We start from the raw sequence: 115,343 nt of genomic DNA, 5'->3' as shown, positions 1-115,343 counted from the left end.
GTTCGTTCAGGACAACCAGTCCCTGTCGCGCGAAACCGGCACCATCCGCGGCCTGCATTACCAGACCGAACCCTTTGCCCAGGGCAAGCTGGTGCGCTGCCTGAAAGGGGCGATCTTCGATGTGGCGGTGGATATTCGCCCTGACTCGCCCAGCTTTGGCCAATGGATCGGCGAAACCCTGACCGCTGCGGGCGCAGAACAACTGTGGGTGCCGGCGGGCTTCGCGCATGGTTTCTGTACGCTGGAACCGGATACGGAGGTCTTCTACAAGGTGACCTGTCCTTACAGCGCGCCTCATGATGCCGGGATTGCCTTTGACGACCCTGACATCAGCATCAACTGGCCCACCGATATTGCCACGGCGATTTTGTCGGCTAAGGATAAAATCCAGCCGCCTCTTTCGTCGCTTAAGTCATAAAGGCACAACCCAATCATGCGTATTCTCGTCACCGGTGGTGCCGGCTTTATCGGTTCGGCCCTGGTCAGGTATCTGGTCGGTGAGGTCGGCGCCGATGTGCTCAATCTCGACAAGCTGACCTATGCCGGTAATCTGGAATCGCTGGCGCCGATCGCCGGCGCCAATAATTACCAGTTCGTCCAGGGTGATATCTGCGACGGTCCGAAGCTCAGCCAGGTTATTGCCGGTTTCCGCCCTGATCATATCATGCACCTGGCGGCGGAAAGCCATGTGGATCGGTCGATCACCGGCGCGAAGGATTTCATCGAGACCAACGTCATGGGCACATTTGTCTTGCTGGAGGCGGCGCGTCACTACTGGAGCGGCCTGAAGGGTGAGGCAAAAGCCGATTTCCGCTTCCTGCATGTCTCGACCGACGAGGTCTATGGCAGCCTTGGCGAAAGCGGCCTGTTCGGGGAAACCACGCCCTATGATCCATCCTCGCCCTATGCCGCCTCCAAGGCAGCGGCCGATCATCTCGCCAAGGCCTGGCACCGGACTTACGGCCTGCCGGTCTTGGTCTCGAACTGCTCGAACAATTATGGTCCCTATCACTTTCCGGAAAAGCTGATTCCCCTCAGCATCATCAATGCGATGGAAGGCCAGCCTCTGCCGGTCTATGGCGACGGCTCGAACATCCGCGACTGGCTGCATGTGGAAGACCATGCCCGAGCTTTGCATCTGATCTGCGCCAAGGGACGCCTCGGCGAAACCTATAATGTCGGCGGCCGCAATGAGCGGCGCAATATCGACGTGGTGCGGCGCATCTGCGCCCTTATGGATCGGCTGCGCCCGCAAAGCTCGCCGCACGACCGCTTGATTACCTTCGTCACTGACCGTCCCGGTCATGACCGGCGTTACGCCATCGATGCCGCGAAGCTGGAAACCGAACTGGGCTGGCAGGCGCAGGAAACCTTCGATACCGGCATTGAGAAAACGGTACGCTGGTATCTCGATAATGAAGCCTGGTGGCGCCCCCTGCGCGGCGAGGTCTATGCCGGCGAACGGCTGGGAATTGTGAAAGCTTAGATGATGCGTATTCTTGTGACCGGAAAAAATGGCCAGGTCGATACCGCCCTGCAGATCGAAGGCGAGCGGCTGGGGCTTGAGATCGTGCGGATTGGCCGGCCCGATGTCGACCTGTCGAAACCGGAGACGATCGAGACAGCGGTGCGGGAGATCCGTCCCGAGGTCATCATCTCCTCGGCGGCCTATACGGCGGTGGACAAGGCCGAGAGCGAACCCGAGCTGGCACAGGCGGTCAATGGCGATGCGCCCGGCGTCCTGGCCCGGCTGGCGGCCGAACTCGATATTCCCATCCTGCACCTCTCGACCGATTGCGTCTTTTCCGGTGACAAGGATGAACCGTATACCGAGTTGGATACGCCTGCGCCCATCAGCGTCTACGGCAGGACCAAACTGTCGGGCGAGGAACAGGTCCGCGCCGCGACGGATAACCATGTCATCCTACGCATTTCCTGGGTCTATTCGTCACTGGGCAGCAACTTCGTGAAAATGATGCTGCACCTCTCCGAAACACGCGGCGAGGTGACCGTCGTGGCCGACCAGCTTGGTTGCCCGACCTATGCGCCGGAGGCCGCGCGCGCCGTGCTGGCCATTGCCCAACAGGTCGTCATCGATCCTGACCCGACGATCCGCGGCACCTTCCATCTCGCCGGGGAGGGGGAAGCGACGCGTGCCGACTTTGCCAAAGCCATTTTCAAAGGCGCTGGAGCGCGCGGCCATAAGCCTGTCCATGTCAATCCCATCGCCACGGCCGACTATCCGACGGCGGCGAAGCGTCCGTTAAATGCCCGCCTGAACAGCGACAAGCTGGATGAGGTCTTTGGCCTGCGTCTGGAGCCCTGGCAGGATTCGCTCGACGTCTGCCTCGATGAACTGATAATAACCGGCAGATGAGACAGAGGATTTCCCTATGAAGGGCATAATATTGGCGGGCGGCAGCGGTTCGCGCCTGTATCCGATGACACTCGGCGTCTCCAAGCAGATGATGCCGATCTACGACAAGCCGATGATCTATTATCCGCTGTCGACCCTGATGATGTCCGGCATCCGCGATATCCTGATCATTTCGACGCCCCATGATCTGCCGCAGTTCCAGAAACTCCTCGGCACGGGCGAGCAGTGGGGTATTCAGTTATCCTACGCCGAACAGCCGGCGCCGGAGGGCCTGGCCCAGGCCTATATTATCGGCGCCGATTTCGTTGATGGCCAGCCGTCCTGCCTGATCCTGGGCGATAACATCTATTACGGCCCGTCGCTGTCCGGCTTTCTGGAAGAAGCGGCCGCCATCACCTCCGGCGCCAGCGTCTTCGCCTATCAGGTGTCCGATCCGGAACGCTACGGCGTGATCGAATTCGACGCCAATTTCCAGGCCGTATCCATCGAGGAAAAGCCGGTGAAACCGCGGTCGAACTGGGCGGTGACCGGCCTCTATTTCTACGATCATCAGGTCATAGATATCGCCGCCAATCTCAAGCCCTCGGTGCGCGGCGAACTGGAAATCACCGATATCAACCGCACCTATCTGGAACGCGGCGAACTGCGCGTGAAGCCGATCGGTCGCGGCTATGCCTGGCTCGATACCGGCACGCCCGACAGTCTGCTGGATGCCGCCGATTTTGTGCGTGTTCTGGAAAAACGGCAGGGCATGAAAATCGCCTGTCCGGAAGAGGTGGCCTGGCGGCGCGGCTATATCGACAATGCCCAGTTGGCCGCCCTTATTACCCGGCTGGATAGGAGCGATTACGGCCGGTACTTGCAGAAGCTGATAGATTAGGCCAGCCGCGTTTCCACCGCGCCGAAGGCGACAAAGTGCGGATTGGCGTAATCTCCGTCATTATCCTGGAACCGTTTGCCGTATTTGAGCGGCTGGCCGTCGAGGGTCTCGACCCGCCCGCCGGCGGCGCGCAGGACGGCGTCACCCGCCGCCGTATCCCATTCCATGGTGCGGCCCATGCGCGGATAAATATCGGCGCGGCCTTCGGCGATCAGGCAGAATTTCAGCGATGACCCGGCCGCGACAAAATCGGCAACCGCATAGGCTTCGAGATAGGCCTGCGTTTCCGCGCCGCCATGCGAACGGGAACCGACCGCGATCAGACCGCCTTCCGGCTGGCGCACGCTTATGGGGCGCGCCTCACCGATTGCGCCATTGGCGACCTCGGCCATAAAGGCGCCCCCCGATTTACCATTCAAGCCGACTGAACCCCACCAGATCTTGCCCAGCGCCGGTGCATAAACGGCCCCCAGAACTGGGCGGCCATCCTCGATCAGGGCGATATTGACGGTGAACTCGCCGTTTTTCGAGATGAATTCCTTGGTGCCGTCGAGCGGATCGACCAGAAAGAAGGTGCCGGCGGTGGTGGGGAAGCGTCCCGCGGCGGCTTCCTCTTCGGCGATCACCGGAATACCGGGCGCGATATGCTTCAGGCCGGCCAGGATAATGGCCTCGGCCTTCTGGTCGGCTTCGGTCACCGGCGAGGCGTCGCCCTTCGTGACCACGGCAAAATCGGTGGCGTAGATACGCATGATTTCGGCGCCGGCGGCCAGCATGATCGGGTTCAGGTCCAAGGGAAACTCCGGGAATCGGGAAGAATTATCGTCCCCGGCGTATCACGAGACCGGCCGAAGTGGTGACAAAATTTTCAAGCAGCAGCTTGAGGTGCGGCTCACCATAGGGCGGCGCGTCGATATATCGGTCCACGGGCATGGTATCCGGCGCCACCGTGAAGGGTTCGACATAATGCCCGCGTGCCCGTAGTTTTTCCGCAAGCTGATCCAGGTCACGACGCCGAAAAAGAACCGTCCAGTTATTGTCGAGGGTTTGGCTGTTGGAACTCAGGTTGAACTCGGTCGTATGGACCGCCACGCCGCCGACCTTCAAGGTTTTCTCAACGCTGTTGATAATGAAATCCAGGCCCTTTTCTATGGAGCCGAGGTGTTCGAGCGCGCAGGCGGACCAGCAGAAATCAAAACCGGTGAGGGCAGGGGAAATGGCGTTCATGTCGCAATGCTCGAACTGCACACGTTGCTCGAATTCGGCGCGATCCATACGCCCTTCGGGAATCGCGCTGAGGGCCTCAGCCAGTTGCCGGTGATCCGCCCAGCCATTTTTCAGACCGATTTCCGGCGGCGCATCGGTCGCCATGACATGAGTCCCGGCACTGGCAAAGGCCGCCGGAAGTGGCTCGGTGCCGACGCCGAAACCCAGGGCGCGTTTGTCCGGTCCCACAGCGCCAAGCCGGAAAGCATGATGCAGAATGAAAATAAATTCCCACAGCTTGCGATGATAAAACACCTGATGATCAATAAGGTCGGTCAGTCGCTGAAATTCCGGATGGAGGAAGTCCGTCGCTGTGCAGGTCGAATAGGCCATGAACGGCGCATCGGGCGCTGAGCGAAAAACATCCACCGGCGGCAGGGCCGGTTTGGCGCCACCATCGATACGGGCATCGACAAGACCGGCAACACGCTCAGCCAGTATCGGCAGAAGCGCATCCGCAACCAGGGGGGCGATGATCCGGGCCATCTTGTCAATGAGAACCTGTTTAAGCCCTTTGCGGTCTGTCGTCATAAATCAGTAGTCCCTGTCTGGCCTTGCTTAAGTCTGGATAGCATGAAAATACCGCAGGTCATCAAAACAATTCCGAATTTGCTCATCTGGCAGTTATCCGGTTTCACTTGTCACCTTCGCAAATCTGTAGCTAACTTCCGCTTTCTCAGGGGAGGCCGCCTATGTCCATTCGTCATCTGATCGCTGGTGTTTCCATGCTTCTGGCGCTCAGCGCCTGCCAGATGCCCGGTCGCGCGCCGTCCGCCTACGATCTGGCGAAAGCGGACCTGACAGCCCCCGTCGCCGATATCCAGGCCCACATCAGGGCCGGCAAATATAGCGCCGTCGATCTCACCCAGGCGGCGCTCGACCAGATCAAGGCGAAGAATGGCGATCTCCACGCCGTTATCACCGTCAATCCCGATGCCCTGAAACGGGCCAAAGAGTCCGACGACGCCCGCAAGGCCGGCAAGGACTTGGGCCCCCTGATGGGCATCCCCGTCCTCATCAAGGACAATATCGAGACGGCGGATATCATGCCGACCACGGCCGGCTCCCTGGCCCTGGCCGCCAATATCACCCACCGCGACGCGCCGGTGGTGGCCCGGCTTCGTGCCGGCGGCGCCATCATCCTCGGCAAGGCCAATCTGTCGGAATGGGCCAATATCCGCTCCACCCGTTCGGTCAGCGGCTGGAGCGGCGTTGGCGGCCTGACGGCCAATGCGGTCGATCATGCCCGCACGGCCTGCGGCTCGTCCTCCGGTTCCGGCGCGGGCGTGGCGGCCGGACTGGCGCCGCTTGCGGTCGGCACCGAAACCGATGGCAGCGTCACCTGTCCGTCGTCGATGAACGGCCTGGCCGGCCTGAAACCGACCGTCGGGCTGGTCTCGCGCACCTATGTGGTGCCGATCTCGCACAGCCAGGATACGCCGGGACCGATGGGCCATTCCGTGGCCGATATCGCCGCCATGCTGACCGTCATGGCCGGCAGCGACCCCGCCGATAAGGCAACCAGCGAAGCCGACGCCCATAAGACCGACTATACGGCAGGTCTAACGGATTACAGCCTGAAAGGCGTGCGCATCGGCGTGCTGCGCGATCAGGTCGGTAATGACGCCAAGACCACCGCCGTCTTTGAAGCCGCACTCAAGAAACTGACAGATCAGGGCGCGGTGATGGTCGATATCAGGGACAGCTCGGTCAAGGGCCTGGGCGATGCCGAGATGACCGTCATGATGACCGAACTGAAGGCCGACCTGAATGCCTACCTGGCCTCGACCCCCACGGCAGTGAAAACGCGCACCCTGGCCGATGTCATCGCCTTCAATAAAGCCAATGCGGCGCAGGAAATGCCTTACTTCGGGCAGGAACTGTTCGAGCAGTCCGAACAGACCAAAGGGCTCGATGATCCGGCCTATGTCTCCGCCGCCTATCTGGCCAGAAACGCTTCGGCCGCGCGGATCGACGGCCTGCTGGCGGTGAATAAAGTTACGGTCCTGATCGCCCCGACCTACGGCCCGGCCTGGCTGTCCGATCTGGTCTATGGCGACCAGTACACCGGCCCCTCGGCCACGCAATTGCCGGCCACCTCCGGTTATCCCCACCTGACCGTGCCGATGGGCGCGGTCCAGGGCCTGCCGGTGGGCCTCAGCTTTATCGGCCCCAAATGGAGCGAAGCGACGCTGTTGAAGACGGGCTATGCCTTCGAGCAGGGGCGGAAGAGCGCGAAATAATTACCCTACAAAATTTGCTTTCGTAGGGTAATTGAGTTATGCCCTACGAAAATAATCTTTGTAGGGTAAAATGCGCTCCATTCCCCTGGCTCTTCAAACTGCCTATCAGGATCTGCTCGAAACCCTGCGCCAGCAGGCACTTTCTGAAATTGGCGGCACGCCATTCCTGAAAGACACCGGCGGCAAGGGCGCATATTGGTACGCCCGCCAGCGCATTGGTGATCGCGTGGTTGACCGCTATCTCGGCCGCGACACGCCCGATCTGCGGACACGTCTTGAAAAAGCCGTCGCTGATTTGGAGACGCAAAAGGCGCTCAACAAGCGATGCGCCAGCCTTGTGGCGCAACTCAGGGCGGCGGGCCTGCCGGCTCTGGATCGGGAAAGCGGCAAGGTGCTGAACGCCATGGCGCGCGTGGGTGTCTTCCGGCTGGGCGGCACCCTGGTGGGGACTCACGCCTACAGGCTGATGAGCGCTGAACTGGGGGGCTGGCTCGATAATGCGCTGGCGGTGACCGAAGACCTGGATATTGCCGCCTTCGAAAACCTGAAACTGGTTATCGAGGATAAGGTCGATCCGGACTTGCCCGATACATTTCGCGCGCTGAACCTGACGCCCATTCCGGGGCTGAACGCCCGACGCCCGACCCGCTGGCACATGCCGGGGGGCGGCGCCCGGATCGATTTTCTGGTGCCCCTGATGAAGGAAGGCAACGAGGCGGTCTTTCTGGAACCCCTGGGCGTTTATGCTCAGGCCCTGAGCTTTCTCAATTTTCTGATCGCCGATCCGATCCCCGCCGTCGGTCTGTACCGCAGCGGCGTTCTTTTGCAGATTCCCCGGCCCGAACGTTATGCTATCCACAAACTCATCGTGGCGCAGCGGCGAACGGGCGGGCAGGAAAGCAAGGCGAGAAAAGACCTGGCTCAGGCGGAAAGCCTGATCCGTGTTCTGGCCGAAGACCGCCCCTATGACCTGCAATCCGCCTGGCAAACGGCGCTCAATTCCGGTGAAAAATGGCGGGAAGCGATTGATAAGTCCCTGCGACACAAGCCGGATATTACGGCCCTTCTGAACGGACTATAGTTTAGGTATCCATCCTCGTGTAATTGATATCCTGTTACTGCAATTCCGTAGTCCAATATCGTGCTGAGACTAGAAACCGTGGCCAGGAGGTTTAATGGCTGTTCAAAATGAACCGAAAAAGCACCATTGGCTCCCTCAATTCATGATGAAGCCATGGGTCAACGAAAACGGCGAGATGGCTACGTTCATACGTTATCCAAACCGGGTAGTTTCCAAACAAAAAAGCCCCGCCGCAATCGGTTACGAACTCAATCTGTATAGGGTAGAGGGCGCACAAAACCCGGTTCTATTTGAGCAAACTTTTCAACAGTTTGAGAGCCGAGCGGCGACTCTCCGTGAGAAAATGTTGTTAAAAGGCGTGGACTCCCTTTCTGCCGATGAAAGGCATGCGTTTGCCTCGACAATAATGCTGTGCGCCAACCGTAGGCCAGAAAAGATTCATTCGAAGACTAAAATTGTCGAAGCCCAGTGGCAAGACGAGGTGAAGCGCATTGTGGCTGGCGACGCCCCAGCAACCCACACATCGTTGGAGCTTTTGGATGCTATAAAAAAGGGAAATGCGAAGACACTTGTTCTTGAGGCGGCAATTCAATCTGCACAAGGGTTTGGACAAAATGTTGCTGATTTATCATGGAGGCTTTTCGACTTCAGTAATGAGAAGCTGAAGCTTGTTTTAGCCGACCGTCCAATTCTCGCGGGTGGAACGAATGGAAAAATAGAATGGATGACATTGCCGTTAACGCCAAATACCCTTTTAATTGCTGGCAAACAACGATCCTACGAAGAAATTAGGTTTAAATCAGAGTTTAGAGAAGCGCTCGCAATCGACATAATAGGTGGCCAGTTTCGTCAATGCGCGAACTGGGTGGTTGCGGTGACACGCGACCCATATTCAAAACTCGCCAGCAAGTATATGACGGGGCCAGATAAGCCTGCGCCTCAAGGCACCCTGTGAATACGGTGACAGAATTAGGAATTGCAGGGACAGGATACGAGTTGCCGAAATCTTGCGTATCGGTTCTGAAAATCTATTCCCGCCCGTAATTCCCGGTGCATCCTATCCGGATGTCTCTCGATGACCGTACAGCACAGGCACACCTGACCCCGGAGGAACGGCGCGAGCTTTTGCGCGCCTTTGCCGACCGGATGCTGCTTAAAGTCACCGCTATGGACGATCCCGAAGACCTGCCGGGCGTCGAGAAGGCCGTGCGGACCGCCGCCATGATCGAGCGCATCTACAGCCGGTGCGACCGCGCCGAGCGCCAGAGGCCGGAGCCGCGTAAAGTCGAAGCCGAACGCGCCGCTCACGAGGAAGCGGCCATCAAGGCGCGGGTCTCCCTGGCCGGTACGCTGAAATGGGGCGAAGAGCGCCGCCAAAGTCTGGGACAGTGGTGGGATGAGGCCCAAACCCTCGCACAAATGCCGGTTCAGGAAGCCGTTCCGACGCAAAGCCATCCGCAAAAACCCGCTGCTCCGGAACGCCCTGCGGCAATGGCCGGCATGGTTGAGGTGCCGTCCTGGCAGAAAGTCACCTATGTCGATTACACCGAAGCTTTCGAAGCGGCCCGCGCCGAACTGGCCCAGCAAAGACGTGAAGCGAAATCGGCGTCAATACCATCACCTCAATATCCACCGCCGAACTCAGGCTAGCGAATTGTCCTGGAACAGATCGGCATTCAGTGGTTCGGGCAGTGGTTTTGGCAGGCTTTGACAGGCGATCCGCAGATTACGCAGATTTTTCAGTGATGACTGTCCGATCTCAGTGGAGACATTCCCGTGATGGATTGGCGCTTCGCGCCCAATTCAATTCCATTGCGCGGTAAAGTGCATTATAAGGCACTGAAAAATCTGCGTAATCTGCGTAATCTGTGGATGACCTTCTTGAAGTCGGCCACGGTGACTAAATGTCGATCCGTCCTAAGACCTCAGCACTCCACCACATTCACAGCAAGCCCACCGAGGCTCGTTTCCTTGTACTTGGCGCGCATGTCCTCGCCGGTCTGGCGCATCGTCTCGATCACCGCATCGAGCGAGACGATGTGGTGGCCGTCGCCATTCAGCGCCAGATAGGTGGCGTTGATCGCCTTGATGGCGCCCATGGTATTGCGCTCGATGCACGGCACCTGCACCAGTCCGCCGATCGGGTCACACGTCAGGCCGAGATTGTGCTCCATGCCGATTTCGGCGGCGTTTTCGATCTGGCCGGGCATACCGCCCAGCGCCGCGCACAGCCCCGCTGCCGCCATGGAACAGGCGACCCCGACCTCGCCCTGGCAGCCCATTTCCGCCGCCGAGATCGAAGCATTGGTCTTGTAAAGAAAGCCGATCGCCGCCGCCGTCATCAAGAGGGTGCGCGAGCCTTCTTTCGTGGCCCCCGGCACGAAGGTCTCGTAATATTTGATCACCGCCGGCAGCACCCCCGCCGCGCCATTGGTCGGCGCCGTCACCACCCGTCCGCCGGCGGCGTTTTCCTCATTGACCGCCAACGCGTACAGACTGACCCATTCGAAAATGTGCGACGGATCGATGCGCGGCCCGCGTTCCTCCAGCCGTTCCTTCATCGCCCTGGCGCGGCGTTTGACGTTTAGCCCGCCGGGCAGGGTGCCTTCGAGCGACACACCGCGTTTGATGCTGGCCATCATGGCCTCGCGCACCTGGTCGATGAAGGCGTGGGTCTCGGCCTCGGTCCGAAAGGCCAGCTCGTTGCGCGCCACCACCTCGGCGATCGACAGGTTTTCCGCAGCGCAGATGGCCAGCAATTCCGCGCCGGAAGCATAAGCATATGGCAGGGCGATATTGCTCGAATTGGCCACCACGGTATCGCCGGTAATCGCGCCGCCGCCGATGGAAAAATAGGTGGCGGTGAAGGGGTTGCCGCGCGGATAGATGGCCTCGAAGACCATGCCGTTGGAATGTTCGGGCAAAAACTCGCCCATCATGAATTGCAGGTCGGCTTCCGGATCGAAAACAATGTCATAAAGCCCCGCCAGTTTCAGGCTGTGCGTGGCGCGGATTTCGGTGACCAGCGGTGCAATGGCTTCCGGATCTATGCGGTCGGGCAGCCAGCCGGAAAGGCCGACCAGAATGGCGGTATCGGTGGCGTGGCCCTTTCCGGTCAGGGCCAGCGAGCCGTAGAGCTTGCAGATGACGCGCGATGGCTGGCCATAACTGGCGGCCTGTTCCGCGAAATGGACCGCCGCCCGCATCGGCCCCACCGTATGCGAACTGGAAGGGCCGATGCCGATGGTAAAGAGATCGGTGACGCTCAGGGCCCAGGCGGGTCTGGTCATGTCGGGCATCTTTCTTGTGGTGATGTCTCTTATGACATCTGGCGGGATATATCCGTCCATTTCGGGCCGTTTATCCGCGCCATGTGGCATTTTTATTGATGCCACGTTCCCACAAGCCGCATTCGCGGTCAATCTGGTTTCAATTGTACTTAAGTGCTTCCCAGACCAATCGTACTGATAGAATGAAGACCCGCTATTTTAAAGCCTTTGTTGGCCACAAATAACCATCGAATTTCCATTTCCGCATATTGGAAGGGAGAACCTGCAAACGATCTTCTTCGATCGCAAACCCTTTCCACCAGTGCCTCGCCATGCCCGCAAGCACAAGGGTGCCGTCATATCCCTGGCATAGCTTGGTTTCCTTATAGGCATTGTAATGCATCGCATCGACGGAATTATCCGCAATATTGAATTGGGGATATAACTCTTTGAGCACAAAGAAAGCGTTCGGCGCGGTAACGGCAACGAGTTCGTAACCCATTTCCTGAGCCGCTTCCACGGTTGCCAGCAGGGATGAACCCAGGTTCAGGTTGAGGTTTTTCTCCTGCAACAGGTATACGTCGTTGGGGATGGCGTGGTTGAATTCTATGCAAACCACTCTGGGCTTGTACTTTTGCAAGTCGCGCCAGACGTGGATATCATTGCCATCAATATCTATGGATAGAAAATCAAAATCGACGGGAACGGTAAAGGGGGCACGGTCCAGATGCGCGTCGAGCTTGTTTTCATCCGAAAAGCCGACAATGTCCTCTACGGTAAATACGTCCGGCCGCTCACGGTAGAGTTCATGAAGGGCGGCATAAGCCTTGCTGGGCTCGATGAGAACCGCGCTCCATTTTTTGTTATTTGCGAGATCGTAGGAATTACTGATGCGTTTTCCGTCGCCCGCGCCAAAATCAACCACCACCTTGTTTTTTACGCCGATAATTTCGAAAATCCGTGCGGCTACACCATCTTCCCCCCCCGCGGAGGTGACATTAGTGCGGTAAGGTTCAAACCAGAGGGACTCTTTTACTCTGCGGTCCACTGGGCGATGAATAACGGTATTGGGCACGGTAATTCCTGAATATTGAACGTGGGATGGCAAAAATGCAGACGCTTTTAAGCACGGGAATAGTAGGCGCTAAAACGCGCGGCTGACAAGGCACGAGCGTGCCCTTTTCATTGGCACGCTCGTTATTATTGCATTAATTCCAAATGCGCCAGTTAGTGAACCGCGCTCCAGCGGCTTTCGGGCAGGGTGATGTCTACGCTCTGCGGCAGATTATCTGACGCCTGGCCTAGAAGGACGTGATAGACTCCGGCCTTGACCACCCAGCTATCGGTGGTTTCGTCGTAGGTTGCGAGCAGCTTAGGATCGACCTTGGCGGTGAAGTTCTGGCCCTGGCCGGGGGCGAGATCGACCTTGTGGAAGGCGACGAGGCGCTTGGGGGCCTCCCAGCCAGCCGCTTGCCAGTCGGCGGGCGACACATAGACCTGCATCACCGCCGCACCGGCCGTCTTGCCGGTATTGGTGACCGAACCGCCGACCGAAACGTCATTAGGACCATCCGCCGTGGCGACCGGTGCCGAGGTGGCAAAGGTGGTATAGCTGAGACCGTGCCCGAAGGCGAAGAGGGGCTTGAAGCCTTTTACATCGTACCACTTGTAGCCGATGGCCGCGCCTTCGTCATAGGTGATCCCGACCCTGATGCCGTCCGGCTTATGAAAACCGGGAATCTCGGCATGAGCCAGTTGCGCATTCGACGCCGGGAAACTGATCGGCAGGTGGCCGGAGGGATTGACCATGCCGGTCAGGATGTTGGCGATGGCCTGCCCGCCGCGGGCGCCGGGGTAAAAGGCTTCGAGAATGGCCGGCGTCTTGTCGGCCCAGGGCATCAGGATGGCGCCGCCCGATTCGACCACGACGATGGTCTTCGGATTGGCCTTGACCACGGCGGCGACCAGGGCATCCTGGTTGCCCGGCAGTTCCAGCGGATTGTCGATGCCTTCGCCCATCCATTGCGTCACGAAGACGACGGCGACCTCGCTTTTCTTGGCCAGCGCGACGGCCTTCTTGATATTATCACCGCTGATATAGGTGATGGTAGCCTCAGGCTTGGCGGCCTTCAGCGCCTCGACCGGCGAGGACGGCATGAAAACCACCGGCCCCGGCCAGCTCTTCGGTTCCAGTCCGGGCACAGCATTGCCGCCCACCGGCGTGACGCCGGAAGAGCCGCCGCCGGCCATCACGCCCTTGTTGGCATGGCCGCCGATCATGGCGATGGATTTCGCCTTGAGTGGCAACAGGTCACCTTCGTTCTTCAGCAGGACCAGCGAGGCTTCGGCAGCCTTTTGCGACACATTGGCGTCGGCTTCGAAATCGATCGGGCCGACTTTTACAGGGTTATCGACCACGCCCTTGGCAAACAGCGGCCACAGGATGCGCTCGGCCATGTCGTCGATGCGCGACATGGGGATAGCGCCGCTGTCGATATCGGCTTTCAGCGTCTTGGCCGAGAAGAAGGCGCCGTGATGACCGCAGCACGGATAGCCGGTGAACTGGTCCAGGCCGGCCTTGGCCGCCTTGGCCGAGGAGTGAACCGCGCCCCAGTCGGACATGACATAGCCCTTGAAGCCCCAGTCGTCTTTAAGCACCTGGTTATTGAGATAATCGTTTTCACAGGCCCAGTCGCCATTGACGAGATTGTAGGAACACATGACCGAACCGGGATTGGACAGGTCATAGATCATCTCGAAGGCCAGCAGGTCCGATTGGCGCATGGCCGGCTTCGAGATGGTGGCGTCAACCGTGGTGCGCTGGCTTTCCTGGTCATTGACCGCCCAGTGCTTCATGGTCGAAACCATGTGCTGCGACTGGATGCCGTTGATCAGGCCGCCGGTCATGCGGCCGGTCAGCAGCGGGTCTTCGCCGGTATATTCAAAATTACGGCCATTGCGCGGTTCGCGGGCCAGGTTGCCGCCGCCGGCCAGGAAGACGTTGAAGCCGGAGGCGCGGGCCTCGGTGGCGATCATCACGCCGCCCATTTCGGTGATCTTCGGATCGAAAGAAGCGGCGGTGGCCAGCGAAGAGGGCAGGGCCGTGCGCTCCATGCCACTGACGCGCACGCCGATCGAGGCGTCCGTCTGCCATTGCGCCGGGATGCCGAGGCGGGGAATGCCGGCGATATAACCGGCCGAACCCTTGATATGGTTGGCCTTTACATCGGCCTTGATGGCGGGCGAGACGATATCATCCGGCTCTTTCATCAGTTGTTCCGGGTCGGTATAGCCCATGACAAGGCCGAGCTTTTCATCGAGCGTCATGGCGGCGACCGCCGCTGCGGCGCGCTGGTCGGCGGGCTTTGAGGTATCCATCCATGCTGGTTTTGGGGGCTGAACCTGAGCCAGGGCAGCGGTAGATACGCAGGCAAGCAGGGACGCGGTCAGAAGGGTGTGACGGGCTTTCATGGGCTTCCTCCGGGAGCGGTTTTATAATTGCCGCCGACGCTACATTGGAAGCGCTTCCGGGGAAAGCCCCAACTTGAGCCTCTTACACCTTTACCGAAGTCAGCTCATCGATGGCGCAGATGATGTGATAGAGCGAACTGGCCGGCGCCGGTTCGATCTCGAACGTCCCGTCGGGCTTCATGCGATCTCGATATAATCCCTCGATCTCGGTACTGAGGTAAAGTTGCAGGCCGGAGGTCGCCTGGATCAGGCTGGCAATGGCGGATTCCTTCTCCGCAGGCGTTTTCGCCGCTTGCGACAAGGCGGTGAATGCCTTCATGCGTTCAGTCTGCGACCACAGGCGCGCCTTGGCATCCTTGACGGTGAAGTCGTCCCACAGCTCGAACATCGTCACATTGCGCTTCGGATCGGTGCCCGCCACCTCCGCGATATCGATCAGACGCTGCGCAGTCTTGATATAGTGATCCTGATCGGTCATTTCCGCCCAGCGCAGGAACAGCCAGGCCCATTCGAACTGGTGGCCGGGCTCGACAATCCGGCCGGCTTCGCCCGGCATGGCGTTCCAGTCGCCATCGAAGAATTCCCGCAGGGCGCCGGTTTCCGGATGCAGGAACTTTTCGACGCACAGGTCGGCGATCTCGGCGGCGATGTCGCGCCATTTGTCGTCGCCGCCGGCCTCGATCCACGCCAGGCAGGCTTCGAACATGTGCATGTGCGGATTGGCCTTGAGCGGCAGGGTGCGGGGATTGGCTTCCTCGAAACCGCGGACGGGATGGGAGTAATCCGCGATGATCCTGTCACGGATGGCGACGCCCGCCGCTTCCAGCGATTTGTCATCCGGGCGGACGCGGTAAGCCGAGGCATAGGCCAGCATGGCGAAGGCGTGGTCGTAGAAGTCGAATTCGCCGCGCACCACTGTGCCGTCCGGCTTCAGCGTAGCGTAAAGCATCCCGGTTTCCGAATTGTGCGCCGGACCCGCCAGCCACTTCAGGCCCTGGTCGATGGGGGCGTCGGTCTCGCCCTGATAGCCCATGCGCCGGGCCAGGGCATAAGAAAAGACCTGCCGCGCGGCCACGCGTGTGCGGCGGTCGACATCGTCCGGCTTGCCGTCGAGATTGATCTTCTCATAGAAGCCGCCCTTTTCGCGGTCGCCGCCGATATCCCACCACAGGGGCAGGGCGTGATCGAACAGCCATTGGCGCAGGGATTGCTGTTTTTCGACAAGGGCATGGGCGAGTGTCGGCATGGGAGCGGGTCTCACAAGGATGATGGATCGTGGATCACGGGGTTAGAACAAAAACGCGTAAAAATACAGTTGGGTTTGAAAAAGCCGGCAAATTAAATATTTCAAAAATACTTATCTGTTTGACGGACGGGAATATTTACCTACCGTCTCTTTATATGTACGCAGAGGCCACGACATCGAAAAAATACTCTCCGGCAAGTCATGGAAGACCATGAACCTTCCGCACGGGGAGGCAAGGGCGAAATCAAAATGTCAAACAAGATTATACCTGTCATCATGTCAGGCGGTTCCGGAACGCGTCTCTGGCCCCTGTCCACGCCTTCGGCGCCCAAACAGTTTCACGCCCTGGCCACGCCGAATACGATGATCCAGGAAACCGCCCTGCGTCTGGTCGGGGAAGACTACCTGGCGCCGGTCGCCATCTGCGGCCGCGGGCACAAGGATCTCGTCGTCTCGCAACTCGCGGCGATCGGCAAGGCGCCGCAAGGTGTGATTCTCGAACCGTTCGGCCGCAATACCGCTGCCGTCGCCGCCATGGCGGCGTTGAGTGGACAGGAGGGCGATCCGGAGGCCCTGGTGCTGCTGGTGCCGGCGGATCACGTCATCACCAAGCCGGAGGCCTTCCACGCGGCGGTGGTTGCCGCGTCCGAAACCGCGAAGTCCCGGATCGTCACCTTCGGCATTACGCCGGCCCATCCGGAAACCGGCTTTGGCTATATCGAACGTGGCGAGCCGCTTTCGGAAGGCATTTTTGAAATCAAAAAATTCTGGGAAAAGCCCAATCTGGAGACAGCCACGCGCTATGTTGAAGGCGGACGCCATGACTGGAATGCCGGCATCTTCCTGTTCTCGCCCCAGGTCATGCTGGAGGAACTGAGCCTATATGCCCCCGAAGTGCTTGCCGCCTGCGTCGATGCTTATAAGAAAGCCCATCGTGACGGCGTGATCATCAGCCTCGATGAGGACGCTTTTGGCCAGGTGCCGTCGATCAGCGTCGATTATGCCGTCATGGAAAACACGTCGCGTTCGGCGGTTATTCCGTGTGATATCGGCTGGGCGGATGTTGGTGGTTTCGCCGAACTGTGGCGACTGGGCGAAAAAGATGACAGCGCCAATCACGTCAAGGGCGAGGCCATACTGATTGAATCCGAAAACTGCCTGATCCGAAATGATGGCGGACCGGTCGTGGCGGTCATCGGTATGAACGATGTCATGGTGATCTCGACCGAGGCCGGCATCCTGATCGCGCCTCTGTCGCGCGCCCAGGATGTCAAGAAAGCTGCTGAGGCCGCCAAGGCCAGACTTACGCCGGGCTGACATGGAGGTTTTGCGTGATATCGCCGCCCTGGATGCGAAAATCCGTGAATGCGATGCGGCCAGCGCCGTATCGGATGATGCCCTGCGTCAGGTGTTCACGACCTTTCGTATGGATTTCGCGGCGGACCTGCCCTCAGACCCCCTGAGCGAAGCCTATCATGATCGCCAGATGGCGCTTTATAATGGTGTCTCCGGCAAGGCATATCGGCTGGAAAATGAAGCGACACCCTTCAATGCCAGGGCAGCGGCGAAACGGCCGTTTCCATGGTCGACCCAAAGCGTAGGTACGGCCGGTCGATATCTGGGCGCGATCGCCCACCTGCTGCGCACCCTTAAGGTCTCGCCGGGCGACCGGGTGCTGGAATTCGGGCCAGGCTGGGGTGAAACCACGCTCACCATGGCCAGGCTGGGACTTGACGTGACGGCCGTCGATCTGGAGGCCAATTTCTGCGAGCTGATCCGGCTGCGCGCCGCCGAGGCCGACGTGCCGGTAACCGTGGTCAATTCGGATTTCATGTGGGCCGAAACGATCACGGACCCGTTTGATGCGATTGTTTTCTTTGAATGTTTCCATCATTGTGACGATCATATCCGCCTGCTGCGGGCGCTGAAAGGGGCGCTTAAGCCCGGAGGACGTATCTATTTTGCCGCTGAGCCGATCGTGGATGACTACCCTGTGCCGTGGGGGCTGCGCATGGATGGCGAATCCCTGTGGGCGATCCGCAAACACGGCTGGCTGGAACTGGGCTTCCGCAGCGACTATTTCCGCAAGGCCCTGCGCCATTGCGGCTTTAAAAGCCTGCGCCACGCTTCTGCCGATCTCGGTCATATCAGCGTATGGGAAGCCTGGGTGGACGACGGGAGTCCAAGCCTCTATTCGGGCGATGATCCGGCCCTGCAGACCCGTGACGGTCAAAAAGTTGACGGCCGGCTGACTTTCGACCGGGCCGGGCGCGGCCACCAGCTCTGGGGGCCCTATGCCGATCTGCCGGCCGGGCGTTATCGGGCCACGCTTTTTCTGGAAGGCAAACCGGCCGGCAAGATCACGCTGGATGCCTGTGTGGAAACGGGACAGGTTGTCCTGGCATCCAGAACCATACGCATGGGCCTGTTCGGCGCGTCACCCGAAAAGCTGGCGCTCGATTTCGAGTTGACGGAAGATACCGCCGGACTGGAAGTACGGCTGCGCGTCCACGATCGTTTTACCGGCATGATCAGCCGGCTGGAGATTCGGGCCGTCGATTGAGGTCAGGCGATCAGGTCACGCATCGGCGCCACACCGGCCGATTCGGGGAAGATGTCCTGTCCCATGATTGACACGGGTGTATCGAACAGGCCCTGCATGACCCCCTTGGCGACCGCGCGGATATCGGTAGTCGGCGCCAGGTCGCGGGCCTGATAAAGCTGATTGGTCTTTAGCCCTGGCCAGTCGGCGATGACCCGGCCGCCCTTGACCGCGCCGCCGGTCAGGAAGGCCACTGTTCCGGTCCCGTGATCGGTGCCGTTGGTGCCGTTGATGGCGGCGGTGCGGCCGAATTCGGTAATGACCAGTATGGCGGTGTCGTTCCATACCGGCCCCAGGGTCTGCTCATAAGCCCCCAGTGCCCGGTCAAGGCCGCTGAGTTGCTTTTCGAGGATGGAGATTTCACTGCTGTGCGTGTCCCAGCCTTCGATCGCCATTGCGCCGATTCTGGGTCCGTCGTCGCGCGCCATCATCCGCGCCGCGCCCTGCGCCATGGCCACCATGAGATCCGCCTTACCTTTGGCGTTGTCACCGGCCGCGCCGGCAATGGCCTGGCTGCGCAGAGCCGTGGCGCAAATATCGGCCAGTTTCGGATCGCTGGCCTTGTAAAGTGCCATCACCCGGCCGGGCAGTGCGTCGTCACGCAAAGGCTGGGTGCTTGGCGTCCAGCCCAGGCAGTCGGCCTGTCCGCGCAGGATCAGCGGCGTGATGGCGCCAATTGCCAGTCCGCGATCGGGCGCGATTTTTTGCCCGGAGCCTTGCGTCAGGAGCAGGCGGTTGAGCCAGCCGCTATCCTTGTGGCCGGGGCCTGGCTGGCCGGATTCAAGCACATCCTGGCCGTCGAAGTGCGAGCGGTCGCGGTAAGGCGAGGCGCTGGCGTGAACAATCAGCGCCTGTCCGGCCCTGTACTGACGCGCGAGATTGGGCATGGCGGGATGCAGGCCGAACATATCGCTGAGTGGCACAGGTGTGCCCACCTTGTGCGCCAGATCGCCGCGCAGGTGATTATAGGACGGATCGCCAACCGGCGGCACGGCGGTCAGTCCATCGAGGGCGCCGCGCAGCACAATGGTCATGAAGCGCGGGTCACGCGTGCCGGCCGCGCTGGACAGGCGCGGGATAAAGCCGGCGAAGGCGGTGCCGGCACCGAGTTGCAGCAACCGCCGGCGGGAAAAAAGAGTGCGTGTCATGTCAGCGTCTCATGAATTCAGGTGACATAAAGGTCAGGCTCAGGCCTTGGCGGGCATTTTCCGCCTGGCTGATGGCGGCGAGGGTTGTTTCAGACAGGCGCGGCCCCAGAAGCGACTGCGCGAACAGCCGGGGATCGACATTTTCCTTCACGGCGCGGCCGATACGATTGGCGGCTTCCATGCGCGCAAACAGGCCCGGCGGCGTGGCCCAGGTGTCGAAACGGTCGGAATAGCCGTTGGGGCCGCCCGGACGCCACATGCGTTCTCCCAGTGTAGCGAGCACGGCATCTATGGAAATGGGGACAAGAGAGACGCCTGTGGCACGCATCATCGCTATGAGATATTCTTGGGGCAGCCGCATCTTGTCACAGGCCGGGGTCCAGGCTTCCGGTGACTCGATCAGGGCGTGACTGACGAGGCCAAGATCACCGTCGGTCCGCTGAAATACGTCCGTCAGCCGGTCCACCAGGCTTTGCGGTGGCGTGTCGGAAACGAAATGCTGGGCCAGTTTCAGGGCGATGAAGCGGGCGCAGGCTGGCCGCTCAGCAAGGTCCAGCATGATATCGGTCGCCTGGAAGAAACCATCATTTCTATAGGTGCGGCCAAGAACTTCGCGCGATCCCGGCTGGTGGTTTCCTGGTGCGAATTTGAAGCCGTCCCTGAGAGGCATCGGATCATTGGGGCGTTCGTCCGGTGTGATTGTGTAGGTCCAGCCGGTAAGCGCCGCGGCGAATGAGGTCACATCAGCCTGAGTATAGCCACTGCCGACGCCCAGAATATGCAATTCCATGATTTCGCGGGCAAGATTTTCGTTCAGGCCCTTGCGGCTTTTGCGGCCGCCGGCCGAATCCGGGCCGATGGAATCCTGATTGTCGAGATACATCAACATGCAGGGATGCGTTTCGACCGAGAGCAGCAGGTCTTTGAAGCGGCCGAAAATATTGGGACGTATCGCTTCACGTTCAAAAGCACCGGCGGTCACACCGATATTGCCATTCTTGTCGGTCGAGACGGCGAAATGGTTGGCCCAGAACATGACCATGCGTTCATTAAAGCCGATATCTGGCGCCAGATATGCGCCGTTGAACCGCACATCCAGTTCCTGCATATATATTTCATTGGCCGGTACTATAAGCGGCGGCTGTGCTGTGTCGGCCGCATCAATCGATGATGGCGCTTTTTCGCGAGCCTTGACCGCCACGTAATAAGCCTTTTGACGCGCCAGAAGTTCAGGCGTGTCCGGAAGCGGCGCTTCGGTTACGAGGCGCGGTCCTCCTGCGCGAATCTCATCGGCCAGTATCTGGCGGGCGCGCCCGCCTATGGCATCGCACCCTTCAGGACCGCTGCCAAGGCCGAAACGGGATAAAGCGAGGGAATCGTCAAAGCTTGCGGAAGCGGCCATGGTATGACTCGTAAGGCGTTGCGGGCCGGAAGCCGGTGAGCCGGGATTCCATCCTGTGATCATGCGCGGCAGGTTTGGCCGAATTGGGGCTTATATAATGTCGTTCTTGCTATAATGGGCTGGTATTCAGGGAAAAAAGCCCTAATCTGGACATGAAAGAAAGAGTAAACCCCGATCATGCCGGATCATCGTTCCATATCAGAGACAAGCAACCCGCTGTTGCCGCGCCTAGATCCTGAAGAGGCCGGTTATCTCGGCGAGGAACTGCACAGCCTGCGCGAGCTTGTCAGCCGTGGGGACGCGCTGGCGACAGCGGGCGGGTCGGTCATGGCCTGGTGGGGCATTGTGCTGGCTGTCACCCATATTCTGAAAGCCCTGATGGCGGCCGACTGGCTGCCGGCGGGGCTGCCGGTTGGGTGGGGCGCGGCGATCATTGGCGTGCCGGGCGCGCTGCTGATTTCACGTTTTGGGCGCGGCGGCTATGCCTTCCGGTCCTGGCGCAACCAGGCGATTTCCACGACCTGGGTATTCGCCGGCATCGGTATCGCCGTCTTCCTGCTCGGCAGCCAGTGGACCAGGGTTTCCGAACCGCATATCACCATGGCCTTCCTGGCCATTGTGTTCAGCCTTGTATTGGCGGTGATGGCAACATCGAGCAGTCAGTCATGGCTGCTGGGTATGGCGGGCGGCTGGATGCTGACCGCTGGGGCCATGTTCGTGCTTGATAGCCCGATCGACCGTTATATCGTTATGGCCGCGGCCACCGTCTGCTTCATGACGGCGCCCGGCCTTGTTCTGTTGCGTGCCGAGCGGCGCGCCCAACCCAAGATGAGGACCATATGAGCCTGTTTGCCCACGAAAGCCTGGAAGAGGTCATTCATGGCCGCGCCCGCCTGGCAATCCTGGCCTTCCTGTCAACGGTCGGCAAGGCCGACTTCGTGACCCTGCGCGGGGAAATCCGCATCAGTGATGGCAATCTGTCGCAACACCTGAAAAAGCTCGATGACGCCGGCTATATCCAACTAGATAAAACCATCTCGGCCGGCAAGCCGCGCACGATCGCCCGCCTGACGGCCGCCGGTCGGGATGCTTTTTATGATTATCTCGATCACCTGCAAAGCCTGCTGAACGCCGTGCCTGGCCGAGGCGCGCAGGGGTAAATCAAGCCCAAAAAAAAGACACAAACCGTTATCACTTGGTGTTGATAAGTGCACTTTTTAAGTGTATCCATACCGCTGCCGGACTGTGGCGCGACCTTTGATGGTACGAATTTGTCCGGTGCCGGGCCTGCGAATAGCGGGCTTCCGTGCAGCTATGTTGTCTGAGCCGTCAGAATTCCGGGGGAATAGGGGGCGGTGCAGGCAGTGAGCTATCGTCTCAGGGCGCTTTGGGGGGCTCTGAGGCGACCGCACGGTGCGGTCTCTCTACATCACTGAGGAGTATTCTCACGCATGGCGCGATACTGGGCCAGGCGGCGGGCGCTGTCCATGGCGCGGTCGTGGGTCAGGGCGACCAGCCCCAGGGCCATGCGGCCATCATTATCAGCCAGGGTCGGCGCCAGTTCCTTGATATATGTGAAGCCGGCGTAGCGTGTGGCGTAGGCTTCCGCTTCGGCCATGGCGGAGCTTTTGAGATCGGTTGGCATAAGGCTCCAGTTGGAAAAAACATAGGCCAGGCGCCAGTCATGGGCGTCCGGCGACAGCGGGCCTGCTACATACGAACGGCGCAGGGCGTCCAGCACGCGTCCGGAAAGTGCCGCGTCCTTTTGCTGGTAGGCGGAAGCCAAAAGCAGCCAGTTTTCGGCGCGTCCCGGCGCTGCGTTTACCGCTTTGTTCGCCAGGTCTATGCGCCGGTCATTATCGGTGGCGGCCAGTGTGCGTGCGTAGAGCGACTCTGAAAAAGGCAGGACAACCGGCATGGTATCCGGCAGGGCGAACTGCAGGGCCGCCACGGTGCCGAGCACGGCTATGGCCAGCGCCGCGCCGGGAGGGCCGTATCTGAGGGATCGGGTCCATAACAGGGTTTGGGTCATGAAACCGGAATAACAGGTTTAACGATTGTAGGCTACATGTATGGCGGGCGCAGGCGTGGAGGCAGGGGCGGGGGCCAGCGACACCCAGGCCAGGTCGTCGCCTGGCGCCTGACGCGATACCCAGTAATAGCCGGTCTTTTGCCAGGGCCTGACCCTGTAGGCGAGGTTGTCGAGGACGAAATCGCCCTGCTTCGTAGCGACCACGAGCACGGCGTGATCTTCATTAAAGCGCGTCCGGACGATCGCCAGGCTGAGGGCGGCAGCCGGTATACCCTGCGCGATCAGCAGCCGGCGCTTGATCAGGGCGAAATCTTCGCAATCGCCGCGCGCGCCGGGAGTCAGGGCCGGGGCGTCCCAGTAATCATTGACATTGTAGACGCGGGCGTCGGTGTCAGCGATGAGGGTCCGGTTGACGCGATTATTAACGGCCTTCAATGTGGCCATGGTGTCGCTGTCCAGGTCGATCCGGTCATAATCGGCGGCCGGGGCGGAGGCCGGCGTGGCATTGTCCTGGCGGTTAGCGCCAAGGCGCGGCCATTGCGCGGGCGTGACGGCGCCGGGCACGGGATCCTGCGCACTGTCCTTGATCTGGTGTGTGAAGGCGAGCTCATATTTCTCGACCATGGCCTGCCGGGCCAGGGAAACAATGCGCGCCGCTTCTGGCTGCGCCGACTGCTGGCAGTCTTCCGGCGAACGCGAGCACATTTCCAGGAAGGCTGTGGGGGCCGCGATCTGCCGTCCGGCAGGCAGAAAGGTTGCCTGGAGGGAAGAACGGTCAGCGGCTATCCCTGTACCGGCATACAGGCCGCCCAGAGCGGCTGTGATGGTGGCGAATGCAAGTAAATGGCTTTTTGCATACTTGTTAATACGAGTCATAACCATCACATCCTCTTTGTGGTTATGTTATCCTCTCAAACAAGATTCAATTTCAGGCTAAAAAGTATCGTCAATAACTGATGTACAGCTATGGTTTACAATAATTAAGCCTGTTTTTTAATGGCGGCAAGGCGCCCTGTTCCCACGCTTTTGTGATCTGTATGGACTTTTTCCCACACCGGTTGTGCAAAAGGTTAAAAACCACCGCAGGCCCTTGAGTGTGGCAGTGCGAAAGAATAAGATGTTTCACGGTTTCGGGATTCATCACACATACTCATGCTGACCGCGCTAAAGTCTCTTTTCGGCACGTCGAAGCCAAAACCTGAGCCGCCGGCATCGCGGATCGGGCGGCTGGTCTATGCCATCGGTGATGTTCACGGTCGTCTCGACCTGTTCGAACGGATGATTGAACAGGTGCGCAGTGATGAGATGGCGAAGGGGGAGCGCCCGCTGATCGTTCTGTTGGGGGACTATGTTGATCGGGGGCCGGATTCCGCGGGCGTGCTCTCGCGCATACTCAGGCTTCAGGAGGAGGCGTGGTGTGATGTCGAGGTGCTGCTTGGCAATCACGAGGAAGCCCTGCTGAAATTCCTGCACACGGCGCAGAACGGGCCGTCCTGGGTGGATTATGGCGGCGGCAGCACCTTGGGATCGTATGGTGTGGCCCTGCCGGCGTCGCGTACCGATCCGGCACAGTGGGAGGAAACGCGCAAAGCGTTTGCCGACGCCCTGCCTGAAGCGCATCTGGCGCTGCTCAAGAATATGAAGTACCTGCTGAAAGTGGATGACTATGTCTTTGTCCATGCGGGTGTGCGGCCTGATTTGCCACTGGAAGAGCAGGGCGCCGAAACCTTCCTGTGGGTAAGGGGGGCGTTCATGGCGTCCGAAAAGGCATGTGACTTCGTGGTGGTGCATGGCCACACACCGGAGGAAGAGCCGGCGGACAAGCGCTGGCGCATCGGAATCGACAGCGGCGCCTACGCCACCGGCGTCCTGACAGCGGTGCGGCTGAAAGATGTCTCCCGCCGAATCATGCAGGTTCGCTTCTAGGGCGTTTGCTCTGGCATATCTTTTGCAACGGTTTAGGGGAGGCCTCGGCAATATGGGCGGGTGCTGTGTATTTTAAGCGTAAACTGGCGTAAAAGCGTAAATTGAGACAACCTCTTTAATTCCTGAGGCAGACGTGGACAGATTGCAGATATTATTCAATCGCTTTCGAACGTTACTGACGGGGCTGATGCTCCTGACGGTGATCCTTTTTGGCACGGGTGTTGCGGCAAATGCGCAGGTTGTGGCGGCGCCCGCAGATGTGCCGGCCGCGGCAACGGCGAGTGCCGGCTATGAATACAGGCTTGGTTCAGGTGACAAGATCCGGCTGATCGTCTTCGGTGAGCCTGACCTGAGCGGCGAATTCACGATTTCGGGGGACGGCATTGTTTCGCTGCCGCTGATTCGGGACGTCCGTGCGGCCGGCCTGACGGCGCCGCAATTGCAGGCCAATGTGGAGACTGCCTTCAAGGAAGGCTATCTCAAGGATCCGCGGGTCAGTATCGAGGTGCTCACTTTCCGGCCGTTCTACATCCTTGGGGAGGTCGTCAAGCCGGGCGAATATCCTTACAGCAACGGTATTACGGTCGTGAACGCGGTGGCCCTGGCCTCCGGCTATACCTACCGCGCCAATCAGAAAAAGGTCTTTATCCGCCACGCCGGTGCAACGACCGAAGAGGAGGTGCCTCTGACCTCCGCGACCATGGTGGCGCCGGGCGATACGATTCGCATCGCCGAACGTTACTTTTAGGTATCACTTTAGGTGTAATCACTTTGCACCTAAAGCGGTTTGGGCTATTGGGCTTGAATCGATAACCGTATTATGATTTCGTTTTAGCAAGTGCGAAAAAGAGATTCTTTTCGCCGCCGAGGGGCTTGAAGCCAATGAAAAAGATCATCCTGGGACTTGGCGCTGTCGTTGGACTGTCGGTCGCTGCCGTCGCTATTGCCGCGCCAGCCGGTGTCGTGCCTGCAAATGTTGAAAAAGAATCGTCTTCCCTGGCGATGAAGCTGGTCTCTACCGCCAACCAGGCGGAAGAAGCCGCCTTCGTGGCCCTGGGCAGCGATGCGGCCGCCATAGCGGGCGTCACGGGTAACGGACCGGCAGTGGCCGGCGAAGGTGCCGCCCAGCCAGGGCAGAGCGCCCACGCCACGGCGCGCGACGCGGCTGTATCCGAAGACGTCGTTGCGCTGATCGTTGTCGCCATCGAAAACGACATCAAAGCCCAGGTAGCCGCCGGTGTGCCGACCTTGAGCATTTCCACGGCCCTGACCCGCGCCTCCAACACGCCGAACCTGTCGAAGAACGTCGCAGCGGCTTTCGGGCGTGTTCAGGGTGACCTGGAAAAGCTGTTCGACCAGACGTCGCCCGGCGCGGTCAATGGCCGCAATCATGGCGGCAACCTGCCCATCGCGCCCAAGGGTGCGCCGGCCGGAGCTGGTTATCGCGCAGGTTAATCCGGCGCATATTTGTTTTTTAGTTCAGGCCCGCGTCCGCAGGGCTCTTTCCAACGACTTTGTCAGTATGACGGGGATTAATATGAAATACGGCACATCGCTGGTAGTGCTTTCCGTTGCCTTGCTTGCAGCTAATGCGGCGCACGCTCAGGATTCCAACTTTGCCCGTGATCGCAATATCGCGGTCACCGAACGCATTCCGCCTGAATATGAGCCGCGTGGCCTGCGCTGGGGTGTGTTCGATGTGGCGCCGTCTCTGGATGTCGATGTCAACAGCAATGACAATATCTATTACGCGCCCGCCAATGAGGTCTCTGACACCTATTCGGCCATCACGCCGCGCGTGCGGATTACCTCCGACTGGGGCCGCCATCAAATGACCGCCTCGCTGCGGTCGACCTTCATGAACTATGCGGATAACGACAACCTGAATACCACGAGCTGGGAAGCCGCGCTGGCGGGCCGGCTCGATATTCACGGCCGCAGCAATCTGTTTGCCGGCATCAATTACAGCGACGCCTTCGAAGCCCTTTATGATCCGTCGGCGCAGACGGTCGCCACCAACCTGGCCAAGCCGATCGAATACAAGGCCACTGTGGCGAACGCCGGTTTTGTGGCGGAAGGCAATCGCCTGCGCTTTGTCGGCCAGGTCGTACTGACCGATCTGAAGTATGAAGATGCCATCACTCTTGGTGGCGTTGTGATCCCGCAGGGTGACCGCGACCTGACTCAGGTCAACTATTCCGGTCGGGCAGATTACGCATTGAGCCCCGATACCTCGATCTACGCCATCTGGGTTGGCAATAAGCGTGATTATAAGGATGCGGCCATCAACCGTGACTCGGATGGTTACGATGCCGCCGTCGGCGCCAGTTTCGACCTGACCAACCTGATCCGGGGCGAGGCCCAGATCGGCTATCAGGAACAGACCTATGACAATCCGGCGTTCCCGAAGGTGGACGGCGTGTCGTTTGCGGCGAATGTCCAGTATTTCCCCACCCAGTTGCTGACCGTCTGGGCGAATACAGCCCGCACGATCCAGGAAACCCCGCAATTCGGCGCTTCCAGCTATACATCGACCGCTTCGCAAATCGGCGCGGACTACGAATTGCTCCGTACCCTGGTGCTCAGTGCGTCCTATGGTTATACGACCGACGAATATAACGGCGTCGACCGGACCGATGACCGGACCAATCTGTGGCTGGGCGCCAAATATCTGGTCAATCGTCACGTCGTCATCCGGGGCGGTTACACACACAGCGAGAACAAATCCAAAGGAAACGGCGCCATTCCGGGTTACAAGGATAACGCATTGAGGGTTTCTTTAGGGCTTCAGTATTAAGCTCATGAGACCGGAGGCATTAATCCGGGCTTCTATTCAATCTTACGCTGGCACAATTTATGATCTCGGATAAACACTCTCCTGAAGCCGATGGGTCGGACAGCCTGCTGCCTTCGCTCGACCTGACCGCCATTATAGCGGATTTCAGACGTTTCAGCCGGTTCTTTGCGGTCATTTTCGGGTGCGTCTTTCTGCTGATCATCGTGCCGGTGCTGATGCAGGTGCCAACATACACGGCCACGGCCAGCGTCATGATGGACCCGCGCACCCTGAATGCCACGCCAAACCAGGATGTCCTGTCGGACCTGCCGCCCGATGCAGTGACGGTCGATACCGAGGTCGAGATACTCAAGTCAAATGCCTTGGGCGACCGGGTTCTGCGCTCGCTGCAACTGGACCAGGATCCCGAGTTCAATCCGGCGCTCAACAGCAGCCACTTTTTCGGCCTGATCAAGAACAAACCGGATAATCGCCGACTGACCCCTCTGGAGGCTCAGGGGCGGCACGAGGCTGTTCTGAATAATGTACTGGGGCACCTGACGGTCGCGCGTTCGGGAGCAACCCGGATTATCACTATTTCCTTTACGTCCACTTCTCCGGAGAAGGCGGCACGGATCGCCAATGAGTGGGCGCGTCTCTATCTGTCTCAGCAACTGGAGACAAAGTTCCAGGCCACAAAGGAAGCCAATGACTGGCTGAACAGCCGTCTGGGCGACCTGCGTACCCAGGTGGAAGCCGCCGAGACGGCGGTGCAGCAATACAAGATCGCTCACAATCTGTTGGCGGTCTCGCCTGACAACACCCTTGGCCAGCAACAGATTACGACACTTGACCAGCAATTGGCGGGTGTGAAGGTTGACCGGGCCGAAAGCGAGGCGCGTCTGGCCGTTGCCCGGCGTCAGTTGACAGCGGGGTCCGGCGGCGAAGATGTCGGCGAAGCGCTCAATTCGGACGTGGTCAAAAACCTGCGCGCCCAGCGAACGACGGTGAGCCAGCGTCTGGCCGATCTGCAGTCGCGTTACGGCAGCAAGCACCCGGACATCATCAAGGCGCAGGACCAGCTTAACGATATCGACGCCCAGATCCGCGCCGAAATCCAGCGCATTATGTCAAATCTGGAAGCCCAGGCCGAAATTCAACGGCAGCGCACGGCGTCACTTGCCGGCAGCGTCGCGCAGGCGAGGGGGCAACTGGTCGGCAACAATCAGGCCATGGTCAAGCTGAATGAGTTGCAGCGCAATGCCGACGCGGTTTCGACCCTGTACCAATCCTATCTGGATCGTTTCAAGCAAACCTCATCGCAGGAAGGCATTGATCGCTCCGATGCCCGGATCGTATCGAACGCTGCCCTGCCGACGGGACCGAGCGCGCCTAAAATTCCTCTCTCGATGGCCCTGGCCTTCATAGGCGCTCTGGGAGCGGCCACGGGGTCCGTGCTGATCCGCCGCGCTCTGGACAGCGGGCTGACGACGGCCACGGATGTCGAAACCATCCTGCGCCAGCCGCACCTGGGTAATGTCGCCGATCTGGCCTCCACCCTGACGCGCGGTCAGAAGGCCACGCCGGCGCAATATGTCGTCGACAAGCCCCTGTCGGTCTTTTCCGAAGGCTTCCGCATCATGCGCGCCGCCCTGATCTATTCCCGCATTGGGCACGACGTAAAGGTCATCGCGGTGACCTCTTCACTGCCCGGCGAAGGCAAGACGACGACCTCTGTCTGTCTGGCGCGCGTCATGGCCTTGTCCGGTCAGTCCGTGGTGGTGGTCGATTGCGATCTGCGCCGCCGTTCGATCAATCAGTACATCACTGGCCCGGTTGAAGGGGGCCTGCTTGAAGTCCTGGCCGGCAAGGCTGAACTGAAAGATGTCCTGATCAAGGACGACCTGACCAATGTGCTGTATCTGCCACTGGTTGAGAGCGCCTACACGCCCAAGGATGTGTTTGGTTCCGAAGCCATGGATCAGTTGCTTGACAAGCTGCGCGCCAGCTTCGATGTGGTGATCCTGGATACGGCACCGGTGCTGGCCGTGGTCGATACCCGCATTCTGGCCCGCAAAGCCGATGTGGTGGCCATGCTGGTCCGCTGGCGCAAGACGCAGCGCAAGGCCGCGCAGGCGTCGCTGGAATTGCTCACCGAAACCGGCGCCCATGTCTGCGGCGTGGTGCTGACCCAGGTCAATGTCAAGGAACAGGCCAAATATGGCTACGGCGACAGCGGCTATTACTACGATCAGTACAAGAAGTACTATCAGGAATAGCCACCTGATCCCCTGCGCCTGATCGCGCGGATCATGGGTGTTGCAAGGCAAAAAAACCGGATGAAAGTCGCTATCGTTCACTATTGGCTGGTCGGCATGAGGGGCGGCGAGAAGGTACTCGAATGCCTGTGCGAACTGTACCCTGAGGCGGATATCTTCACGCTTGTAGTGGATCTTGACAAGCTCTCACCGCGCCTGTTGAAGCACAGGATTACCACCTCGTTCCTGCAAAAAATCGGTGGCCGCCGCTTCTACCAGAAGATGCTGCCCCTTATGCCGCAGGCACTGGAAGCCTTTGACCTGACGGGCTACGACCTGATCCTGTCGAGCGAGGCGGGCCCCGCGAAAGGGATTATCCCGCCGCCGGAAGCCGTGCATATCTGCTATTGCCACTCTCCCATGCGCTATATCTGGGATCTTTATCCGCAATATTACCGCAAGTCCGGCTGGCTGGCGCGACTGGCCATGCGTCTGACATCAAGCTGGCTGCGGGCGTGGGACGTCACCACGTCGGCACGCGTCGATCACTTCATCGCCAATTCGGCTTTTGTGGCCAAGCGCATAGAGAAGTTCTACCGGCGCGAGGCCACGGTGATCCATCCGCCGGTCGATGTGTCCCGTTTCACGCCGTCTGATACGCCGGAAGACTATTATCTCTGCGCTGGCCAGATTACGCCTTATAAACGCATAGATGTGGCCATTGAAGCCTGCACCCGCCTGAACCGGCGCCTGGTTGTGATTGGCTCCGGCGCGACAAAGGAAATGAAACGCCTGGCGGGACCGACAATCACCTTTCTCGACAAGGTCGATGATGCCACCATGGCGCACCATTTTCGCAATTGTCGGGCGCTGGTTTTCCCCGGCCTGGAAGATTTCGGCATCGTGCCCCTGGAAGTCATGGCCAGTGGTCGTCCCGTTGTGGCTTATCGCAGAGGCGGAGCGGTCGAAACGGTCGTTGAGGGCAAGACAGGCGTATTCTTCAATGAGCAGACGGCAGACAGCCTGATTGACGCCATAAACCGGTTCGAAGCGCGGCTGGATGATTTCGATCCGGCGGTTATTGCCAGGCACGCCCAGGACTGGAACCGCGATGTTTTCAAGAGCCGGCTGCAAGCCTTCATTGCGTCGTGCCTGCCGCAGGCGGACGTGGCATGATCTTGTCACCCGCACCAAAACATGACAGAAGAGCGACTTGGTTCCCGCGTCCGGCCGCCATCGTTTTTCGCCTGAATCATAAAGGATTTTAGGGCAGATGGATTTTATCCCGATAGCGATATTCTGGGGGCTGGCCCTGATGGGCCTGTTCGGCAATCGGTCGATCCTGATCTATCTCTTTTTTGCGACCATGCCCTTTGGGTCTTTTGCCGTTTTCCCGCCAAGCATGACCATGGGCCTGACGCTCACACCCACGCCGATCGTTGCCTGCATCCTGTTCCTGCGTACCTTCATGACCGGCAAGGCGGTCAAATTTGGGACTTCCGCGATCCTGTCGCCGCGCGGTCTGCTGTTGCTGACGCTGTTCTGGGCCGTCGCCGTCCTGGTGACGATCTTCAGCCCCCGCTTTTTCGCAGGCGCCATCACGATCGTTCCGATGAAGGTGACACGGTTCTTCCAGTCCGAGCTCCTGGAGCCGACGACGCAGAATATTTCACAGATCATGTACCTGACCATTTCGGCCATTACGGTCGTCACCTTCGCGCGTCTGATGCTTGACCCAAAACAACAGCAGAATGCGCTCAAGGGCCTGTGCATCGGTGGTGTGGTGGCGGTCGTTACCGGCATACTGGATTATGCCAGCCATTTCGTCACTCTGGGCTGGTTGCTCGCGCCATTCCGCACGGCCACTTATGTATTGATGACCGATGTGACGCTTGAAGGCGGCACCCGGCGGGTTGTTGGGCTCATGCCGGAATCGTCCGTCTATGGCGCCCTGTGTACACAGTTGCTGACATTGTTGTATTTTCTGCGCCATGCCATCACCGATACCTTCTACAGGAAAAAAGTGGTTCCGGTCGTAGCAACGCTTTTGTTGCTGTTCGTCTGGTTATCCACCTCATCTTCGGCCTATGTGGCTCTGGTCGTGTTCTGTGTCTTTGCTCTGTTGGAGTTTTTATGGCGCGCCAAGAGTGCCCGGCACGGCACCCGTGCCGGGCGTGAACTGGAACTGGAATTCTGGGCCGCTTTTGTTGTAGCGGCGCTGATTTTCGCGGTTTTCGTCATCCATCCACAAGTCTTCGACCCGATTTTCCGGCTGTTTGACCAGATGGTGCTTAAAAAGACGCGTACGGTTTCCTTCGAGGAGCGCAGTTTCTGGACGGCGACCTCGTGGAAGGCGTTGTTTGACACCTATGGACTGGGCGTCGGGATGGGCGGTACGCGCACGTCCAATGAGGTGGTCGCGGTATTGAGTAACACCGGCTTTTTGGGGGGGCTGCTCTATTACGGCTTTGTGCTGCAATCCATGCTTCGGCGCGCCTATCCGGGGGATACGGTCAATGCGGCGCTGGTTTCCGGTCTGCGCTGGTCATTCCTGCCGGGGCTCACCGCGGGCATACTTGCGGGCACGACGGCGGATTTCGGCCTGAAAAATGCCTTCCTGTTCGGCACAATATTTGCCGCGGCCCTGGTATCCTGGCAAGGTCGGAACAGGAACGGCGCTGCCGTTCTGGCTGATGCCGGAGCACAAAAAATATCAGTTTAGCGTTGATAGTAAACTTCAGGCGCTGGCAGCCGAAAGCGGCCGGTCCCTTTGCGGATGGGCCTTTTGATGCCAGGCCCATGCCGTGCCGATTATATCCTCCAGAGAGGAATAGCGCGGCACAAAGCCAAGAACGTCGCGGGCGAGCGCGGGCTGCGCCACCAGTATGGCCGGATCGCCAGGGCGGCGGCCGCCGGTGACGGCCGGCATCTTGCGGCCGGTGATCCGCTCGATTGCCGACAGGATCTGCAACACGGAATAACCGGTGCCCTGGCCCAGGTTGTAGGCGCCGCCAGGGTGGCCATTCGCCAGGAGTCGTGCCGCCGAAATATGGGCCTCCGCCAGGTCCTTCACATGGACATAGTCGCGGATCGCCGTGCCGTCGTGTGTCGGGAAATCGCTGCCATGGATGACGAATTCGTCGAGATGCCCCAGCAGATACATCAGGGCGCGTGGAATAATGTGGGTTTCATTGTCGCGGAATTCACCGATCTCACCATCGAAATCAGCCCCTACCGCGTTGAAATAGCGCAGGGCGATCGAGCGAATGCCATAGGCGGTGCTGTAATCACCCATCATCTGTTCGCAGATCAACTTGCTGCGGCCATAGGAATTGATCGGGTTCTTGGCGCAGGTTTCAGCGATCGGTACGCTTTCCGGCTGTCCATAGATGGCGCAGGTCGATGAGAAGACCAGCGAACGGCAGTCTGTCGCACGCATGGCTTCCAGAACGGACAGGGTGCCGGTGACATTGTTGCGGTAGTAGCTGGCCGGGTCCGTTACGGAATCCGCGACGCTGGCCAGGGCGGCGAAGTGCATGACGCAACTGGCATTATGCCGACGAATGGTGTCGCTGAGCAGGGTCGTATCGAGCAGGTCGCCCTTGACCAGCGGCCCGTATTTGACAAATTCTTCGTGACCAAGGGACAGATTGTCATAGGTTACCGGCTGAATGCCGGCCTCATGCAATGTTTTGCAAGCCTGGCTGCCAATATAGCCGGCGCCGCCCAGAACAATGATGGTTTCCATAGGGTATGTCCGCTTTGTGAGTGGCCTTAAATATATAACTTGCTGATTATATGATTGAAATTAACATTCAAATAATCTCCGCTTTCGAGGCGTGAATTGTATTGTGCGGCAGTGGTTAAGGCAACAGGGCCTCAGGCACTGGCATGTTTTCGACTTCGGCGATCGTCCGCAAAAGCCGGCGCGCCGCCCGCTGCCATGTATATTTCCCGGCCTGGACCTTTCCCCGGACGCGCATGTCGTTTCTTAAATCCTCATCGGTCATCAGGCGGTAAATCTGTGCGGCCCAGGTCGCCGGGTCATGCGGATCGGCAACGAGCGCCGCATCTTCACAGACCTCCAGCAGGGAATCGCAAGCCACAATGGCCGGACAACCGTGCAGCATGGCTTCAAGGGGGGGGAGGCCAAAGCCCTCGGTCAGGGATGGACAGGCATAAGCCGTCGCCCCTTTCATCAGGCCGACCAGTTCGGGATCTGATATACGGCCGAGAAATACGACATTCTCGGGCACCGTGTGACCGGCGGCTTCGAAATCCGCCGCCGATGCGCCGCCGAAAAGCGCCAGGGTGGCCTGTTTCAAAACGGGATCAGCGAAGGCTTTCAAGAGGATGCTTATGTTCTTGTGGAACTGGGTATTCGCCAGGGAGAGGACGTAGGGGCGGGTGTCGAGACCAAGACGCGCAACCGCGGTCTCGTCCGGGGTAATGCGCAGAATGTGATCGCAGCCATGAGGAATTATGCTGATTTTCCCGGCTGGCGCTACACCATAGCGGACAAGGTCTGATCTGGCGGCGGCGGCGCCGGTGAGGATATGTTTGTGGTGGTGGCCGATCACGGGCAGGGCGATTTTATACCAAAGGCGAAAGGCGAGGGAATAGGAGGCCGGCATGGAATAGACCTGCGTATCATGAAGCATGGTCATGGCATTGCGCCTGATGAGCGGACCCGCATTGCAGAAACCGACGCACAAACCATCGGCCGTGAGACGCGGCAAATCGAATTGTTCCCACAGGACACCTTTCAGCCGCCCACCAATCTTGCTTCGAACCCTGGCTAGCGCCGGTCGGTGGCGCACCTTTGGGGGCGTGACCAGGGTCAGGTCAAACGCAGCGGCGAGCGTCGGGTCTTCGATCAGGAGTTTGTCGACCGCGACAATCATTTCCTGAGCCACGCGATGCACACCCGACGGAACAGCAGTCAGGAAACGGCCATTGAAATAGATTTTACGGGGGGGGCGCTTCTGATTAGTTACTGCCTCTGGCTTGACGCCCCCCGATGAAAGTTCAGTGCGTGCGTACATGATTATGTCTTCAGGGGAAATATTGTCAGCGTTCATCAGTTTTGCGGAGTTGAAATGGAGGAAACGGGTAATTTTATAATGTCTATATTTGGCATAGACCCCTTTAAATATCGTTAGTCTATTATTTGCTACCATTTCGGTAAAAAAGGGCCTCGCCCTGCCTTGCGACCTCCTTTATGTTGCGGGCTGGCAGATGAGAAAAGCATACGGGGTGAGGGAAAAAGCGCATGGGGTGGCAAAGATATTCGGCCTGGTTGTGGCCGGCGATCGTTTCGGCTGTCGTCCTGGTGGCCTTTGCCATACGCGGCTCTGATCTTCCCGCCGCGGCCACGATGCTGACGGCTGTCTTCGCTGCTTTGGCCGCGATAGCATTTATCGTGCCTGTCGCGGAAAACCCGGCGCTGGTGCAGCGTAAGGCTGTCAGGAGCCTGTTGATTTCCCTGGGTGTTTTTGTCGTGGGGGTGACTATTTCCGCAACCTTCGCCGTTTATGATCACTCGGCGGTCTGGCTGGAAGCCATAAAGCTTGGCGGGGTCATTTGCGCCTTCATGCTGGGCCTGCGCTGCTCACTGACGGACGACGGGGCAAGGAGACTGTTTGATGCTCTGCTCTATGCGGGTGGAATCTGGGCTTTGGCTTCCCTCATTATGTTTATCCTCGATCCGGCGGGCATATACGGCGTTATTAAATTCGGCGCCGGACGGCTGACGGGGGCGTTCAGTTCTCCCAACAGTGCCGGCACCCTGTTCGGTGCCCTGGGTGTCATGGCGCTGGGGCGTATTATCAGTCGCGTCCTGACCCGACGGGAGGCGCAGATACTGGAGCGCATCGATCCCATAATGGCGGGCGTTTGCGCTGTAAGCCTGGCCGCTCTGATGCTGACGGTTTCGCGCGGCGCCATTATATCCACCATAGTATGCTTGGTACTGCTGTCAGTCCTGTTGTTGCGCAATCACCTGTCCCTGCCGAAGCTGGCGGCCGTTGGCGCAGCAATCGTTATGGTCTTGATTGTTATCTTCGCTACGCCATTGGCGAGCCTTATCGGGCGTCTCAACGGCATAGACGGGGACGCGCAGGTGCGGGCAACCATACTCAAAAGCCATTTCAGTTTTGCCATGCAGCAGCCCTGGCTTGGATCTGGCCTGGGATCGTTCAATACGGTGAACAGTCATATCGTGACGGCGAAGGATTATTCCGAACTGGCGGTTATCCGCGCCACCCACAATGTCTACCTTCAGTGGTTCGAGGAAACGGGCGTTATCGGCCTGGCGGGGCTGGGGGCGCTAAATCTCGCTGTTCTGCTGCCGATGATTTCAGCGGCGCGGCGCCGCAGTCAGATGGGCGGGCGTATCTGGGCCATACTGGCAGGATACCTGGTTTTCCTGCTGCATGGCTTTACCGACTACGCGTTTCAGGAACCGGCGCTGGCGCTTTTCGTGGTCTTGCTGCTGGGGAGTGGTTTTGCCATGGCCACCAACACGGCAGCGTCGCGCGCGTTCGGCGCGGGCTGAGATCAGAAGACGAGTTGCAGGAGCACGTACCAGAAGCCGGCGCAAATAATCGACATGCCAGCGAGCGTCCAGCCGAAAGGAATTTTGGTGACGGAAGGCGAGGCGGATTCGTGCCGCGCATCCCAGGACTGTTCCAAGCAGGCCTGCAGGGCCAGGGCGGGGGACTGATGCGCCGTCATATCGGCATGGGCTTCCGTCAGCCGCACGGGGGCGGTATCAGATGGCCGTATTTCCGGCTGAAACTGTGCCATTTCAGGCTTTGCCTTCAAACGCGGCATGGGCTTCTTCCCTCACTGGCATTACAATATCCTGAAAGATGGCATTTAATGCTTAAAACTTGCTTTCAGTACTTGGTTAATAAGGTTAAACGAAGGCGTCCTCTCGTGGGCAATAGGTGTCAAATACTCGTTTTCTATATGGTGTAGTTGCCGTCATGATTATTCATATATGTTGTGGGCTGTGAGTTTTTTCTGAAAACATTCTGATAAGGTCAGAATGCTGGGTGTCTACAAATGGGATGGGGTAATATAAGCTGCCGTCGTAAGGTTGGCATGTTTCGTGCATATCGTCTTGCAAACGGATAAAAGGTGGCGTTAAGGCATTTGGGTCAGGTGGAAATTTGTGGTATAAAAATACCTTTATTTTTGCTGTGACAAAAAAGGCCAAACAGTGGCAAAAAATGCGCAAACCCTATATGCTGCATCACTTGCACCTTGACTCCGATGACGTTACACAAGCTTAATTTCAGACGGATAAAGTCGATTGGAAAACCTGATGTACTATGTAAGGGGGCAGAGCGTTCAGATTGACGGCAATGCCGATCTGACCTTGCAATATGCGATCATCGAAAGGTCGCGTTCGTCCTTTCGTGTATTCCAGACCGTGCGCCGGCAGTCGTCCGATATGCTGATCCGTGCTCTCGATATAGTGATCAGCCTGTTGGCGCTGATTTTCTTCGCGCCCGTGCTTGTTATGGTCGGCCTGATGGTCAAGGCCCAGGATGGCGGATCGGTATTTTATGGCCAGACGCGCGTTGGCCTGGGCGGCCGGGACTTTACCTGCTTCAAGTTTCGCAGCATGTTGACGGACTCGGAGGTCCGGCTCAAGAACCTGCTGGCCACCGACGCTGCCGCGCGCGCGGAGTGGATACGTGACCACAAGCTGAAGAATGATCCGCGTATCACCGGTTTTGGCCGTTTTATCCGCAAGACCAGCCTGGACGAATTCCCTCAGCTCTGGAACGTGCTTAAGGGGGATATGAGCCTGGTGGGCCCGCGTCCGATCGTCCAGGACGAAATCTGCAAGTACGGTCGCACCTTCGTTCGCTACGCTTCGGTCAAGCCTGGCATTACCGGTCTGTGGCAGGTGTCCGGCCGTAACAATGTCAGCTATCATCGCCGCGTGGCTATGGACCGCCTGTTCTGCCGCCGTCGTAATGTGGCGCTCTATCTGTATATTCTGATAGCTACGGTGCCCAGCATCCTGGCTCAGCGCGGGTCTTACTGACCGTCCGCATGGTCATTGAAAACCTCTGATATTTGATCAGCATCACCGGTATTTTGGTAACTGTATCTGGCCCTGTCGGACAAGGCGCGAACTGGCGGCTGACGAGGCTCAAGAAAAGTGCAAAGTCAGGGGAAAATATTTACATAGTATCGCGTAATTGAAAATTATTCTCGCATTTTTGACGCTTTAAGGCTTAAATGTGGCAACTCCCAGGGGCTGTTTGTGAAGCGCATAACCCTTTTTGCAAAAGGCAATGTCGACGTCCATGACTCGCTGCATTCGTGTCGCGTTGGTGGTAATTTGTTGTGGAATGGTATCAATGACGTCCTGCGGCAAACCAATCCGGGACTGACGGTGCGTTTGCGTCACGAAACGCTCACCCGGTTCGATGCGCTTCTGGCGGCGGAAGGCGTGGTGCCGCCTGAGCTTTCGGTGCGCGATCTGCCGCTGGGCACCTATCCGCTGGCCAGCCAGTTCAGCCAGAATGTTTTCACGACGCCATCAGATGCCGTGATCCTGTCCATCCTGCCGGATGTGGCATCGCGGCTGGTACGTCACAAGCGCGACGGTTTCCTGTTTTACCCAGCGGAAGCCTCGACCTGGTCAGCCGAAGACCGGGAGTGGCTGCGCAGTGAGTTTGAATCGACAGGCTCTGCGAGCGTCGAGGAGACGATGCAAAACCTCGCGGCCATCGTGGAGCGCATCCGGCAAACCAGGGACGTGCCGATCCTGGTTTACAATCTGTCGCCGGTCATTCCCGGCGACTTTGTGCATTGCTATCTGGGGCTTGACGAAACCTATGCGACCCGCATCAAGCGTTTCAATCTGGCCCTCATAGAGCTGTCGCAGGCCGTCGGCATATCGATTGTCGATCTGGACGCGATCGTGGCGCGTCATGGCGCCGACACACTGAAACTGGATGCCATGCATCTGACGGCGGAAGGATACAGGCGGGTTGCCGAAGAGGTCGTGCGTATTCTCAACGACCTGGGCGTATTTGATGATGAGGAGACGGGTGTATGAAGGCGAGTGTAGTCATCAGATCGAAGGATGAAGCCGATCGTTTGCGGTTGACCCTGACCTCACTGGCCTGTCAGAGTGAGCCGGCTGAAGTGGTCGTAGTCAATGACGGCTCTTCAGATCATACATCGGAGGTGCTGGCAGATGCACCTGACAGGCTGGACCTGAAGGTGGTGCATCATGCGAAGCCGGCGGGCCGGTCGGCGGCGGCGAATGCCGGCGCGGAAAAGGCGACGGGTGATATCCTGATATTCCTCGACGGCGACACCCTGGCGGCGCCGGATTTCGTGGCGCGGCACATGGACCGTCACAGGGAAAAGCCAAATCTCATTGTGCGCGGTGAAACCTATCACCTGCGCTGTACGCGGCCCTTCCTTGATCCGGAAGCGGGCACGGCCAAGCCGGGGGAAGAAGAGCGCGTCGCGCGCATGTCGGCTTCGGAACGATCGCGGTCATTGGTCACCCGCGAGCAGATTGAGACGGATTTTGCCGGTATTGACCGCCGTGGCCAGCCGGGCATCTATCCCGGATTTGGTCCGCGCCGCCTTTATGATCTCGAAATGGAGGCCCTGCGGGCGCCGGTCGATTGCGGTGTCCTGTGGACGGCGGCTTCCGGCGCCAATCAGTCTCTCTCCCGAGCCGCCTTCATTGCGTCCGGTGGTTTTCATCCCAGTATCAGCATCAACGAACACCGGGAACTGGCCTTGCGGCTTTGCCTGTCGGGCATGTCGATGACCGCCTGCGAAGGGCGCAGCTACCACATGACCCACCGCAGCGGCTGGCGTGATCCGCTGGAAGACCTCGAATGGGAAGACATCTTCTATGCGGCGCACCCCCGGCCGGATGTGGCGCTCATGCCCCTGTTCTGGCAGAGCCTGAGCGAACTGGACTCGGTGCCGGAGGCGGCGCGCATCCTGTCCCTGCCGCAACTGGCCCAGGCGGCCGCAAGCTGTGCCGGTCTGGAAGGACGTGAGACGGTTCGTGCCGCCTATATTGCCGCCCAGGTCAATAACGACAGGGCCATGGCGTCAAGCCTGGCGGGCGAGGCATGACACGGATTCAACTAGCCGCATGGGTGACGGAAGGTGAGCGCCTGGCGCTTTCCTCCGCCGAAGGGGCGCTCAATGCGGCCCTCGAAGTGGAAGCCTTTGGCCTGACCTGCACGGCGGTGACGGCACCGGCTGACCTGTCTCAGGTGCCGGCGGGAACGATCCGGCTGGTATCGCTGGCGACACAACTCTCCTCTGTCGATACGCCCTGGGCTGAGGTTCAGGCGGAACTGTCGGCGTGGATTTCAGACATTGCCGGAAGCGGTGACCCGGTGCTGGTGGCCACTGTTTTCCGTTGTATCCCATTGGGGGGAGACCCGGAAGGCAAACTGTTGACGCGCATCCGGCGGCTGAATCTTCTGGCCACCGAGTTGTCGCGTGAATTTGGCGTATTTGTTGTCGACCTCGATCGCGTGCTCACCGATATCGGCGGCATGGCACTCGAAACCAATTACCGTTTGCAGGGCAGGCTGGCGGCGGATGTGGCCGGACAGGCCTTGGCGATGTGCATAGCGACGAATGCCCTCGATCTTTACATCCCCTTCGAAGCGCAGGAACGGACGCTTGCCTATCTCAGGGCGCATGACCAGGCCGTGCATCCGGAAGCCGTTCTGACGCCGGCCAACCTGATGAGCATGGGCAGCGGCCGGCGCCGGCAGCGCGTTTCGACGAATACCGATGCCGTTCAGGAAGACCAGGTGCGCTGGCTGATCGATCAGGTTCTGAAGCGAAAAATCGGCCTGGGCGAAGCATCGCAAAAACTCATCATGGCCGTGCGCCGTCGGGGGGCGAAGGAGAGCTTTACCCTTATCGCGGCTGGAATGGCGCGTCTTATCGGCCGAAGGAGAGCCGCTTAGTCATGGATCAGATTGAGGCCCTGCGGGGCATGTTGCTTATTCGGGCCTTTGAGGATGGCTTGGCCGCGCGCAAGGATCACGGCTTCCAGCTCCTGTCGTCAGGGGAAGAGGCCGTGGCGGTGGGGCTGGCCGCCGCGCTCCAGCCGGGTGACCAGCTTCTGACCGGTGGTCGCTCCATTGGTCCGGCCCTGGCGCGCGGTGTGAAGCCTGAGCATCTCATGGCAGAATTGCTGGCCAAGGTCGGCGGCATCAATCGCGGCCGTGCGGGCCGCGGGCACCTGTCCGATCCGGACGCCGGCTTCTTTGGCTCGCATGCGGTGGTCGCCGGCAATATCAGCATCGCAGCCGGCGTGGCGCTGGCCCGGCAGATGGCGAATGATCCGGGCATTGTCGTGATCCTGTTCGGAGACGGCGCATCGGGCGCGGGTGGGCTGTACGAAAGCCTCAACATGGCGGCTTTGTGGAACCTGCCGCTCTTGTTTGTCTGCAATAATAACCAGTTGTCCGTTTCCACCCCGCGCGAGGCGGCGGTGGCGGCGCAGAATATTTCGGACATCGGCGCCACCTTTGGGCTGTGGACGCGTTCAGTCGACGGCCTCGATGTCGAAGTGGTTGCGGAGGCCGCAAGGGAAGCGGTGGATCATATCCGCCAGGGCAAGGGACCGGCCTTCCTCGAATGCGCCTCTATCCGCCTGCGCTCCCATTCGACCACGGCGCGCGAAACCCGCAGCCGCGACGAACTGGCGGCGCTCAAACTGCGTTGCCCGATCGAACGCTACGTGGCCTATCTGCAAACCACCGGGCATCTTGACGACACAAAGACAACGCAACTGCGCGAGGAGGCCCTGCAGCGCGCCGCCGAAGCCATGGCGTTCGCGGAAGCCTCGCCCTATCCTGACGCTGCCGAGGTCTTGCAGCATGTTGGATGATAAGATGATGACCACACGCATGTTCTTCCGCGAGGCGGTGGCGCGCGCGGTCCGCGAGGAAATGAAGCGGGACGACAAGGTGTTTGTCCTGGGCCAGGATGTCGGATCCTTTGGCGGCTCCTACCGCGAATTCGACGGCCTTTTCAAGGAGTTCGGCCCGCAGCGCGTCAGGGATACACCAGTGGCCGAGGCGGCCTCGGTCGGGATCGCGGCCGGAGCAGCGGCGGCCGGTTTCCGGCCCCTGGTCGTGATCACCTATATGGACTTCCTGATGATCGGCTTCGATGCGCTGATCAACTATGCGGCCAAGCTGCGCTACAAGACCGCCGGCGGGTTGACCGCGCCGATGGTGGTCAAGACCACGGCCGGGGCTCAGGGGCAGGGCGTGGCCCACTCTCAGTGCATCGAAGCCTGGCTGATGAGCGTGCCGGGACTTACGGTGGTGGCGCCTTCGACGCCGGCTGACGCATACGGCCTGATGAAGACGGCCCTGCGCAGCGATGGGCCGGTGGTATTTGTCGATCACAAAAAGCTGTTCCCCGCGCCGGGCGATGTGCCGGTGGCCGAAACCGCCATGCCGTTTGGTGAAGCCTGTATCCGCCGCGAAGGCGCCGACGTCACCATCACCTGCCATAGCTATATGGTCCGTATAGCGCTGGATGCGGCAGCGAACCTTGAAAAGGAAGGCATTTCCTGCGAAGTCGTCGATCTGCGCAGCCTGGCGCCGCTTGATCTGAATACCATTGCCGCTTCAGTCGAGCGTACCGGCCGTTTGCTGACCCTCGAAGAAGGTCAGACCACCTGCGGCGTTGGGGTTGAAGTGGCCAGCCAGGTGTTTGAAAAGATTGGCTACCGGCCCTGGACCCGCGTGGGCGCCCTGCGTGCGCCGGTCTCGTCCAATCCGGTGCTGGAAGCGGCTTGTGTACCTAATGCGGCGCGTGTTGAAGAGGCCGTTCGTCACCTTCTCGGCAAGTGATTGCCGGTAAATACCCATTTGGAGAATAAAATGATCTATCAGTTGTCAGTTCCCGCAGCCGTTCCGGGCGTTGAAGAAATCCGCATCCTGGAATGGCACGGCGAGGCCGGCGCAAGTTTCGAGCCGGGCGATCTGATCGTGGAACTGGAAACGCACAAGGCCATTGTCGAGGTGCGCGCGGGTCAAAAAGGCACGTTGCGCGCCGTACTCGCCGATCCGGGCGACTGGAAGGCAATCGGACTGCGCCTGGCCCTGTTCAGCGATGAGGCTGATGAGGCCCTGCCGGCGCTTGACGCCGAAGCCGGAGATCTGCTGGTTGAGTTTGATGTAACCTGAGTAAAAAAGCCGGTCTGATCAGACCGGCTTTTTTACTTCGTAAGTTTAATTGACGGCGGCAGCGGGCGTCTTAGCCTGCTCCAGGTCCGACAGGCCCTGCAGGATGCTTTCCCGCAAGGCGACCTGCATCAGGCCGCTCTGGTGGATGCCGTCCGGCAGATGCTGCGCTCCGCCAAGCTGGGCAGCCATGGCATCCACGTCGATGATCGAAAAATCGCGCGTTTCGGCGATGTCGGTCAGCATCAGGTTCCATTCCTTGGCGGCGATATTCGACAGGGTGTCGCTGAGCGGTGCATCGAAGCCCATATAGCTCGAAATATCCTCATAACCCGAGGTCGACATGCGATTCAGCACCATGAGGTGGCCGCCCGTCGTGCGGTGAAGGCCATCAATCAGGCGCTCGTAATCCTGCTTGATCGTCTCGACCGGGCGCTTCACGGGTTCAAACGCCGTGGCCAGCCAGGTGCGCACGGCCGGGCCTGCGGCGGCCTGATAGTGGCGCATGACGTGCATGTAGTAGCCAAGCTTGCGATGGCGCAGTATCGACTGGGGCTCAACGGCCAGCGACACCAGAACCGCATCCGCGGCGCCCGTGCGCTGGATGCCATTTGAGGTGAAGATGGAATACTCATCCTTGATGGGCGTGTGCCGCATCACGGACAGCATGGTGCCGATAAACATCCAGTCATCGGCCGATGGCGGCGTGCTTAAGGCGCGGAAATAGGCATGGACATCGTCCGCAATGGCCTGAAACTGCGCAGGCGTGCGCTCTAGCTGGTCGATCAGGATCGGCAGGCACGGCGCAATGGGATGGTCGGGCACGACCACGAATTGCGAGGCGGCGCGCCTGGCCTCGAACATTTCCAGGAAAGCGCACTGTTCGCCCTGAATAACACCCGATACATCACAGACGCCGAGACACAGCAGGGTGGTGGGGCTTTCAACACCATCGGACCACCAGCCCCGGCTGCGACCATGCCAGCCGGGCAGGAGGCCGGCCCGCGTGTCGGCCAGACCCGTCATGCGCCGTCCGGCCAGTATCAGGTGCCTCAGGGTATCGGCGCTGCCGTCATCGGCTTTTTCATTGGTTTCCAGATGCGCAATGACCGTATCGGCATCCCAGGGATCGCTGCTGCGAATGCTGAGATAGCCGCCGCGCGCAACCTTTGGGTCGAGGCTCAGTATGCCGCTGACCCGCGGCGCCAGAGCGACCTGCAACTCCTGTTCTTCGGCGAAAGGCGAGGGCGCGGTGACGCGGGCGCCGGTCGGCTCCAGGGTAATGTTGCAGTAGGCGATGGGCTGGTTGGCCAGGCACATTTGACCGCTTTCGCGCAGCCAGCGGACGCTCGACCGAACGATCGTATAACCATCGGCCTTCAACTGGCCCAGCTTCAGCGCCACCAGGGTCATCTGTTGTTTCCGGTCCACATGCCTTCGTGATGGATGATGCCGGCGGTTGTTACCCGCACGGCGCGGGCCGGGGCCTGATCGAGCGGTTCGTCCGCCGTTGTGCTGAAGAGGGCAATCGGGGCATCGAGCTCAAAATATTCACCCGGTTTGGCCTTGAATTGACGCAGAATGGCCGGTTCGCGCAGGATCAGGCGATAATATGAAACCGGCGGGCATTCCTGGGCGAAGGCGCTGCCGAGATCGATGCTCAGGTCCATGAACTTGCTACCCAGCTTAAGGGCCTCGCCTTCGGCGGCATAGAGACATTCAACAGTGGCGCCCGTCATCTGGGGAATAATCAGGGGCAGGCGTAGTTCGTATATCATTTCAAATCTCGGTCGGGGTTTTGAAGTCTGTATAATATTGCAGCCTAGCGTTAAGCGGGTACAAGGGAAAGCTGCAATATGTCGACGCCCGGTCAGGCAACGCGGCTGGGCTGTCAAATTCTGTTACACTGTTATGGCTTTTTCATTCTAATGTGCAATTTCCGTGCCTTGTATCTGCTGGACCCCCGGCATGACGGCGATCTTGCCGGCGAGCCGGGCTGAGTCCTGAAACTGGACAATATTGTTTCCGCCCCCCGCCACGATAACGACAAGGGCCAGTGCCACGCCGGCATATCTGGCGGGAGAGAACCAGGACATGGCCGCCAGGACCGTCAACATGGGGATGACGTGCATGGCGTAAAGAAATGTCACCTCGCCGTAAACACTGTGAAGCAGCCCATTGGCCAGGAGCATCAGCCCGAGGCCGATTGAAAACGTATGGGCCTGACGGTTCTGGATGGCGCCCCAGATGCCCAGGCCCAACAGTGCCAGCCAGGCAATCGTGGCGATCAATCCGGCGGGAGTGTGGTCGCTAAACCTGCCGAACTGGTTTGTCTCCACCAGTTCGCCCCCTTGATTTTCAGCCCTGGCGGGGGGCGCGACGACGCTGGCCGTATAAAGGACCGCCACATTACCGACGGGGTTCCAGCCGGTGTGCAACTGCCCTCTCTTTTCCATGACCGGTTCGGAGAAGCTGACCGCGTCCCATTTCAACCCCTGCGGGTCGATAAAGATACGCGCATCCTTGAAAAGGAAGAACTGCGTGATCGACAAGGCCAGGACAATGCCCAAGACGGAAGCCGAGATCAGCAAGAAGGGTTTCAACCGCCAGCGCACGAAGGTGGCGATAAGGCCGGCCGCCCAGTTTGTCACCGTGATGGACAGGGTGAAGGCGCTGACAATGATCCACCAGCGACGCCTGCTCTTGTGGCCAGGCGCCATCAGAAAAAGCGCCATCAGGAGCGAGGTGCAGGCGATGGGGTAAAGCTCAACGACGGCGCTCCAGAAGATGACAGCGGCGCTGCCGAGGAAAAGGCTGGCAAAAACGGCGGCGGGGATGCGGGGAAGGCTGATGCGCCGCAGGACAAGGAAAATCATCCCGCCATTCAATGCACAAAAAAGCACCACGACCATGCGGGCGGCCGTGGTGGGCGACAAGCCCAGGGTGGTGAGCAGACCGCCGATGGGGTAAAGCAGGATCGAGGTGATGGGATGCACGGACGTGCGCCAGTGACTGCCGCCCCGGTTCGTCATGTTATCGATGACGCGGGCAATATCAGCCTGGAACCAGATATTCTTGTATTCCAGCAGGCCCGGTTCGTGGCTGGCCAGCGAAAATCCGCTGACCGCAATGCAGATGGCAATAAGGCAGAAACACGCAGCGATCAGCAGATCGACGCGGCCCATGACAACAGGTTTGGCGGTGTCGTCACGACCAATTTTATGCCACAGCCTGTCGCTGACATTGTTGTTTACAGTGTCATCATAAATGCCGGTCATACGACCGGTGATTGCCTTAAAATTCATTGATACCGGTACTCAAGGGGAGGAGCTATATGTGCATACCGCACATTTTCCACTTTTGGATGAATGCTTATCAATAACGAATCGATAATCAGGAACTTAATTTGCCTTAATATGGACCGGTCCCGTGCGCATTTTTAGACAACCTGACGACGAAAACACCTGTCGGTTCTCAGGTGGTTCAGCGTATGGCCACCGTATCCCGGTAGATGAAGGTGCCGTTCAGGTCGAAGAGCTGGATATCGACCCCTTCGTCACGCTTCGTGCGTAGAATGTGCCAGGCCGGCGGTACGCCGACACCGATCGCGCCGACGAAGGATTGCGGCAGGCATTCGGTCACCAGACGGGCATCGGTCCGGCCATAGAAATGGTCACGCCATGTCGCATCTTCGCCGCCGTTCGACAGATCCCAGCTCAGGAAATCAAAGGGGGTCCAGCCGCTGTTGTCGAGCCATGCCTCGGCCCAGTAATGGTTGGTCGGTGAGTTGCGGTACAGAAAATTGCCGCCGACGAGACGCGCGGGGATGCCCCTGGCCCGGCACAGGCCGACAAACAAAGCCGAGGCCAGTTGGCAGTCATAGATGCCGCTCTCCGTCACCCAGTCGAGCGGGGCATCAGCGGACACCTGATCATAGTGTATCGGGCAGAACTGGAACTCGTCCATGACGTAATTCCAAAAGGCGCGCACGGCGCTTTCCGGTTGGTTATTACCGGCCAGGCGTTCCGCCAGGGCCGCGATCTGATCCGAAATCATAACCAGCCCTTCCTTCGGGCGAAGATACAGGTCACGGTCAGTGGGTGGCGGCAACGCGTCCTGGGCCTGCGCTTCCAGCGTCAGGGTCACGCCGCAACTTATCTCCGGCGCCGAGGCGGTCGTGACCTTCACCTCCAGCCGGCCGTCGCTTTTGCGTTCCTGGCTGGCCTCCGCGGGAAGATGCGTCTCAATGTCGACGGCCTTATACCGCTCCGCCAGCGGCAGCGGCATTCGCAGGCGAAGGGATTTATCCGGTGAAAAGTCGGACATGTTGAAGCTCCGGCTGTAGGTCATGATAACCTGTGGTGACGGATCTAGGTCTTCGACAAACTGCCGCAGGGTCGGCATCATTCGTTGGGGCCAGAAATCGTCGCGGCCTTGCCGGCCGGCCGTCTTCAGGTGGGAAATAACCTCGACCGGATCGTACAGCCGCTGTCCGGTATCATCCATGCGTGCGGCCAGCCCGTCTCTTGTGGCGCGGTCCAGCGCTTCCATGGCCTGTTTGCGGGCGGCCATAAGGTCGGTCTCGCTGGCATAGCCTTCGAGCACCAGCATACCGGTCATCAATTCTTCCGGGACAGAACGGTAAATGTCACCGAAAACCTGACCTTTTTTTGTCATTTCAAACCTATTTATCAACAGCGTAGGCAATAATGTGCGTCGGCACGCGGCGCACCTGGCCGAGATCCGCCCAGCCGCCGGAGACAATCAGCACGACCTGCCGTCCGGATTTCGGGGCGCGATAGGTGATCGGCGTGGCCTGGTTGCCTTGCGGCAGGCGCGTGGACCACAGTTCATGGCCGGTCAGGCTATTCAGGGCACGCAACCGCCGGTCGCCGACGGCGCCGATAAAGGTCACGTCTCCGGCCGTGGTCATCGGTCCGCCGACAATCGGCGGCGCGCCCAGTGTGAAGGGCAGGTGGCTGGCAATACCGAAGGGGCCCACGCCTTCGGCGGTTCCGAGCGGGCGCTGCCAGGCGATGCGCTTTGAAACCAGATCGATGGCGGTCAGGCGGGCATAGGGCGGACGCTGGCAGGGTATGCCGAGCCGGGTAATGAAATAGTTCAGTTCGGCGCTGTAGGCGGTGCCCAGTTGCGGGTTGTCGCTGTTTGCGTCGTTCGTCTGTTTGATCAGCTTCAGGCGATCGGCGATGTGCAGGGTTGGCACAATAAGCAGGTGGCGGCCGGGATCGACGGAAACGCCGCCCCAGTCGACGCCGCCGGCCATGCCGGGATAGATCAGGGAGCCCTTAAGGGAAGGCGGTGTGAAGTCGCCGTCATACCGTAGTTTTTGGAAGGCGAGCCGGCAGAACAGCCGATCGAAAGGGGTTACGCCCCACATATCAACGTCTTTGAGGCGCGGTCCGCCGAGAAACGGCATGGCCACGGAAAAAGGCTGCGTCTTCGACGTCCATTCGCCGGCTACGTCCGTTGCGGGAACGGGACGCTCCTCGACAGGCGTGATCGGCTGGCCGGTGCGGCGGTCAAGGACGAACAGATCGCCCCTTTTCGTGGCGACAATGACGGCCGGCAGGGTCTGCCCCGCATTCGGCATATCGGCCAGGATCGGTTGCGCCGAAAGATCATAGTCCCACAGATCGTGATGGACGGTCTGGAAGACCCAGCGCGGTTTGCCGGTCGCCAAATCAAGCGCGACGAGCGCCGAGGAATAGCGCTCCCATTCTGCCTTGCGATGCTGGCCGACAAAATCAGGCGTGGCGTTGCCCATAGGGATATAGACCAGGCCCAGTTTCGGGTCGGCGCTGAAAATAGACCAGGCGTTGGGCGTGCCGCGGGTGTAGATATCGTCCGCCGCAAGTGGTTTGGCGGGGGGCTCCGTCCGTCCCATATCCCAGGCCCAGCGAAGCTGACCGGTTCGGACATCATAGGCGCGCACCACGCCGGAAGGCTCGCCCACCTCGTGATTATCCCGCACCAGGGCGCCGACCACGGCGACGCCATTCGCAACGGTGGGCGGGGAGGTCACATAGTAAAAGCCCTTCTTGACGTCGCCGAGGCCAGCCGTCAGGTCGACCTGCCCGCCCTTGCCGAAGCCCGCACAGGTCTGGCCGGTATCCGCATTGAGGGCGATCAACCGGGCATCCATAGTGCCCATCAGGAGGCGGTGCGGGCATGTCGGATCGCGCGTATCTTCCAGATAGGCCAGACCGCGGCAGATGCTGGCGCCCGTCGCTGTCAGGTCGGTATGCGGATCGTAACGCCAGACCTGGCGCCCTGTTTCGGCATCGAGAGCCAGCACCAGGTTATCCGGCTGGCAGATGAAGACCTTGTCGCCGACCTGAAGCGGGGTCACCTCATCCTTGCGCGGGCCCTTGCTGTCGGAAACCGGCGCCGGCTCGACAAACTCCCAGAGCTTTTTCAGTTTTCGCGCATTCTGAGGGGTAATGTCCGACACGGGGGAAAACTTGTCCGCCAGAGGTCCGCCACCAAATGAAGGCCAGTCACCCGAAGCGGAGACCGGGGTGCGGGCAGCAATGGCTTGCGCCCTGGGGGCATGGGCATTGGCGGCAATCACGGCTATGGCCAGTACCGCCAGGGCGGCAGGGCCGCCCATCCATCTGTAAGTGGGAAGGGTCTCCCACCACTGGCTGAGCCGATTTGGGCGCAGGTGGTCGCGCATCATCGGCAAATAGAAGAAAGGCAGGATGCCGCACGCCAGGTCAACGCGCGGGAGCAGGGACCATCCGTCAAGGCCAACCTCGGCCACGGCGGCGACCCAGGTGAGTATAAAATAAGCAATAAAAAGGTGAAGCGCGGAGCGTCGGCGGCGAAAAATCTGCACGCCTGAGGCGATCAGAAGCGCTGGCAGGAAAAGATCAGCCGATAGCACCCCTTTTCGCAACAGCAGGGCGCTCCCGAGGCAAAGCAACAGCCCGCAAAGGATCAGAAAGGCGGCGAGGCCCGCAGGGTAAAGGCTTTTTGACAAAAGCTTCAGCCAGGTTTTCAGCATGTCCAAAAATCACCACCCCAGGAATTGCGAAAACCCTTATAGCGGATGCCTGAGCGCTGACAATCCCCGGTCGGGAGCTATGATTTTCACCGGTATTATTAAAAAAAGACACGGCTGACGCGCATGACTTGCGTAAAGGCGCCGTGAAACCTTGCACTGCAATAGCCGATAGGATAGCGTTTAAATATGTTTAAATATGAAGCACAATCTTAGGAAGTCGCCGGTCTGTGCATAATATTGTTTTTTTTGTCCATTTTCTCATTACGGTCGCGGGTGTGCTGGGCATTTTCCTGGCATCTCGTTACCCGCGCCTGGCGGGACCATTTTCATTCGACGGTCATATGCCCGCATGGACGATCGCGGCCGTAATCGCCGCGATGGCTGTATTTACATGTGTTGGCTTCCGACTCAGCAGTCCGCCCGAATGGTTCTGGGACTTCACCCGCGCCTATTATGCCGCCGGCCGCGATGTGGTGCGCGGGGATCTGGCGGCGCTTCAGGTTCTGATCCGCGAAGGGGCAACCGGCGGTTTTGTCAATATTCCGATTGTCGCCTATCTGTTTGCGGCGTTTGGCGTATTCCCGGCCCAACTCGCCGGCATATTGTTTACCCTGGCGGGACTGGCGTTTACGGCGTTTGCCTGGCTGCTTCTCGTGCGTCTCGCCCGGCTGGAGGTCAGGGAGCGCTGGGTGCTGTCCCTGTTGTTTATCGCTAATGGTCCGCTTTTGACCGGCATAAAATTTGGCAATCTGAGCTATGTCATCCTGGCGGCGCTGGCCGGCGGGCTTCTCCTTGTACGCGCCGGACGCTCAGGCGCTGCCGGCGCGCTGATCGGCCTGGCGGTTGTGATCAAGCCTGTCCTCATATTGATGGGCCTGTTCTTTCTGTTGCGGCGCGACTGGCGTGGCAGTCTGTCTTTTGCCGCTGTGGGCATTGTAACGGCGCTCCTGTCTCTTGTTGTGTTCGGCTGGCAGGAAAATCTCGACTGGTTCAACAACTGCATCGTCCTGTATAGCCAGAACTGGCTGCCGACATTCAGCGTTCAATCTTTTTCAAGCTTTTTGCTCAGACTCAATGCCGAGGCGAAAATCAGCGAATGGATTCTGGTGCCGCCGACCCATATTCAGAAACTGGTTGTCCAGGTTATAACGGCCCTGCTTTTCCTTGCGGCCGGGCTGGCCTGCCTGAAGCCTGCCGCCGACAGACGCAGGCAGGATGAACCGTTGTCCGATGAACGCCGTGACCTGCAATACATGTTGCTTATAAGCCTGTGCCTCGTGACAAGTCCGCTGGCCTGGTCGCATTATTACGCCTGGTTGCTGCTGCCGACAGCCTTCTTCCTGAAGCGCAATGCCCAGGGCGACATGCCGCCTGTCGCGCGATGGGCGGGCTGGACAGCCATTATCTTCGTCACGCCGCTGAATGGCTGGCCCACCCTGATATCAAATCCCCTGGTGATGGATATCTACAGGTCGCTTTTCATGTCGCATATGCTGTGGGGCGGTTTGATCTGGTTCGGACTGATTGCCTGGTGGCTGGCGAGCAAGGGCGGGCTTCTTTCAAACCGGCAGCCTGAGAAAGACGGACCGCTGATTGCCGCCTGAATTAGTCCGGGGTTTTGATGTGCGCCGCGATAAAATTATTGATATCGGTCATGACCTGAGACGGTTCCCCCTTTGGCGGGGCAAGAGCCTGTACCGATCCGTTGTGATTGAGCAGGGGGTAGTTGAGCCAGGTCACCTTAACTCCCTTTTCCCGAAGCCTGGTGGCTAGCCGCTTGCTTTCCGATGTGCCGATAGCCTCGTCGCGGTCGCCAGTGATCAGCAGCATCGGTGGTGACCGGCCATCCACATGGGTGATGGGATGAATATCATCCCACTGGCGTTTCGGTCCGAACATCACCTTCAGTTCGGATGTATCCGGCATGAACTCATACGGACCGGAAAGACCGATCACAGCTTTCAGATCGCGTTGCGGGTCCATGCCGACCTTACCCAGCCAGCGGCGGTCAATGGCCAGGCTGGCGGCATTGAATGCCCCGGCTGAGTGGCCCATCAATATCAGTTTCGACGGATCGCCACTATAATCGGCGGCGTGATCGAATGCCCAGCGAACGGCGGCGGCATTATCTTCTATGAAGCCGGGCCAGGCGCCGTTCGGATAAATGCGATAGTCGGCAACCACGGCCACATATCCCTGACGCGCCAGGGCGATGCCGACCCACGCATAATCCGCCTTGGCGCCTGAAATCCATGTGCCGCCGTAAATGAAAACTACGACAGGGCGGGCCTTGCCGGCCGCGCGCGGTGCGTAGATATCCAGGGCATGGCGTTCACCAGAAGCGTAGGCGATGTCCCGCGTGATCAGTAGATCGTCCACGGGCATGGCCGCGGCGTTCCTGACGGCGTTTTCATCGCCCCTTTTTCCGACGCGTGAGCATCCATTCAACAAAAAAAGTGCCGGTCAGCCCGGCGCTGATTAGATGACGGCGCGTTATTTGCTTGGCGGGCATGGCTATTCCTGAAATTGAACAACAGGGCTCTATATCATTCCGTATGCTACCTGACCACGTTTCACAGGAAGTGGATGCAAGGGCTATAGAAGCCTTGTGCAGCCAGTCACGATTCGATAGCGTTCCTTATCAATAAGTCTCCGAAAGGTCTGTTCGCCCGTGCATTATCTTGCCTATCTCTTTGATATGCTCGCCACCTTGATGGGGGGACTTGCCATTTTCTGGCTGGCAAAAAAGGGCATATTGCCGAAAGGTCTGCGGCCCGGTCGTGATATGCCTGTCTGGGCCTTTCTGCTCGGCGGCGGCGCTTTGGCGGCTTTCCTGATTCTGAATCTGAAGCTGAGCTGTCCGCCGGAAGCCTGGGATTTCACCCACGCCTATTATCTGGCCGGCCAGGCCGTGCTGCACAATGACCGGGCCACGCTTCATGACCTTATCGGCAAGGGCACGTCGGGCTTCGTCAATATCCCTGTGTTCGCCTATCTGCTGGCGCCATTCGCGCTTTTGTCGCCATCCATCGCCACCGCGCTCCTGACGGTCGCAGGCATTGGCCTGACCGTTCTGGCCTGGTTCCTGCTGGTTCGCCTGACCCGACTGGAACTCAGGGAGCGCTGGCTTTTGGCCTGGCTCTTCCTGGTCAATGGGCCGCTCATCCATGCCGTAAAGCTGGGCAATCTGAGCTACTTCATTTTGGCGGCGCTGGCGGGCGGACTTGTATGGCTGCGCAGTGGAAAGCCAATATCGGCGGGTGTCCTGCTGGGCGTGGCGGCGGTTGTAAAGCCGCCCCTGGCTTTGTTTGGCTTCTTCTTCCTCTTCAGGCGCGACTGGCGTGGTCTGCTCGGTTTCGCATCGGTGGGCATTGTAACGGTCTTGCTGTCACTGGCCGTCTTCGGTCTGCCCTATAACCTGTACTGGTTTCAGACCGCGATTTTGCAGTACAGCCATAGCTGGCTGGCCGCTTTCAATGTCCAGTCGGTGCCGGCATTCATCCTGCGTCTCCATCACGATGCACGGTTGAGCGACTGGCTGAACTCGCAGGTGCCGACCTCCGGGCAAAAGCTCGTGGCGCAGATATTTACTGTGCTGACCATTTTGCTGGCGGCAGCGGCCTGTCTGCGGCGGCCGGGCGTTGTTCCCGACCCCGTCACTGCCGGCGAACGCCGGGACATGCAGTATCTGCTCGTTATCTGCCTGTGCCTGGTGTCCAGTCCGCTGACATGGTCTCACTATTATCTGTGGCTGCTCATGCCGACGGCCTTCTTCCTGGCCGGACGCCCGTCTGTCTTTTCGGCAGGGGCGGCCCGCTGGGCCGGATGGACAGCCATTGCGCTGGTCACGCCTATTATCGACTTGCCCTGGTCTTTCTCTAACCCGTTCCTGGAAACGATGTACCGATCCGTCTTCCTGTCACACCTGCTGTTTGGCGGGTTGGTATGGTTCGGACTGATCGCCTGGGGGCTTTCCCGCACGGGTGGTTTGTTGCTGCTGTCGGAAGGACGCAAGCCCTTTGGCCGTCTTTCAGGAGAAGCCCTTACGGATTGACGTAATCGAAATTGGCCATGTTGGCAGCGTCATTCACCAGGAAGGGTTTGTAGCGCGCATCACCGTGCAAATAGACTTCCAGGAAAGACAGCGCCAGACGGGCCACTTCCGGATCAGTCGAGTGGGTGCCCAGCGGGGTCAGGGCAATGGCGTGCATACTTTCCCACTCCGCCGTATTCTGCTTGAAGTTCGCCAGCAGTTTGGTGGTGGTGGATGGAATGGTGCCATACTGCTGCGGGAAGTTGGACAGGTATGGATCGGCCACAGCCGATATCACCAGGGTCGGTATCTTGTCGCCGCCGTAGGGGTTGTCGCTCGACGATACAGGGCTTAAGCCCACGGCGGCCGCGATGTGGGAATTGCCTAGAGCCGTTGCCAGTATTGCGCCGGCGCCGCCATAGGAATGGCCCATGACCGCGATCTTATCGACCTGGAGGCGGCCGAACAGCGGGCTGGCAGTACGTGTATTTTCGGCTACCAGGGCGTCGACGGCCCGGTCCAGCGCGAAGGCGCGCATGTCCGGAGGCGTATTGAGATCCTTCGGATCGATGAACATGACCACGAAGCCGTGCGAGGCCAGAAAATCGGCCCATTGGGTGAGGTCGGTTTCCACAAAGGACCGGCCGTTGATGCGCGCCCGGGTGGGCATCTCCCTGTAGGTGGTGCCGTAACCGGCAATGAACACCACCGAAGCATAAGGCGCTGTCCCGTTAGCAGGATACCAGATTTTCGGCATCCTGTACTGGCTGCTGCTGGCAATGCCGCTGGTATAGGTGGCCACCGCATAGGGCCCCAGAGTGGCAGCGGTGGCTTCAGTAGGCGTGGGGACTGACGGAGGGCTGGGACTGGCTGGACTGGGAGATGTGCCCCCATTTCCGCCGCTACAGGCTGTAAGGGTCAGCAAAGTGAATAATAGAAAAGGGGGAATGTTCACCTAATGCCTCTTACACGAAACGCCAGTATTCTATGGTCATTGTCCCTCTCGCTTCCAGATGACAGGGATAATCAATAAATACGAATATCAGAAAAAGAGCCGAATTCTCTTTCGTTTCGTCTTTAGGCAGAAGATGAACTAGGAAAATATCCTGATTGCGAGAGTTTGCGGAGACTTAGGGTGACCTTTGCAGGTTGCCAAATGGGAAAGAATATCTTGCCGCTTTGCAACCATACGAGTGATCTGGTACGACGCGCCATGACGATCACGCTCTACATCGATGCCGACGCCTGCCCCGTAAAGGATGAGACCTACAAGGTGGCCGCCCGTTACGGCCTGAAGACCTTAGTGGTGTCGAACAGTTTCATCCAGATACCCCGATCGCCGCTGATCACGCGTATGATTGTCGACGCGGGGCCGGATGTGGCTGATGACTGGATTGTAGCGCAGGTCGTGGCCGGTGATGTGGTCATCACCAACGATATTCCGCTGGCGTCGCGCGTTCTGGCGAAGGGGGGCCATGCCGTCGCGCCCAATGGCCGGGCGTTCACACCGGATTCGATCGGTTCTGCCCTGGCCAGCCGCGCCCTGATGGAGCATATCCGCTCGACCGGCGACATTACCGGCGGGCCGCCGCCGTTTTCCGCCGCCGATCGTTCGCAGTTTCTCCAGACCCTCGATCAGGTCATCAGTCGGGAACTGAGGCGGCCGCGATAATCACACAATCTCTGCGATTGTTGCGGATCGCAAATCCAATGTGATTGAATCTGTAACAATCGGCCTTGAAATTTTCCGCATCGCACCATATTATACAATTGTTCGGTGCCTTCCTGGCGCTGATGCCCTTCCTGGGCGTTTCCTCCCTGTAAACTGGCCGCGCCGTAGAGCGCGGCTTTTTTTTGCTCAGTCTATGGCGATGCGCGCGGCATCGGATCGGGTACGCACCCGGAACCAGGTTTCGATACGGTTCATATCCTGGCGCGATAGGCGTCTGGCGGAATGCGCAATCAGAATCGGCACGGAAGCCGTTTCCGCCTCAGGCCCGGCGGCCGCTGAAGAACTGGCATCGTCAGCCTCATTTTCTTTCGCTGGCGCGGCGCTTGTGCCCTCACCAATAATCACATCGGTCAAATCGGGATACTGCGCCTTCAGTTCGGCGGTCAGTTGCGCCGATTGCGTGCTCCATGTCACCTGACGGCGCAAATCGGCAATCTGCTGGTCGCGCGAAGCCAGGGCCAGCTCACTGCCGGAAAGCTCTTTCACTATGCCGTCACGTAGGGTGTTGATATCGATATTGTCGTCGCCGGCCTGGTGAACGGTCAGGATCGCGCCTTTCAGCCCGGTGGCCGGCAGGTGCGTGCGGATGGTTTCGATCGTCCTGGCCGACAGACGATCACCGATCAACGTGACCTCGACATGCTTGTTCTTGGGGGTGATGCCGATCTCGACGACGTGTGATTTCGGGAAATTGAACTCCTGGCGCACAAACTGGCTGGCCTTGTTATGGAAGACCTCGTTGCCGACCAGCCGATAGGCCAGGTACAGGCTGGGCAGGCCGGTCAGCAGGACCACGAGGAACAGGACGCGCTTGACGCGGGTTTCCACGACGGGGTCGACAAATTGCTTGTGCGGTGGATTGAGCAGGCCGATTACCAGAACGGCGGCCGCGGCGATATAGACGCAATTGATCGAAAACAGGTAGAAGGCGCCGAGGAAATAGGCCCAGTTGCCATTGGCCAGGCCATAACCGGCGGTACAGAGGGGCGGCATCAGCGCCGTGGCGATGGCGACGCCGGGAATGACATTGGTTTTTTCTTTCCGGGTCACGCCGATAATGCCGGCAAAGCCGCCGAAAAGCGCGATCAGCACGTCCCAGATGGTGGGGGAGGTGCGGGCCAGGAGTTCGGAATGCGCCTCGGTCAGCGGGCTCAGGGCGAAATAGATGGTGGAGGTCAACAGGCTGATCAGGGTGGCAATAAGCAGGTTGCCGACGGATTTGCGGATCAGGGCAAAATCATAGATGCCGATGCCATAGCCTATCCCCATGATCGGACCCATCAGGGGCGAGATCAGCATGGCGCCGATAATCACGGCGGTCGAATTGACGTTCAGACCGATCGACGCGACGAAAATGGCGAACATCAGGATCCACGGGGTGGCCCCGCGCAGTTCCACGCCGGCGCGCAGGCTTTCGTCGATCATCGTGTCATCGGCCTTATCATCCAGCAGGCTGAAACGATTGAGAAAGCTGTGCCAGGATCTGGCGGCCGGATTTGATGAAGAGGACGGCGTTTTGGGCATTATGTGACCTTTACAATGCGCAATCCATAACCGGACAGGACGGATGCGCAAACTGATATATCCGTGTCCGGCAGGCCCTCAGACCGGCAGGGCCTGGGTGTTCTTGACCTCTTCCAGCACGGCATAGGTCCGGGTTTCGCGCACGCCTGGCATATCGACCAAAGTGGTGCCGAGGAAATGCCGGTAGGCCGCCATGTCTTTCACCCGCACCTTGATCAGGTAGTCGAAGCCGCCGCCGACCATATGGCATTCCATGATCTCCGGCCGGCGTTTCACGGCGCGGGCAAATTCCTCGAACAGACCGCCGGTCGTGCGGTCGAGCAGGATCTCGACGAAGATCATCAGGGCGCAATCGAGCTTTTCCGGATTGAGCACCGCCATGGTGCCGAGGATATAACCGTCCTTACGCAGGCGCTTAACGCGCTCGAAACAGGCGGCGGGTGAGATATGGCACAGGTCAGCCAGCGCCTGGTTGGTGATCCGGCCATCGGCCTGAAGGGCGCGCAGGATGCGGCGGTCCATTTCATCAAGCATGATAAATTCCTTCGGACATATGCTGTTTATGAAAAATAATATTTGGATATGCTTTCCAAAATCCCAAGCACATTCGGCAAATTTGGCCATATACCATGGATATAATCAGCCATAAAGGTGCGGCATGTCTAAAGCGCTCGAACTCTCCCGCTCGCAAATGGTGGCCTTGCTACGGGCGCCGGAACCCGAAGTGCTTAAGAGCCTGTTGCCGGCGGCCACGCTCGATGCCGCTACCCGCGGCCGTGTTGTCGATCAGGCTCGCCTGATCCTGAATGATCTGCGCGCCGCGCAATCGACCGGCTGGATCAACCGCTTCCTGCAGGAATATCGCCTGAATACGCAGGAAGGCGTGGCTTTGCTGTCGCTCGCCGAAGCCTATCTGCGCGTGCCGGATACCACCACGGCCGACCTGCTGATCAAGGATAAGCTGGGCGATGCCGACTGGAAGGCGCATTCGGGCCAGTCCGGCTCGAAACTGGTCAATTCGGCGACCTTCGGCCTGGTCCTGACCCGCGCCCTGGTGGCCGATGAGGGCGGTGTGCTGAAGGGCCTGCTGGCGCGCGCCGGCGAGCCGTTCATCCGCGCCGGCGTCGCCGCCGCCATGCGCCTGATGGGGTCGGTTTTCGTCATGGGGCGCGACATCGAAGAGGCGCTTGATCGCGCCGCCAAGCCGGAGAATAAGGGTTTCACCGCCAGTTTCGACATGCTGGGCGAATCCGCCCGCACCTGGGAGGACGCCCACGCCTATTATGCCTCCTATGAAAACGCTATCGCCGCGGTTGGCGCCTCGAAGAAGGTTCTGGGCCACAATATTTCGGTGAAGCTGTCGGCCCTGCACCCGCGTTATGAAGTCGCCAACGCAAAAGCCTGCGTGCCCGAACTGACCGAAATGATGATCGGTCTGTCGCGCAAGGCCGCCGGACTGGGGATCGGCCTGACGGTCGATGCCGAGGAAACCGAACGCCTGATGATGTCCCTCGATATAATCGAGGGCGTGGCGCGCGATCCGCAGCTTTCGGGCTGGGACGGCTTGGGCATGGCCATCCAGGCCTATGGCAAGCGCTGCCGGCCGCTGGTCGGCTGGGCCGAGGCGCTGGGCGCCGCCACCGGTCGGAAGCTGTTCGTCCGTCTGGTCAAGGGGGCTTACTGGGATTCCGAGATCAAGAAGGCCCAGGTCGATGGCCTGACCGATTATCCGCTCTTCACCCGCAAGGCGGCGACTGACGTTTCCTATCTGGCCTGCGCCCGCGATATGCTGGACGCCAAACATATCTACCCGGCCTTTGCCGGTCACAATGCCCTGACGGTCGCCACCCTGATCGAATGGGCCGGCAAGCGCCGCGATTTCGAGTTCCAGCGCCTGCATGGCATGGGCGAGGGGCTGCATGAACGCCTGGTGCGTGAAGAAGGCTTTGCCTGCCGCACCTATGCCCCGGTCGGCGGCCACCGCGAACTGCTCGCCTATCTCGTGCGCCGCCTGCTTGAGAATGGCGCCAACAGCTCTTTCGTTCATCAACTCGCCGACGCGACCATTACCGAGGACATGCTCTTGGCCGACCCCGCAACCCGTATCGCCACCGTTGAAGGCCGTCCGCATCCCGGCATCCGCAAGCCGGCCGAACTCTTCCCCGGTCGTGTCAATTCCGCCGGCATCGACCTGAACGATGAAGCCACGCTGCAGAGTGTCCTGGAAGCGGTGGGCAAGTCGCAGGCGGTCGCCGCAACGGCGCTGGTGTCTGGCCAGCCTGTGACCGGCGCGGCGAAAGCGGTGATCAATCCCGCTACCGGCGCGTCCGTCGGCAGCGTCATCGAGGCGGTGGCCTATGATGTCCGCCGCGCCATCGCCGCCGCGACCGCCGCTGCACCGGCCTGGAGTGCGCGCCCGATCGAGGACCGTGCCGCCTGTCTGGAGCGCCTGGCCGATCTGCTGGAAGAGAACCGCCCAGAACTGCTGCGCCTGGCCGTTCAGGAAGCCGGCAAGACCGTGGGCGACGCTGTGGCCGAAGTGCGCGAGGCGGTCGATTTCTGCCGTTATTACGCCAACCAGGCCCGCACTTCTCTGGCGCCTGAAATCCTGCCGGGACCGACCGGCGAGCGCAACGAACTGCGCCTTGTAGGCCGCGGCGTCTTCGCCTGCATCTCGCCGTGGAACTTCCCGCTGGCCATCTTCCTCGGGCAGATCACCGCCGCGCTGGTCACCGGCAATGCCGTGGTCGCCAAGCCCGCGCCGCAGACCCCGCTGATTGCCTTCCGCGCGATTCAACTGGCGCACAAGGCCGGCATTCCGGCCGAAGTCCTGCACTTCCTGCCCGGTGGCGTCGAGGTCGGTGACGCGATCATCTCGCACACCAGCGTCAATGGCGTGGCCTTTACCGGTTCCATGCCGACCGCCCGCGCCATCGCGCGCAACCTGCTGAAGGACGACAACCGCCCGATCGTGCCCCTGATCGCCGAAACCGGCGGCCTGAACGCCATGATCGTCGATTCCTCGGCCCTGCCGGAACAGGTGGTGGCCGATGTGGTCACCTCGGCCTTCCGCAGCGCCGGCCAGCGCTGCTCGGCCCTGCGCCTGCTGGTGGTGCAGGAAGATATCGCCGATGGCCTGATCCGTCTCCTGACCGGCGCCATGGATACGCTGGTGCTCGGTGATCCGTCCGATATCCGCACTGATGTCGGCCCGGTGATCGATGCCGGCGCGCGCGACAAGCTGGAAGCCTATCGCCAGTCGATGAAGGCCAACTGGATTCATGCCCTGGAAAAGCCGGCCCTTTCCGGCACGTTCGTGCCGCCGACCCTGATCCGCCTGGAAAAGATCGAGGATCTGACCCAGGAATGGTTCGGTCCGGTGCTGCACGTCGTCACCTGGAAGGCCGGGGAACTGGAGGACGTCGTCGCCCGCATCAATGCCCAGGGCTACGGCCTGACCATGGGCCTGCACTCGCGCATCAAGGCCACGGCGGACGCGGTAAGCGACCTGGCGCGCGTCGGCAATCTCTATGTCAACCGCTCGATGATCGGCGCAGTGGTCGGTTCCCAGCCCTTTGGCGGCGAGGGGCTTTCCGGCACCGGTCCCAAGGCGGGCGGTCCGCACTTCCTGATGCGCTTTGTCAGCGAACGGACAATCTCGACCGACACGACTTCGGCCGGCGGCAACGCGACCCTGCTGTCACTGGCGGAAACGGATATTTAGCGCATCCCAAAAGTGTGACGCACTTTTTGGGATGCGCGTTAAACAAAAATGCCCTAGTGGCTGAAACGCTTCTGGATCAGTTTTCTGGCGATCGGCTTCGGTGCCAAAAGCGTCAGCAGGCTCCAGACGAACAGAACCAGTCTGCGTTTGGGGGCCATGGCATCAAAGCCGACGGTCGACCGGATCGTGTCCTTCAGAAGCTGGTATTTGCTGTCCCAGGGCAGGGGGTGCAGCTTCGGGCTGAGCGTCACCGAAGGAATCCGATGCTGCAGGACATGCAGGCTTCTGCGAAAGTTGGCATCCGGGATGTCGATGCCGGCTGCCTTGGCAATGCGTTGCGCATAGAGGAATTTCGAGTGACCGCGGGCCACTTCGCGCGCGAACAGGCCCTCTTTGGCGAACAGGTTGCTGTCATTGCCGCCATGAATGCGGTATTTCACAAGGGGCTTGTCCACTGTCACGACATCGCCGAAAAAGGGTGCCGCCGTTACCATGGCTGAATCCGAAAAGTCACCGCAGGCATTGTCGAGCGGGAAAATCCGGTCGAGGAAAGCGCGGGCATACACATTTCCCGAACCGGGCGGTGTCGGATAGGTTGACAGGCGGATAGCCCAATCCTTGACTTTTTCCGGTGTCGGCAGGGGGGCGTAAATGGGGAAGCGCGAACCGGTCGGCTGACCGTCGCCGTCAATACGCTCCATCTGGAACTGTACCTTGCTGGTGCGTGGCGTGGCGACGCGTGCCACTTCCTCGGCAATCGAAGGATCGATCAGGTCATCAGCGTCCAGAAAGATGATCCAGTCGCCGGTGGCCTTCGCATAGCCGACATTGCAGGCGGTGAGCTGGCCGGCATTTTCCTGAAAGACGGGGATAACGCGATCGCCATAGGCAGCGATCACCTGCCTGGACTGGTCTTTGGAGCCGTCATCGACCACGATGACTTCGACATCGGGCCAGCGCACGGCAAGCGCGCTGTCTATGGCTTTGCCGACATAGCGTTCGTAATTGTAATTCGCAATTATGATGCTGAACTTCACTTGCCGATCCTTGCTCTATCGTATCCGCAGCGTTTTCTTGACAATTCTGATGGCGAGGCTTTCGCAGCCTTCCGGGCATCCGGCCAGCTTCCAAAGCAGCAGGTTCGTGGTGACGAAAATGATTTCCGCGGACGCACAGACCCAGGCGAGGCTGAGAGCCGTGTACAAAAGCGGGTCGCCGGGGACGAATACCTCTTTTGCCATGACATAGAGGAAAAGACCGGCGGGCGCCATGGCGACAGCCGGCCGCAAGAGGCTGATCAGTTGCGTCCTGACCGGCAGGCCGATCAGAATTTTGACGATGACCAGACACGAAAAGAAAACCAGCACCGACGAGATGGCGTGACCCACCAGGACGCCCTGAAGATGGAACATCCAGGCCCCAATCAGAATCAGGGGAACCTTGACCGAAAATTCAGCCAGATTACGTATAAAAGCCATCCGGGTTTTGTTTATGGCCATGGCCAGGGATGGCAGGACCACGGTGGGCAGCAGGGCGATGGCGGCGAAAGCCAGCCAGGTCAGTATGATTGCGGTCTCTTCCCACCGGGGGCCGAGAATCAGGTGGATGATCGGATGCGACAGGAACGCGATCATCATTAGAATCGGACCGACCAGTGAAAATATGCCGATCGACGCCTTGAGATATATGCGCTCTATGCCGCCTGTGTCCCGTACCGACATAAAGGCGGCAAACAGGGGGCGAGAGATGGGTACAATAATCGCCTGCACCGGGACGGCGATCAGATTGTCGGCGGAGGTAAATCGTCCGAAGGTCATGGTGTCAACAAAGCGCGGCAATACGACCTTGTCGGTTTGCCAGTTGATGGCGGAAACCACTTGGCCGGCGGCGTTCCAGCCGACCATGTCGGCGAACATGCGCCAGTGGACCAGCGTGAACCGCAGACGTTGCGGCGCGAACAGGTAGGAAACGGCCATCATGACGGCGGTTGTTGAAATCGTGCCGATGGCGATGGCCCAGTAACTGCCTGTGGTGACGGCGAGTGTTGTGGCTATGATGAGGGCGCCGATCTTGCCGAAGACTTCCAGGGCGACGTCGCGTCGGAAATCAAGCACCCGCGTGAATTCAACCAGGCGCTGGCTGACCAGGCCGCGCATGGCCGGTGCGAAGGCCAGGGCACATTGCAGCGCGATCAGACGGGGCTCATGGTAAAAGATCGAGAGCGGCACAGACAGGGCGGCCAGTACGCTGATGGTCACGACGGAACGGATGACAGCCATGGTGAATGCCGTATCATACATGCTTTCACTCGGCTTCTCGACGCTCATGAGGACGGCGCCAAGCGGCATTTCACACAGGGCCTCGACAATTTGCACCGCGGTCATCGCCATGGCGACCACGCCGAATTCACCGGGGCCGAGGAAACGGGCCAGGACAAGCAGGGAAATGAAGTCAAGTGATTTGGCGAACAGCTTGCCGCCAACGGTCCATATGCCGGCGTGAGCGGTGCGTTCCGATAAGGGACGATGATGGGCCTTGGTCATTAATCTACGCGTTTCACCTGAAATTCAGCCCAAATTGTCGCCCGAAAGAGCAAGATTCATGCCGCGGGACGTCCTGGACGCGGTATCCTCGGTTCTCATCTAACGGTTAAATGTGAAATAAGAGAAAAAATTACCTTAATTATCTGAATAAAAACACCAATGGTCTGATCCGGCCACATCAGGAAACAGACATCTTTTCGGCATCATGGTATGAGTCTGGAAAATGAATATGGAGGAGGGATTCATGTGGAACCGGCGTCGGATATTGGGCAGCGGCATGGCGGCGGCAGGGGCATTCGGTCTGTCGGCTGCGGTAAAGGCGGAGACGGTTTCTCGTTCGACGGTAACCACCGGGCCGGAGGTCGTGGTCGAGATCGCTGATGGCCGGCTTCGCGGCGGGCACAGCCGGGGCGCCCTGGCCTTCAAGGGCATCCCCTATGCCGGTTCGGTGAGCGGCGCCGCGCGCTTCCGCGAGGCGCCGCCGGTTGTGCCTTGGTCGGGCGTGCGTGATGCCACACGCCTGGGCGCGCCTGCGCTGCAAAAGCCGAAATCGACCTATGGCGAACAGGAGCCGGCCTATGCCGAGGACTGCCTGGTACTGAATGTCTGGACCCCGGCGGTAGGGGATGGCAAGAAGCGCCCGGTCATGTTCTATTGCCACGGCGGCGGGTTTGCTACCGGTTCGGCGGGTTCGACGGCGCAGGATGGCGCACGGCTGGCGGCGACGTACGATGTGGTGGTCGTGGCCACCAATCACCGGCTGGGGCTCCTGGGCTATCTCTATCTCGGCGACATCGGCGGGGCAGAGTGGGCCACTTCCGGCAACCAGGGGATGCTCGATATCGTGGCCGGCCTGCGCTGGGTGAAGGCGAATATCGCGGCCTTCGGTGGTGATCCGGACAATGTGCTGATCTTCGGCGAATCCGGCGGCGGCTTCAAGGTCGGTACGCTCCTGGCTATGCCGGCGGCGAAGGGTCTGTTCCACAAGGCCAGCATCCAGAGCGGCGCGGCCCTGACCCGAATGCCCAGGGCGATGGCGACCGAAACGGCACTCAGGGTGCTTAAAGGGCTGAATATCTCACAGAACGACCTGTACAAACTGGCCGATATCCCGGCGGAACAGATTTTGGCCGTTCAACTGGCGGCGGAAGAAGGGCGGGGACCAATGACCCTGCCGTCGGATGGTTCGCCGCCTGCACCGCGTGATGGCCGGCTGCACAGGGCGGGTTATTGGGTGCCGGGCGGCTATGGGCCTGTAGTCGACGGCACGGTCCTGCCGGCCGATCCGTTCGATCCGGTGGCCTCGCCCCTGATGGCTGATGTGCCGCTGATCGTCGGCCATAACCGCGACGAGGCGACCTTCTTCAATATGGGGCGACCCGATACCTTCGCGCTCGATGAGGCGGGGCTGAAGGCGCGTCTGGTCACGGAATTCGGCGGTGACGCCGATAAGCTGCTGACCGTCTATCGCACCACCTATCCGCAGGCGACGCCGACCGATCTTTATATCGCCATCGCCTCGGCGCGCTGGTTCGGCGCGGATTCCGTCATGACGGCGGATCGCAAGTCCGCGCAGGCCGCGCCGGTCTATCAGTACCGCTATGACTACGCGTCGAATTTTCCGATCGCCGGCACGACCGCGACGCTTAGGGCTGGCCACGCCACCGAAATCGCCGCCTTGTTCCTCAATACCGACCAGCCGGGCCTGGAGGGCAATGGGCCCGGTCTGGCAGAAGCTTCCAGAAACATGAGCGCTTTCTGGGCCAGCTTCGCCCGCACTGGCAAGCCACAGGCGCCAGGCCAGCCGGACTGGCCGCGCTACACGACAACAGACCGGCCGGTCATGCTGATCAATACCGCCTGCCGCGTCGAAAATGACCCGGAAGGTGCGGCGCGGAAAGTCTGGCAGGAAGAGGTCGCGGATTGAGCCGGTATGTCCTGGCCCTCGATCAGGGTACGACCACCAGCCGGGCCATCATCGTCGATGGCGGCGGCCATATCCTGAAAATCGCCCAGAAGGAATTTCGTCAGATATTCCCGCAAGGCGGCTGGGTAGAGCACGATGCGCGCGAGATCTGGAGCACCCAGATGGGGGTTGCGCAGGAGGCGCTGACGGCTGCCGGCCTGCGTGCTTCCGATATCGCCGCCATCGGCATTACCAACCAGCGCGAAACCACCGTCATCTGGGAGCGCGCCACCGGCCGGCCGATCCACAACGCCATTGTCTGGCAGGACCGGCGCACGGCGACCATCTGCGACGACCTGATCAGGGCCGGTCATGAACCCTTGTTCGAGCAAAAGACCGGCCTGCTGCTCGACGCCTATTTCAGCGGCACCAAGATCAAATGGCTGCTCGATCATGTGCCGGAGGCCCGGGGCAGGGCAGAGCGCGGCGAACTGGCCTTCGGCACCATCGATAGCTGGCTGGTGTGGAACCTGACAGGCGGCGCCCTGCATATCACCGACGCCAGCAATGCCAGCCGCACCCTTTTGTTCAATATTCATACCGGTGACTGGGACGACGAGCTGTTGACCGTGCTCGATATTCCGCGCGCCTTGCTGCCGCAGGTGCGGAGCAACAGCGAGGTCTATGGCGAGACGGCACCGGGGCTTTTCGGCGCGCGCATCCCCATTGCCGGCATGGCAGGCGACCAGCAGGCGGCGACCTTCGGGCAGGTCTGCCTGGACCGCGGCATGGCCAAAAATACCTATGGCACTGGCTGCTTCATGCTGATGAATACCGGTGCCGAGGCCATGCAAAGCCGCCATAAACTGCTGACCACGCTTGCCTGGCAGTTGGGCGGCCAGCGCACCTATGCGCTGGAAGGCTCGGTCTTCGTGGCCGGCGCCCTGGTGCAGTGGCTGCGCGACGGTCTGGGTATTATCCGTTCCAGCGGAGAGATCGAGGCGTTGGCCGCTTCGGTGCCGGACAGTGGTGGAGTCGCTCTGGTGCCGGCCTTTGTCGGCCTGGGCGCGCCGCATTGGGATGCTTATGCGCGCGGCACGATCATCGGCCTGACTCGGGGTTCCACCAAGGCCCATATCGCACGCGCGGCCCTGGAGGCCATCGCTTTCCAGTCGGCGGAAGTGCTGGAGGCCATGATATCGGATTCTGGCGTTCGCCTGACCGAACTGCGTGTCGATGGCGGGGCCAGTCACAATAATCTGCTGATGCAGTTTCAGGCCGATATTCTGGGTGTGCCGGTCGTGCGGCCGAAGATCACTGAAACCACGGCGCTCGGGGCGGCCTACCTGGCCGGACTGGCGGTGGGCTTTTGGCGTGCGACCGATGCGCTGCGCGCGCAATGGCAGGTCGACCGGGTGTTTGAGCCGGTTATGGGCGCAGATGAGCGCCTGGCAAGGATGGCGCGCTGGCGCAAGGCGGTCGACCGGAGCCTGGATTGGGAGGACAGGGCTTGAGTGATCCGCGTCCCGCCCTGTTGGCCAGGGCGACGGCTGATACCCAGTGGGATGTCATCGTCATCGGCGGTGGCGCGTCTGGTCTCGGGACGGCAGTGGAAGCGGCCTCGCGCGGGTACAAAACCCTGCTTCTGGAAGCGCATGACTACGCCAAGGGTACAAGCAGCCGTTCGACCAAGCTGGTGCATGGCGGGGTGCGTTACCTGGCGCAGGGCCATATTCATCTGGTTCGGGAATCCCTGCACGAGCGCGGCCTGCTCCGGCGTAATGCGCCACATCTCGTGCATGATCTCGGCTTTTTGGTGGCAACTTACCGGATGTGGCGGCTGCCTTTCTATGCCATCGGCCTCAAGCTTTATGACCTGCTGGCGGGGAAGCTGAACCTGCGCCCCAGCCGCTCTTTGGACCGCAAGGCCGCGCGGGCGCACATCCCGACCCTGAAATCATCGCATCTCAAGGGCGGCATTCTCTATTTCGACGGCCAGTTCGATGATGCCCGGCTGGCCATCACCCTGATGCGGACGCTTGAAGACCTGGACGGCGTGGCGCTCAATGCCGCGCCGGTCACGGGGCTGGTAAAATCAGGCGGCCGGGTGACAGGTGTACGCTTTGCCGACAGCGAAACATGCGCCTCATATACGGCAAGGGCGCGCACCGTGATCAACGCCACCGGTGTGTTTGTCGATGCGGTCCGGCGGCTCGATGCGCCTGGCGCGAGGACTCTGCTGACGCCGAGCCAGGGTGTGCATATCGTGGTCGATCGCCGCTTCCTGCCGGGCAATACGGCGCTGATGGTGCCGCGCACTGCCGATGGCCGGGTGCTGTTCGCCGTGCCCTGGCACGACCACACACTGATCGGCACCACGGATACGCCGGTGGCGGAGGTCAGCGAAGAGCCGCGCGCGCTGGAGGCCGAGATCGACTTCATCCTCAAAACAGCGGGCGACTATCTCGATCCGGCGCCCCGGCGAAGCGACATCCTCAGCGTATTTGCCGGTCTGCGCCCGCTGGTTAAGGCAGCCGGCGACACAAAGTCCCTGTCGCGCGAGCATGAGCTTATCGTCTCGGATAGCGGGCTGATCACCCTGACCGGCGGCAAGTGGACCACCTATCGCCGCATGGGGGAGGATGCGGTGGACCTGGTGGCCGAAACTGGCGGCCTGCCGCCCCGGCCAAGCGTCACTGAAACCCTGCGCCTGCATGGCTGGGCCGAGAACAGCGGCCGCAACCACTGGCATGTTTATGGCCGCGACGCGGCGGCAATCCACGCACTGCCCGGCGCCGATGTTCGCTTGAATCCGCATCTGCCCTACATGGAGGTCGAGGTGCGCTGGGCCGCGCGCTTCGAACAGGCGCGCACCGTGGAAGACGTGCTGGCCCGCCGTCTGCGGGCGCTTTTCCTCGATGCCGGGGCAAGCCGGGCCATGGCGCCGCGCGTGGCGGAAATCCTCGCGGAGGAACTGGGGCATGATCAGAAATGGCAGGCGGCGCAGGTCGAAACCTACGCCGCCCTGGCTCTGGGATATATGGCTTAAGCCGCCAGCATATTGCCGATGCCGATGATCACGGTCGAGATGATCAGGGTGCCGATGCCGAGCCAGACCAGGAACTGCGTCCGGCTGGCCGTGCCCTTCCATTCCTTGAGCGCGAAGCCCCACAGGGTGGAGAACAGGATGATCGAGGCCATGTGCAGGGTCCACGAGGAGAAGCCGAACTTGCCCATCTGGCTCTCGCCCATGGTGTAGAAGAAGAACTGGAAGTACCAGAGTGTGCCGCCCAGAGCGGCCAGGAGGTAGTTGGCCAGCAGCGGCGTCTTGATGTCGGAAACGGCGGCGGTCTTGCCGCTCCATTCGCCGGCGGATTTGTTTTTCAGGATCAGGTACAGGCACCAGATGAAATTGGTGGTGAAGCCGCCGGCCAGCACGACGCACAACACCGGCAGGCCGACCCACAGACGTCCCGTGCCCGCCGCCGCCGTGGCTTCGCGGATCGGATCGCCGGCCGCCAGGCCGAAGGAGAAGAAGGACGACATCACGCCGGAGAAGACGGCGATCAGTATGCCCTTTTTCAGGTCGAATTCGCCACGATCCGGCACACGGGCATCACCGGACACGTTGGCAAGCTGCTTTTCCTTGGCGCCGCCAGCCAGGGCGACGATAATGATGCCGACGACGACCACGGCGATGCCGATAAAGGTATATTCACTGCCGTGCTTGGCAACCACTTCGCTGAACGTACCCTGGAAAATCGGCGGCCCAAGTGTACCGATCACCGTAGTCAGGCCCAGCGCTACGGCCATGCCGAGCGACAGGCCGAGATAGCGCATGGTCAGCCCGAAGGTCAGGCCGCCAAAGCCCCAGCCGGCGCCGCAGAGATAGCAGACCAACAGGGTGTGGGTGGGCGTGTTGGCCAGGACGTTGATCAGGTCCTTGCTGCCGATAAAGGCGCCGATCCAGGGCGCCAGCACCCACGAAAAGATGCCGCCTGTCAGCCAGAAGATTTCCCACGACCACAGCTTGATACGTTTATAGGGGACATAGAAACTGGCGGAGGACAGGCCGCCCAGCCAGTGGAAGAAGACGCCAAGTAAGGGATTGGGGTTCATGCGCGTTTCCTGTTTTGTTTTTTTATAGTCTGTAAATACGCTCGGCTGTGCCGGCGAACAGGGCATCCCGTTCATCGGCGCTGAAGTCTTTGGTTATCACGTCATAGGCGTCCAGCGCCTTGCCGTAAGAATTGAACAGCTTGTCGGTCGGGAAGTCGCTGGCGAAAGCGCAACGCTCCGGGCCGAAGGTCTCGATCACCTGAAGGATCATTGGCCGCATCGAGGCCGTGGTCCACTGGCGATCGACAAAGCCCATGCCGGAAATCTTGACCGCCGCGTGGGGCAGGGCGGCCAGCGCCTGCAAGCCTTCGCGCCATTCTGTGAGGTCGGCGTCAACCGGCATACCCATATGGTTGAGGATCACCGGCACGTCCGGATGTCTTGCCGCCAGGCTTGCCGCCTGCTGCATCTGGTTAGGGTATATTTGCAGGTCGAAGGAGAGGTTGTATTTGCCCAGCAAGGCATAGCCGCGGGCAAAGGCGTCGTCATCGAGCAGGTTGCGCGGGGTATAGGTGCGCTTAGGGTTAGCGTGCCAGTTTATGATATGACGGATGCCCCGGACATTGCGGTGTTCGGCGTGGGCCGCGAGAAGTCGCTCGACATCGGGATCGTTGAGCGCGGCGAAGGCAATGATGGCGGCGGGCTGGCCACCTTCGTCCGCCAGGGATTGCAGCCATTTCGTTTCCGCCAGCGCGTCCCCCGGATGCGCGCCGGCGTCAATATGGACCAGCTTTTCGACCGGGTAGCCGCTGGCATCGCGGAAATAATCGGCCAGTGTATAATCGGCGGCAATAGGCTCGACGCTGCCGTTCGGGCCATCATCGGCAAAGGGCGGTGTCAGCCAAGGATAGCGCAGCCGGTCGAGTTGCCAGAGGTGGACATGGGCGTCCAGAAATCGCTTTATGGCCATGTCCTCTCTCCTTTAATAGGTCGTCCGTCCGCCCGACGTATCGAAGACGGAAGCGGTGGTGAACGAACATTCTTCGGAGGCCATGAAGCAGACCGTGGCGGCCGATTCATCGACGATTCCTAAGCGCCCCATCGGGATTTTCGAACGCATATACTCCACCTGGGACGCGGGCAATTGCTCCAGGATCGGCGACTCGAAGGTGGCCGGGGTCAAGGCGTTCACGATGACACCCTTTGTGGCCAGTTCCTTGCCGAGCGACTTGGTCAGGCCAATCACGCCGGCCTTGGAGGCTGAGTAGGCCGAGGCGTTCGGATTGCCTTCCTTGCCCGCCACGCTCGCCACATTGACGATGCGGCCATAGCCGCCTTCCAGCATAAAGGGGATAACCTCGCGGCAGCAGTAGAACAGGCCGTTGAGGTTGATATCCATGACCTTCAGCCAGCTCTCGACCGGGAATTCCCAGACCGGCACGGTGGCGCCGGTGATGCCGGCCGAATTGATCAGGATATCGATCTTGCCCAGAATCTCCTTCGAGGCTTTCGAGGCGGCGGATACGGCGTCGAGATCGGAGACATCGAGCGCCACGACGCCGGCCGCGCCGGTTTCGGTCTTTGCGGCTTCCAGCGCCTCGGCATTGAGATCCCACAGGACGACCTGGCCCCCCTCGGCGACGATACGCGCGGCGGCGGCCTTGCCGAGGCCCGAAGCGGCCCCGGTGACGATGGCCGTGCGGCCTTTGAAACGTTCGGGGTACATTACTCGATAATCTCCAGGCCTTCGAGCGAGAAGGGGATGACGGTCTGTCTTTGCTCGCCCAGCTTCGAGACACCCAGGTGCATGGTGTCGCCGGCATTGAGATAGATCGGATCGGGTTTCTTGCCTTCGCCGACGCCCGGTGGTGTACCGGTGATGACCAGATCGCCCGGCTGGAGGGTCACGAAGCGGCTGATATAGGCCAGCGCCTCGGCGACCGGGAAGATCATGGTGCGGGTATTGCCTGTCTGCATCCGCTGGCCGTTGACATCGAGGAACATGTCCAGTTCCTGCGGATTGCCGGCCTCATCGGCCGTTACCAGCCACGGACCGGTGGGGCAAAACGTATCGCAGCCCTTGCCCTTGACCCATTGCGAGCCGCGCTCCTTCTGGAAAGCGCGTTCGGATACATCATTGACCAGCACATAGCCGGCCACATGGCTCAGGGCGTCCGCAACATCGACATAACGGCAGGTCTTGCCGATGATGACGCCGAGTTCGACTTCCCAGTCCATCTTGGTGGCGTCGCGCGGTTTCATGACATCGTCATTCGGGCCGCACAGCGAGGAGGTCGCCTTGGTGAAATAGATGGGCTCCGGCGGTACGGGCAGGTTGGATTCGGCGGCATGGTCGGCATAGTTGAGCCCGACGGCGATGATTTTGCCGATATTGGCCACCGGTACGCCGTAACGCGGCTGGCCTTCGACGATGGGCAACGCGTTCAGGTCGGCGGCTTTCAGGTTCGCCAACTGCGACAGGCGGACCTCATTGGCGGTGACGTCACCGACAACGGATGACAGATCGCGGATGCGGCCATGGGCATCGACGACACCAGGCTTTTCCTGGCCTTTGGGGCCATAGCGGCAGAGTTTCATTTCGGTAGTCCTTTAGGTATTGCGACTAGCCTTCCCCCTCTCCCCTCGTGAGGGGAGAGGACGAGAGCCGAACGTAGTGAAGGCGATCGGGTGAGGGGCTGTATGAAACTACAGATAAGCCCCTCACCCGACGATCTGCGGCTTCGCCTTGCTCGTCGTCCTCTCCCCATTGTCATGGGGAGAGGGGAAGGTATGGATAGTCTGTTCGTGTGGTTCGTGGATTTGAGTTTCTAATGCGTATAGGGGCGATTCAGCTTGATCTCCGGGTTCAGCTCGACACCGAAGCCCGGCTTATCGAGCGCGGAAACATTGAGGCGGCCATTGACCGGCACCGGCTCGCCCAGCAATTGCGGGTGAAACATCGGCGCGACGTGATCAGCCTTGGGCGCCATCATCAGGAATTCGGCAAACGGCGAATTGTGGCGCGTGATGACGAAGTGATAGGAATAGACCGATGAGCCGTGGGGCACGACCATGATGCCGCGCGCATCCGCCATGGCCGAGATCTTCAGCAGTTCAGTCACCCCGCCGCACCAGCCGACATCAGGCTGGATCAGGTCGCAGCAGTCCATTTCCATCAGCATCCGGAAGCCCCAGCGGGTGGCTTCGTGCTCGCCGGTCGTGACCAGCATCCCGGCGGGGACGTTTTTCTTGAGCTGCTGATAGCCCCAGTAATCATCCGGGCTGATGGCTTCCTCGATCCACTTCAGGCCGTGCGGGGCGCAGGCGTGGGCCAGGCGGGTGGCATAGTTGACGTCGAGCGCCATCCAGCAGTCCCACATCAGCCAGAAGTCGTCACCGCATAGCTTTCGCATATCGGCCAGCATCTCGACATTCTTCTTCAGGCCGGCGTCGCCTTCGATCGGCCCATGCAGGAGGGGCATCTTGCCGCCGATAAAACCCATTTCCTTCGCTAGATCAGGACGGGCACCGGTGGCATAAAACTGAAGCTCATCGCGCACCGCGCCACCCAGCATATGATAGACCGGTTCGCCACGCAGGCGGCCCATCAGATCCCACAGGGCCAGGTCGACGCCGGAAATGGCGTTCACCACCAGGCCCTTGCGGCCATAATATTGCGAGGCGAAATACATCTGGTCCCAGATGCGTTCATAATCGAAGGGGGAGCGGCCTTCCAGGAAGCGGGCGAAGTGTTTCTCCACCATATAGGCCGCCGGTTCGCCGCCGGTGGTGACCGCGAAACCAACCGTGCCGTCATCGGCCTCGATCTCGACCACCAGGGTGCCCAGCACATTGATGCCGAACGACTTGCGGCTTTGACGATATTCCGGATAGCGGCCCATAGAGGTAGCGATATGGTTGTCGATCCAGTGGCCTTCGCCCTGGTCGTGGTAATCGGCGCCGCCGCCGCCTTCGCCGCCTTTGATGACGCTCGCACGCACTTGCTTGATCTTCGGAAAATTTCGCATTAGTCTCACCATTTGGGACGATTGACCACATCCCACTATCCCTGCACCAAATTTGGGGTGAATGGCTTGAATTCATCCCACAATTTAGATATGAGCATTAAATAATGAAACAAACGGCGTCAATGGATAATTTGAGCAGCAGGGACGGAGAGGGCGAAAGCGGTGGCAAATCACTGGCCGGCGCCCAGACCCTGGTGCGCGGCCTCGATGTCATGATGGCGGTGGCCGCTAATGCGCGCAGCCTGCCCCAGCTTTCCGAAGCGCTCGGCCTGACGCGTTCGACCACGCACCGTCTGGCCACCACGCTGGTGGAGCAAAGATTCCTCAATTTTACGCCGCGTGTCGGTTATTCGCTGGGGCCGAAACTGCTGGAACTCGGTCATCTGGCCTCGCGTCAGATGAATCTGCCGCGCATCGCCCATGATCACCTGCTGGCCCTGTCGCTTGATACCGGCGATACGGTTCACCTCGGTATACTGGATGGGGAACGCGCCCTCTATCTCGACAAGGTGCAGGGCAGCCGCCGCATCGAAATCAGTTCGCGCATCGGCGAACGCCAGCCCCTGCGCTCCACCGGTATCGGCAAGGCGCTGCTGCTGGACGCCACTGAGGATGAACTGACGTCCGTCTATATGCGCGAGGGGCGGGAATGGCCGGCCTATCGGGTTGATTTCGGCACATGGATGGACCGGATGCGCGATTACGCCGCGAAGGGCTATGCCTACGATCTCGAAGAAAACGAAGACCGTATCCGCTGTGTGGCCGCACCAATCCGCGATGCCGGCAACCGGATCATCGGCTCGATCAGCGTCTCCTCGGCCGCGCAATATATGGATGACGCCCGCATGACGGCACTGACTGAACAGGTGCTCGCCACCGTCCACGCCATTTCGCACGAATTCGGCTGGAGTGAAAACAACCTCAAATCATAAGGCTTTAAGATGCTTTTACAGGGACAACGGATTCTGATCACGGGCGGCTCACGCGGCATTGGCCGCGGCGCGGCCATCGAGTGCGCGAAGCATGGCGCTGATATCGCCATCAATGCGTCAGCCCCGTCGGACTCCGTTGACAGCCTGGTAAAAGAAATCGAAGCCCTGGGCTGCAAGGCGGTGGTATCCATCGGCGATGTGGCCGATCCGGAAAGCGCCACCGCCTTTATCGAGGCGGCGGTGAAGGGGCTGGGCGGGGTCGATCACATGGTCGCCAATGCCGGCATCTGTCCGTTCCACAGCTTCCTCGACATGCCGGTCGATCTGGTCAAACGCGTCGTCGATGTCAACCTGATGGGCACCTACTATATGTGCCAGGCGGCGGCGAACCAGATGGTCAGGCAGGGGACCGGCGGCTCGCTGATCGCCATCAGCTCGATCTCGGCCCTGGTGGGCGGTGAGATGCAGTCCCACTACACGCCGACGAAAGCCGGCCAGCATTCGCTGATGCAGTCGGTCGCCATCGCGCTGGGCAAGTACGGCATTCGCGCCAACTCCATCTTGCCGGGTACTATCGCCACGGACATCAACAAGGAAGACCTCGCTGATCCCGCCAAGCGCGAATATATGGAAGGCCGCATCCCGCTTGGACGCCTGGGCGTGCCGGCTGATATCGGCAAGGTCGTCGTGTTCCTGGCCTCGGACCTGGCAGGCTACATGACCGGCGCCCATGTGCTGGTCGATGGCGGCGCTTTCGTGCATCTGCAATAGGGGTATTTCTGGAAAATAAATTTCTCAGTAAATACAGATAATTTGTATTTATTTCTAAAAACGGAAATAATTTTCAGAAAAATTGACCTTTGAGCCACATGGCGCATACTCATGAAGTTCATTCAGGAGGGTGCCGCATGGCCCATATCGCCTTTGACCGCTATACCATCGATGCCGAACTGCATCGCTTCATTACGGATGAGGCCCTGCCGGGCACGGGTATTAGCGCTGATGCCTTCTGGCGGGGACTGGCTGGCCTGCTGAAAGGCTTCAGCGACCGCAATGCTGCCCTGCTGGCGCACCGGGATGACCTCCAGGCCCGGATCGATGACTGGCACCGCAGCTATCCCTTTGAGGCCGGCGCTTACAAGGCTTTCCTGCAGGAGATCGGTTATCTGCGGTCCGAACCGGCAGCTTTTCAGGTTTCGACGAAAAATATCGATGACGAGATCGCCTGGCTGGCCGGCCCGCAACTGGTCGTGCCCGTTTCAAACGCGCGCTATGCCCTGAATGCCGCCAATGCGCGCTGGGGCAGTCTTTATGACGCGCTCTATGGCACCGATGCCATCGCGCCGCCCGTTGCCACGCGGGCTTACGACTCCGGACGCGGCGCTCTGGTGCAAAAGCAGGCGCGCGCCTGGCTCGATCAGTTCGTGCCGTTGTCGGGTGCCAGCCACAACGATGTGACGGCCTATGCGGTCGCTGGCGGCGCGCTGGTTGCACAGACGCCGACGGGTGCGGTTGGCTTGCAGACGCCTTCGCAGTTTGCCGGCTATACGGGCGGAGGCGACGCGCCGCAATCGATCCTGCTGTGCCACAATGGCCTGCACATGGATATTCTGATCGATCGGAACAGTCTGGTGGGCCGCAACGACCCGGCCGGTGTCGCTGATATCGTCATGGAGGCGGCGCTCTCGGCCATCATGGACATGGAGGACAGCGTCGCCGCCGTCGATGCGACGGATAAGGTCGGGCTGTACCGCAACTGGCTGGGCCTGATGACGGGCGGACTGTGCGAAACCTTCGAGAAAGGCGGACAGACCCTGACGCGCGCCCTTAATCTCGATCGCGTCTACACGACACCGGATGGCGGCGTGCTTACCCTGCATGGCCGCAGTCTGATGCTGTCGCGCAATGTCGGCCTGCATATGTACAGCGATATGGTGCGCGATGCGGAGGGCAGGGGGGTGCCGGAAGGTCTGGTCGACCTGATGGTCACGGCCCTGATCACGCGCCACGATCGAGGCAATAACAGCCGCACCGGATCGGCCTACATCGTCAAGCCCAAGATGCACGGACCGGAGGAGGTCGCCTTTGTGGTCGATACCTTCGCCTTTGCCGAAGAGGCCCTGGGTCTGCCGACGAATACGCTTAAAATCGGCATCATGGACGAGGAGCGCCGCACCAGCGTCAACCTGATGGCCTGTATCGAAGCCGCCCGCGAACGGGTTTTCTTCATCAATACCGGATTCCTCGATCGCACGGGGGACGAGATACATACCTCGATGCAGGCCGGGCCGATCATGCGCAAGGGCGACATCAAAAACGCCCGGTGGATCAGGGCCTATGAGGATGCCAATGTTGAGATCGGCCTCGCCTGCGGCTTGCCCGGACATGCCCAGATCGGCAAAGGCATGTGGGCGGCGCCGGACATGATGAAGGATATGCTGGCGCAGAAGATCGCTCATCCGAAGGCCGGCGCCACTACCGCCTGGGTGCCGTCGCCTACGGCCGCGACCCTGCACGCCCTGCATTATCATATGGTGGATGTCGCGGCCGTTCAGGCGGAAATCGCCCGGCGTCCGCGCGCCTCGGTCGATGACATTCTTGTGCCGCCGCTGGCCGATCGGACCTATTCGCCGGAAGAGATCGCCGAGGAACTGGATAATAATCTGCAAGGTTTGCTGGGCTATGTCGTGCGCTGGATCGACCAGGGCGTCGGCTGCTCCAAGGTGCCGGATATCCACGATGTCGGGCTGATGGAGGACCGCGCCACCCTGCGCATTTCCAGCCAGCATGTCGCCAACTGGCTGCGTCACGGCCTGGTTGAGGAGGCGATGGTCATGGCGCGGCTGAAGCACATGGCCCAGGTGGTCGACCGGCAAAATGCCGGCGATACGGCCTATGTGCCGATGGCACTGGGCTTTGATGGCATCGCCTTCCAGGCGGCGTGCGATCTGGTTTTCCAGGGCGCGGCACAGCCCAACGGCTATACTGAATTTATCCTGCACAAGCGCCGCCGGGAAGCCAAACAAGTCGCAATGGCGCCGGCTTAGGTCAGCAGATGGCCGCCGATCAGAGCGGTAATCCGGTCGGCGGCGGCGCGCACCTTTTGCCCCAGCTCCGGCAGGCGGTCCGGCGTCAGCCGCGTCGAGGGGCCGGAAAGCGATATCCCGGCGCGGGCCTCGCCGAAGGCGTTGAAAATCGGCGCCGCAACGCACCGCATTCCGGCATTGGCCTCTTCGTCATCGATCGACCAGCCGCGCCGGCGGATCGTTTCCAGTTCGGCGCGCAGGGCTTCAGGATCGGTAATCGTCGCCGGCTCAAAGCGGGCAAGCGGTTTGCCGCGCAGGAAGGCCTCGATCCGCTCGGCTGGCATTTCCGCCAGCAGGGCCTTGCCGATACCCGACGCATGACTGGCGCGGCGCTGGCCGATGCCGAAAAAGGCGCGGATCGGTTCATGACATTCGACCTGCGACACGAAGACGACTTCGACGCCGTCGAGCATGGCCATATTGACCGTTTCGCCCGTGGCTTCCATCAGGTCGGTCATGGCCGGGCGGCCGGCCAGCAGGATCTGGTTGCGGCGCTGGAAGGCCATGCCGATGCGCAGGGCCTCTATGCCGATCGACCATTTCTGGCTGGGCTCATCGACCGTCACGAGGTCATGGCCGGCCAGGGTGCTGAGCAGGCGGTGCGTGGTGGACGGCGGCAGGGCGGATTTTTCAGACAATTCCGTCAGGGTCAGGCCGTCATGATCGGACAGCGATTTCAACAGGCCGAGCGCCTTTTCCAGGGATTGATTGGGTTTTGTGTCGGCCTTGTCCTCACGCGGGCGGCCGCGCGGTCGCCTGACTGGAAGGGATGTCATTGCCAGCGCCTCTTCAGGCAGTTTACAGAAATGGAAAATATTTTCCATAAATCATTGAAATTGACTTGTACAGGCGAGAGGGATGCGTTTCTGCGTGTCACCTGAAGGCAGCGCCCGGATTTATTTTCGCAATGCAAAAAGAAATCCATTTCCTGGCATGGCTTTTGCTGGTTTTGTGTTCACGGACAAGCGCGCGTAATGCAAATTTGTAATATACAGGCCGTATTTCTGTACCCCATTAATCACTTTGCCCGATGACAGAGCCCAAAGGTATGAACTTGCAGTCACAAAATGAAACAGAGCCGCGCGCGCATCACGATGTTCCGCCGCTCGTCGTTGACCTCGACGGCACACTGATCAAGACTGACCTGTTGCTGGAATCGGCGCTCGCCTTTGTCGCCCGGCACCCGTTTCAGTCATACAAGCTGATCTTCTGGGCACTGGCCGGCAAGTCGGTGCTCAAGCACAAGATCGCGCAGCATATCGAAATCGATGCGGCGACCCTGCCTTACAATGCGGATGTCCTGAACCACATCGAAGCCTCGGCCGGGACGCGCAAAATCTATTTGTCCTCGGCCTCCAACGAGAAATATGTCGGCCAGGTGCATGACCACCTGGGTGTGTTCGATGGTTTCATGGGGTCGGACGAAAAGACGAACAATTCAAAAACGACCAAGATTACCCGCCTGAAGGCGGACTATGCCTGTGAGTCATTCGACTATATCGGCAATGCCCATGACGACCTGCACATCTGGGGGCGCGCCAATGCCGCCATCGCCGTCAATGCCGGCGGTTCCGTGCGCCGTGCGCTGCTGAAGGCCAAGCCGGACGCCGTTTTCCTGGATTCGACGGACAAACCGGCAAAGCCCTGGAAGCCCTATGTGAAGATGCTGCGGCCGCACCAGTGGGCCAAGAACACCCTGGTGTTCGTGCCCCTGATCATGTCGCATACCTTCAGCCTGCCGGCTATTCTGCTGGCCTTCTTGGCCTTCGTGTCGTTTTCCTTGTGCGCCTCAAGCGTCTACATTCTCAATGACCTGCTGGATATAACAGCGGACCGCCAGCATCCGACCAAACGGACGCGGCCCTTCGCGGCCGGCACGGTTTCTGTCATGACGGGCGCCCTGATCGGCGCCGGGTTGCTGCTGGCGGCGTTTCTGATCGGCCTGTTCATATCACCCATGTTCCTGGCGGCGCTGGCGCTCTATTACATCATGACGAATGCCTATTCGCTTCTGCTGAAACGCAAGCTGATGATCGATGTCGTCACCCTGGCCGGACTTTACGCCACACGCCTGCTGGCGGGTGCCTATGCCGTTTCCGTACCGATTTCGGAATGGCTGCTGGCTTTTGCCGTCTTCATCTTCCTGTCCCTGGCCCTGATCAAACGGCATTCGGAAATGGCCATGCGGCTGGATGCCGGCCTGGCCGATCCCACCAACCGGGGGTATCGCATCACCGACCTGCCGGCCCTGATCGCCTTGGCCGCGGCGGCCGGCTATTCGGCGGTCATCGTGTTCTCGCTCTATATCGGCAATCCGGAAATCACCACGCTTTATACCCATCCGCGCCGCATGTTCCTGGCCTGCCCACTGCTGCTCTATTGGATTTCCCGCGCCGTCATCATGAGCCATCGCCGCGATATGCACGATGATCCGGTGGTCTTTGCATTGAAGGACCGGGTGAGCCTGATCACCTTGGGCCTGATCGGCGTGGTGGGACTGTCCGCCCTATGAACCAGTTGATGATCTACGGCGTTGTCCTGATCAGCGTCACCTTTAATGCCGTTGCGCAACTCCTGCTGCGCGTCGCCATGATGACCTTCAATACAAGCCTGGTGGCGCAACCTATGCCGTCGCGCCTTTTGGCCCTGGCCTTTTCGCCACCCCTGCTGCTGGGCCTGGTGCTGTTCGGCCTGAGTGTCCTGTCCTGGCTGGTCGTTCTGTCGCGGCTGCCGGTCGGGATCGCCTATCCCATGGCGTCGCTGGGCTATATAGTGGCCACCCTGCTGGGCGTGGTGATCCTGAAAGAGCCTGTCCATATACTCCAGATAGTCGGCATCGTCCTGATCTGCAGCGGTGTCGCCTTCATTGCGCGTTCGGCCATGGCGTAGGCTTATCGGCAAGTATCAATTGTATGAGTATTGACTCTCCGGCCCGTATCATGATCGATAGGGCCACGGACACGCGCGGAAAGCGCGGTCGCAGGGAGTTGGATGATGTTGAGATTTTCACGCCGCGCCGCATTGGCGTCTGCCGCCGGACTGGCAACCACGGGCCTCGCCGGCAAGGCATTGGCGCAGGCAGAAGCGGAGGTGACGGCCGTCACGCCGTTTCCGTTATCGGCCGTGCGCCTGAAACCCTCTCTCTTCCTGACCTCGATCGAAGCCAACCAGCGCTATCTGCTGTCGCTCGAGCCCGATCGCTTCCTGCATAATTTCCGTCTCTATGCCGGTCTTGAGCCGAAGGGCGCGCTTTATGGCGGCTGGGAAGCGCGCGGCATCGCCGGGCACAGCCTGGGGCATTACCAGTCGGCGCTCAGCCTGATGTACGCCCAGACCGGCAAGCCGGAATTTCGTGAGCGCGCGCGCTACATCACCCGCGAACTGGCGCTCGTTCAGGGGCGAAATGGCGACGGTTATGCCGGCGGCACCAATGTCGACAGGAATGGAAAAACTGTCGACGGCAAGGTCATCTTCGAGGAAATCCGCCGCGGCGATATCCGCACGCAGGGTTTCGATCTCAATGGCGGATGGGTGCCGATCTACACCTACCACAAGGTGCTGGCCGGCACGCTCGATGCCCACCACTATTGCGACGATCCGGCGTCGCTTGCGGTTGCGCTGGGTCTGGCGGATTATTTCGGCCGCATTATCGAGGGGCTCAGCGATGCGCAGGTGCAGGAAATCCTGCGCGCCGAACACGGCGGTATCAATGAATGCTATGCCGAGCTTTATGCCCGCACGGGCAACAGACGCTGGCTGACCCTGGCCGAGCGCATCCGCCACCGCGCCGTCCTCGATCCGCTGGCCGAGGGGCGTGACGAACTGGCCGGCAAGCACGCCAATACGCAGATTCCGAAGGTCATCGGCCTGTCGCGTATTTACGAGGTGGCCCCCGACGAACAGCACAGGCAGGACTGTGCAAAAGCGGCGCTTTTCTTCTGGGAGACGGTGACGAAGGACCATTCCTACGTCATCGGCGGCAATTCGGAATATGAGCATTTCGGCGAACCGCGCAAGCTTTCGAAACGCCTGGGCCAGCAGACCTGCGAAGCCTGCAATACCTACAACATGCTGAAACTGACGCGCCATCTTTATGGCTGGTCGGGCGATGCGCGCTATTTCGACTTTTATGAGCGCGCCCACCTCAATCATATCATGTCGCAGCAGGATCCGCAGACGGGCATGTTCACCTATTTCACGCCGCTGGCCTCGGGCTTCGGCCGCGTCCATTCCTCGCCGGAAAACGATTTCTGGTGCTGCGTCGGGTCGGGGATGGAAAGCCATTCCAAACATGGCGAAAGCATCTGGTGGCGCAAGGGAAACCGCGTGCTGGTCAATCTCTACTATGCCTCAATGCTCGACTGGGCGGAAAAGGGCGTCAAGCTCGATATGGAGACCGCCTTCCCGTTGAGCGACACCGTGACCCTGCGCGTAACGCAGGCGAAGGCGCCGTTTGAATTGGCGCTGCGTGTGCCATCATGGTGCGCCGCCCCGAAACTAACGGTGAATGGCAAGGCGATGGCCGCCAGCCCTAAGGATGGATATCTGCTGCTGACATCGCTCAAGGCGGGCGATGTCGTTGGGCTTACCTTGCCTATGGCGGTCCACTCTGAGACCATGCCCGATGATGACCGGCTGGTGGCTTTCCTCAATGGCCCGCTGGTCCTGGCCGCTGATCTGGGGCCAAGCGACAAACCGTGGGAAGGCTTCGATCCGGCCGTGGTGGCCGACAGCAATGAGGGCGTGCTGGTACGGGCAGGGGAGACCTTCAGCCTGGGCACGCACGGCCAACCGGAAAAGCTGGTGCTCAGGCCCTTCTATGGCCAGCATCATAACCGCACCGCTGTATATTTCCGCCGCTTCACGCCGGCTGAATGGCCGAAGGCGGAGGCCGGTTATCGCGCCGCCGCGGCTGAAAAGGCTGATATTCTCCGCCGTACAGTCGACTCCATACGTCTGGGTGAACAGCAACCGGAAACCGACCATGCTTTTGAAGGCACGCCCAATACGGCCGCGATTACGCATATCGCTGAGCGTGGCAGGCTGATCAATAAGGGTTATTTCCAGTTCGAACTGGCGGTCAGGCCGGGGCCGCTCGATTTGCAGGTCAGCTATAACGGCAGCGACCACAACAAGGACTTCAATATCCTGGTCGATGGCCAGCTTCTGACACATGAAACACTGCCGGGCGAGGCCACGGTGGCGCGGACGCTCAAAACCTATCCGCTGCCGGACCTGGCCGGCAAGGACCGTATTACCGTCCGTTTCGAGGCCGCCACCGATCAGTGGACGACGGCCTATGAATGCCGGGTGATCGCGCGGAAGACGGAGTCAGTCTAGGCTTTGTGATACTCGGCGACGCGCCCGACTTCTTCGCGGGAGCCGAGCACGACGCCGACCCTCTGGTGCAGGGCCTCCGGCTGGATATCGAGGATCGGATTGAGGCCATCGGTCGCCGCGCCGCCGGCCTGTTCGATCAAAAGGGCGATGGGGTTGGCCTCGTACATCAGGCGCAGCTTGCCGATCCCCTTGCGGGCATCGACCGGGTACATGAAGATGCCGCCGCGCGTCAGGACGCGGTGAACATCGCCCACCATCGAGGCCAGCCAGCGCATGTTGAAATCGGCCGCGCGCGGGCCGGTCTTGCCGGCCAGGCATTCGTCGATATAGCGGCGGACCGGCGGCATCCAGTGGCGGTGGTTCGACATGTTGATGGCGAATTCGCGCGTGCTGGCGGGGATGATCATCTGCGGTACGGTCATCAGCCAGTCGCCGGTTTTCTGATCAAGCGAAAAGGCCGAAACACCGGCGCCCAGAGTCAGCACCAGGGTGGTCTGTGGGCCGTAGATGGCGTAGCCCGCTGCCAGTTGCCGGCGGCCGGGCTGCAGGACATCGACTTCGGTTACCGGGCCGGACGGCGCTTTCAGGATGGAGAAGATGGTGCCGACCACGCCATTGACATCGACATTGCTGGAGCCGTCGATCGGATCGAAGACCAGCAGGTATTCACCACGTGCCAGCGGGTAAATCTCTTCCATCTCTTCCGAGACAAGCGCGGACACATGTCCGCCCCAGCGCCGGGCCTCCAGCATCATGTCATTGGCGATGACATCGAGCTTTTTCTGCACCTCGCCCTGGACGTTTTCCTGTTCGAGCGCGCCGGTCAGGCCGTCGATGGCGCTGGTATTGACGGCGTGACCGATGTCGCGGCAGGCATCGGCGACCGCCAGGATCAGTTGGTGCAGGGAGTCAGGGGCGGATTGTTCGGCAAGGAACCGGGGGAGAGGTGTCAGCATGGTATCCAGTGTGGCTTGTTATGGTTGCCGAGCACCATAGCGAAATCCGCAAAACACGCCACCCCGTTTACACCGGGTGAGTGTTGTTAGGGTTAATCATTTCTCGTTTTGGGCGTATTCCACAAAAATAATTAACCTGTTGTTAACAATGGGTGGCGGGCCGGCCGTAAACCTGATTACATCGGCCGGTAATCAGGAGCTGTCCCATGCTGGCCAGGATCAAGCGTCTCGCGCCCTATTTTCTCCTCGGCCCCGTCAGTGGTCCGCTGGTGGCCGGCATTGTTCATAATTTCCGCGGCGGCCGCCCGGTTCTGGGCACCATGTATGCCGTTCTGCTGCTGGAATTCATCTATCTGCTGCCAGTACTTTCCGCGAAATATATCCCGACCCTAATGCACTGACGTCATCCCGGCTTGCCGGAAACAGCCGGACAGGCCACAGTTCTGTCTCTGATTCTTTTCAGGAGAGACTGATGGCCCTGCGTGACCTGACCGGCGCGGTCGATTTCGGCCACCTAGAAGCCTATACGCTGAATGACGCCGTGGTGATGGAGGAGGTTCTGCGTATCTTCCAGCAGCAGTGCGAACTGTGGTCACCGCTTTTGACCACGGCACATGATGGCTGGCGTGATGCGGCTCATACCATCAAGGGGGCGGCGGCCGGTGTTGGCGCCGGCCTTCTGGCCGCGGCGGCCGAAGCGGCGGAACGCGGGGACGATGCAGGCGCCGATCTGCGGCTGGACAAGGTGCGCTCGGCCATGAATGCCGCCCAGCACGATGTGGCGGCCTACCTGCACGAACTGCAACTGAGATCCCTGCGCGGTTAAGCAGAACTGACGCAAGCGGCCGGTTTTTATGGCTTGGCATTTGGGGAGGGGCCCTTTAAACGCACAGCCCAGACCCTATCTTTCAGTGAAACCAGAGAGCCGGCATGAGCGACGAAGAGCTGCATATCATCTGTACCGACCGCGAAGGCGTGGTCCATACCCTGCCGGCGCTCGAAGGCTGGCGCATCATGGAAATCATCCGTGACAACGGCCTGCCGATCAAGGCTGAGTGCGGCGGCTGCCTGGAATGCGCCACCTGTCATGTTTATGTCGCCGATGCGTGGCAGGACAGGCTGGTGCCGAAATCCGACGAGGAAGACGAGAAGCTCGACGAAGCCTTCAATGTGAAGCGCAGTTCGCGTCTCTCCTGCCAGATTTTGATGCGCGATGATCTAAACGGACTTGAGGTCACCCTGGCGCCCGAAGCGGATTAAGCTGCAGCGAGCCGGGGTAACAAAAAGGGATAATCCATGCGTTTAAGAACCCTGCTGGCGTCTTTGCTGATCGGTTCGGCCCTGGCGGCCGGTATTACAGGGGCGGCCTGGGCCTGGGGCTCTTCGGGGCATCGCATGATCGGCGAGATGGCGCTGAAATCCCTGCCGACCTATATGCCGGCCTTCCTGCGCAGCCCGCAGGCGATTGCTGATGTCGGCGAATATGCCCGCGAGCCCGACCGTTGGCGCGGCGCCGGCAAGGTTCATGATAATGACCGAGATGTCGCTCACTTCATCGACCTAGATGATGACGGCAACACCCTGGCCGGCGTCTCGCTGGATAACCTGCCGGCCAACCGTTCGGATTATGAAGCCGCCTTGCGCGCCAAAGGTGTCGAGCCCTACAAGGCTGGTACTCTGCCTTATGCAACGGTCGATGCCTGGCAGCAGGTCGTCAAGGATATGGCCTTCTGGCGTGTCCTGACCTATGTCGAGGCGCGCGAAACCGACCGGACGAAAAAAGCCTGGTACAAGGCCGATCTCGCCCGCCGCGAAGACCTGACCCTGCGGGATATCGGCATCCTGGCGCACTATGTCGGCGATTCGACCAACCCGATGCACCTGAGCATCCATTATAACGGCTGGGGCGACTTCCCCAATCCGAATGGGTTCACCACGGAAAAGGTACATTCGCCCCTCGAAGGTGTCTATGTCCACGACACGGTCAGGCAAGACGATATCGCGGCCGCCATGGGCGACTATGTGCCCTGTACGGCACCGATCATGACGTGCGTCACCGGCCGCTTCAAGCCGAGCTTCGCCAAGGTCATTCCGATGTACCAGATGGAAAAGGATGGCGGTTTCACGCCCGGCGACCCGCGCGGCAAGGCGTTTATGGTGGAACGCCTGGGACGCGGCGCCGGCGACCTGCGGGATGCGCTGCTGGATGCCTGGCGTGAGTCCAAGACCATGCAAGTCGGTTACAAGGCCGGTAGCTATGATGATTTTGTCGGCGGCCGGATCGCCGATCCGTGGGAAGTGCTTTATGGCAACGATTAATCAATACGGAACGCATCGGGAAGGTCTGGATTACCTGCCGCGCACTGGCGGTTACGGCATCCTGACGATCAATGGTAAGATCGCCTGCGCGCGCATCGGCTATGGCCCTTACAGCTATGATTTTCCCGGCGGCGCCACTGATCCGGATGAAACGCCCGAACAGGCGGTGGTGCGCGAGTTCGGCGAAGAGGTCGGGCTGGTGGTCGAGGTCGTCCGGCCGATCACCGATCTGAGGCACTACATCATTCATGAGAATGGCACGCCCTATAACAACCACAGCCATTTCTTCGAGATGCGGCTGGTTGGCGAGGACGCTGCCTTGAAAATCGAGGCGGATCATGAACTGGTCTGGCTCGATCCGATGGTTGTGATGACGCACCTGAAGCATGAGGGCTATGCCTGGCCGCTGGCCTTGTGGCTTCGCAATCAATCAATTTGATTGAACGATTTTATAAATTTAATTCATTGGATCGAATAAAGGCGCGGGTCTAATACGGGTTGTCAGACAGACTGAAAGCCCTTCTCATGACCGATCTTGCCGTCAAATTACCCGCCCGCCTGCCGGAAGTCTTTCCAGGCGTTATGATCGCCGCCCTGATTGGGGCGGTTGCGTTCGGACTCCACCAGTTGCCGCACATGGACGCGGTGTCTCCCGCCATCCTGGCGGCGGTCATCGGCCTGTTCCTGGCCCATGCGGTGAAGCTGCCAGGCCGTGCGGAGGCAGGCATCGCCTTTTCCTCGCGCAGCCTGCTGCGCTGGGCAGTCGCCTTGCTGGGTCTTCAGGTCAGTTTCGGCCAGATCGCAGCGATTGGCTGGACAGGGTTTGTTATTGTCGCCGCCGGACTGGCGGTCAGTTTCGTGACGATCCGCGCGGTGGGCCGGGCGCTCGGCGTGGCGCCGAAACTGGCCGAATTGATCGCTGCCGGCACCAGTATCTGCGGTGCGTCGGCAGTGGCGGGCGTCAATGCGGTGACCGGTGCCGAGGACGAGGATGTCGCCTATGCGGTGGCCATGGTGACCCTGTTCGGCACGGCCGCCATGCTGCTTTATCCGCTGGCTGACCATCTGCTGGCACTGGATGCCCGCCGCTATGGCCTGTGGGCTGGGGCGTCGATCCATGAGGTGGCGCAGGTGGTCGGCGCCACGGCGCAGGTCGGGCCGGCGGCCACGCAGTCGGGCGCCATTGCCAAGCTGACGCGTGTGCTGATGCTGGCGCCGCTGGTCATGAGCCTGCGTTTGGGGCGGCGCAAGGCGGAAGGCGGAAACGCGGGCGCCGGTGTGCCTCTGTTCGTCATCGGCTTCCTGGCCCTGGTAGTGGTCAACAGCCTGATCGCCCTGCCGCACGAACTGACGGCCCTGACCGGGCAGGTGTCGGGCTTCCTGCTGGCCATGGCGCTGGGGGCGATGGGCCTGAAGACGCACATCAATGGCCTGAAAGCCAAGGGCTGGGCGCCGCTGGCCCTGGGTGCATTCGGCGCGGTGTTGATCTCGCTTTTTACGCTGGGACTCACTTTAGCTTTCGCCTAAATAAAAGCATGACTTTAGAACAGTTACGCATCTTTATCGCCGTTGCCGAACGCGAGCACCTGACCCGCGCGTCTGAGGCGCTCAACCTGACGCAATCGGCGGTCAGTTCAGCGATTGCGGCGCTGGAGGGGCGGTACGGCACGAAGCTGTTCGACCGCATCGGCCGCGGCATCGCGCTGACCGAAGCCGGACGGCTGTTCCTGCCGGAGGCGCGGGCGGTCCTGGCGCGGGCGCGGGCGGCCGAGCAGACCCTGCATGACGCGACCGGCGGCCTGCGCGGGACGCTTAATCTGGCCGCCAGCCAGACGGTTGCCAATTTCTGGCTGCCGGAGCGCCTGGCGCGGTTTCATGCCGCCTATCCCGGTCTGACCCTTGGGCTGGCCATCGGCAATACCGACCGGGCAGCGGCGAAGGTTTTGAGCGGTGAAGCCGATATCGCGGTGGTGGAAGGGCGGGTGGCTGATCCGCGGCTGGCGGTCACGCCGCTTGACGGGGATCGGCTGGTGCTGATCGCGCCTATTGGCCTCAACCTGCCGCAGCCCTTGACTCCGGCGGACTGGGCCGGTTTTCGCTTTATCATCCGCGAACCGGGATCGGGCACGCGGCATATTCTGGAAGATCATCTGGCTGCGATGGGATTAAGGCTCGACTCTGGTAATATCGTCATGGAACTGCCGTCGAACGAAGCGGTGCGTGGCGTGGTCGAGGCCGGACTGGGCGTATCGCTCCAATCCGAACTGGTGGCGCAACGGGCGATCCGCGCCGGCCTGCTGAAGGGCATGGATATCGGGCTGGCGCCGCGTTCCTTCTATTTGCTTCGACTGAAGGAACGCAGCGGCACCCGCGCCGAACAGGCGTTCATGGACATCTGCAAGGATTAGAAACGTCTCAGGATGAATTCGTCGTCAAGCGTCTGGCCGACCGGGAACTGGTATTCACCCACCCGTTCGAAGCCGTAAGACCGGTAGAGCGCCTGCGCCTTGTGGTTCTCGCTCCAGACGCCGATCCACTGCGGTGCATCGCCATAGGTCTCGCCGAGCCAGCTCAGGGCAATGGCCATCAGCATCCGGCCCAGGCCCTTGCCCTGCTGGCTGGAATGGACATAGAGCCGCTTCAATTCGCCGGCACTCGCTGGATTGGCGTCGGCGTGCGGCAGGCCGACCGGCCCGCATTGCAGATAGGCCACCGCGTCATCGCCGTCATAGACAATGCGCCAGAACTGCGTCGGATCGGCGATTTCCGAAGCCAGTTTTTCCGGCGCATAGGATTTTTCCAGAAAGGCGTTCAGGTCTTCCGGTGGGTAGAGGTGGGCGAAGGTCTCGGTAAAGGTGTCCTTCGCCAGTTGCGACAGGGCCGGGATGTGGTGGGGTTCGACGGGAAGGATGCGCATGGCGGTGTGATAGCCTGTGTGCGCGGCCTAAGCAAGAAACCCCACCACCATCCGTCTTCGCCTAAAGGCTATGCCGGACGGTCCCCCTCCCCACCAAAGGTGGGGAGATATAGTTTAGAATGCCGCCTTGCTGGCCTCCAGGAAGGCACGCAGGGGCTCCGGCTTGCGGCCCGTCAGAGTTTCGACATCGTCGGTCAGGATGTCGAAACCGCCTTCACGCGTGGTAGTGTCGAACGAGACCAGCATGGGAATGAGGGGTTCAGGAACGCCCGCCGCCTTCATACCGCCGGCCAGTTGTTCGTCGGTCAGGTCGACCACGGCCAGCGGCTTGCCGATGACTTCCGAAGCCAGGGCGGCAATCTGTTTCGTGGTCAGAAGTTCAGGGCCGGTCAGTGTCAGAATCTCGTTGGTCGAAGGCTTGCTGAGGGCTGCCGCCGCCGAACGGGCGACATCGGCGTGAGAGACGTGTGATATCTTGCCTTCACCGGCGGAGGTGTAGAGCGTGCCTGAGGCAAGGGCGCCCGGCAGGGTCATCAGCAGGTTTTCCTGATACCAGGCGTCGCGCAGGATCGTGTAGGGGCGGCCGCTGGTAATGATCGCCTGTTCGGTGCCGGCATGATCGGGGGCGAAGGTGACGGCGGAGCCTTCCGGTTTCGGCATGGAGGTATAGACGATTTCGGCCCCGGCCTCGGCGGCGGCTTCCACGGCATTCAGGTGCTGCCTGAGGCGCTGGCCGGTGCCGAGGGAATCGGTCGAAATGATCAGGACGCGATCGACGCCTTTGAAGGCGGCGGCAAGCGAGGCGGGATCGTCGAAATCGGCGGTGCGGGTTTCCGCGCCTTTGGCGGCCAGGTCGGCGATCTTCGAGGTGTCGCGCGAAGCGGCGATGATATGGTCCTTGCCGGCTTCCAGCAGAAGCTGGGTGACATGACGACCGAGCTTGCCATTGGCGCCGGTAATGAGGAGATTGGACATGGTGGTTCCTTTATGATATGTGGTTACTAAATGAGACCGTTTGTAAAATAGTAGCTTATTGCCGCCTGTAAAGACGGCAGGTTTTCGGGAGATAGTTACCTTGAAGGAACCAGTGATCACGCCCGCCCTGCGCCAGGCCATGCAGGATGTCATGGTGCAGGTCGAGGGGCAGGTGGACAGCAGCAAGTGTCCGATACGCGATGTGATGGATCATATCGGCGACAAGTGGTCGAGCCTGCTGATGGTGGCGCTCGGCACCCGGCCGCATCGCTTCGGCGAACTGAAGCGCGCCGTGCCGGATATTTCTCAGCGGATGCTGACCCAGACCCTGCGTGATCTGCAGCGTGACGGCCTGGTCAGCCGGCATGTCTTCCCAACCCAGCCGCCTTCGGTCGAATACCGCCTGACCGCGCTGGGCGAATCGATGATGCCGCCCCTGATGGGCCTGATGAAATGGGCGTCTGATCACCATGCGCAGATACGCGCGGCGCGGGCTGATTTTGCCGAGGCGCAGGCGGAGCCGGCCTGATCCTGTCCGCCTGGCGCAAAAACATACGCTTTACGCGGGCTTGGAATCCGATGGGCTCCAACCTAATTGAAAAATTATTCGCGCTGTAATTGACTGATTTCAAGGCAATTTCAGCGAGAGGCTACGTGAAAGAGGCGGAGACGGCAAACCCGGTGATCAAAACCGGCATAGCGGCATTTGACGATATTCTCGGCGGTGGCCTGACGGCCAACCGGGTTTATCTGCTGCATGGAACGCCCGGATCGGGCAAGACAACCCTGTCCTTGCAGTTCCTTCTGGAAGGCGTCCGGCAGGGCGAAAAGGTGCTTTATGTCACCCTGTCGGAAACCCGCATGGAACTGATGGCGGTGGCCAAATCGCACGGCATGGTGCTCGATGATGTCGAGATTTTCGAACTGATCGCCGAGGAACAGGATCTCGATCCGGACAACCAGTACACCATGTTCCAGCCGTCGGAAGTGGAACTGAGCGTCACCACGCGGCGTATCCAGGATGAGGTTGAACGCATCAAGCCGAAGCGGGTGGTGATTGACTCCCTGTCTGAGGTCAAGCTGCTGGCCCAGAGCGCCTTGCGGTTTCGCCGCCAGGTTCTGGCGCTCAAGCAGTTTTTCGTCGGCCGCGACTGCACGGTGCTGTTCCTCGATGACAAGACGGCGCGCGGCGAAGACGACCTGCAACTGGAAAGCATCGCCCACGGCGTCATCAGCCTTGAGCAGCTATCGCCTGATTACGGGGCAGAAAGGCGGCGCCTGAGCATCACCAAGCTGCGCGGCCAGCGGTATCGCGGCGGGTATCACGATTTCAGCATTCAGCGCGGCGGCCTTGTCGTCTATCCGCGCATCATCGCCAGCGAACATCTCAAGCGCAATGATGTGACCGTCATGCGCAGTGGCATACCTGAAATGGACGCCCTCCTGGGTGGCGGCCTGACATCGGGCACCAGCGTGCTCTTGCTGGGGCCGGCGGGGATCGGCAAGTCCAGCCTGGGGGTCCAGTATGCCGCCGAAGCGGCGCGCCGGGGGCTGGCCAGCATCCTGTTTTCCTTTGATGAGCGCCTGGAAACCCTCTTCCAGCGTGCCGAGGGCATCGGCATTCCGCTGCGCACCTATGTCGACCAGGGGCTGATCGAGGTGCGCGCCATCGATCCGGCGGAAATGTCGCCCGGTGAATTCGCGGACAAGGTGCGCAAGGCGGCGGAAGGCGAAAGCGGCAAGCCGGTCAAGATCGTGGTGATCGACAGCCTCAATGGCTATCTCAACGCCATGCCGGAAGAACGTTTCCTGACCGCCCAGCTTCATGAGCTTCTGACCTATCTCGGTCATCTCGGCATCATCACCTTCCTGGTGGTGGCGCAGCATGGCCTGCTTGGCAACTCGATGCAGACCATGATCGATACCAGCTACCTGGCCGATACGGTCATCCTGTTCCGTTATTTCGAGACCAAAGGCGAGGTCAGGCAATTGATCTCTGTCGTCAAGAAACGCAACGGTCGGCACGAGCGCTCCATCCGTGAATTTTCCTTCACCGAGGCCGGTATCCGTATCGGCGAGCCCCTGCGCAGGTTCCATGGCTTGCTGACGGGCACGCCGTTTTCGATGAAAGCGGCCGAACCCCTGACGATGCAAAATGGCACGGCAGAGGAATAGGGGGCATGACTGAAGAGGCCGAAAGCCGCGTCCTGATTCTGCCCCCGACCGCGCGGGACGGCGCCATTACGGCGGACCTGATAGGCAGGGAAGGGGTAGGGGCCCTGATCTGCCGCGACATCAGTCAGCTATGCGCCGAGATGCAGGCCGGTGCCGCCGCCCTGATCCTGGCCCAGGAATATGTGCTCGCCGACCGGGGAAAGCACCTCCAGGACATCCTGGCGCAACAGGAAGACTGGTCGGATATCCCCATCATCCTGCTGACGCCGCCGGGACAGGATTCGCCGGCCATCCTGAAGGAACTGGAAGCCATAGGGCACATGACCCTGATCAAGCGGCCGGTGCAGCTCAGCAATTTCATGTCGACCATCCGCTCGGCCCTGCGTGACCGGGACAGGCAATATGGTATCCGCGATTTCCTGCAGGAGCGGACGCGGCAGGCGGACATCATGAAGGTGGCGACGGAAAAGGCCAATGCCGCCAATGTGGCCAAGTCGGATTTTCTGGCCAATATGAGCCACGAAATCCGCACGCCGATGAACGCCATACTGGGGCTTTCCACCATACTGGCGCGCAGCTCGCCCCTGACCGCCAACCAGCGCAAATATATCGAGACCCTGTCGACTTCCGGCGAAAGCCTGCTGATGTTGATCAATGACCTGCTGGATATCTCCAAGATCGAGGCCAGCGGTATAGAAATCGAGACCGTGCCTTTCCGGCTCGATCGCCTGCTGGAGGATATGGTCAGCGTCAGTTCCGTCAGGGCGTCGGAAAAGCACCTGAGCCTGACGGTAAATATCGATAATGTGCGCGGCAAATGGTTTGCCGGCGACCCGACGCGCATCCACCAGGTTCTGAGCAACCTGTGCTCCAATGCCATCAAGTTCACCGATAGTGGCGCGATTACCATTGAAACCGTGCGTCCGGATGACGGCGGCGACCGGCTGTCGATCACGGTTTCCGATTCCGGCATCGGCATAGCACCTGAAAAGCTGGAAAAGATTTTCGACAAGTTCACTCAAGCCGACAGCACCATCAGCCGCAAGTTCGGTGGCACCGGGCTTGGCCTCGCCATCAGCAAGACCCTGGCGGAACTCATGGCGGGCAGCCTGACGGTTTACAGCACGCCCGGCGCGGGCTCATGCTTTACCTTCACACTGGACCTGCCTGAAGTCGCCCCTGCTGAAGCACCGGATGTGGCCGAGGCCGCCGCGCCTGGTCGATCCGGGAAGGGCCGCGTCCTGCTGGTCGAGGACTATCCGCCCAATGTGCTGGTGGCGAAGACCTTCCTTGAAATGTTCGGCTATGAGGTCGATCTGGCCGAAAATGGCGCCAGCGCCGTCAATATGGCCGATAGCCTGCGCTATGCCGTCATACTTATGGATATTCAGATGCCGGAAATGGACGGGTTTGAAGCCACGCGCCTTATCCGCCTGTCTGGCAAGCCCAATGCCGAAACCCCGATCATCGGCATGACGGCCCATGCGCTCGATGGCATCCGCGAAAAATGCCTGGCTGCCGGCATGAATGAATATCTCTCCAAGCCCTTTGCGCCCGCCGATCTCGAAAACCGGCTCGGCCAGTTTACGCATTAGGCCGTAAACTCATAAATATCGTGGCCATGGCGGCTGAAATGGCAAAATAATGCCAGGAGATGGGTGCCGGCCGTAGTCAACCTACGGCCAGGCCCATCGACGCCGCAGGATGAAGCCATTTCACCGTCGGAACGATGCGGCCCATTTGCACGGGCTACGGCGTCGAAAAAACTAGAAAATGTAGGCATTTCCTTCGCTTTTTCTCCAGGTATCCGCACAAATGGCCTCGCACCATGGCCATGATATTTATGAGTTTACGGCCTATTGCTTTGAAACGCAAAGCGGTAACACTTTGAATTTTTATTTTTCAAATTCTAGTTTCTGATCGTTGATTTTGAAACGCGTTTCGACCGCCCTCTGGACTGCCGGAACCGGCAGCGGAGGATGCGATGACAGATGTATGGACGAAGGTAGAAGCGGGCTGGCCCGCCAAGGTGCTGGGCGTGGTGCTGGCGCTGATCGGTGTGGTCCTGGTCATCGGCGGCATCCAATTGGCGATGCTGGGCGGTAGCTGGTACTACCTGCTGGCCGGTTTGGCCCTGGCTGTTTCCGGCGGTCTGATCTTCACCGGCCGGGTGCTTGGCGCCTGGGTCTATATCGCCACCTTTGTTCTGACCGTTCTGTGGGCCTTTACGGAATCCGGGCTGAATGGCTGGGCGCTGGTGCCGCGGATCGTCGCGCCACTGGTGCTTCTGCTGTTTGTGGTCGGGCTTCTGCCGTCGCTTCTGCCTGGCGAGGGGAAGAAGCGACGGTTACAGGGATTTGCGGGGATTGCCGCCTTTGTCGTCCTGCTGGGGCTGGCGGTCGGGATCGCCAACCGTTCGAGCGTAAAATCGCCCGTACCTGAGGCGGGCGTCACTCTGGCCTTCGATACCGCCGCGGCCGCCGGCGCCGACTGGCCGACGTATGGTGGCGGTTCAAGCGCCCAGCGCTATGCCGATCTCAACCAGATTAATCCGGACACTGTCAAAAACCTCAAGGTCGCCTGGACCTACCGCACCGGCAGCCAGCCCGACAAATGGGGCTCCGAGACCACGCCGATCAAAATCGGTGACAGCCTCTATGCCTGCACCGGCATGAACAAGATGTACGCGCTCGATGCCGCCACCGGCAAGGTGCGCTGGACCTTCGATCCGAAGGTGCCGACCGAATATATCCCCTATACCGCTGCCTGCCGGGGCGTGGCTTATTACAAGGTGCCGGCGGCGGCTGTGGGCACGTCATGCGCCGAACGCATTTTCGAGGGCACGCTCGATGGCCGCATTATCGCGGTCGATGCCAAAAACGGCCAGCCTTGTCAGGGCTTTGGCACGGGCGGACAGGTGAAGATCACCGACGGCATGGGGCAGGTGATTCCGTCCATGGTCGCCATCACGGCGGCGCCGGCGATCGTGCATGGCATTGTCGTCACCGGCCACCAGGTGCAGGACGGCCAGTACAAATGGGCGCCATCGGGCGTCATTCACGGCTATGATGCCGTGACGGGCCAGCTACGCTTTGCCTGGGACATGATGCGTCCGGACCGCACCGGCGCGCCGCCGCCGGGAGACACCTATACGCGCGGTACGCCGAACATGTGGACCACCGCCACGGCGGACGAGCAACTGGGCCAGGTCTACCTGCCGATGGGCAATTCGGCGGCGGACTATCTCAGCGGGCAGCGCCGGCCGGCGGAAAAGATGTATTCGTCGGGCCTGGTGGCGCTCAATGTCGATACCGGAAAGCCGGCCTGGGTGTTCCATACGGCGATCAACGACGTCTGGGACTATGACCAGGGCAGCCAGGTCTCTCTGGTCAATTTCCCGGTGAACGGCCAGATGGTGCCGGCCATCCTGCTGCCGACCAAGCAGGGCGATTTCTATGTGCTTGACCGCCGCACCGGCAAGCCCCTCACCGGGGTGGGCCAGATGAAGGCCGAGGTCGGCGGTGTCGAGCCGCAGGAACGCAGCCCGGTCCAGCCATATTCGACCTATCAGAACGTGCGTGACGGCGATGTTACCGAGCGTCAGATGTGGGGCATGTCGCCGATCGACCAGATGATCTGCCGCATCCAGTTCCGCAAGGCGCACTATGCCGGCATGTATACGGCGCCGCAACTGGACAAGCCCTATATCCAGTATCCTGGCTACAATGGCGGCTCGGACTGGGGCAGCGCGGCTGTCGATCCGCGTCGGGGTGTGGTCATCGCCAACTACAACCTGACGGCCAATTACGACCAGTTGCTGACCCGCAAACAGGCGGATGACCGCGGCATTTACGCAGTTGGAGACCCGAAGAATACCGGCAAGGGCGGTGCCGAAGGGGCGGGGCCGCAGGAGGGGGCGCCGTTCGCCATCGACGTCAATGCCGGCTGGGTGATGCCGGTGACGGGGATGCTCTGCAAGCAGCCGCCTTACGGGGGTATTCGCGCCTTCGACTTGAAGACTGGCAAGACCCTGTGGGACCACGCTTTTGGCGATGCCCGCCGCAACGGGCCGTTTGGTCTGCCGTCTCTCCTGCCAATCCGGATCGGCACGCCCAATAATGGCGGGCCGGCCGTGACGGCGGGTGGCCTGATCTTCATTGCGGCGACCACGGACAACCAGTTCCGCGCCATCGATATCCGCACCGGCAAGACCCTGTGGCAGGACACTCTGCCCGCGGGCGGCCAGGCCAATCCGATGGTCTACGAGCAGAATGGCCGGCAATATGTAGTGATCATGGCCGGCGGCCATCACTTCATGAAGACGCCGGAAGGCGATTACCTGATCGCCTATGCCCTGCCGGAAAAGAAGTAATGGTAAGGCCCGCCCGGAGGGTTTCCGGGCGGGCCTTACGGTCTGGTTAACGATTTTTACCGGGTCGTTTACTACTTATGATCTCAATTGTTTAAACATATGATGGCAAGACTGCTGACGGGCGTATTCTTTTTACGGGGCCAGTCATGTCTGCAAAATCCGGGCTGTGGAACAGGTTCCAGAGCCATAAGGGCGGAAACGTCGCCATTATCTTTGGTTTGAGCGCCTTGTTCCTGGTGGCGGTCACCGGCGGCGCGGTGGATTTCTCACGCATCAATGACGCGCGCAACAAGATGCAGGATGCGGCCGATATCGCCGTCCTGCGCGGCGCGCTCACGGCCAGCCAGGGCGACACGGTCTCCGAACTGGCGGCGCAGCAGGCCTTTGATGACAATTTTAACGCCAGCGACGTTACCCTTGGGGCGCACAGCCTGAAGAAGACGGTTGTCGATAATATCTCCAAGCTGAATTATACGGCGACGGCGACCATCAAGCCCTATTTCCTGGGGCTGGTTGGGCTGAGTACCCAGACCCTGAGCGTCAGTTCGACGGCGCAGTCCGAGGTCAACCCGTTCGAACTGGCCCTGGTGCTCGACGTCACCGGATCGATGAATCAGAGCAGCAAGCTGACCAATCTGAAATCGAGCGTCACCTCGGTGCTGAATTCCCTGCTCGATGCCAATGGTCAGAACAGCTCGGACGTTAAGGTCGGTGTCGTGCCGTTTAATACGCAAGTGCGTATGCCGACGAGCGCGACCGATGCCTATGTTGACTACACCAAGTGTTCGACAACAGAAGCCAGCAATGCGGACGGTTCTTTTTACGCGTGCCATGCCGCTTACAAGGTTTATGATGCGATCTGCGCCAGTGCAAAGAGCAGCAACAAGGCGACCTGCCTGTCATCGGCCGCATCCAAGATGTTCTATAAGGTGGATAAAAGCGCGGGTGTGTATTCGGCCTTTGCCGTGGCCTATGAAAAAATATCTTATAATAACTATACGCTGTATACCTATACGGTCACTCTCACCGTTGACCCTACCACCCATAAGGCGACCTATGCTTCCAGCCCAGGCACCCCGGCCACCAATCAGATATTGAAGACGTATCAGTATTATACGCCTCCGAATGGCTATACGTCTTTCAAAAACACGCCCATCTTTGCGACCTATGCCAGTAGCTGGGCAGGGTGCGTCATCGATCGGGGGCAGCCCTATGACGTGTCCGCCGATACCTTCGCAACCGATGCTTTGGACAGCGCATACCAGGCGGCAAACTGCACCAGTTCGCCCCCGGCTGTTATCCAGGATATGACCACCAGCATCAGCAGCACCAAGACCTACGTCAATGCGCTGACAGCCGGTGGCAATACCAACATCACGATCGGCGTGCAGATGGGCATGGAACTGCTGTCTCCAGATGCCCCCTATACGCAGGGCGTGGCCTTCGGTGATCCGGACATGGACAAGTACATGATCGTCGTCACCGACGGTGACAATACGCAAAACCGCTGGAGTGGCTGGTCCTCAGATATTGACGCGCGCACGGCCCTGGCCTGCCAGGCGGCGAAGGACAAGGGTATCACCATCTTTGTGGTCCGCGTGATGGATGGCAACTCAAGCATGTTGCAGAAGTGCGCCAGTAAAACGATCTATTATTATGATCTCAGCTCGGCTTCCGAGTTGAATGCCACCATGGCCGATATCTTCATGCGGATCGGCAAGCTCAGGCTTGTGCAGTAAATAGGTATAAAAAACCGCCGGAAGCTGATGCTTCCGGCGGTTTTTCTATGCCCAGTGACCAGGCCATTGCTAGGCCTTCTGGATGGCTTCCCAGCCTTCGACAAAGGCACGGGCTTTTTTGTAGACGATCTCCGGCGTGTCGCCCGGCTTGAAGACGGCCGAGCCGATGCCGAAACCGGCCGCGCCGGCCTCGATGAAATCCTTCATATTGTCCGGATTGACGCCGCCGACCGGGAAGACCGGCACAGTTTTCGGCAGTACGGCCTTCATCGCTTTCAGGCCGGTGGTGCCCGCCAGTTCGGCAGGGAAAAGCTTGATGGCATCGGCGCCGGCATCAATGGCCGCAAAGGCTTCGGTCGGGGTAAAGAAGGCCGGGAACGAAATCAGGCCCAGCGCCTTGGCGCGGCGGATGACGTCCGGATTGGCATTGGGCGAGATGCAGATCTGGCCGCCGACGGCATGAAGCGTCTCGACATCGGCGACATTCAGCACCGTGCCGGCGCCGACAATCGCGCGCTTGCCCAGAGCCTGGGCCAGCAGCTTGATCGAGTCGAACGGATCGGGCGAATTGAGCGGCACCTCGACGATGCGGAAGCCGGCCTCGACCAGGACCTCGCCGACTTCAAGCGCTTCGGACGGGCGCAGGCCGCGCAGGATCGCCACCAGGGGCAGGGCTTTCAGGGCATCCTGCCACTGTTCCATTAAGGTCATAATACGAGCTTTCCTTGCTGGGCGATGGCCCACAGACCCGCCGCCGCGGCCGCATCGCCATCATGGATGGTGACATCGGTAAAGCCGGTGTGGGTGAGGGCGCGTTTGTAGAGATTGCTGAGCGTGCCGTCGCCAACAATACCGACCGGGCGGATGCCGTGGCGGATGCTTTCAGCGCGGATTTCCGAACCGATCAACAGGCCGGACAGATAGGATGACAGGCTTTCCGGGGCGATATGGCCGAACAGGCCCTCGGTGCGGACGGAAAAAACCAGGGACAGGAAGGACTTGTCGGCCATGGCGCGATCGACGCCCAGGGTAAAGGCGGCTTCATCGTCCTTGTCGTTATCCATCAGGTCGCCCAGGATGGAGTGACGCTTCAGCACCTGGAACATCTCGCCGGTCATGTAGGAACTGAAGCCTTCGATGACATTGTTTTCAACCATGGCCCATTTGGAATGGGTGCCCGGCAGGACGAACACACCGTCGCCTAAGCCAAATAACTGGGTTTCCTCACCGCGCATGACATTGAGCAGGCCCTCGTGGTCCGCCGGCGCGCGCAGGCCGGGCACAATCTTCACCTTCAGGCGGTCGGACGGCGCATCGACCAGGTGGCTGGCGATATCCGTCAGGCTCGACGGGCAGGACTGATAAGGCGCCTCCACCCAGCCGGTACGCGAACCGACCATGCCGGAAAGCAGGATGGGCAGGTCCGGGCGGTCGAAATCGCCCTTCATGACCGACAGCAGAGCCTGTTCGAAGGTCAGGACGCCGAGGTTCTTCAGACCGATATTGGCGGTATGCTTGGCGATGATCCGGCCGTCGGTGCCGAAGAGAAACAGGCGGAAATTGGTGGTGCCCCAATCAGCGGCAAGCAGGGCGGGTGCAGCATAGGTCATGTGATCAATCTTCATGGAATCCGATATTTACGTGGCGGGTTTAGCACCACGCAGACGCCTAAGCCACCAGAGTTTTACCACGGTTGTGCGCCCGTGTTCAGAAGGTGTTGCAATCCATGTCGACGGCTCACGATCTGCTCTTGAATTACCCGCCGAATTTCTGCGGTTCCAGCCCGGTGTGGCCGCGCAGCAGCGGCGCGGGGATCTCGAACAGGGTGCCGCCCTCGCGGTCTTCCGGCAGGTTTTCCGCGGCCGAGGTGACGAACACGCGGTCGAGATTGTCGCCAGCAAAGCACAGGCTGGTGATCTGTTTGGCGGGCAGGTCGATGGAGAAATCGACCGTGGCGTCCGGATTGAAGCGCGTGACCTTGCCGGGGCCCCAATGAGCGATCCAGATGCCGCCCTGGGCGTCGGTCGTCATGCCGTCGGGGCCGCCCCAGTCTTCCGGAAAGGTCAGCCACAGGGTCTTGTTGGCCAGTTCGCCATCGATGACGTCGAAGACATAGACTTCATTCCGGCCGGTATCGGTGTGGTAGACCTTGGCGTGGTCGGCGGAAAAGGTGGGGCCGTTGGCGATCTTGTAGGGGCCATCGACCTCCTGCCAGGACAGGTCGGTGTTCAGGCGGTAAAATGCGCCGGAAACCTTGGTGATCGGCTTGTGCATCGAGCCGGCCCAGATGCGGCCACGATCATCAGCCTTGGCGTCGTTCAGGCGGTTTTCCGGCTCATGCGGATAGGGGGTGGCGATATGCTTGATCGTCAGCGGATCGAGCGTCACTTCGGCGAAGCCCGACATCAGGCCGGCAATGAAGCCGCCTTTTTCTCTTTCGATCACCCAGCCAATGGGCTCCGGGAAGTGCCAGGTCTTGCTTTCGCCGGTCAGGTAATAGGCGTGCAGATTGTGCGACAGGATATCGACCCAGTAGACACATTGATCGCGTTTCGACCACAGCGGGCCTTCGCCGAGAATGGCGCCGGGGGCGGAACGACGGAGAATGGCTGTCATGGTGTCCTGATCCTGTTTTGTCTGAGTTAAGGCGTTTTTACGGCGTGGCGCGTTGGAGGGCAAGAGAAGAAGAGTCGCATCCCCCGACGTCGTATAACCCGCTGTGAGGTGGCAAAAAAGGCTGATAGACGAGCATCGGAGCGGAGCGTACTTGAGTACGTGAGCACAGAAGCGCAGTTTATCGGCCTTTTTTGCAGCCCCTCGCAGTAGGGTTAGACTACCATTCGCGCACATAGCCGTCCGGCCCGCGCCACGCCGGATTGCGCCAGGGCGGGCAGTCCTTCGCCATTTCGCGCACCTTGTCCTAGTCGATCTCGACGCCGAGACCGGGGCCGGTCAGGGCCTCGACATAGCCCTCCTTCACGTCGAACACTTCCGGGTTCTTCATATAGAACAGCAGATCGTGGCCGTTGGTATTGTAATGGATGCCGAGCGACATTTCCTGAATGACGTGGTTAGGTGTCGAAAGGCCGATCTGGAAGCAGGCGGCCATGGCCAGCGGACCGAGCGGGCAGTGCGGCGCAATGGCGACATCATAGGCTTCGGCCATGGCGGCGATGCGGCGGACTTCGGAAATGCCGCCAGCGTGGCTCAGGTCGGGCTGGATGATATCGACGCAGGCGCGCTCGAAGAACGGCTTGAAATCCCAGCGGCTGTAGAGGCGCTCGCCCAGGGCCACCGGCGTGGAGGTCATATTAGCGAACTGCGCGATGGCTTCCGGATGTTCGGAAAGCAGCGGCTCCTCTATGAACAGCGGGCGCAGCGGCTCCAGCGCGTGGGCGATCTGCCTGGCCATCGGCTTATGGACGCGGCCGTGGAAGTCAAGCCCGACATCGAGGCCGAGGGCCTGCACCGAGGTCAGACGGTCGCAGACCCCGTCGATCACCTTGGGCGAATCGAGCCAGGCCATGTCTTCCGAGGCGTTCATCTTCACCGCCTTGAAGCCCTGCGCCAGGCGCGCCTTGCCGGCATCGACCACATCCGATGGGCGGTCGCCGCCGATCCAGGCATAGACCTGGACGCGATCGCGCACGCGGCCGCCGAGCAGTTGCCATACCGGCACGCCCAGGCGGCGGGCCTTCAGATCCCACAGCGCCTGATCGAAGCCGGAGAGTGCCGACATCAGCACCGGTCCGCCACGATAGAAACCGAGGCGGTAGAAGACCTGCCACATGTCTTCGATACGATCGGCATCATGCCCGATGAAGCGTTCGCGGATTTCAGCAAAGGCGGCTTGCGTGGCCTCGGTGTGGCCTTCAAGGGAGGCTTCGCCCCAGCCAACGGCGCCGTCCTCGGTTTCGATGCGAACGAACAGCCAGCGCGGCGGCACGGCGAAGGTTTCTATCTTGCGCAAGCGGGTCTGGGCTGCAACAGTCGAAAGCGGAGCGGCGGTATCCATGAGGTGAGTCCTGTAATTATCTTATAAATGACCTAATCGTTTGGATCGCATTGGTCAAGATATTGTATGATAATTAGATGCGCGGGCGTGCCTTTTCCGCCGGACAGCCGTGATTATTTTTATCGCTTATCTTGACGTTCGCGTAAAGTAAGCGCATCTATGCGTCACCAAAAAATGCCCCAGAAGCAGAGGAGCCCATCTATGCCCAGCCCTGAAAATTCCGCCTATATCTATGATCACGTGCGGTCGCCGCGCGGCAAGGGCAAGAAGGACGGCTCACTGCATCAGATAACGGCGCTTGATCTGTCGAAGCAGGTTCTGGAGGCCGTTAAAGACCGCAATAGTCTCGATACGTCGCTGGTCGATGATGTCATGTGGGGGTGCGTGACGCCGGTAGGCGAACAGGGCGGGGATATCGCCCGCGCCGCCGTCCTCGCCGCAAAGTACGCCGAAACTACGGGCGGCGTGCAACTCAACCGTTTCTGTGCCTCCGGTCTCGAAGCCGTAAACGTGGCTGCCGCCAAGGTGGTGTCCGGCGAGGCGACCATGGCCATTGGCGGCGGGGTCGAGTGCATGAGCCGCGTGCCGATGGGTTCCGATGGCGGCGCCTGGGCGATCGATGTGGCCGCGGCCTTTCCGACCCATTTCGTGCCGCAGGGTGTTTCCGCCGACATGATCGCCTCCAAGTGGGGCTTTTCACGCACCGATGTCGACGCCTATTCGGTCGAGAGCCACAAGCGGGCGGCACAATCCTGGGCTGAAGGGCGCTTCAAAAACGCCATCGTGCCGATAAAGGATCAGATGGGTGTGATCGCGCTGGCGCATGACGAAACCATCCGTCCGGGCACTGACATGCAGACCCTGGGCGGCCTGAACCCGTCCTTTGCCGCCTTTGGCGAAATGGCTTTCGATTCGGTCATCCAGCAGCGCTATCCGGAAGTCGAACGCGTCAACCACGTCCATACGCCGGGCAATTCGTCCTCCATCGTCGATGGTGCGGCGGCGGTACTGGTTGGCTCGCAAGAGGCTGGCAAGATCACCGGTATGAAGCCGAAGGCCCGCATTCTGGGCACCGCCTCGATTGGTTCCGAACCGTCGATCATGCTGACCGGCCCGTCCTATGTCACTGAAAAGCTGTTGAAAAAGCTGGGCATGAAGACGACGGATATCGATCTTTACGAACTGAACGAAGCCTTCGCCGCCGTTGTTCTGCGCTACATGCAGGTATTGGATATTCCGCACGACAAGATGAATGTCTGCGGCGGCGCCATCGCCATGGGCCATCCGCTCGGCGCTACCGGCGCGATGATCCTCGGCACGCTGGCCGATGAGCTGGAACGTTCAGGTAAATCGACCGGTCTGGCGGTGCTTTGTGTTGGCGGCGGGATGGCTACCGCCACCGTGATCGAGCGCGTTTAAGAAAAGGAACAGGGATTATGGAAACCTTCAAGACCGAACTCGACGCCGACGGCATCCTGCTATGCACCTTCGATGTGCCCGGCAAGTCGATGAACACCTTCACCAAGCAGGCCCTGGCCGACCTGGCCGCCATCGCCGAACGCGCCAAGACGGATGCCGCCGTCAAGGGCGTGGTCCTGACCTCTGGCAAGACGACCGGTTTCTGCGCCGGCGCTGACCTGGAAGAAATGCTTTCCGGCGCCTGGGAGGCCACGAACGTGGCGCAGGACGAACAATCGATCCTGAAAGCCAATTTTGACGCCGCCTTCGAGATGAACCGTGTGTACCGCCTGCTGGAAACCTGCGGCAAGCCGGTTGCTGTGGCTATTAACGGCCTGGCGCTCGGTGGCGGGCTGGAAGTCTCGCTGGCCTGTCATTACCGCGTGCTGTCGAACGGACCGAAGGTCCAGGTCGGCCTGCCGGAAGTCAAGATCGGGCTCTTCCCCGGTGGTGGCGGTTCGCAGCGCCTGCCGCGCCTGATCGGCGTCCAGGCCGCGCTGATGGCCATGTCGGAAGGCAAGTCGTTCAAGCCCGCTGAGGCCCTGGCCGCAGGCATTGTCGATGAAGTGGTCGATGACGATAAGGTGGTGGAAGCGGCGAAAAACTGGATCAAAACAAAAGGTGATCCGGTCGCCCGCTGGGACAAGAAGGACTACAAGATCCCCGGCGGTGGTCCTTACCATCCGGCCGGCGCGCAAATCTTCATCATGGGCAATGCCCTGATCCGCAAGCAGTCCTATGGCAATTATCCGGCCGTCATCAACCTGATGCATTCGGTCTATGAGGGCCTTCAGGTGCCGTTCGATACGGCGATCAAGATCGAAAGTCGCTTCTTCTGCAAGACCCTGGCGACGCCGCAGGCCAAGGCGATGATCCGTACCTTCTTCATGTCGATGCAGGCTATCGGCAAGGGGGCCGGCCGCCCGACCGGCGTGCCGAAGACGGATGTGACGCAGGTGGCCGTGATCGGCGCTGGCATGATGGGGGCGGGCATCGCCTATGTCAGCGCCCTGGCAGGTATCAAGACCATTCTGCTCGATCGTGACCAGGCCGCTGCCGACAAGGGCAAGGCGCACTGCGAAGACCTGCTGAAAAAGTCGGTCTCGCGCGGCAAGATGACCCAGGACAAGGCGCAAGGCATCCTTGACCTGATCACCGCCACGCCGGACTATGCCGCCATCACTGGCTCCGACCTGGTGGTTGAAGCCGTGTTTGAGAACACCGACCTCAAGGAGCAGGTGACCAAGCAGGCCGAGGCGCCACTCTACGCCAACGGTAAAGACGCGCCGATCTTCGGCACCAATACCTCGACCATCCCGATCTCGCTGCTGGCCGGTGCGTCGTCACACGCTGAAAACTATATCGGCATCCACTTCTTCTCGCCTGTCGACAAGATGATGCTGGTCGAAATCATCCGCGGCGAAAAGACGTCTGACGCTACGGTGGCCAAGGCGATCGACTATGCGCTAAAGATCAAGAAGACGCCGGTTGTGGTCAATGACTCACGCTTCTTCTTCGCCAACCGCTGCTTCATTCCGTTCACCGCGGAAGGCATGATCATGTGGTCGGAAGGCGTCGCCCCGGCGTTGATCGACAATGCCGGCCGCATGACCGGTATGCCGCGCGGTCCGCTGGAAATGATGGATGACGTGGCGCTCGACCTGCTGACCAAGATCACCTCCGAAACCGCCAAGGCGATGGGCGATGCCTATCAGCCGATCCCCGGCGAAAAGGAAGTGGCCCAGATGGTCGCTGATGGCCGCCTTGGCCGCAAGAACGGCAAGGGTTTCTATGACTATCCGGAAGCGAAGGCCGCGCCCAAGACCCTGTGGTCGGGCACGGTCGACATGTTCCCTGTCACCAAGGCCGAAGCCAGTCCGGCCGAGGTTGAGGAATTGAAGAAGCGCCTGCTCTACGTCCAGGCGGTCACGGCGGCACGCTGCTTCGAGGAAGGTGTCATCACCAATCCGCGTGAGGCTGATGTCGGGTCGATCCTCGGCTGGGGCTTTGCGCCGTGGTCGGGCGGGATCGTCTCGCTGATGGACTCGATCGGCATTGCGACCTTCGTCGAGGAACTGGATCGCATGACCAAGCTCTACGGCGATCGATTCGCGCCGCCGCAATTGCTGCGTGACATGGCCGCCAAGGGCGAAACCTTCTACGGCCGGTTCGATAAAAAGACAGCGAAAGCGGCATAAACAAAAACGGGCGTCCCTAAAAGGGCGCCTGTTTAGTTTTGCTCGTGGCGGTGGAAGCGCCAGGCCGCTACGGCAGAATGATCACGAAGGTCTTCAAAACCGGCTCGATCACCTGCCACTGGCCCTTATAACCATTGCGGAACACGATATTGTCGCCGGCTTGCAGCGTCACCGATGGCTGGCCGTCTTCCGTCACGATCGCATGACCTTCGAGGATGGTGCAGTATTCCCATTCGTCATAGGAGACGCGCCAGGCGCCGGGCGTGGCGGCCCAGTAACCGGCATAGGTTTTCTCATCCGGCGTGGTTTCGAGCAGCCAGGTGGTAAACTGCGGATCGCCATTGATCACGCGCTCCGGCATTGGGCAGTCGTGTTCCGGCGTGACGGTCGAGCGGTCGAATTTAATGAACTGGGACATGGCGGGCAGCGAAGCATAAGAAAGGAAGGGAATCCACAGATTGCACAGATTAACACAGATTTTTCAGGGCCATAATGGCGAACAATATGCCGGATGGTAGTCTGATTGAGCGCCGTAGCGCTCTCTTGTTAATCTGTGCAATCTGTGGATTCCCCTAAGGGCGTTGGCTGAATACTCCGGCGGTCGTATCAACAAAAAAGCCCTGCTTGCGCAGGGCTCCTTGTGAATTGATCCGGCGGCCTATTTCGGCGCCAAAATCATGATCATCTGCTTGCCTTCCATCTTCGGTTCGTATTCGACCTTGGTGGTGGGCTCGAAATCGGCTTTCACTTTTTGCAGCAGTTTCATGCCGAGTTCGGGGTGAGCCATTTCACGGCCACGGAAGCGCAGCGTAACCTTGACCTTGTCGCCTTCCTCGAAGAAGCGCGTCATCGCCTTGGCCTTCACCTCGTAATCGTGGATATCGATATTGGGGCGAAGCTTGATTTCCTTGATTTCAACGACCTTCTGCTTCTTGCGCGCCTCGGCCTTTTTCTTCTGCTCCTGGAAACGGTACTTGCCGTAATCGAGGATCTTGCAGACGGGCGGGTCAGCGGTAGGAGAGACTTCGACAAGATCGAGACCGGCTTCTTCGGCGGCTTCCAGAGCGGCGGATGTCGGCATAATGCCTTGCTTTTCGCCGGCAGCGTCGATCAACAGTACACGGGGAACCTTGATCTCATTGTTGATGCGGGGGCCGTCTTTGGGAGGCGGGGCTTGAATTGGACGACGAATAGGTCGTTCTCCTTGAGTCTGTTCAAACGAATTGCGCGGATTATGGCGAAACAGGGGGGTTGTTTCAATCCCCTATGCACCGGAAACGTTAAATAGCCGCTTATATTTTCGGGAATTCGGTCTTCTGTGGCCGTTTAGGCGCGGCACTTATGTAAGCAGCGAGCGGTAAATATCAAGGGTGCGCTGGCACATCAGCGGCAGGCTGTACTGTTCCCTGACATGTTCGCGGCCCTGGTGCCCCATTTCGAAACGGTCTTCCTCTGGCAAGGCGATGGCGACTTTCATGGCATCGGCCCAGGCATGGCCGTCGCCCGGTTTCACCAGCCAGCCGGTTTCGCCCGGCAATACGGTTTCAACGGTTGCCCCATGATTGGCGGCCAGCGGCGGGCGCTGCATGGCCTGCGGCTCCACCGCCGTGCGGCCAAAAGCTTCCGGCTCCAGCGAAGGTGCCAGGGCAAAATGACAGGCCGAATAGGCCGAGGGCATGTCGTCGCAGTGCCCCACCAGCTTTATGCGTTCCTCAAGGCCGTACTTGTGGATGCTGTCCTTGAGCGCCTTGCTGTAGTCGCTGCGGCCCTGGTCATCGCCCACCATGATGATCAGGAAGTTGTCGATCTCCTCATGACGCAGCATGTTGGCGGCCTCGACGATCAACGCCTGGCCCTTCCATTTGGTCAGGCGGCCGGCCAGCAGGAAGCGGATGCGGCCGTCGCCGGAAAGAACGCCCCATGACTCTTCCATCTTCATGATCTTGCGGACATCGAAGGCTTCGGGATCGAAGCGCTTCATATCGATGCCGCGCGGAATGCTGATCACCTTGTCGGGAGACAGGCCGGCATAGGTTTTCAGGATATGGGCGCGCGTGAAATCCGAATTGGCGATGATCATGTCGGCGCGGGTCATCTGGCTGTTGTACCAGCGCTTCACGCCCGATCTGGCATTATAGATGCCGGCATAGGTGGCGACGCTGCGGATACCCTCTGCCTTCGCGGCGCCGATAGCAGCCATGGCCGGGGCCCGCGAACGGACATGGACGATATCAACCTTTTCAGCCCGGATCAGCCGGCGGAGCGCGCTTTTGTTCTGCCACTGGACGAAGGGATTCTTGCTGTGGACCGGCATATGGACGACGGTGGCGCCCTTTTTCAGCAGGCGTTCCTCCAGCCGACCGCCCTTTGTCGCCACGATCGAGCGCCCGCCGGCGGCGATAATGGCCTCGCTGATATCGACCACGGTCTGCTCGACGCCGCCGGTATCAAGCTCGGGTACGACCTGCAAAACAGTGGCGGTGAAGGTGGGTTTGGGCATCAAGACTCTTGCGGGAGGAAAGCGGCGCGGCTAAGCCATTTTATCATAACGTAAATTTCAGCGAAAAAGTGGCGGCCTACTTTAAATCACCAAAGCGGCCGCCACGGGAATGATGCGCATGGATATACCTTTCGTTCAAGAGCCTGCCGAATGGCTGGATACGCCACGGGGCGACCGTCTCGCTTATCGGCGAGTGCGGGGGGAGGGGGCAACCCTTTTGTGGCTGGGCGGTTTTCTGTCCGACATGACCGGCAGCAAGGTGACGCGGCTGACGGCCGAGGCCGGTGCGCGGGGCTGGGATTTTCTCTGTTTCGATTATTTCGCCCATGGCGAGACCGGTGGGGACTTCGCCGCGGCACGAGTGGGGCGCTGGCGGGAAAATGCCCTTGCGGTACTTGATCAACTTACCGAAGGGCCGGTGGTGGCCATAGGCTCCTCCATGGGCGGTCATATGCTCTCTTTGCTGATGCAGGCGCGGCCGGAGCGTATAAAAGCGGCGGGATTCCTGGCGCCGGCGGCTGATTTCGCCACGGCCCTGATGCTGGCGTCCCTGTCGCCGGAAGACCGCCGCCAGCTTGAAATTTCGGGCGTCTGGATGATGCCGGGATATGACCGGCCGGTGCCCTTGTCACAGGCATTTTTCGAGGAGGCGAAGGCGCATGAGGTGCTGAATGGGCCGATCGCTTTTGACGGCCCGGTGCGTATCCTGCACGGCATGAAAGACGACGTCGTGCCGTGGCGCCACGGCCTGCGTCTGCTGGAAACGGTCACCACGCCGGATGCCCATATCCACCTGATCAAGGACGGCGACCATCGCCTGTCGCGCCCGCAGGATCTGGATCTGCTGGTTGATATGGTGGCGGAATTGAGAGGATAATCTTCTCCTCCCCATCGCAAGCGATAGGGAGGAGAAGATTATCCAAGCCGCTCCTTCAGATGCTCGCCAACCCTGAGCGCATTGGCCACGGTGGTCAGGGTCGGGTTGACCGACGAACTGGAAACGAAGAACGAGGTGTCGACGACATAGAGATTGTCGAGGTCGTGCGCCTTGCAGTTGACATCGAGCACGCTGGTCGAGGGATCGCGGCCGAACCGAAGCGTGCCGCACTGGTGCGCCGTGCCGTAAAGCGGCAACAGGGAATCGATCTGGAAATGCGGCTCGAACAGGGTGTGCTGACGTAAGCTAAAGCTTTTCAGCGCCTGTTCCAGCTTTTGCGTCAGCTTCAGATGCGCAGGCAAATTATTGGGCGTGTAGGTCAGTTTGATCTGGCCTGTGTCGGTGACGGTGACGCGGTTTTCCTCGCGCGGCAGGTCTTCGGTCATGGTCAGGAAGGCGACCATATGACGGGCGATGTCGTCGCTGAGGAAATCCGGGATCAGGGCCGGCGGCAGGATGTCGGATATCTGGCCTTCCAGGGTCTGGCCGGACATATATTCCAGCAATTGAATCTGTCCCATCGGGTAGGGGTAGTCGTTGTCGCCGAAATAGAAGTCATTGACGGCGAAGGTCTTGGGGAAGGTTGAGTCGAAGCGGTCGGCCATGATCGAGATGACCGCCGAGGTGGTGTGGAACATATAGTTGCGCCCCACCAGGCCGGAACTGTTGGCCAGGCCGTTCGGATGCGCGGCCGTGGCCGATTGCAGCAGGATGGCGGCGCTGTTGGCGGCGCCGGCGGCCAGGGCGTAAAGATCGCCGGTGAAGGTCTGTAGGGCGCCGTCATCGGTTTCGGTGACCACGCCGGTGACCGCCTTGTCGTGCGCCTCGATGTGCTTGACCCTGTGGCCGGTCAGAATGGTCACATTCGGCAGATTTCGGATCGGATCGATAACGATGCTGCGGGCGTCGCTCTTGGCCTTGAGCAGGCAGGGGTAACCGCCGCAGGTGGTGCAGCGGACGCAGTGCGAGGTCAGGGGGTGGACGTCGTCGCGGTTGATGCCGAGCGGCAGGGGGGAGGGATGCCAGCCGAGATCCTGGAAATGTTGCTTCAGCTTCGCCACGCCGGGATCATCGATCAGCGGCGGATAGGGAAACGGCGGATCGTCGGGCTGGTCATTGGGGTCAATGCCGCGTTCGCCATGCACGCGCCACAGGGCTTCGGCCTTTTCATACCACGGCGCGAAGTCCGCATAGCTTAGCGGCCAGGCCGGCGACAGGCCGTCTGAGTGCTCGACCGCCTCGAAATCGCGCTTTTTCATGCGCATCAGGGCGGCGCCATAGAAGGTGGTGTTGCCGCCGACCCAGTAATTGGTATTGGGCGTGAAGGGCTTGTTGCTCTTGTCGAGCCACTGTTCCTTGGTGCGATAGCGGTGATCGACGAAGACCGCCTTCGAGTCCCAGTTCTGCGGCTCGACCGGCAGTTCCTGGCCGCGTTCCAGGATCAGGATTTGCTTGCCGGTATTGGCCAGCGCATAGGCCAGCGTGCCGCCGCCGGCGCCGGAGCCAATGATGATCAGGTCATAGTGTCGGGATTCGGTCGCGGTGGCGGCTTGCGGCATAGATTGCTCTTGGGGGCTTGCATTTAAGGTTTTTCCCCTCTCCGCATTTCAAGGGGAGAGGGGAGGCTTAAGCATTTGTTTTGTCGTCCAGTTGATATTTTCTGGCGCCCCAGCGGATCAGAGGCGTGATTAGTCCGTCGGGCACATATGTCATCAGGAAAACGGCCAGTTTATTGGTCCAGCCGGTGACGATGACCTCTCGTCCGGCCTCATTGGCGCGGATGGCGGCCTCGACCACGGCCTCGGCGGTCTGGACAAAGCGCGCCGGATGGCTTTTCAGCACCGCGTCCATGCCGTTGGAATGCTGGAATTCGGATTCGGTCGAACCGGGGCAGAGAGCGGTGACCTTGATGCCCCTGCCGGCCACCTCGGCGGCGAGTGAGCGCGAGAATTTCAGCATATAGGCTTTGGCCGCCGGATAGAGGGTATGGCCCGAAGCGCCCGGTGAAAAGGCGACCATGGACGAGACATTGATGATTCGGCCATAGCCCTGCGCCAGCATATGATCGAGCAGTTCCCGGGCCAGCAGAGTCGGGGCCGCCACGCAGACCTCAATGAAATTAAGCTGCTGCTTCGCCGTGGTGGCGGCGAAGGTATGGGCCAGGGAATAGCCGGCATTGTTGATCAGGCCGTCGGGGCGGAAGTTCATCTTCCTGATACGCGACACGAGGCCATTTACCTGCGCGCGGTCGCTGAGATCGGCGGCCAGACAGGTGATTTCGACGCCATGCGCCGCACGAAGTTCGGCGGCCAGCGCTTCCAGCCGGTCGAGTCGGCGGGCCACCAGGATCAGGTTGGTGCCGCGTCGGGCATAGGAACGGGCGAACTGCGCGCCGATGCCGGAAGAGGCGCCGGTGATGAGGTAGGTTCTTGCCGGCATGAAACGCTCCTTGGTGAATTCGCCGAACCTATGCCTTTTTACCGGCTTGTATAGAGGTAAGGATGGCGCTCAGGCCCTCCCGGTAGGCCGGATATTGTGGCCGCCAGCCCAGTTCGGCCTTGGCGCGGGCATTGGAGACGCGCTTGTTGTCGTTGTAGAAGCGCAGCATTTTTCCACTCAGTGACGGATCGTCCCACGCGATGACCGGCGGCAGGGGCAGACCGGTCAGGGCCGCGGCATATTCCAGCACCGTATCGGCCGGCGCGGGCTCGTCATCGCAGAGATTATAGATGCCGCCAGGGTTAGGGCGCGACAGGCTGGCCATCAGGGCGGTGGCGCAATCGTCATGATGGAGGCGAGAAAAAACATGGCCGGGCTTATGGATGCGCCGGGCGGTTCCGTCCCTCAAGCGTTCGATGACATTGCGGCCCGGACCATAAAGCCCCGGCAGGCGGAAGACCTGCGCCCCGACGTCAAGCCACTGATTTTCGGACAGAACGCGGCGGCGGCCTTCGGTGGAAGTCGGCAAAAGCGCCGAGTCTTCAAACACCCAGCCCCCGCCACGGTCACCATAAACACCTGTGGTGGAGAGATAGCCGATCCATTTGCCGGACAGATCGAAACCGGAGAGTGCGGCAAAGGCCGGACAGCCATCGTCATCCGGTGCGGGGGTGATCAATATGCCTGCGGCATTTCCAAGCGCTTCCGCCAAAGCCGCCGGATCGGCGGGATCGATGGCTGTAAGGCCCTGCGCGGTCAGTTCGCTGCGTTTCTCAGGCGCGCGGGCCGTGGCGGCGATTTTATAACCGGCGCGGGCGGCATCGGCGAAGGCGGCGCCGATAAAGCCGTATCCGAAAATCAGCAGTCTGGGTTTCAAGGTGCGTCGGATGCGAAGGCCGAAGCGGATGCCTGCGCGGCCTGATGCACGGCATTCAGCTTCTCGCGCTGGGCGCGCTCTTCTGCCTGTTTCTTGCGGCGGGCATCGCGTTCCTTGACCATGCGGTAATAGTCGGGGATTTCAATGGCATGACCAAATGGTGCAGGTGACCTTTGCCCCAGGCCCTGCGGCCAGACGAAACTCAGCGCGATCATGAGGAGCGCGATCAGGGCGGCGGCGGGGTAGAAAATCCTTGGGTTCATGCTGGCTTTATAGGCAATTTGCCGCAGTGACACCAGCCTCTTTTATTGGTCATAATTCTGATGCGTCGGCCCCTTGTGTGGTGCGAATGTCACACCATATCGGAGCCATCGGGTTGTTGCCTTGTGAGGGACAACCGGAAATTCATCCGCCGGAATGGGGACTTTAAAAACATGAATATCGAAAAATATTCCGAGAAAACACAAAAGCTTATCCAAAGCGCGCAAGGTATAGCGCAGGCGCGCAATCACCAGTATTTCACGCCAGTCCATGTGCTGAAAGCGCTGACCGAAGACAAAGACTCTCTGTCGAGCCAGTTGATCCAGTTGGCTGGCGGTCGCGCCGATGCGTTCGCCGCGTCAGTCGATGTGGCTCTGGGCAAATTGCCCGCCGTCACGGGTGCCGGCCAACTCTATATGGCCAACGAAACCGCCAAGTTGTTCAACGACGCCGAGGCCGAGGCCAACAAGGGCGGCGACAGCTTTGTAACCGCCGATCGCCTGCTGATCGCCGCCGCCGATAACAAGGAAGGCGCCGAAGCGCTCAAGGCCGCCGGTATTTCGCTCGGCAAGCTGAAGGACGCGCAAGCCGCCTTCCGCAAGGGCAAGCCTGCCGACAGCGCTTCGGCTGAAAACGGCTTCGACGCCCTCAAAAAATATGCCCGCGACCTGACCCAGGCGGCGCTCGATGGCAAGATCGATCCGGTCATCGGCCGTGACGAGGAAATTCGCCGCACCATCCAGGTTCTGGCCCGCCGCACCAAGAACAATCCGGTGCTGATCGGTGAGCCCGGCGTCGGCAAGACCGCCATCGTCGAAGGGTTGGCCCAGCGCATCATCAATGGCGATGTGCCGGAAAGCCTGAAGGACAAGAAGCTGCTGTCGCTCGACATGGGCGCCCTGATCGCCGGTGCCAAATACCGTGGCGAGTTCGAGGAACGCCTGAAGGCCGTGCTCAACGAAGTGACGCAGGCCGAAGGCCAGATCGTGCTCTTCATCGATGAAATGCACACCCTGGTCGGCGCCGGCAAATCCGATGGCGCCATGGATGCCTCCAACCTGCTCAAGCCCGCGCTGGCGCGCGGCGAACTGCACTGCGTTGGCGCCACCACGCTTGATGAATACCGCAAGCATGTCGAGAAAGACCCGGCCCTGGCGCGGCGTTTCCAGCCGGTGTTCGTTACTGAGCCGACGGTCGAGGACACCATCTCGATCCTGCGCGGCCTGAAGGAAAAGTACGAAGTCCACCACGGCGTGCGCATTTCCGACTCGGCCATCGTATCGGCGGCCACGCTCAGTAACCGCTACATCGCCGATCGTTTCCTGCCCGACAAGGCCATTGACCTGATCGATGAGGCCGCCTCGCGGGTGCGCATGGCGGTCGATTCCAAGCCGGAAGAACTGGACGAGCTGGACCGTCGGATCGTGCAGCTCAAGATCGAGCGTGAGGCCCTGCAAAAGGAAACCGACGCCGGTTCGAAGACGCGCCTGGAAAAGCTTTCCGAGGAACTGGAAGAGCTTGAGGAAAAGTCCCTGGCCCTGACCACCCGCTGGAAAGCGGAAAAGGACAAGGTCGGTTCGGCCGCGCGCTCACGCGAAGCCCTGGATCGCGCCCGCATCGACCTGGCCAATGCCCAGCGTGCTGGTGATCTGCAAAAAGCGTCGGAAATCATGTACGGCATCATTCCGGCGCTGGAAAAGGCGCTGGAGCGGGCGGAGAATGCGCCGAAAGGCGAAGACACGCCGCTGACGCCGGAAGTGGTCGATTCGACGCAGATCGCCCAGGTGGTCTCACGCTGGACCGGCATTCCGGTCGACAAGATGCTGGAAGGCGAACGTGACAAGCTGCTGCGCATGGAAGACGTCCTGCGCGGTCGCGTGGTCGGGCAGGATGAAGCCCTGACCGCCGTGGCCGATGCTGTGCGCCGGGCGCGAGCGGGTCTGAAAGATCCCAATCGTCCGATTGGGTCGTTCCTCTTCCTGGGGCCTACGGGCGTTGGCAAGACCGAGCTGAACAAGGCGCTGGCGGAATTCCTGTTCGATGACGAGACGGCGATCACCCGGCTCGA

The 115,343-nt window shown here is 60.3% G+C and carries 100 protein-coding genes (1 of these 100 running past the window's edge); 56 read left to right on the top strand and 44 right to left on the bottom strand.

Features of this window, described 5'->3' with window-relative positions; genetic code table 11:
• The 4 genes in view from rfbC to rfbA are tightly spaced (at most 16 nt apart) and all read left to right on the top strand, a layout consistent with a single transcriptional unit that may run on beyond the window.
• On the top strand, positions 1-418 hold the 3' portion of the coding sequence (rfbC, locus tag ACTHND_RS11495) for a dTDP-4-dehydrorhamnose 3,5-epimerase (protein WP_440178087.1). Its footprint begins 128 nt before the window's first position; 418 of the gene's 546 nt are visible here — the last part of the coding sequence; the start codon falls outside the window, past its left edge; its stop codon occupies positions 416-418.
• A 15-nt stretch (positions 419-433) separates the two neighbouring features.
• Positions 434-1,486 carry a dTDP-glucose 4,6-dehydratase gene (gene rfbB / locus ACTHND_RS11490; RefSeq protein WP_440178086.1) on the top strand — a complete coding sequence of 351 codons (1,053 nt, stop codon included), beginning with the start codon at positions 434-436 and terminating at the stop codon, positions 1,484-1,486.
• Entirely contained in the window at positions 1,487-2,377 is an 891-nt protein-coding gene (gene rfbD / locus ACTHND_RS11485; RefSeq protein WP_440178085.1) for a dTDP-4-dehydrorhamnose reductase, read from the top strand. It begins immediately after the preceding gene.
• Between the two features lie 16 nt (positions 2,378-2,393).
• Positions 2,394-3,257, top strand: coding sequence for a glucose-1-phosphate thymidylyltransferase RfbA (rfbA, locus tag ACTHND_RS11480; protein ID WP_440178084.1), 864 nt, complete (start codon positions 2,394-2,396; stop codon positions 3,255-3,257).
• Here rfbA and cysQ read toward each other — a convergent pair.
• Positions 3,254-4,051 carry a 3'(2'),5'-bisphosphate nucleotidase CysQ gene (gene cysQ, locus ACTHND_RS11475; RefSeq protein WP_440178083.1) on the bottom strand — a complete coding sequence of 266 codons (798 nt, stop codon included), beginning with the start codon at positions 4,049-4,051 and terminating at the stop codon, positions 3,254-3,256. The two genes, rfbA and cysQ, sit on opposite strands and share 4 nt — an antisense overlap.
• Positions 4,052-4,076: 25 nt before the next feature.
• Positions 4,077-5,054, bottom strand: a complete 978-nt coding sequence (locus tag ACTHND_RS11470) for a hypothetical protein (protein WP_440178082.1) — start codon at positions 5,052-5,054, stop codon at positions 4,077-4,079.
• Between the two features lie 161 nt (positions 5,055-5,215).
• Here ACTHND_RS11470 and ACTHND_RS11465 point away from each other — a divergent pair, with 161 nt between their 5' ends.
• The 4 genes from ACTHND_RS11465 to ACTHND_RS11450 all read left to right on the top strand — a co-directional run bounded on the left by ACTHND_RS11465 (position 5,216) and on the right by ACTHND_RS11450 (position 9,497).
• Positions 5,216-6,766, top strand: coding sequence for an amidase (locus tag ACTHND_RS11465; protein ID WP_440178081.1), 1,551 nt, complete (start codon positions 5,216-5,218; stop codon positions 6,764-6,766).
• Positions 6,767-6,836: 70 nt separating this feature from the next.
• The gene (locus ACTHND_RS11460) at positions 6,837-7,847 is read left to right on the top strand and encodes a nucleotidyltransferase family protein (RefSeq protein WP_440178080.1); all 1,011 of its coding nucleotides are present in this window, start codon (positions 6,837-6,839) and stop codon (positions 7,845-7,847) included.
• 94 nt (positions 7,848-7,941) lie between these two features.
• Complete coding sequence (locus tag ACTHND_RS11455; protein WP_440178079.1) at positions 7,942-8,802, top strand: DUF4238 domain-containing protein; 861 nt, start codon at positions 7,942-7,944, stop codon at positions 8,800-8,802.
• A 110-nt stretch (positions 8,803-8,912) separates the two neighbouring features.
• A complete protein-coding gene (locus ACTHND_RS11450; RefSeq protein ID WP_440178078.1) occupies positions 8,913-9,497 on the top strand; it encodes a hypothetical protein in 585 nt (194 codons plus the stop codon).
• A 275-nt stretch (positions 9,498-9,772) separates the two neighbouring features.
• Here the strand turns inward: ACTHND_RS11450 and ACTHND_RS11445 are convergent, their stop codons facing one another.
• From ACTHND_RS11445 to ACTHND_RS11430, 4 genes are all read right to left on the bottom strand, one after another.
• Entirely contained in the window at positions 9,773-11,137 is a 1,365-nt protein-coding gene (locus ACTHND_RS11445) for an L-serine ammonia-lyase (RefSeq protein ID WP_440178077.1), read from the bottom strand.
• Positions 11,138-11,330: 193 nt separating this feature from the next.
• Positions 11,331-12,191: a hypothetical protein gene (locus ACTHND_RS11440; protein ID WP_440178076.1), complete on the bottom strand. Its 861-nt coding sequence runs from the start codon at positions 12,189-12,191 to the stop codon at positions 11,331-11,333.
• 152 nt (positions 12,192-12,343) lie between these two features.
• Complete coding sequence (locus ACTHND_RS11435; protein ID WP_440178075.1) at positions 12,344-14,587, bottom strand: glycoside hydrolase family 3 C-terminal domain-containing protein; 2,244 nt, start codon at positions 14,585-14,587, stop codon at positions 12,344-12,346.
• Between the two features lie 82 nt (positions 14,588-14,669).
• Positions 14,670-15,833: an AGE family epimerase/isomerase gene (locus tag ACTHND_RS11430; RefSeq protein WP_440178074.1), complete on the bottom strand. Its 1,164-nt coding sequence runs from the start codon at positions 15,831-15,833 to the stop codon at positions 14,670-14,672.
• A gap of 249 nt (positions 15,834-16,082) precedes the next feature.
• Between ACTHND_RS11430 and ACTHND_RS11425 the strand changes: the two genes are divergently transcribed.
• Together ACTHND_RS11425 and ACTHND_RS11420 are read left to right on the top strand one after the other, a co-directional pair.
• A complete protein-coding gene (locus ACTHND_RS11425) occupies positions 16,083-17,150 on the top strand; it encodes a mannose-1-phosphate guanylyltransferase/mannose-6-phosphate isomerase (protein WP_440178073.1) in 1,068 nt (355 codons plus the stop codon).
• Position 17,151: 1 nt separating this feature from the next.
• Complete coding sequence (locus ACTHND_RS11420) at positions 17,152-18,396, top strand: SAM-dependent methyltransferase (RefSeq protein WP_440178072.1); 1,245 nt, start codon at positions 17,152-17,154, stop codon at positions 18,394-18,396.
• A 2-nt stretch (positions 18,397-18,398) separates the two neighbouring features.
• On the opposite strand, the gene ACTHND_RS11415 is transcribed toward ACTHND_RS11420, so the two are convergent.
• Both ACTHND_RS11415 and ACTHND_RS11410 read right to left on the bottom strand, forming a co-directional pair.
• Complete coding sequence (locus ACTHND_RS11415; RefSeq protein WP_440178071.1) at positions 18,399-19,583, bottom strand: DUF1501 domain-containing protein; 1,185 nt, start codon at positions 19,581-19,583, stop codon at positions 18,399-18,401.
• A gap of 1 nt (position 19,584) precedes the next feature.
• Entirely contained in the window at positions 19,585-20,985 is a 1,401-nt protein-coding gene (locus tag ACTHND_RS11410; protein WP_440178070.1) for a DUF1800 domain-containing protein, read from the bottom strand.
• Positions 20,986-21,162: 177 nt separating this feature from the next.
• Here ACTHND_RS11410 and ACTHND_RS11405 point away from each other — a divergent pair, with 177 nt between their 5' ends.
• Together ACTHND_RS11405 and ACTHND_RS11400 are read left to right on the top strand one after the other, a co-directional pair.
• Positions 21,163-21,828, top strand: coding sequence for a hypothetical protein (locus ACTHND_RS11405; RefSeq protein WP_440178069.1), 666 nt, complete (start codon positions 21,163-21,165; stop codon positions 21,826-21,828).
• On the top strand, positions 21,825-22,145 hold the full coding sequence (locus ACTHND_RS11400; protein WP_440178068.1) for a winged helix-turn-helix domain-containing protein: 321 nt from the start codon (positions 21,825-21,827) through the stop codon (positions 22,143-22,145). Before ACTHND_RS11405 ends, ACTHND_RS11400 begins: the two co-directional genes overlap by 4 nt.
• Before the next feature lie 269 nt (positions 22,146-22,414).
• Here ACTHND_RS11400 and ACTHND_RS11395 read toward each other — a convergent pair whose 3' ends face one another.
• Entirely contained in the window at positions 22,415-23,017 is a 603-nt protein-coding gene (locus tag ACTHND_RS11395) for a hypothetical protein (RefSeq protein ID WP_440178067.1), read from the bottom strand.
• Positions 23,018-23,035: 18 nt separating this feature from the next.
• A complete protein-coding gene (locus tag ACTHND_RS11390; RefSeq protein WP_440178066.1) occupies positions 23,036-23,893 on the bottom strand; it encodes a transglutaminase-like cysteine peptidase in 858 nt (285 codons plus the stop codon).
• A 276-nt stretch (positions 23,894-24,169) separates the two neighbouring features.
• Between ACTHND_RS11390 and ACTHND_RS11385 the strand changes: the two genes are divergently transcribed.
• The 7 genes from ACTHND_RS11385 to ACTHND_RS11355 all read left to right on the top strand — a co-directional run bounded on the left by ACTHND_RS11385 (position 24,170) and on the right by ACTHND_RS11355 (position 32,699).
• On the top strand, positions 24,170-24,943 hold the full coding sequence (locus tag ACTHND_RS11385; RefSeq protein WP_440178065.1) for a metallophosphoesterase family protein: 774 nt from the start codon (positions 24,170-24,172) through the stop codon (positions 24,941-24,943).
• Positions 24,944-25,130: 187 nt separating this feature from the next.
• Positions 25,131-25,691: a polysaccharide biosynthesis/export family protein gene (locus tag ACTHND_RS11380; RefSeq protein ID WP_440178064.1), complete on the top strand. Its 561-nt coding sequence runs from the start codon at positions 25,131-25,133 to the stop codon at positions 25,689-25,691.
• A 134-nt stretch (positions 25,692-25,825) separates the two neighbouring features.
• Positions 25,826-26,398 (top strand): hypothetical protein, encoded by a 573-nt coding sequence (locus ACTHND_RS11375; RefSeq protein WP_440178063.1) that lies wholly within the window; start codon positions 25,826-25,828, stop codon positions 26,396-26,398.
• Positions 26,399-26,480: 82 nt separating this feature from the next.
• Complete coding sequence (locus tag ACTHND_RS11370; protein WP_440178062.1) at positions 26,481-27,740, top strand: outer membrane beta-barrel protein; 1,260 nt, start codon at positions 26,481-26,483, stop codon at positions 27,738-27,740.
• Positions 27,741-27,799: 59 nt separating this feature from the next.
• Positions 27,800-29,998, top strand: a complete 2,199-nt coding sequence (locus tag ACTHND_RS11365; protein ID WP_440178061.1) for a GumC family protein — start codon at positions 27,800-27,802, stop codon at positions 29,996-29,998.
• Between the two features lie 60 nt (positions 29,999-30,058).
• Positions 30,059-31,153, top strand: a complete 1,095-nt coding sequence (locus ACTHND_RS11360; RefSeq protein WP_440178060.1) for a glycosyltransferase — start codon at positions 30,059-30,061, stop codon at positions 31,151-31,153.
• A gap of 97 nt (positions 31,154-31,250) precedes the next feature.
• Positions 31,251-32,699 (top strand): hypothetical protein, encoded by a 1,449-nt coding sequence (locus tag ACTHND_RS11355; RefSeq protein ID WP_440178059.1) that lies wholly within the window; start codon positions 31,251-31,253, stop codon positions 32,697-32,699.
• Between the two features lie 15 nt (positions 32,700-32,714).
• Here the strand turns inward: ACTHND_RS11355 and galE are convergent, their stop codons facing one another.
• Both galE and ACTHND_RS11345 read right to left on the bottom strand, forming a co-directional pair.
• Positions 32,715-33,725, bottom strand: a complete 1,011-nt coding sequence (galE, locus tag ACTHND_RS11350) for a UDP-glucose 4-epimerase GalE (RefSeq protein ID WP_440178058.1) — start codon at positions 33,723-33,725, stop codon at positions 32,715-32,717.
• Positions 33,726-33,840: 115 nt separating this feature from the next.
• Entirely contained in the window at positions 33,841-35,022 is a 1,182-nt protein-coding gene (locus ACTHND_RS11345) for a glycosyltransferase family 4 protein (RefSeq protein WP_440178057.1), read from the bottom strand.
• A 227-nt stretch (positions 35,023-35,249) separates the two neighbouring features.
• Here ACTHND_RS11345 and ACTHND_RS11340 point away from each other — a divergent pair, with 227 nt between their 5' ends.
• Entirely contained in the window at positions 35,250-36,533 is a 1,284-nt protein-coding gene (locus ACTHND_RS11340; protein ID WP_440178056.1) for an O-antigen ligase family protein, read from the top strand.
• Between the two features lie 2 nt (positions 36,534-36,535).
• On the opposite strand, the gene ACTHND_RS11335 is transcribed toward ACTHND_RS11340, so the two are convergent.
• Positions 36,536-36,811, bottom strand: a complete 276-nt coding sequence (locus tag ACTHND_RS11335; RefSeq protein ID WP_440178055.1) for a hypothetical protein — start codon at positions 36,809-36,811, stop codon at positions 36,536-36,538.
• A gap of 496 nt (positions 36,812-37,307) precedes the next feature.
• On the opposite strand from ACTHND_RS11335, the gene ACTHND_RS11330 reads away from it, so the two are divergent.
• From ACTHND_RS11330 to ACTHND_RS11300, 7 genes are all read left to right on the top strand, one after another.
• Entirely contained in the window at positions 37,308-38,039 is a 732-nt protein-coding gene (locus tag ACTHND_RS11330) for a sugar transferase (protein ID WP_440178054.1), read from the top strand.
• Positions 38,040-38,261: 222 nt separating this feature from the next.
• The gene (locus ACTHND_RS11325; RefSeq protein ID WP_440178053.1) at positions 38,262-39,062 is read left to right on the top strand and encodes an SGNH/GDSL hydrolase family protein; all 801 of its coding nucleotides are present in this window, start codon (positions 38,262-38,264) and stop codon (positions 39,060-39,062) included.
• A complete protein-coding gene (locus ACTHND_RS11320; RefSeq protein WP_440178052.1) occupies positions 39,059-40,111 on the top strand; it encodes a glycosyltransferase family 2 protein in 1,053 nt (350 codons plus the stop codon). Before ACTHND_RS11325 ends, ACTHND_RS11320 begins: the two co-directional genes overlap by 4 nt.
• Positions 40,108-40,965 (top strand): hypothetical protein, encoded by an 858-nt coding sequence (locus tag ACTHND_RS11315; protein WP_440178051.1) that lies wholly within the window; start codon positions 40,108-40,110, stop codon positions 40,963-40,965. Before ACTHND_RS11320 ends, ACTHND_RS11315 begins: the two co-directional genes overlap by 4 nt.
• Positions 40,966-40,967: 2 nt before the next feature.
• Positions 40,968-41,894, top strand: coding sequence for a thiamine pyrophosphate-dependent dehydrogenase E1 component subunit alpha (locus ACTHND_RS11310; RefSeq protein ID WP_440178050.1), 927 nt, complete (start codon positions 40,968-40,970; stop codon positions 41,892-41,894).
• 4 nt (positions 41,895-41,898) lie between these two features.
• Positions 41,899-42,870: an alpha-ketoacid dehydrogenase subunit beta gene (locus ACTHND_RS11305; protein ID WP_440178049.1), complete on the top strand. Its 972-nt coding sequence runs from the start codon at positions 41,899-41,901 to the stop codon at positions 42,868-42,870.
• A gap of 30 nt (positions 42,871-42,900) precedes the next feature.
• Positions 42,901-43,206 carry a lipoyl domain-containing protein gene (locus tag ACTHND_RS11300; protein WP_440178048.1) on the top strand — a complete coding sequence of 102 codons (306 nt, stop codon included), beginning with the start codon at positions 42,901-42,903 and terminating at the stop codon, positions 43,204-43,206.
• Between the two features lie 45 nt (positions 43,207-43,251).
• Here ACTHND_RS11300 and ACTHND_RS11295 read toward each other — a convergent pair whose 3' ends face one another.
• The 5 genes from ACTHND_RS11295 to ACTHND_RS11275 all read right to left on the bottom strand — a co-directional run bounded on the left by ACTHND_RS11295 (position 43,252) and on the right by ACTHND_RS11275 (position 49,987).
• Positions 43,252-44,616 (bottom strand): hypothetical protein, encoded by a 1,365-nt coding sequence (locus ACTHND_RS11295; RefSeq protein ID WP_440178047.1) that lies wholly within the window; start codon positions 44,614-44,616, stop codon positions 43,252-43,254.
• Positions 44,613-44,981, bottom strand: coding sequence for a hypothetical protein (locus tag ACTHND_RS11290; protein ID WP_440178046.1), 369 nt, complete (start codon positions 44,979-44,981; stop codon positions 44,613-44,615). The genes ACTHND_RS11295 and ACTHND_RS11290 overlap by 4 nt, the downstream gene beginning before the upstream one ends.
• Positions 44,982-45,128: 147 nt before the next feature.
• A complete protein-coding gene (locus ACTHND_RS11285; RefSeq protein WP_440178045.1) occupies positions 45,129-46,508 on the bottom strand; it encodes a hypothetical protein in 1,380 nt (459 codons plus the stop codon).
• Positions 46,509-46,686: 178 nt separating this feature from the next.
• Positions 46,687-47,823: a transglutaminase-like domain-containing protein gene (locus tag ACTHND_RS11280; RefSeq protein WP_440178044.1), complete on the bottom strand. Its 1,137-nt coding sequence runs from the start codon at positions 47,821-47,823 to the stop codon at positions 46,687-46,689.
• A gap of 64 nt (positions 47,824-47,887) precedes the next feature.
• On the bottom strand, positions 47,888-49,987 hold the full coding sequence (locus ACTHND_RS11275) for a pyrroloquinoline quinone-dependent dehydrogenase (protein WP_440178043.1): 2,100 nt from the start codon (positions 49,985-49,987) through the stop codon (positions 47,888-47,890).
• 620 nt (positions 49,988-50,607) lie between these two features.
• Here ACTHND_RS11275 and ACTHND_RS11270 point away from each other — a divergent pair.
• Positions 50,608-51,834, top strand: coding sequence for a glycosyltransferase family 87 protein (locus tag ACTHND_RS11270; RefSeq protein WP_440178042.1), 1,227 nt, complete (start codon positions 50,608-50,610; stop codon positions 51,832-51,834).
• A 1-nt stretch (position 51,835) separates the two neighbouring features.
• Here ACTHND_RS11270 and ACTHND_RS11265 read toward each other — a convergent pair whose 3' ends face one another.
• Positions 51,836-52,615 carry an alpha/beta hydrolase gene (locus ACTHND_RS11265; RefSeq protein WP_440178041.1) on the bottom strand — a complete coding sequence of 260 codons (780 nt, stop codon included), beginning with the start codon at positions 52,613-52,615 and terminating at the stop codon, positions 51,836-51,838.
• 286 nt (positions 52,616-52,901) lie between these two features.
• Here ACTHND_RS11265 and ACTHND_RS11260 point away from each other — a divergent pair, with 286 nt between their 5' ends.
• Positions 52,902-54,284, top strand: coding sequence for a glycosyltransferase family 87 protein (locus tag ACTHND_RS11260; protein WP_440178040.1), 1,383 nt, complete (start codon positions 52,902-52,904; stop codon positions 54,282-54,284).
• Here the strand turns inward: ACTHND_RS11260 and ACTHND_RS11255 are convergent.
• Positions 54,274-55,218, bottom strand: a complete 945-nt coding sequence (locus tag ACTHND_RS11255) for a poly(ethylene terephthalate) hydrolase family protein (RefSeq protein WP_440178039.1) — start codon at positions 55,216-55,218, stop codon at positions 54,274-54,276. The genes ACTHND_RS11260 and ACTHND_RS11255 overlap by 11 nt on opposite strands.
• 258 nt (positions 55,219-55,476) lie before the next feature.
• On the opposite strand from ACTHND_RS11255, the gene ACTHND_RS11250 reads away from it, so the two are divergent.
• The gene (locus tag ACTHND_RS11250; RefSeq protein ID WP_440178093.1) at positions 55,477-55,935 is read left to right on the top strand and encodes a YaiI/YqxD family protein; all 459 of its coding nucleotides are present in this window, start codon (positions 55,477-55,479) and stop codon (positions 55,933-55,935) included.
• A gap of 186 nt (positions 55,936-56,121) precedes the next feature.
• Here the strand turns inward: ACTHND_RS11250 and ACTHND_RS11245 are convergent, their stop codons facing one another.
• On the bottom strand, positions 56,122-57,519 hold the full coding sequence (locus ACTHND_RS11245) for a DUF389 domain-containing protein (RefSeq protein WP_440178038.1): 1,398 nt from the start codon (positions 57,517-57,519) through the stop codon (positions 56,122-56,124).
• A 78-nt stretch (positions 57,520-57,597) separates the two neighbouring features.
• The gene (locus ACTHND_RS11240; protein ID WP_440178037.1) at positions 57,598-58,053 is read right to left on the bottom strand and encodes an Lrp/AsnC ligand binding domain-containing protein; all 456 of its coding nucleotides are present in this window, start codon (positions 58,051-58,053) and stop codon (positions 57,598-57,600) included.
• Positions 58,054-58,177: 124 nt separating this feature from the next.
• Between ACTHND_RS11240 and putA the strand changes: the two genes are divergently transcribed.
• Positions 58,178-61,243 carry a bifunctional proline dehydrogenase/L-glutamate gamma-semialdehyde dehydrogenase PutA gene (putA, locus tag ACTHND_RS11235; RefSeq protein ID WP_440178036.1) on the top strand — a complete coding sequence of 1,022 codons (3,066 nt, stop codon included), beginning with the start codon at positions 58,178-58,180 and terminating at the stop codon, positions 61,241-61,243.
• 53 nt (positions 61,244-61,296) lie between these two features.
• Here the strand turns inward: putA and ACTHND_RS11230 are convergent, their stop codons facing one another.
• Together ACTHND_RS11230 and ACTHND_RS11225 are read right to left on the bottom strand one after the other, a co-directional pair.
• Positions 61,297-62,280: a glycosyltransferase family 2 protein gene (locus tag ACTHND_RS11230; RefSeq protein WP_440178035.1), complete on the bottom strand. Its 984-nt coding sequence runs from the start codon at positions 62,278-62,280 to the stop codon at positions 61,297-61,299.
• Between the two features lie 15 nt (positions 62,281-62,295).
• Entirely contained in the window at positions 62,296-63,786 is a 1,491-nt protein-coding gene (locus tag ACTHND_RS11225) for an oligosaccharide flippase family protein (protein ID WP_440178034.1), read from the bottom strand.
• Positions 63,787-64,030: 244 nt separating this feature from the next.
• On the opposite strand from ACTHND_RS11225, the gene ACTHND_RS11220 reads away from it, so the two are divergent.
• Genes ACTHND_RS11220 through ACTHND_RS11210 form a run of 3 tightly spaced genes read left to right on the top strand, consistent with a single transcriptional unit; the run spans position 64,031 to position 68,741 of the window.
• Positions 64,031-65,713 (top strand): carboxylesterase/lipase family protein, encoded by a 1,683-nt coding sequence (locus tag ACTHND_RS11220; protein WP_440178033.1) that lies wholly within the window; start codon positions 64,031-64,033, stop codon positions 65,711-65,713.
• On the top strand, positions 65,710-67,206 hold the full coding sequence (glpK, locus tag ACTHND_RS11215; protein ID WP_440178032.1) for a glycerol kinase GlpK: 1,497 nt from the start codon (positions 65,710-65,712) through the stop codon (positions 67,204-67,206). The genes ACTHND_RS11220 and glpK overlap by 4 nt, the downstream gene beginning before the upstream one ends.
• Positions 67,203-68,741, top strand: a complete 1,539-nt coding sequence (locus tag ACTHND_RS11210) for an FAD-dependent oxidoreductase (RefSeq protein ID WP_440178031.1) — start codon at positions 67,203-67,205, stop codon at positions 68,739-68,741. Before glpK ends, ACTHND_RS11210 begins: the two co-directional genes overlap by 4 nt.
• Here ACTHND_RS11210 and rhaT read toward each other — a convergent pair.
• The 5 genes from rhaT to rhmD form a co-directional block, all read right to left on the bottom strand.
• Complete coding sequence (gene rhaT / locus ACTHND_RS11205; RefSeq protein ID WP_440178030.1) at positions 68,738-69,811, bottom strand: L-rhamnose/proton symporter RhaT; 1,074 nt, start codon at positions 69,809-69,811, stop codon at positions 68,738-68,740. The genes ACTHND_RS11210 and rhaT overlap by 4 nt on opposite strands.
• 22 nt (positions 69,812-69,833) lie before the next feature.
• The gene (locus tag ACTHND_RS11200) at positions 69,834-70,721 is read right to left on the bottom strand and encodes an amidohydrolase family protein (RefSeq protein WP_440178029.1); all 888 of its coding nucleotides are present in this window, start codon (positions 70,719-70,721) and stop codon (positions 69,834-69,836) included.
• Between the two features lie 12 nt (positions 70,722-70,733).
• On the bottom strand, positions 70,734-71,477 hold the full coding sequence (locus tag ACTHND_RS11195) for an SDR family NAD(P)-dependent oxidoreductase (RefSeq protein ID WP_440178028.1): 744 nt from the start codon (positions 71,475-71,477) through the stop codon (positions 70,734-70,736).
• Positions 71,477-72,349, bottom strand: a complete 873-nt coding sequence (locus tag ACTHND_RS11190) for a fumarylacetoacetate hydrolase family protein (RefSeq protein WP_440178027.1) — start codon at positions 72,347-72,349, stop codon at positions 71,477-71,479. The genes ACTHND_RS11195 and ACTHND_RS11190 overlap by 1 nt, the downstream gene beginning before the upstream one ends.
• 230 nt (positions 72,350-72,579) lie before the next feature.
• Positions 72,580-73,779: an L-rhamnonate dehydratase gene (gene rhmD / locus ACTHND_RS11185; RefSeq protein ID WP_440178026.1), complete on the bottom strand. Its 1,200-nt coding sequence runs from the start codon at positions 73,777-73,779 to the stop codon at positions 72,580-72,582.
• A 122-nt stretch (positions 73,780-73,901) separates the two neighbouring features.
• On the opposite strand from rhmD, the gene ACTHND_RS11180 reads away from it, so the two are divergent.
• The 3 genes from ACTHND_RS11180 (at position 73,902) to ACTHND_RS11170 (ending at position 77,758) form a co-directional block, all read left to right on the top strand.
• Entirely contained in the window at positions 73,902-74,711 is an 810-nt protein-coding gene (locus ACTHND_RS11180) for an IclR family transcriptional regulator (protein ID WP_440178025.1), read from the top strand.
• A gap of 9 nt (positions 74,712-74,720) precedes the next feature.
• Positions 74,721-75,482, top strand: a complete 762-nt coding sequence (locus tag ACTHND_RS11175) for an SDR family NAD(P)-dependent oxidoreductase (protein ID WP_440178024.1) — start codon at positions 74,721-74,723, stop codon at positions 75,480-75,482.
• Between the two features lie 137 nt (positions 75,483-75,619).
• The gene (locus tag ACTHND_RS11170; protein ID WP_440178023.1) at positions 75,620-77,758 is read left to right on the top strand and encodes a malate synthase G; all 2,139 of its coding nucleotides are present in this window, start codon (positions 75,620-75,622) and stop codon (positions 77,756-77,758) included.
• On the opposite strand, the gene ACTHND_RS11165 is transcribed toward ACTHND_RS11170, so the two are convergent.
• Positions 77,755-78,573 carry an IclR family transcriptional regulator gene (locus tag ACTHND_RS11165; RefSeq protein WP_440178022.1) on the bottom strand — a complete coding sequence of 273 codons (819 nt, stop codon included), beginning with the start codon at positions 78,571-78,573 and terminating at the stop codon, positions 77,755-77,757. The genes ACTHND_RS11170 and ACTHND_RS11165 overlap by 4 nt on opposite strands.
• A 272-nt stretch (positions 78,574-78,845) precedes the next feature.
• On the opposite strand from ACTHND_RS11165, the gene ACTHND_RS11160 reads away from it, so the two are divergent.
• The 3 genes from ACTHND_RS11160 to ACTHND_RS11150 all read left to right on the top strand — a co-directional run bounded on the left by ACTHND_RS11160 (position 78,846) and on the right by ACTHND_RS11150 (position 83,137).
• Positions 78,846-80,309 (top strand): UbiA family prenyltransferase, encoded by a 1,464-nt coding sequence (locus ACTHND_RS11160; protein ID WP_440178021.1) that lies wholly within the window; start codon positions 78,846-78,848, stop codon positions 80,307-80,309.
• A complete protein-coding gene (locus tag ACTHND_RS11155) occupies positions 80,306-80,686 on the top strand; it encodes an EamA family transporter (protein ID WP_440178020.1) in 381 nt (126 codons plus the stop codon). The genes ACTHND_RS11160 and ACTHND_RS11155 overlap by 4 nt, the downstream gene beginning before the upstream one ends.
• Positions 80,687-80,791: 105 nt before the next feature.
• On the top strand, positions 80,792-83,137 hold the full coding sequence (locus tag ACTHND_RS11150) for a beta-L-arabinofuranosidase domain-containing protein (protein ID WP_440178019.1): 2,346 nt from the start codon (positions 80,792-80,794) through the stop codon (positions 83,135-83,137).
• Here the strand turns inward: ACTHND_RS11150 and ACTHND_RS11145 are convergent.
• Positions 83,134-84,093: a class 1 fructose-bisphosphatase gene (locus ACTHND_RS11145; RefSeq protein WP_440178018.1), complete on the bottom strand. Its 960-nt coding sequence runs from the start codon at positions 84,091-84,093 to the stop codon at positions 83,134-83,136. The two genes, ACTHND_RS11150 and ACTHND_RS11145, sit on opposite strands and share 4 nt — an antisense overlap.
• Positions 84,094-84,299: 206 nt before the next feature.
• Between ACTHND_RS11145 and ACTHND_RS11140 the strand changes: the two genes are divergently transcribed.
• The 7 genes from ACTHND_RS11140 (at position 84,300) to ACTHND_RS11110 (ending at position 88,820) form a co-directional block, all read left to right on the top strand.
• Positions 84,300-84,494, top strand: coding sequence for a hypothetical protein (locus tag ACTHND_RS11140; protein WP_440178017.1), 195 nt, complete (start codon positions 84,300-84,302; stop codon positions 84,492-84,494).
• 71 nt (positions 84,495-84,565) lie between these two features.
• Positions 84,566-84,919: an Hpt domain-containing protein gene (locus ACTHND_RS11135; RefSeq protein WP_440178016.1), complete on the top strand. Its 354-nt coding sequence runs from the start codon at positions 84,566-84,568 to the stop codon at positions 84,917-84,919.
• A 104-nt stretch (positions 84,920-85,023) separates the two neighbouring features.
• Positions 85,024-85,353, top strand: coding sequence for a 2Fe-2S iron-sulfur cluster-binding protein (locus ACTHND_RS11130; protein ID WP_440178015.1), 330 nt, complete (start codon positions 85,024-85,026; stop codon positions 85,351-85,353).
• 36 nt (positions 85,354-85,389) lie between these two features.
• Positions 85,390-86,412 (top strand): hypothetical protein, encoded by a 1,023-nt coding sequence (locus ACTHND_RS11125; protein ID WP_440178014.1) that lies wholly within the window; start codon positions 85,390-85,392, stop codon positions 86,410-86,412.
• Positions 86,399-86,851: an NUDIX domain-containing protein gene (locus ACTHND_RS11120; RefSeq protein ID WP_440178013.1), complete on the top strand. Its 453-nt coding sequence runs from the start codon at positions 86,399-86,401 to the stop codon at positions 86,849-86,851. The genes ACTHND_RS11125 and ACTHND_RS11120 overlap by 14 nt, the downstream gene beginning before the upstream one ends.
• Before the next feature lie 86 nt (positions 86,852-86,937).
• Positions 86,938-87,939 carry a YeiH family protein gene (locus tag ACTHND_RS11115; RefSeq protein ID WP_440178012.1) on the top strand — a complete coding sequence of 334 codons (1,002 nt, stop codon included), beginning with the start codon at positions 86,938-86,940 and terminating at the stop codon, positions 87,937-87,939.
• 8 nt (positions 87,940-87,947) lie between these two features.
• Positions 87,948-88,820, top strand: coding sequence for a LysR substrate-binding domain-containing protein (locus ACTHND_RS11110; protein WP_440178011.1), 873 nt, complete (start codon positions 87,948-87,950; stop codon positions 88,818-88,820).
• Here ACTHND_RS11110 and ACTHND_RS11105 read toward each other — a convergent pair.
• Together ACTHND_RS11105 and ACTHND_RS11100 are read right to left on the bottom strand one after the other, a co-directional pair.
• Entirely contained in the window at positions 88,817-89,329 is a 513-nt protein-coding gene (locus ACTHND_RS11105) for a GNAT family N-acetyltransferase (protein WP_440178010.1), read from the bottom strand. The genes ACTHND_RS11110 and ACTHND_RS11105 overlap by 4 nt on opposite strands.
• Positions 89,330-89,443: 114 nt before the next feature.
• Positions 89,444-90,304, bottom strand: a complete 861-nt coding sequence (locus tag ACTHND_RS11100) for an SDR family oxidoreductase (RefSeq protein ID WP_440178009.1) — start codon at positions 90,302-90,304, stop codon at positions 89,444-89,446.
• Between the two features lie 100 nt (positions 90,305-90,404).
• On the opposite strand from ACTHND_RS11100, the gene ACTHND_RS11095 reads away from it, so the two are divergent.
• From ACTHND_RS11095 to ACTHND_RS11075, 5 genes are all read left to right on the top strand, one after another.
• Entirely contained in the window at positions 90,405-90,833 is a 429-nt protein-coding gene (locus tag ACTHND_RS11095) for a winged helix-turn-helix transcriptional regulator (protein WP_440178008.1), read from the top strand.
• Positions 90,834-90,958: 125 nt separating this feature from the next.
• A complete protein-coding gene (locus ACTHND_RS11090) occupies positions 90,959-92,479 on the top strand; it encodes an ATPase domain-containing protein (RefSeq protein ID WP_440178007.1) in 1,521 nt (506 codons plus the stop codon).
• 5 nt (positions 92,480-92,484) lie between these two features.
• Positions 92,485-94,074: an ATP-binding protein gene (locus tag ACTHND_RS11085; RefSeq protein WP_440178006.1), complete on the top strand. Its 1,590-nt coding sequence runs from the start codon at positions 92,485-92,487 to the stop codon at positions 94,072-94,074.
• Between the two features lie 389 nt (positions 94,075-94,463).
• A complete protein-coding gene (locus ACTHND_RS11080) occupies positions 94,464-96,851 on the top strand; it encodes a membrane-bound PQQ-dependent dehydrogenase, glucose/quinate/shikimate family (RefSeq protein WP_440178005.1) in 2,388 nt (795 codons plus the stop codon).
• A gap of 146 nt (positions 96,852-96,997) precedes the next feature.
• Positions 96,998-98,590 carry a VWA domain-containing protein gene (locus ACTHND_RS11075; RefSeq protein WP_440178004.1) on the top strand — a complete coding sequence of 531 codons (1,593 nt, stop codon included), beginning with the start codon at positions 96,998-97,000 and terminating at the stop codon, positions 98,588-98,590.
• 69 nt (positions 98,591-98,659) lie between these two features.
• Here the strand turns inward: ACTHND_RS11075 and ACTHND_RS11070 are convergent, their stop codons facing one another.
• The 4 genes from ACTHND_RS11070 to dgoD form a co-directional block, all read right to left on the bottom strand.
• Complete coding sequence (locus ACTHND_RS11070) at positions 98,660-99,301, bottom strand: 2-dehydro-3-deoxy-6-phosphogalactonate aldolase (RefSeq protein WP_440178003.1); 642 nt, start codon at positions 99,299-99,301, stop codon at positions 98,660-98,662.
• The gene (locus ACTHND_RS11065; RefSeq protein WP_440178002.1) at positions 99,298-100,200 is read right to left on the bottom strand and encodes a 2-dehydro-3-deoxygalactonokinase; all 903 of its coding nucleotides are present in this window, start codon (positions 100,198-100,200) and stop codon (positions 99,298-99,300) included. Before ACTHND_RS11065 ends, ACTHND_RS11070 begins: the two co-directional genes overlap by 4 nt.
• A 145-nt stretch (positions 100,201-100,345) precedes the next feature.
• Entirely contained in the window at positions 100,346-101,206 is an 861-nt protein-coding gene (locus ACTHND_RS11060) for an SMP-30/gluconolactonase/LRE family protein (protein ID WP_440178001.1), read from the bottom strand.
• Between the two features lie 304 nt (positions 101,207-101,510).
• Entirely contained in the window at positions 101,511-102,605 is a 1,095-nt protein-coding gene (gene dgoD, locus ACTHND_RS11055) for a galactonate dehydratase (protein ID WP_440178000.1), read from the bottom strand.
• Between the two features lie 201 nt (positions 102,606-102,806).
• Between dgoD and ACTHND_RS11050 the strand changes: the two genes are divergently transcribed.
• Together ACTHND_RS11050 and ACTHND_RS11045 are read left to right on the top strand one after the other, a co-directional pair.
• Complete coding sequence (locus ACTHND_RS11050) at positions 102,807-104,024, top strand: acetyl-CoA C-acetyltransferase (protein ID WP_440177999.1); 1,218 nt, start codon at positions 102,807-102,809, stop codon at positions 104,022-104,024.
• 17 nt (positions 104,025-104,041) lie between these two features.
• On the top strand, positions 104,042-106,261 hold the full coding sequence (locus ACTHND_RS11045) for a 3-hydroxyacyl-CoA dehydrogenase NAD-binding domain-containing protein (protein WP_440177998.1): 2,220 nt from the start codon (positions 104,042-104,044) through the stop codon (positions 106,259-106,261).
• A 67-nt stretch (positions 106,262-106,328) separates the two neighbouring features.
• On the opposite strand, the gene ACTHND_RS11040 is transcribed toward ACTHND_RS11045, so the two are convergent.
• From ACTHND_RS11040 to ACTHND_RS11030, 3 genes are all read right to left on the bottom strand, one after another.
• Positions 106,329-106,679: a cupin domain-containing protein gene (locus tag ACTHND_RS11040; RefSeq protein ID WP_440177997.1), complete on the bottom strand. Its 351-nt coding sequence runs from the start codon at positions 106,677-106,679 to the stop codon at positions 106,329-106,331.
• 240 nt (positions 106,680-106,919) lie between these two features.
• Entirely contained in the window at positions 106,920-107,441 is a 522-nt protein-coding gene (gene infC, locus ACTHND_RS11035; RefSeq protein WP_090645130.1) for a translation initiation factor IF-3, read from the bottom strand.
• Positions 107,442-107,600: 159 nt separating this feature from the next.
• Positions 107,601-108,761 (bottom strand): glycosyltransferase family 4 protein, encoded by a 1,161-nt coding sequence (locus ACTHND_RS11030; protein WP_440177996.1) that lies wholly within the window; start codon positions 108,759-108,761, stop codon positions 107,601-107,603.
• A gap of 118 nt (positions 108,762-108,879) precedes the next feature.
• Here ACTHND_RS11030 and ACTHND_RS11025 point away from each other — a divergent pair, with 118 nt between their 5' ends.
• Positions 108,880-109,638 (top strand): alpha/beta hydrolase, encoded by a 759-nt coding sequence (locus tag ACTHND_RS11025; RefSeq protein WP_440177995.1) that lies wholly within the window; start codon positions 108,880-108,882, stop codon positions 109,636-109,638.
• Positions 109,639-109,676: 38 nt separating this feature from the next.
• Here the strand turns inward: ACTHND_RS11025 and ACTHND_RS11020 are convergent, their stop codons facing one another.
• The 4 genes from ACTHND_RS11020 to ACTHND_RS11005 form a co-directional block, all read right to left on the bottom strand.
• Positions 109,677-111,257, bottom strand: coding sequence for a GMC oxidoreductase (locus ACTHND_RS11020; protein ID WP_440177994.1), 1,581 nt, complete (start codon positions 111,255-111,257; stop codon positions 109,677-109,679).
• Positions 111,258-111,324: 67 nt separating this feature from the next.
• A complete protein-coding gene (locus tag ACTHND_RS11015) occupies positions 111,325-112,137 on the bottom strand; it encodes an SDR family NAD(P)-dependent oxidoreductase (RefSeq protein ID WP_440177993.1) in 813 nt (270 codons plus the stop codon).
• A gap of 28 nt (positions 112,138-112,165) precedes the next feature.
• Entirely contained in the window at positions 112,166-113,014 is an 849-nt protein-coding gene (locus tag ACTHND_RS11010; protein ID WP_440177992.1) for an SDR family oxidoreductase, read from the bottom strand.
• Entirely contained in the window at positions 113,011-113,310 is a 300-nt protein-coding gene (locus tag ACTHND_RS11005; RefSeq protein ID WP_440177991.1) for a hypothetical protein, read from the bottom strand. Before ACTHND_RS11005 ends, ACTHND_RS11010 begins: the two co-directional genes overlap by 4 nt.
• Before the next feature lie 138 nt (positions 113,311-113,448).
• Between ACTHND_RS11005 and ACTHND_RS11000 the strand changes: the two genes are divergently transcribed.
• The coding region (locus ACTHND_RS11000) for a Clp protease N-terminal domain-containing protein (RefSeq protein WP_440177990.1) at positions 113,449-115,343 on the top strand (1,895 nt) is incomplete at its 3' end.

It is taken from the genome of Asticcacaulis sp., assembly GCF_051954415.1.
In the GTDB taxonomy this organism is placed as follows: Bacteria; Pseudomonadota; Alphaproteobacteria; order Caulobacterales; family Caulobacteraceae; genus Asticcacaulis.
The sequence above is the reverse complement of the archived record's forward strand: the minus strand, read 5'-3'. Positions and strand labels throughout refer to the sequence as shown.

Excerpts from the sequence above, each read along its gene's own strand:
- rfbB (WP_440178086.1), top strand. The coding sequence starts at position 434 with ATGCGTATTCTCGTCACCGGTGGTGCCGGCTTTATCGGTTCGGCCCTG.
- rfbD (WP_440178085.1), top strand. The coding sequence starts at position 1,487 with ATGATGCGTATTCTTGTGACCGGAAAAAATGGCCAGGTCGATACCGCC.
- rfbA (WP_440178084.1), top strand. The coding sequence starts at position 2,394 with ATGAAGGGCATAATATTGGCGGGCGGCAGCGGTTCGCGCCTGTATCCG.
- ACTHND_RS11470 (WP_440178082.1), bottom strand. The coding sequence starts at position 5,054 with ATGACGACAGACCGCAAAGGGCTTAAACAGGTTCTCATTGACAAGATG.
- ACTHND_RS11465 (WP_440178081.1), top strand. The coding sequence starts at position 5,216 with ATGTCCATTCGTCATCTGATCGCTGGTGTTTCCATGCTTCTGGCGCTC.
- ACTHND_RS11460 (WP_440178080.1), top strand. The coding sequence starts at position 6,837 with ATGCGCTCCATTCCCCTGGCTCTTCAAACTGCCTATCAGGATCTGCTC.
- ACTHND_RS11455 (WP_440178079.1), top strand. The coding sequence starts at position 7,942 with ATGGCTGTTCAAAATGAACCGAAAAAGCACCATTGGCTCCCTCAATTC.
- ACTHND_RS11450 (WP_440178078.1), top strand. The coding sequence starts at position 8,913 with ATGTCTCTCGATGACCGTACAGCACAGGCACACCTGACCCCGGAGGAA.
- ACTHND_RS11445 (WP_440178077.1), bottom strand. The coding sequence starts at position 11,137 with ATGACCAGACCCGCCTGGGCCCTGAGCGTCACCGATCTCTTTACCATC.
- ACTHND_RS11435 (WP_440178075.1), bottom strand. The coding sequence starts at position 14,587 with ATGAAAGCCCGTCACACCCTTCTGACCGCGTCCCTGCTTGCCTGCGTA.
- ACTHND_RS11430 (WP_440178074.1), bottom strand. The coding sequence starts at position 15,833 with ATGCCGACACTCGCCCATGCCCTTGTCGAAAAACAGCAATCCCTGCGC.
- ACTHND_RS11425 (WP_440178073.1), top strand. The coding sequence starts at position 16,083 with ATGTCAAACAAGATTATACCTGTCATCATGTCAGGCGGTTCCGGAACG.
- ACTHND_RS11420 (WP_440178072.1), top strand. The coding sequence starts at position 17,152 with ATGGAGGTTTTGCGTGATATCGCCGCCCTGGATGCGAAAATCCGTGAA.
- ACTHND_RS11415 (WP_440178071.1), bottom strand. The coding sequence starts at position 19,583 with ATGACACGCACTCTTTTTTCCCGCCGGCGGTTGCTGCAACTCGGTGCC.
- ACTHND_RS11410 (WP_440178070.1), bottom strand. The coding sequence starts at position 20,985 with ATGGCCGCTTCCGCAAGCTTTGACGATTCCCTCGCTTTATCCCGTTTC.
- ACTHND_RS11405 (WP_440178069.1), top strand. The coding sequence starts at position 21,163 with ATGCCGGATCATCGTTCCATATCAGAGACAAGCAACCCGCTGTTGCCG.
- ACTHND_RS11400 (WP_440178068.1), top strand. The coding sequence starts at position 21,825 with ATGAGCCTGTTTGCCCACGAAAGCCTGGAAGAGGTCATTCATGGCCGC.
- ACTHND_RS11395 (WP_440178067.1), bottom strand. The coding sequence starts at position 23,017 with ATGACCCAAACCCTGTTATGGACCCGATCCCTCAGATACGGCCCTCCC.
- ACTHND_RS11390 (WP_440178066.1), bottom strand. The coding sequence starts at position 23,893 with ATGACTCGTATTAACAAGTATGCAAAAAGCCATTTACTTGCATTCGCC.
- ACTHND_RS11385 (WP_440178065.1), top strand. The coding sequence starts at position 24,170 with ATGCTGACCGCGCTAAAGTCTCTTTTCGGCACGTCGAAGCCAAAACCT.
- ACTHND_RS11380 (WP_440178064.1), top strand. The coding sequence starts at position 25,131 with ATGCTCCTGACGGTGATCCTTTTTGGCACGGGTGTTGCGGCAAATGCG.
- ACTHND_RS11375 (WP_440178063.1), top strand. The coding sequence starts at position 25,826 with ATGAAAAAGATCATCCTGGGACTTGGCGCTGTCGTTGGACTGTCGGTC.
- ACTHND_RS11370 (WP_440178062.1), top strand. The coding sequence starts at position 26,481 with ATGAAATACGGCACATCGCTGGTAGTGCTTTCCGTTGCCTTGCTTGCA.
- ACTHND_RS11365 (WP_440178061.1), top strand. The coding sequence starts at position 27,800 with ATGATCTCGGATAAACACTCTCCTGAAGCCGATGGGTCGGACAGCCTG.
- ACTHND_RS11360 (WP_440178060.1), top strand. The coding sequence starts at position 30,059 with ATGAAAGTCGCTATCGTTCACTATTGGCTGGTCGGCATGAGGGGCGGC.
- ACTHND_RS11355 (WP_440178059.1), top strand. The coding sequence starts at position 31,251 with ATGGATTTTATCCCGATAGCGATATTCTGGGGGCTGGCCCTGATGGGC.
- galE (WP_440178058.1), bottom strand. The coding sequence starts at position 33,725 with ATGGAAACCATCATTGTTCTGGGCGGCGCCGGCTATATTGGCAGCCAG.
- ACTHND_RS11345 (WP_440178057.1), bottom strand. The coding sequence starts at position 35,022 with ATGTACGCACGCACTGAACTTTCATCGGGGGGCGTCAAGCCAGAGGCA.
- ACTHND_RS11340 (WP_440178056.1), top strand. The coding sequence starts at position 35,250 with ATGGGGTGGCAAAGATATTCGGCCTGGTTGTGGCCGGCGATCGTTTCG.
- ACTHND_RS11335 (WP_440178055.1), bottom strand. The coding sequence starts at position 36,811 with ATGCCGCGTTTGAAGGCAAAGCCTGAAATGGCACAGTTTCAGCCGGAA.
- ACTHND_RS11330 (WP_440178054.1), top strand. The coding sequence starts at position 37,308 with ATGTACTATGTAAGGGGGCAGAGCGTTCAGATTGACGGCAATGCCGAT.
- ACTHND_RS11320 (WP_440178052.1), top strand. The coding sequence starts at position 39,059 with ATGAAGGCGAGTGTAGTCATCAGATCGAAGGATGAAGCCGATCGTTTG.
- ACTHND_RS11315 (WP_440178051.1), top strand. The coding sequence starts at position 40,108 with ATGACACGGATTCAACTAGCCGCATGGGTGACGGAAGGTGAGCGCCTG.
- ACTHND_RS11310 (WP_440178050.1), top strand. The coding sequence starts at position 40,968 with ATGGATCAGATTGAGGCCCTGCGGGGCATGTTGCTTATTCGGGCCTTT.
- ACTHND_RS11305 (WP_440178049.1), top strand. The coding sequence starts at position 41,899 with ATGATGACCACACGCATGTTCTTCCGCGAGGCGGTGGCGCGCGCGGTC.
- ACTHND_RS11300 (WP_440178048.1), top strand. The coding sequence starts at position 42,901 with ATGATCTATCAGTTGTCAGTTCCCGCAGCCGTTCCGGGCGTTGAAGAA.
- ACTHND_RS11295 (WP_440178047.1), bottom strand. The coding sequence starts at position 44,616 with ATGACCCTGGTGGCGCTGAAGCTGGGCCAGTTGAAGGCCGATGGTTAT.
- ACTHND_RS11290 (WP_440178046.1), bottom strand. The coding sequence starts at position 44,981 with ATGATATACGAACTACGCCTGCCCCTGATTATTCCCCAGATGACGGGC.
- ACTHND_RS11285 (WP_440178045.1), bottom strand. The coding sequence starts at position 46,508 with ATGAATTTTAAGGCAATCACCGGTCGTATGACCGGCATTTATGATGAC.
- ACTHND_RS11280 (WP_440178044.1), bottom strand. The coding sequence starts at position 47,823 with ATGACCGGTATGCTGGTGCTCGAAGGCTATGCCAGCGAGACCGACCTT.
- ACTHND_RS11270 (WP_440178042.1), top strand. The coding sequence starts at position 50,608 with ATGGCTGTATTTACATGTGTTGGCTTCCGACTCAGCAGTCCGCCCGAA.
- ACTHND_RS11265 (WP_440178041.1), bottom strand. The coding sequence starts at position 52,615 with ATGCCCGTGGACGATCTACTGATCACGCGGGACATCGCCTACGCTTCT.
- ACTHND_RS11250 (WP_440178093.1), top strand. The coding sequence starts at position 55,477 with ATGACGATCACGCTCTACATCGATGCCGACGCCTGCCCCGTAAAGGAT.
- ACTHND_RS11245 (WP_440178038.1), bottom strand. The coding sequence starts at position 57,519 with ATGCCCAAAACGCCGTCCTCTTCATCAAATCCGGCCGCCAGATCCTGG.
- ACTHND_RS11240 (WP_440178037.1), bottom strand. The coding sequence starts at position 58,053 with ATGCTTGATGAAATGGACCGCCGCATCCTGCGCGCCCTTCAGGCCGAT.
- putA (WP_440178036.1), top strand. The coding sequence starts at position 58,178 with ATGTCTAAAGCGCTCGAACTCTCCCGCTCGCAAATGGTGGCCTTGCTA.
- ACTHND_RS11225 (WP_440178034.1), bottom strand. The coding sequence starts at position 63,786 with ATGACCAAGGCCCATCATCGTCCCTTATCGGAACGCACCGCTCACGCC.
- ACTHND_RS11220 (WP_440178033.1), top strand. The coding sequence starts at position 64,031 with ATGTGGAACCGGCGTCGGATATTGGGCAGCGGCATGGCGGCGGCAGGG.
- rhaT (WP_440178030.1), bottom strand. The coding sequence starts at position 69,811 with ATGAACCCCAATCCCTTACTTGGCGTCTTCTTCCACTGGCTGGGCGGC.
- ACTHND_RS11200 (WP_440178029.1), bottom strand. The coding sequence starts at position 70,721 with ATGGCCATAAAGCGATTTCTGGACGCCCATGTCCACCTCTGGCAACTC.
- ACTHND_RS11195 (WP_440178028.1), bottom strand. The coding sequence starts at position 71,477 with ATGTACCCCGAACGTTTCAAAGGCCGCACGGCCATCGTCACCGGGGCC.
- ACTHND_RS11190 (WP_440178027.1), bottom strand. The coding sequence starts at position 72,349 with ATGAAACTCTGCCGCTATGGCCCCAAAGGCCAGGAAAAGCCTGGTGTC.
- rhmD (WP_440178026.1), bottom strand. The coding sequence starts at position 73,779 with ATGCGAAATTTTCCGAAGATCAAGCAAGTGCGTGCGAGCGTCATCAAA.
- ACTHND_RS11180 (WP_440178025.1), top strand. The coding sequence starts at position 73,902 with ATGGATAATTTGAGCAGCAGGGACGGAGAGGGCGAAAGCGGTGGCAAA.
- ACTHND_RS11175 (WP_440178024.1), top strand. The coding sequence starts at position 74,721 with ATGCTTTTACAGGGACAACGGATTCTGATCACGGGCGGCTCACGCGGC.
- ACTHND_RS11170 (WP_440178023.1), top strand. The coding sequence starts at position 75,620 with ATGGCCCATATCGCCTTTGACCGCTATACCATCGATGCCGAACTGCAT.
- ACTHND_RS11165 (WP_440178022.1), bottom strand. The coding sequence starts at position 78,573 with ATGACATCCCTTCCAGTCAGGCGACCGCGCGGCCGCCCGCGTGAGGAC.
- ACTHND_RS11160 (WP_440178021.1), top strand. The coding sequence starts at position 78,846 with ATGAACTTGCAGTCACAAAATGAAACAGAGCCGCGCGCGCATCACGAT.
- ACTHND_RS11155 (WP_440178020.1), top strand. The coding sequence starts at position 80,306 with ATGAACCAGTTGATGATCTACGGCGTTGTCCTGATCAGCGTCACCTTT.
- ACTHND_RS11150 (WP_440178019.1), top strand. The coding sequence starts at position 80,792 with ATGTTGAGATTTTCACGCCGCGCCGCATTGGCGTCTGCCGCCGGACTG.
- ACTHND_RS11145 (WP_440178018.1), bottom strand. The coding sequence starts at position 84,093 with ATGCTGACACCTCTCCCCCGGTTCCTTGCCGAACAATCCGCCCCTGAC.
- ACTHND_RS11140 (WP_440178017.1), top strand. The coding sequence starts at position 84,300 with ATGCTGGCCAGGATCAAGCGTCTCGCGCCCTATTTTCTCCTCGGCCCC.
- ACTHND_RS11135 (WP_440178016.1), top strand. The coding sequence starts at position 84,566 with ATGGCCCTGCGTGACCTGACCGGCGCGGTCGATTTCGGCCACCTAGAA.
- ACTHND_RS11130 (WP_440178015.1), top strand. The coding sequence starts at position 85,024 with ATGAGCGACGAAGAGCTGCATATCATCTGTACCGACCGCGAAGGCGTG.
- ACTHND_RS11125 (WP_440178014.1), top strand. The coding sequence starts at position 85,390 with ATGCGTTTAAGAACCCTGCTGGCGTCTTTGCTGATCGGTTCGGCCCTG.
- ACTHND_RS11120 (WP_440178013.1), top strand. The coding sequence starts at position 86,399 with ATGGCAACGATTAATCAATACGGAACGCATCGGGAAGGTCTGGATTAC.
- ACTHND_RS11115 (WP_440178012.1), top strand. The coding sequence starts at position 86,938 with ATGACCGATCTTGCCGTCAAATTACCCGCCCGCCTGCCGGAAGTCTTT.
- ACTHND_RS11110 (WP_440178011.1), top strand. The coding sequence starts at position 87,948 with ATGACTTTAGAACAGTTACGCATCTTTATCGCCGTTGCCGAACGCGAG.
- ACTHND_RS11105 (WP_440178010.1), bottom strand. The coding sequence starts at position 89,329 with ATGCGCATCCTTCCCGTCGAACCCCACCACATCCCGGCCCTGTCGCAA.
- ACTHND_RS11100 (WP_440178009.1), bottom strand. The coding sequence starts at position 90,304 with ATGTCCAATCTCCTCATTACCGGCGCCAATGGCAAGCTCGGTCGTCAT.
- ACTHND_RS11085 (WP_440178006.1), top strand. The coding sequence starts at position 92,485 with ATGACTGAAGAGGCCGAAAGCCGCGTCCTGATTCTGCCCCCGACCGCG.
- ACTHND_RS11080 (WP_440178005.1), top strand. The coding sequence starts at position 94,464 with ATGACAGATGTATGGACGAAGGTAGAAGCGGGCTGGCCCGCCAAGGTG.
- ACTHND_RS11075 (WP_440178004.1), top strand. The coding sequence starts at position 96,998 with ATGTCTGCAAAATCCGGGCTGTGGAACAGGTTCCAGAGCCATAAGGGC.
- ACTHND_RS11070 (WP_440178003.1), bottom strand. The coding sequence starts at position 99,301 with ATGACCTTAATGGAACAGTGGCAGGATGCCCTGAAAGCCCTGCCCCTG.
- ACTHND_RS11065 (WP_440178002.1), bottom strand. The coding sequence starts at position 100,200 with ATGACCTATGCTGCACCCGCCCTGCTTGCCGCTGATTGGGGCACCACC.
- ACTHND_RS11060 (WP_440178001.1), bottom strand. The coding sequence starts at position 101,206 with ATGACAGCCATTCTCCGTCGTTCCGCCCCCGGCGCCATTCTCGGCGAA.
- dgoD (WP_440178000.1), bottom strand. The coding sequence starts at position 102,605 with ATGGATACCGCCGCTCCGCTTTCGACTGTTGCAGCCCAGACCCGCTTG.
- ACTHND_RS11050 (WP_440177999.1), top strand. The coding sequence starts at position 102,807 with ATGCCCAGCCCTGAAAATTCCGCCTATATCTATGATCACGTGCGGTCG.
- ACTHND_RS11045 (WP_440177998.1), top strand. The coding sequence starts at position 104,042 with ATGGAAACCTTCAAGACCGAACTCGACGCCGACGGCATCCTGCTATGC.
- ACTHND_RS11040 (WP_440177997.1), bottom strand. The coding sequence starts at position 106,679 with ATGTCCCAGTTCATTAAATTCGACCGCTCGACCGTCACGCCGGAACAC.
- ACTHND_RS11030 (WP_440177996.1), bottom strand. The coding sequence starts at position 108,761 with ATGCCCAAACCCACCTTCACCGCCACTGTTTTGCAGGTCGTACCCGAG.
- ACTHND_RS11025 (WP_440177995.1), top strand. The coding sequence starts at position 108,880 with ATGGATATACCTTTCGTTCAAGAGCCTGCCGAATGGCTGGATACGCCA.
- ACTHND_RS11020 (WP_440177994.1), bottom strand. The coding sequence starts at position 111,257 with ATGCCGCAAGCCGCCACCGCGACCGAATCCCGACACTATGACCTGATC.
- ACTHND_RS11015 (WP_440177993.1), bottom strand. The coding sequence starts at position 112,137 with ATGCCGGCAAGAACCTACCTCATCACCGGCGCCTCTTCCGGCATCGGC.